General features: G+C 32.1%; 110 protein-coding genes, 1 tRNA gene, 1 pseudogene and 1 other annotated feature (2 of these 113 cut by a window edge). Of the genes and pseudogenes, 82 read left to right on the top strand and 30 right to left on the bottom strand.

What is annotated here, in order from left to right; translation table 11 throughout:
* The 5 genes and pseudogenes from DMR38_RS19915 to DMR38_RS19890 form a co-directional block, all read left to right on the top strand.
* Positions 1–716: the end of an ABC transporter permease gene (locus DMR38_RS19915; RefSeq protein ID WP_127723295.1), read on the top strand. It extends 1276 nt beyond the left edge of the window; only the last 716 of its 1992 coding nucleotides appear in the window; its start codon lies beyond the left edge, outside the window; the stop codon is at positions 714–716.
* Positions 717–744: 28 nt separating this feature from the next.
* Positions 745–1261, top strand: a pseudogene (locus tag DMR38_RS19910) (ATP-binding cassette domain-containing protein); the annotation flags it as partial.
* A 105-nt stretch (positions 1262–1366) separates the two neighbouring features.
* Positions 1367–2038, top strand: a complete 672-nt coding sequence (locus DMR38_RS19905; protein WP_127723293.1) for a response regulator transcription factor — start codon at positions 1367–1369, stop codon at positions 2036–2038.
* The gene (locus DMR38_RS19900) at positions 2035–3045 is read left to right on the top strand and encodes a sensor histidine kinase (RefSeq protein ID WP_127723291.1); all 1011 of its coding nucleotides are present in this window, start codon (positions 2035–2037) and stop codon (positions 3043–3045) included. Before DMR38_RS19905 ends, DMR38_RS19900 begins: the two co-directional genes overlap by 4 nt.
* 553 nt (positions 3046–3598) lie before the next feature.
* Positions 3599–4765, top strand: a complete 1167-nt coding sequence (locus DMR38_RS19890; RefSeq protein WP_127723289.1) for an iron-containing alcohol dehydrogenase — start codon at positions 3599–3601, stop codon at positions 4763–4765.
* An 88-nt stretch (positions 4766–4853) separates the two neighbouring features.
* Here DMR38_RS19890 and DMR38_RS19885 read toward each other — a convergent pair whose 3' ends face one another.
* Entirely contained in the window at positions 4854–5405 is a 552-nt protein-coding gene (locus DMR38_RS19885) for a TetR/AcrR family transcriptional regulator (protein ID WP_127723287.1), read from the bottom strand.
* On the bottom strand, positions 5402–6586 hold the full coding sequence (locus tag DMR38_RS19880; protein WP_243124613.1) for an MFS transporter: 1185 nt from the start codon (positions 6584–6586) through the stop codon (positions 5402–5404). The genes DMR38_RS19885 and DMR38_RS19880 overlap by 4 nt, the downstream gene beginning before the upstream one ends.
* A gap of 258 nt (positions 6587–6844) precedes the next feature.
* On the opposite strand from DMR38_RS19880, the gene DMR38_RS19875 reads away from it, so the two are divergent.
* From DMR38_RS19875 to eutM (DMR38_RS19765), 23 genes are all read left to right on the top strand, one after another.
* Complete coding sequence (locus tag DMR38_RS19875) at positions 6845–7459, top strand: LysE family transporter (RefSeq protein WP_127723283.1); 615 nt, start codon at positions 6845–6847, stop codon at positions 7457–7459.
* A 16-nt stretch (positions 7460–7475) separates the two neighbouring features.
* Complete coding sequence (locus DMR38_RS19870) at positions 7476–8927, top strand: PLP-dependent aminotransferase family protein (protein WP_127723281.1); 1452 nt, start codon at positions 7476–7478, stop codon at positions 8925–8927.
* 442 nt (positions 8928–9369) lie between these two features.
* On the top strand, positions 9370–10452 hold the full coding sequence (locus DMR38_RS19865) for a hypothetical protein (protein WP_127723279.1): 1083 nt from the start codon (positions 9370–9372) through the stop codon (positions 10450–10452).
* Between the two features lie 4 nt (positions 10453–10456).
* Entirely contained in the window at positions 10457–10720 is a 264-nt protein-coding gene (locus DMR38_RS19860) for a hypothetical protein (protein ID WP_063553798.1), read from the top strand.
* A 181-nt stretch (positions 10721–10901) separates the two neighbouring features.
* On the top strand, positions 10902–11993 hold the full coding sequence (locus tag DMR38_RS19855) for a hypothetical protein (RefSeq protein ID WP_127723277.1): 1092 nt from the start codon (positions 10902–10904) through the stop codon (positions 11991–11993).
* A gap of 1 nt (position 11994) precedes the next feature.
* On the top strand, positions 11995–12261 hold the full coding sequence (locus tag DMR38_RS19850) for a helix-turn-helix transcriptional regulator (RefSeq protein ID WP_127723275.1): 267 nt from the start codon (positions 11995–11997) through the stop codon (positions 12259–12261).
* Between the two features lie 135 nt (positions 12262–12396).
* Positions 12397–12693 (top strand): BMC domain-containing protein, encoded by a 297-nt coding sequence (locus tag DMR38_RS19845; RefSeq protein WP_013240575.1) that lies wholly within the window; start codon positions 12397–12399, stop codon positions 12691–12693.
* Between the two features lie 39 nt (positions 12694–12732).
* On the top strand, positions 12733–13035 hold the full coding sequence (locus tag DMR38_RS19840) for a BMC domain-containing protein (RefSeq protein ID WP_065078467.1): 303 nt from the start codon (positions 12733–12735) through the stop codon (positions 13033–13035).
* Positions 13036–13122: 87 nt separating this feature from the next.
* Positions 13123–14619 carry an aldehyde dehydrogenase family protein gene (locus DMR38_RS19835; protein ID WP_127723273.1) on the top strand — a complete coding sequence of 499 codons (1497 nt, stop codon included), beginning with the start codon at positions 13123–13125 and terminating at the stop codon, positions 14617–14619.
* Between the two features lie 90 nt (positions 14620–14709).
* Complete coding sequence (gene cutC, locus DMR38_RS19830; protein WP_127723271.1) at positions 14710–17259, top strand: choline trimethylamine-lyase; 2550 nt, start codon at positions 14710–14712, stop codon at positions 17257–17259.
* Between the two features lie 133 nt (positions 17260–17392).
* On the top strand, positions 17393–18343 hold the full coding sequence (gene cutD / locus DMR38_RS19825; protein WP_127723269.1) for a choline TMA-lyase-activating enzyme: 951 nt from the start codon (positions 17393–17395) through the stop codon (positions 18341–18343).
* Between the two features lie 246 nt (positions 18344–18589).
* A complete protein-coding gene (locus DMR38_RS19820) occupies positions 18590–19360 on the top strand; it encodes an ethanolamine utilization protein (RefSeq protein WP_127723267.1) in 771 nt (256 codons plus the stop codon).
* Entirely contained in the window at positions 19342–20184 is an 843-nt protein-coding gene (gene eutJ, locus DMR38_RS19815; RefSeq protein WP_127723265.1) for an ethanolamine utilization protein EutJ, read from the top strand. Before DMR38_RS19820 ends, eutJ begins: the two co-directional genes overlap by 19 nt.
* A gap of 16 nt (positions 20185–20200) precedes the next feature.
* The gene (locus tag DMR38_RS19810; protein ID WP_127723263.1) at positions 20201–20506 is read left to right on the top strand and encodes a BMC domain-containing protein; all 306 of its coding nucleotides are present in this window, start codon (positions 20201–20203) and stop codon (positions 20504–20506) included.
* On the top strand, positions 20500–20766 hold the full coding sequence (locus DMR38_RS19805; protein ID WP_013237858.1) for a EutN/CcmL family microcompartment protein: 267 nt from the start codon (positions 20500–20502) through the stop codon (positions 20764–20766). Before DMR38_RS19810 ends, DMR38_RS19805 begins: the two co-directional genes overlap by 7 nt.
* A 17-nt stretch (positions 20767–20783) precedes the next feature.
* Complete coding sequence (locus DMR38_RS19800) at positions 20784–22112, top strand: 4Fe-4S dicluster domain-containing protein (RefSeq protein WP_127723261.1); 1329 nt, start codon at positions 20784–20786, stop codon at positions 22110–22112.
* Between the two features lies 1 nt (position 22113).
* A complete protein-coding gene (locus DMR38_RS19795) occupies positions 22114–22662 on the top strand; it encodes a BMC domain-containing protein (RefSeq protein ID WP_127723259.1) in 549 nt (182 codons plus the stop codon).
* A gap of 37 nt (positions 22663–22699) precedes the next feature.
* Positions 22700–23407, top strand: coding sequence for a cupin domain-containing protein (locus tag DMR38_RS19790; RefSeq protein WP_127723257.1), 708 nt, complete (start codon positions 22700–22702; stop codon positions 23405–23407).
* A 39-nt stretch (positions 23408–23446) separates the two neighbouring features.
* Entirely contained in the window at positions 23447–24193 is a 747-nt protein-coding gene (locus DMR38_RS19785) for a BMC domain-containing protein (RefSeq protein WP_127723255.1), read from the top strand.
* A gap of 51 nt (positions 24194–24244) precedes the next feature.
* Positions 24245–25798: an acetaldehyde dehydrogenase (acetylating) gene (locus DMR38_RS19780; RefSeq protein ID WP_127723253.1), complete on the top strand. Its 1554-nt coding sequence runs from the start codon at positions 24245–24247 to the stop codon at positions 25796–25798.
* A 1-nt stretch (position 25799) separates the two neighbouring features.
* Positions 25800–26450: a phosphate propanoyltransferase gene (locus DMR38_RS19775; RefSeq protein ID WP_127720457.1), complete on the top strand. Its 651-nt coding sequence runs from the start codon at positions 25800–25802 to the stop codon at positions 26448–26450.
* A 48-nt stretch (positions 26451–26498) separates the two neighbouring features.
* The gene (gene eutM, locus DMR38_RS19770) at positions 26499–26789 is read left to right on the top strand and encodes an ethanolamine utilization microcompartment protein EutM (RefSeq protein ID WP_023163089.1); all 291 of its coding nucleotides are present in this window, start codon (positions 26499–26501) and stop codon (positions 26787–26789) included.
* Positions 26790–26861: 72 nt separating this feature from the next.
* Complete coding sequence (eutM, locus tag DMR38_RS19765) at positions 26862–27158, top strand: ethanolamine utilization microcompartment protein EutM (protein WP_013237864.1); 297 nt, start codon at positions 26862–26864, stop codon at positions 27156–27158.
* Between the two features lie 297 nt (positions 27159–27455).
* Here the strand turns inward: eutM (DMR38_RS19765) and DMR38_RS19760 are convergent, their stop codons facing one another.
* The 3 genes from DMR38_RS19760 to DMR38_RS19750 all read right to left on the bottom strand — a co-directional run bounded on the left by DMR38_RS19760 (position 27456) and on the right by DMR38_RS19750 (position 30967).
* Positions 27456–28226: a helix-turn-helix domain-containing protein gene (locus DMR38_RS19760; RefSeq protein WP_127723251.1), complete on the bottom strand. Its 771-nt coding sequence runs from the start codon at positions 28224–28226 to the stop codon at positions 27456–27458.
* A gap of 5 nt (positions 28227–28231) precedes the next feature.
* Positions 28232–29422 carry a histidine kinase gene (locus DMR38_RS19755; RefSeq protein WP_127723249.1) on the bottom strand — a complete coding sequence of 397 codons (1191 nt, stop codon included), beginning with the start codon at positions 29420–29422 and terminating at the stop codon, positions 28232–28234.
* A 396-nt stretch (positions 29423–29818) separates the two neighbouring features.
* Complete coding sequence (locus tag DMR38_RS19750) at positions 29819–30967, bottom strand: 1-propanol dehydrogenase PduQ (RefSeq protein ID WP_127723247.1); 1149 nt, start codon at positions 30965–30967, stop codon at positions 29819–29821.
* Between the two features lie 499 nt (positions 30968–31466).
* On the opposite strand from DMR38_RS19750, the gene DMR38_RS19745 reads away from it, so the two are divergent.
* Positions 31467–32387 carry a choline kinase family protein gene (locus DMR38_RS19745; protein WP_175413076.1) on the top strand — a complete coding sequence of 307 codons (921 nt, stop codon included), beginning with the start codon at positions 31467–31469 and terminating at the stop codon, positions 32385–32387.
* Positions 32388–32504: 117 nt separating this feature from the next.
* Here the strand turns inward: DMR38_RS19745 and DMR38_RS19740 are convergent, their stop codons facing one another.
* The gene (locus DMR38_RS19740; RefSeq protein WP_065078450.1) at positions 32505–32864 is read right to left on the bottom strand and encodes a C-GCAxxG-C-C family (seleno)protein; all 360 of its coding nucleotides are present in this window, start codon (positions 32862–32864) and stop codon (positions 32505–32507) included.
* 390 nt (positions 32865–33254) lie between these two features.
* On the opposite strand from DMR38_RS19740, the gene DMR38_RS19735 reads away from it, so the two are divergent.
* Positions 33255–34034 carry a DeoR/GlpR family DNA-binding transcription regulator gene (locus DMR38_RS19735; RefSeq protein WP_127723243.1) on the top strand — a complete coding sequence of 260 codons (780 nt, stop codon included), beginning with the start codon at positions 33255–33257 and terminating at the stop codon, positions 34032–34034.
* A 179-nt stretch (positions 34035–34213) separates the two neighbouring features.
* Here DMR38_RS19735 and fsa read toward each other — a convergent pair whose 3' ends face one another.
* Both fsa and rpiB read right to left on the bottom strand, forming a co-directional pair.
* Positions 34214–34861: a fructose-6-phosphate aldolase gene (gene fsa, locus DMR38_RS19730; RefSeq protein ID WP_127723241.1), complete on the bottom strand. Its 648-nt coding sequence runs from the start codon at positions 34859–34861 to the stop codon at positions 34214–34216.
* Positions 34862–34926: 65 nt separating this feature from the next.
* On the bottom strand, positions 34927–35382 hold the full coding sequence (gene rpiB, locus DMR38_RS19725) for a ribose 5-phosphate isomerase B (protein WP_127723239.1): 456 nt from the start codon (positions 35380–35382) through the stop codon (positions 34927–34929).
* A 518-nt stretch (positions 35383–35900) separates the two neighbouring features.
* Here rpiB and pdxA point away from each other — a divergent pair.
* The 13 genes from pdxA to leuB all read left to right on the top strand — a co-directional run bounded on the left by pdxA (position 35901) and on the right by leuB (position 52873).
* On the top strand, positions 35901–36914 hold the full coding sequence (gene pdxA / locus DMR38_RS19720) for a 4-hydroxythreonine-4-phosphate dehydrogenase PdxA (RefSeq protein WP_127723237.1): 1014 nt from the start codon (positions 35901–35903) through the stop codon (positions 36912–36914).
* A 238-nt stretch (positions 36915–37152) separates the two neighbouring features.
* Entirely contained in the window at positions 37153–38493 is a 1341-nt protein-coding gene (locus DMR38_RS19715; RefSeq protein WP_127723235.1) for an MFS transporter, read from the top strand.
* A gap of 65 nt (positions 38494–38558) precedes the next feature.
* Positions 38559–39938, top strand: a complete 1380-nt coding sequence (locus tag DMR38_RS19710) for a four-carbon acid sugar kinase family protein (RefSeq protein ID WP_127723233.1) — start codon at positions 38559–38561, stop codon at positions 39936–39938.
* Positions 39939–39958: 20 nt separating this feature from the next.
* Positions 39959–40723 (top strand): triose-phosphate isomerase, encoded by a 765-nt coding sequence (tpiA, locus tag DMR38_RS19705; RefSeq protein ID WP_127723231.1) that lies wholly within the window; start codon positions 39959–39961, stop codon positions 40721–40723.
* 269 nt (positions 40724–40992) lie between these two features.
* Positions 40993–42099 (top strand): BMP family ABC transporter substrate-binding protein, encoded by a 1107-nt coding sequence (locus DMR38_RS19700; RefSeq protein WP_127723229.1) that lies wholly within the window; start codon positions 40993–40995, stop codon positions 42097–42099.
* Between the two features lie 70 nt (positions 42100–42169).
* On the top strand, positions 42170–43687 hold the full coding sequence (locus DMR38_RS19695; RefSeq protein ID WP_127723227.1) for an ABC transporter ATP-binding protein: 1518 nt from the start codon (positions 42170–42172) through the stop codon (positions 43685–43687).
* Complete coding sequence (locus DMR38_RS19690; RefSeq protein WP_127723225.1) at positions 43680–44750, top strand: ABC transporter permease; 1071 nt, start codon at positions 43680–43682, stop codon at positions 44748–44750. Before DMR38_RS19695 ends, DMR38_RS19690 begins: the two co-directional genes overlap by 8 nt.
* A gap of 4 nt (positions 44751–44754) precedes the next feature.
* On the top strand, positions 44755–45687 hold the full coding sequence (locus DMR38_RS19685; protein ID WP_127723223.1) for an ABC transporter permease: 933 nt from the start codon (positions 44755–44757) through the stop codon (positions 45685–45687).
* Between the two features lie 346 nt (positions 45688–46033).
* Positions 46034–47890 carry an APC family permease gene (locus DMR38_RS19680; RefSeq protein ID WP_127723221.1) on the top strand — a complete coding sequence of 619 codons (1857 nt, stop codon included), beginning with the start codon at positions 46034–46036 and terminating at the stop codon, positions 47888–47890.
* Between the two features lie 237 nt (positions 47891–48127).
* A complete protein-coding gene (locus DMR38_RS22025) occupies positions 48128–48265 on the top strand; it encodes a hypothetical protein (protein ID WP_175413075.1) in 138 nt (45 codons plus the stop codon).
* A gap of 43 nt (positions 48266–48308) precedes the next feature.
* A complete protein-coding gene (locus DMR38_RS19675; RefSeq protein ID WP_175413148.1) occupies positions 48309–51029 on the top strand; it encodes a sensor histidine kinase KdpD in 2721 nt (906 codons plus the stop codon).
* Positions 51030–51041: 12 nt separating this feature from the next.
* Complete coding sequence (locus DMR38_RS19670) at positions 51042–51740, top strand: response regulator transcription factor (protein ID WP_065078434.1); 699 nt, start codon at positions 51042–51044, stop codon at positions 51738–51740.
* Positions 51741–51790: 50 nt separating this feature from the next.
* The gene (gene leuB, locus DMR38_RS19665; protein ID WP_127723217.1) at positions 51791–52873 is read left to right on the top strand and encodes a 3-isopropylmalate dehydrogenase; all 1083 of its coding nucleotides are present in this window, start codon (positions 51791–51793) and stop codon (positions 52871–52873) included.
* A gap of 139 nt (positions 52874–53012) precedes the next feature.
* Here the strand turns inward: leuB and DMR38_RS19660 are convergent, their stop codons facing one another.
* Complete coding sequence (locus tag DMR38_RS19660; RefSeq protein ID WP_127723215.1) at positions 53013–53246, bottom strand: hypothetical protein; 234 nt, start codon at positions 53244–53246, stop codon at positions 53013–53015.
* A gap of 139 nt (positions 53247–53385) precedes the next feature.
* On the opposite strand from DMR38_RS19660, the gene DMR38_RS19655 reads away from it, so the two are divergent.
* Positions 53386–53808 (top strand): hypothetical protein, encoded by a 423-nt coding sequence (locus DMR38_RS19655; RefSeq protein WP_127723213.1) that lies wholly within the window; start codon positions 53386–53388, stop codon positions 53806–53808.
* A gap of 193 nt (positions 53809–54001) precedes the next feature.
* Here DMR38_RS19655 and DMR38_RS19650 read toward each other — a convergent pair whose 3' ends face one another.
* Positions 54002–54418, bottom strand: a complete 417-nt coding sequence (locus DMR38_RS19650; protein WP_127723211.1) for a hypothetical protein — start codon at positions 54416–54418, stop codon at positions 54002–54004.
* A 101-nt stretch (positions 54419–54519) separates the two neighbouring features.
* Positions 54520–55041 (bottom strand): ferritin family protein, encoded by a 522-nt coding sequence (locus tag DMR38_RS19645; RefSeq protein WP_127723209.1) that lies wholly within the window; start codon positions 55039–55041, stop codon positions 54520–54522.
* Positions 55042–55268: 227 nt separating this feature from the next.
* On the opposite strand from DMR38_RS19645, the gene DMR38_RS19640 reads away from it, so the two are divergent.
* The 8 genes from DMR38_RS19640 (at position 55269) to DMR38_RS19605 (ending at position 64264) form a co-directional block, all read left to right on the top strand.
* Positions 55269–56252, top strand: coding sequence for a type I phosphomannose isomerase catalytic subunit (locus DMR38_RS19640; RefSeq protein ID WP_127723207.1), 984 nt, complete (start codon positions 55269–55271; stop codon positions 56250–56252).
* A gap of 335 nt (positions 56253–56587) precedes the next feature.
* The gene (locus tag DMR38_RS19635) at positions 56588–57760 is read left to right on the top strand and encodes an acyl-CoA dehydrogenase family protein (protein ID WP_013240541.1); all 1173 of its coding nucleotides are present in this window, start codon (positions 56588–56590) and stop codon (positions 57758–57760) included.
* A 90-nt stretch (positions 57761–57850) separates the two neighbouring features.
* Positions 57851–59086: a CoA transferase gene (locus tag DMR38_RS19630; RefSeq protein ID WP_127723205.1), complete on the top strand. Its 1236-nt coding sequence runs from the start codon at positions 57851–57853 to the stop codon at positions 59084–59086.
* Positions 59087–59091: 5 nt separating this feature from the next.
* Positions 59092–60234: an acyl-CoA dehydrogenase family protein gene (locus tag DMR38_RS19625; protein WP_127723203.1), complete on the top strand. Its 1143-nt coding sequence runs from the start codon at positions 59092–59094 to the stop codon at positions 60232–60234.
* 12 nt (positions 60235–60246) lie between these two features.
* Positions 60247–61035, top strand: coding sequence for an electron transfer flavoprotein subunit beta/FixA family protein (locus tag DMR38_RS19620; protein ID WP_127723201.1), 789 nt, complete (start codon positions 60247–60249; stop codon positions 61033–61035).
* Positions 61036–61051: 16 nt separating this feature from the next.
* Positions 61052–62062: an electron transfer flavoprotein subunit alpha/FixB family protein gene (locus tag DMR38_RS19615; protein ID WP_127723199.1), complete on the top strand. Its 1011-nt coding sequence runs from the start codon at positions 61052–61054 to the stop codon at positions 62060–62062.
* 31 nt (positions 62063–62093) lie between these two features.
* The gene (fadK, locus tag DMR38_RS19610; protein ID WP_127723197.1) at positions 62094–63809 is read left to right on the top strand and encodes a medium-chain fatty-acid--CoA ligase; all 1716 of its coding nucleotides are present in this window, start codon (positions 62094–62096) and stop codon (positions 63807–63809) included.
* On the top strand, positions 63737–64264 hold the full coding sequence (locus DMR38_RS19605) for a hypothetical protein (RefSeq protein WP_127723195.1): 528 nt from the start codon (positions 63737–63739) through the stop codon (positions 64262–64264). Before fadK ends, DMR38_RS19605 begins: the two co-directional genes overlap by 73 nt.
* On the opposite strand, the gene DMR38_RS19600 is transcribed toward DMR38_RS19605, so the two are convergent.
* Entirely contained in the window at positions 64248–65147 is a 900-nt protein-coding gene (locus DMR38_RS19600) for a LysR family transcriptional regulator (RefSeq protein ID WP_127723193.1), read from the bottom strand. The genes DMR38_RS19605 and DMR38_RS19600 overlap by 17 nt on opposite strands.
* Positions 65148–65284: 137 nt before the next feature.
* Between DMR38_RS19600 and DMR38_RS19595 the strand changes: the two genes are divergently transcribed.
* The 3 genes from DMR38_RS19595 to DMR38_RS19585 all read left to right on the top strand — a co-directional run bounded on the left by DMR38_RS19595 (position 65285) and on the right by DMR38_RS19585 (position 67790).
* Entirely contained in the window at positions 65285–66583 is a 1299-nt protein-coding gene (locus tag DMR38_RS19595) for an MFS transporter (protein WP_127723191.1), read from the top strand.
* Positions 66584–66598: 15 nt separating this feature from the next.
* Positions 66599–66985 (top strand): thioesterase, encoded by a 387-nt coding sequence (locus tag DMR38_RS19590; RefSeq protein WP_127723181.1) that lies wholly within the window; start codon positions 66599–66601, stop codon positions 66983–66985.
* A gap of 259 nt (positions 66986–67244) precedes the next feature.
* Positions 67245–67790, top strand: a complete 546-nt coding sequence (locus DMR38_RS19585; RefSeq protein WP_127723179.1) for an NADH peroxidase — start codon at positions 67245–67247, stop codon at positions 67788–67790.
* A gap of 70 nt (positions 67791–67860) precedes the next feature.
* Here DMR38_RS19585 and DMR38_RS19580 read toward each other — a convergent pair whose 3' ends face one another.
* Positions 67861–69135: an Ig-like domain-containing protein gene (locus tag DMR38_RS19580; RefSeq protein WP_127723177.1), complete on the bottom strand. Its 1275-nt coding sequence runs from the start codon at positions 69133–69135 to the stop codon at positions 67861–67863.
* 403 nt (positions 69136–69538) lie between these two features.
* On the opposite strand from DMR38_RS19580, the gene DMR38_RS19575 reads away from it, so the two are divergent.
* From DMR38_RS19575 to nth, 6 genes are all read left to right on the top strand, one after another.
* A complete protein-coding gene (locus DMR38_RS19575; protein WP_127723175.1) occupies positions 69539–70366 on the top strand; it encodes a YihY/virulence factor BrkB family protein in 828 nt (275 codons plus the stop codon).
* A gap of 240 nt (positions 70367–70606) precedes the next feature.
* Positions 70607–70847 (top strand) — a binding site (T-box leader).
* A 90-nt stretch (positions 70848–70937) separates the two neighbouring features.
* Positions 70938–71849: a cysteine synthase A gene (cysK, locus tag DMR38_RS19570; RefSeq protein ID WP_127723173.1), complete on the top strand. Its 912-nt coding sequence runs from the start codon at positions 70938–70940 to the stop codon at positions 71847–71849.
* Positions 71850–71954: 105 nt separating this feature from the next.
* Positions 71955–72548: a serine O-acetyltransferase EpsC gene (epsC, locus tag DMR38_RS19565; protein ID WP_013240527.1), complete on the top strand. Its 594-nt coding sequence runs from the start codon at positions 71955–71957 to the stop codon at positions 72546–72548.
* Positions 72549–72573: 25 nt separating this feature from the next.
* A complete protein-coding gene (gene queG / locus DMR38_RS19560; protein WP_127723171.1) occupies positions 72574–73551 on the top strand; it encodes a tRNA epoxyqueuosine(34) reductase QueG in 978 nt (325 codons plus the stop codon).
* A gap of 63 nt (positions 73552–73614) precedes the next feature.
* On the top strand, positions 73615–74316 hold the full coding sequence (locus tag DMR38_RS19555) for a lysophospholipid acyltransferase family protein (RefSeq protein ID WP_127723169.1): 702 nt from the start codon (positions 73615–73617) through the stop codon (positions 74314–74316).
* A gap of 15 nt (positions 74317–74331) precedes the next feature.
* Positions 74332–74976 carry an endonuclease III gene (gene nth, locus DMR38_RS19550; RefSeq protein ID WP_127723167.1) on the top strand — a complete coding sequence of 215 codons (645 nt, stop codon included), beginning with the start codon at positions 74332–74334 and terminating at the stop codon, positions 74974–74976.
* A gap of 243 nt (positions 74977–75219) precedes the next feature.
* On the opposite strand, the gene DMR38_RS19545 is transcribed toward nth, so the two are convergent.
* Positions 75220–76458, bottom strand: a complete 1239-nt coding sequence (locus DMR38_RS19545; RefSeq protein WP_127723165.1) for a competence/damage-inducible protein A — start codon at positions 76456–76458, stop codon at positions 75220–75222.
* A gap of 258 nt (positions 76459–76716) precedes the next feature.
* Here DMR38_RS19545 and DMR38_RS19540 point away from each other — a divergent pair, with 258 nt between their 5' ends.
* From DMR38_RS19540 to DMR38_RS19525, 4 genes are all read left to right on the top strand, one after another.
* Positions 76717–77874, top strand: a complete 1158-nt coding sequence (locus tag DMR38_RS19540) for a VanW family protein (protein WP_127724179.1) — start codon at positions 76717–76719, stop codon at positions 77872–77874.
* A 54-nt stretch (positions 77875–77928) separates the two neighbouring features.
* Positions 77929–78015: transfer RNA gene (locus tag DMR38_RS19535), tRNA-Leu, on the top strand.
* 300 nt (positions 78016–78315) lie between these two features.
* A complete protein-coding gene (locus DMR38_RS19530; protein ID WP_127723163.1) occupies positions 78316–78711 on the top strand; it encodes a hypothetical protein in 396 nt (131 codons plus the stop codon).
* 501 nt (positions 78712–79212) lie between these two features.
* On the top strand, positions 79213–80100 hold the full coding sequence (locus DMR38_RS19525; RefSeq protein WP_127723161.1) for a DMT family transporter: 888 nt from the start codon (positions 79213–79215) through the stop codon (positions 80098–80100).
* Positions 80101–80119: 19 nt separating this feature from the next.
* On the opposite strand, the gene DMR38_RS19520 is transcribed toward DMR38_RS19525, so the two are convergent.
* Positions 80120–80689: a hypothetical protein gene (locus DMR38_RS19520; RefSeq protein WP_127723159.1), complete on the bottom strand. Its 570-nt coding sequence runs from the start codon at positions 80687–80689 to the stop codon at positions 80120–80122.
* A gap of 261 nt (positions 80690–80950) precedes the next feature.
* Between DMR38_RS19520 and DMR38_RS19515 the strand changes: the two genes are divergently transcribed.
* From DMR38_RS19515 to smpB, 13 genes are all read left to right on the top strand, one after another.
* Positions 80951–81580, top strand: coding sequence for an N-acetylmuramoyl-L-alanine amidase (locus DMR38_RS19515; RefSeq protein ID WP_243124374.1), 630 nt, complete (start codon positions 80951–80953; stop codon positions 81578–81580).
* Between the two features lie 369 nt (positions 81581–81949).
* A complete protein-coding gene (gene trmL, locus DMR38_RS19510; RefSeq protein WP_127723155.1) occupies positions 81950–82417 on the top strand; it encodes a tRNA (uridine(34)/cytosine(34)/5-carboxymethylaminomethyluridine(34)-2'-O)-methyltransferase TrmL in 468 nt (155 codons plus the stop codon).
* 10 nt (positions 82418–82427) lie between these two features.
* Positions 82428–83267 carry a DegV family protein gene (locus DMR38_RS19505; protein ID WP_127723153.1) on the top strand — a complete coding sequence of 280 codons (840 nt, stop codon included), beginning with the start codon at positions 82428–82430 and terminating at the stop codon, positions 83265–83267.
* A gap of 168 nt (positions 83268–83435) precedes the next feature.
* Positions 83436–84797, top strand: a complete 1362-nt coding sequence (gene rpoN, locus DMR38_RS19500; RefSeq protein WP_175413147.1) for an RNA polymerase factor sigma-54 — start codon at positions 83436–83438, stop codon at positions 84795–84797.
* 134 nt (positions 84798–84931) lie between these two features.
* The gene (locus DMR38_RS19495; RefSeq protein WP_127723149.1) at positions 84932–85957 is read left to right on the top strand and encodes a sugar-binding domain-containing protein; all 1026 of its coding nucleotides are present in this window, start codon (positions 84932–84934) and stop codon (positions 85955–85957) included.
* 51 nt (positions 85958–86008) lie between these two features.
* Entirely contained in the window at positions 86009–87016 is a 1008-nt protein-coding gene (gap, locus tag DMR38_RS19490) for a type I glyceraldehyde-3-phosphate dehydrogenase (protein WP_063555151.1), read from the top strand.
* A gap of 120 nt (positions 87017–87136) precedes the next feature.
* Positions 87137–88333 (top strand): phosphoglycerate kinase, encoded by a 1197-nt coding sequence (locus tag DMR38_RS22450; protein WP_127723147.1) that lies wholly within the window; start codon positions 87137–87139, stop codon positions 88331–88333.
* A 21-nt stretch (positions 88334–88354) separates the two neighbouring features.
* On the top strand, positions 88355–89101 hold the full coding sequence (gene tpiA / locus DMR38_RS22445; protein WP_127723145.1) for a triose-phosphate isomerase: 747 nt from the start codon (positions 88355–88357) through the stop codon (positions 89099–89101).
* A 25-nt stretch (positions 89102–89126) separates the two neighbouring features.
* Positions 89127–90662 carry a 2,3-bisphosphoglycerate-independent phosphoglycerate mutase gene (gpmI, locus tag DMR38_RS19475; protein ID WP_127723143.1) on the top strand — a complete coding sequence of 512 codons (1536 nt, stop codon included), beginning with the start codon at positions 89127–89129 and terminating at the stop codon, positions 90660–90662.
* A 94-nt stretch (positions 90663–90756) separates the two neighbouring features.
* Positions 90757–92055, top strand: coding sequence for a phosphopyruvate hydratase (gene eno, locus DMR38_RS19470; protein WP_127723141.1), 1299 nt, complete (start codon positions 90757–90759; stop codon positions 92053–92055).
* A 119-nt stretch (positions 92056–92174) separates the two neighbouring features.
* On the top strand, positions 92175–92408 hold the full coding sequence (secG, locus tag DMR38_RS19465; protein ID WP_127723139.1) for a preprotein translocase subunit SecG: 234 nt from the start codon (positions 92175–92177) through the stop codon (positions 92406–92408).
* Between the two features lie 125 nt (positions 92409–92533).
* The gene (gene rnr / locus DMR38_RS19460; RefSeq protein ID WP_127723137.1) at positions 92534–94672 is read left to right on the top strand and encodes a ribonuclease R; all 2139 of its coding nucleotides are present in this window, start codon (positions 92534–92536) and stop codon (positions 94670–94672) included.
* Positions 94673–94705: 33 nt separating this feature from the next.
* Complete coding sequence (gene smpB, locus DMR38_RS19455) at positions 94706–95179, top strand: SsrA-binding protein SmpB (protein ID WP_013240506.1); 474 nt, start codon at positions 94706–94708, stop codon at positions 95177–95179.
* A 77-nt stretch (positions 95180–95256) separates the two neighbouring features.
* Here the strand turns inward: smpB and DMR38_RS19450 are convergent, their stop codons facing one another.
* Genes DMR38_RS19450 through DMR38_RS19430 form a run of 5 tightly spaced genes read right to left on the bottom strand, consistent with a single transcriptional unit; the run spans position 95257 to position 100501 of the window.
* Positions 95257–96354, bottom strand: coding sequence for an endospore germination permease (locus tag DMR38_RS19450; RefSeq protein ID WP_127723135.1), 1098 nt, complete (start codon positions 96352–96354; stop codon positions 95257–95259).
* Between the two features lie 5 nt (positions 96355–96359).
* On the bottom strand, positions 96360–97469 hold the full coding sequence (locus DMR38_RS19445; RefSeq protein ID WP_127723133.1) for an endospore germination permease: 1110 nt from the start codon (positions 97467–97469) through the stop codon (positions 96360–96362).
* Positions 97470–97482: 13 nt separating this feature from the next.
* A complete protein-coding gene (locus DMR38_RS19440) occupies positions 97483–97722 on the bottom strand; it encodes a hypothetical protein (RefSeq protein ID WP_127723131.1) in 240 nt (79 codons plus the stop codon).
* Between the two features lie 5 nt (positions 97723–97727).
* A complete protein-coding gene (locus DMR38_RS19435) occupies positions 97728–98927 on the bottom strand; it encodes a Ger(x)C family spore germination protein (RefSeq protein ID WP_127723129.1) in 1200 nt (399 codons plus the stop codon).
* Entirely contained in the window at positions 98927–100501 is a 1575-nt protein-coding gene (locus DMR38_RS19430; protein ID WP_127723127.1) for a spore germination protein, read from the bottom strand. The genes DMR38_RS19435 and DMR38_RS19430 overlap by 1 nt, the downstream gene beginning before the upstream one ends.
* A gap of 246 nt (positions 100502–100747) precedes the next feature.
* Between DMR38_RS19430 and DMR38_RS22605 the strand changes: the two genes are divergently transcribed.
* Both DMR38_RS22605 and DMR38_RS19425 read left to right on the top strand, forming a co-directional pair.
* Positions 100748–100873 (top strand): hypothetical protein, encoded by a 126-nt coding sequence (locus tag DMR38_RS22605; RefSeq protein WP_279230794.1) that lies wholly within the window; start codon positions 100748–100750, stop codon positions 100871–100873.
* Positions 100874–100894: 21 nt separating this feature from the next.
* On the top strand, positions 100895–101167 hold the full coding sequence (locus tag DMR38_RS19425) for a hypothetical protein (protein ID WP_127723125.1): 273 nt from the start codon (positions 100895–100897) through the stop codon (positions 101165–101167).
* 178 nt (positions 101168–101345) lie between these two features.
* On the opposite strand, the gene DMR38_RS19420 is transcribed toward DMR38_RS19425, so the two are convergent.
* The 6 genes from DMR38_RS19420 to DMR38_RS19395 form a co-directional block, all read right to left on the bottom strand.
* A complete protein-coding gene (locus DMR38_RS19420; protein ID WP_127723123.1) occupies positions 101346–102248 on the bottom strand; it encodes a 3'-5' exoribonuclease YhaM family protein in 903 nt (300 codons plus the stop codon).
* Between the two features lie 89 nt (positions 102249–102337).
* Positions 102338–102838, bottom strand: coding sequence for a GNAT family N-acetyltransferase (locus DMR38_RS19415; protein WP_127723121.1), 501 nt, complete (start codon positions 102836–102838; stop codon positions 102338–102340).
* A 12-nt stretch (positions 102839–102850) separates the two neighbouring features.
* Complete coding sequence (locus tag DMR38_RS19410) at positions 102851–103300, bottom strand: MarR family transcriptional regulator (RefSeq protein ID WP_127723119.1); 450 nt, start codon at positions 103298–103300, stop codon at positions 102851–102853.
* A gap of 85 nt (positions 103301–103385) precedes the next feature.
* Positions 103386–104498, bottom strand: a complete 1113-nt coding sequence (locus DMR38_RS19405) for an endospore germination permease (RefSeq protein ID WP_127723117.1) — start codon at positions 104496–104498, stop codon at positions 103386–103388.
* A 28-nt stretch (positions 104499–104526) separates the two neighbouring features.
* The gene (locus tag DMR38_RS19400; RefSeq protein ID WP_127723115.1) at positions 104527–105687 is read right to left on the bottom strand and encodes a Ger(x)C family spore germination protein; all 1161 of its coding nucleotides are present in this window, start codon (positions 105685–105687) and stop codon (positions 104527–104529) included.
* 28 nt (positions 105688–105715) lie between these two features.
* A complete protein-coding gene (locus DMR38_RS19395; protein ID WP_243124371.1) occupies positions 105716–107392 on the bottom strand; it encodes a spore germination protein in 1677 nt (558 codons plus the stop codon).
* Positions 107393–107629: 237 nt separating this feature from the next.
* On the opposite strand from DMR38_RS19395, the gene DMR38_RS19390 reads away from it, so the two are divergent.
* Positions 107630–108964: an APC family permease gene (locus tag DMR38_RS19390; protein WP_127723113.1), complete on the top strand. Its 1335-nt coding sequence runs from the start codon at positions 107630–107632 to the stop codon at positions 108962–108964.
* A gap of 48 nt (positions 108965–109012) precedes the next feature.
* On the top strand, positions 109013–109777 hold the full coding sequence (locus tag DMR38_RS19385) for a glucose 1-dehydrogenase (RefSeq protein ID WP_127723111.1): 765 nt from the start codon (positions 109013–109015) through the stop codon (positions 109775–109777).
* 138 nt (positions 109778–109915) lie between these two features.
* On the opposite strand, the gene DMR38_RS19380 is transcribed toward DMR38_RS19385, so the two are convergent.
* From DMR38_RS19380 to DMR38_RS19360, 4 genes are all read right to left on the bottom strand, one after another.
* On the bottom strand, positions 109916–110866 hold the full coding sequence (locus DMR38_RS19380; protein ID WP_127723109.1) for a LysR family transcriptional regulator: 951 nt from the start codon (positions 110864–110866) through the stop codon (positions 109916–109918).
* A gap of 19 nt (positions 110867–110885) precedes the next feature.
* On the bottom strand, positions 110886–112001 hold the full coding sequence (locus tag DMR38_RS19375) for a 4-hydroxybutyrate dehydrogenase (protein WP_127723107.1): 1116 nt from the start codon (positions 111999–112001) through the stop codon (positions 110886–110888).
* A 14-nt stretch (positions 112002–112015) separates the two neighbouring features.
* Positions 112016–113686, bottom strand: a complete 1671-nt coding sequence (locus DMR38_RS19370) for an acetolactate synthase large subunit (RefSeq protein ID WP_127723105.1) — start codon at positions 113684–113686, stop codon at positions 112016–112018.
* Between the two features lie 453 nt (positions 113687–114139).
* Positions 114140–115343, bottom strand: partial view of a Ger(x)C family spore germination protein gene (locus DMR38_RS19360; protein WP_127723103.1) — the 3' portion only. It continues 62 nt past the right edge of the window; 1204 of the gene's 1266 nt are visible here — the last part of the coding sequence; its start codon lies beyond the right edge, outside the window — the gene reads right to left on this strand; it ends in the stop codon at positions 114140–114142.

The following is a 115343-nucleotide window of genomic DNA, read 5'->3' as shown; positions in this document are numbered from 1 at the left end:
CTTATGAAAGGCTTAAAAGTAGTAAGAAAGTTAATATTGAAGGAAAAGAGTATTTGGTTAAAAACGATAAAATTATAGAAGAGAATCTTGGAAATGATATAGTGCAAGATACTTATTTAACGATAGTTATAAATGATGAAATTCTACCAAAGTCCAATAAAATTTGTAGATCCATGCTTAACATAATGTATTCAGATAAAAATAGGGAACAAAATAATAAAAAATATAGTGAAATACACGAAAATTTGTTAAATCACAGGTATAAGAGCTTAAGTATTTCAGATATGAATGCTTATTCAAAGTATAATATTTATTCTAGAAGCAAGGGTGCAACGACAGCAGTATTATTTATTGGAATATATTTGGGAATAATATTTCTAATAACTAGCATGGCAGTGCTTGCTCTTCAACAATTGTCAGAAGCCAGCGATAGCATAGAAAGATATAAAGCTTTAAAGAGGATTGGTGCAAACAAAAAAATGATAGATAAGACAATATTTATCCAAACCTTGATATATTTCAGTCTTCCAGTGCTGCTTGCATTAATCCATTCAATTATTGGTGTTACAGTAGTTAATGGAGAGATGAGTAAGTTTAATCAAATAGATATTAGATTTTCAGCTTTAATAACAGCATTATTATTTCTCGCAGTTTATGCAGGATATTTTTATACAACATATACAGGATATAAAAATATAGTAAAAAATAATATCTAAACAAGGTGTATGAAAGGATAAGATAAATATGAAGATTTCAGTTAAAAATTTAAATATGATATATAAAACTGGTAAAAAAGCTAAAAGCAAGTTTAGGATATCTGCCCCAATCCTTTGGATTCTATGATGAACTTACTGTGTGGCAGTTTTTAGATTATATAGCAGCATTAAAAGGTATCAAAAATAGTAGGAAGGTTATAAAAGATGTTATTGAGAAGACAAATCTAACAGACAAACGGAAAGCACGTATTTCAACTTTATCTGGCGGTCAAAGACAGCGTGTGGGAATTGCCCAAGCTCTTATGGGAAATCCGGAATTACTGATTTTTGATGAGCCAACGGTTGGACTTGACCCTGAGGAACGCATTAATTTCCGTAACTTATTTTCTAAAACTGCACAAGATAAGATTGTATTATTATCTACTCATATAATTGAAGATGTGCAATCAGTATGTGATAAACTGATTGTTATTAATCATGGACAAATTTTGTTTACAGGTACACCAGAGGAATTGATAAACTTAGCACACAATCATGTTGGAGTAGTAGTAAAAAATAATATTTAGTCTTATTATTATTAATAAGGTTATTAAATTTTGTTTGCCAAAGTTTAATGGCCTTATATTCTATATAGAAGGGTAAAGAGAATAATGAGAAAAATTGTTATTATTGAAGATGATGAAGTTATAAGAGAAGAATTACAAAGCTTTTTAATAAAATATGGATACGAAGTGAAAGCTCCTGTAGATTTTAATAATATAATAAAGTATGTCGAAAATGAGAATGCAAACCTTATATTGCTAGACATAAATCTTCCCCAGTTTGATGGGTATTATATATGTAGAGAAATACGTAAGACTTCAGATATTCCTATTATAATGGTTACAAGTAGAGACAGTGAAGTAGATGAATTAATGAGTATGAATTTAGGGGCAGATGATTTTATAACAAAACCTTATAATACAGATATATTACTAGCAAGGATAACAAATTTATTAAAAAGAACATATGGAAACTTAAAAACTAATAATATATTAAATTACAACGACTTTAATTTAAACCTTTCAAATGCAACCGTTATTTATAAAGACAAATCCTTAGAGCTAACTAAAAATGAGGTTAAGATACTTTCTTATTTAATAAATAATAGAGGAAGCATAGTAAAAAGAGATTTACTTATGGAATACTTGTGGAAAGTGGACTATTTTGTAGATGACAGTGCATTAACTGTTAATATTAACAGATTAAGAAAGAAGCTTGAAGAGATAGGTATAGAAAATCCAATAGAGACAAGAAGAGGGTTAGGGTATATAATGCCATGAGTATAGGTGAATTTATTAAAGATAAAATGGTAGTAATATCATGTAATATGTTGATGTTTATAGTATTATCAGTTATAATGATTGCTATTAATGTTAAGTTCATTATAATTGTATTGATTTTTTGTATCTGGTTTTTACCATTAGTTTCATATCTGGCTTTACAATTTATAAAATATAAAAATTATTATGATGAAATTGATAGCGTATTAGAAAAATTGGACAAGAAATATTTGCTTCCAGAGGTAATAAAGGAAGCAAACTTTATAGAAGGGGAAAAGCTTAATTATATACTTAAAGTGGTAAGCAGAAATATGCATGAGAATGTGAAATATTATAAAGATATGCAGACAGATTATAGAGAATACATAGAGACCTGGGTACATGAAATTAAGACACCAATAGCTTCTACAAAGCTGATACTTGAAAATAATCAAAATGAAGTAACTAATAAAATAGATTTTCAGATGGACAGAATTGAGGGATTTGTAGAACAGGTACTTTATTATTCTCGAAGTAACAATGTGAATAAAGACTATATTATAAAACAAATTAGCCTTGATAATGTGGTGAAAAATGCAGCCAAAAGAAATTATAGAGATTTTATTCATAAGAAAATAAAATTAGATATAAAAGATATTAATGAAATTGTATATACTGATGGAAAATGGGTTGAATTTATTATAAATCAGATAATAGGAAATTCTATAAAGTACTCTAGTAATAAGGAGCCAATGATAATTATATATTCAGTAAAAAAAGCTAATTTAGTAATGTTAACTATAGAGGATAATGGAGTAGGTATAGTAGATAGAGATATAAATAGAGTTTTTGAAAAGGGATTTACTGGTGAGAACGGAAGAAAGTTTAGCAAAAGTACAGGAATGGGATTATATTTATGTAGAAAGCTTTGTTCAAAATTGGGATTGAAAATTAGTATTAACTCTGAGATAAATAAAGGAACTAAAGTTACATTAATATTTCCTTTGTCAGATATGATTAATATGTGAGGTGAAAATTTTGCAGTTTGTAATTTTATATGGACAACTACTTTTATTTCATTGGGAAATGTCTTTGGGGTTAACTGGGCAAAATATCATCACTTGTTACAGGGGATTTGTTTATAGAAAGTTTACAGAACACTGCCTAAAATAAAACAAGAAAAAATTGAACTATCACTTGTATGCTCATAGTGTACAAAAAAGGTACATTTAATAAATGAGATAAAAATCAATAAAATGTAGTATTATTAAAATTTTAATGTAATACAAAGGAATATAGGGATATTATCCAAATAATAACATTACAGAATTATCTGAAGATTATGTTCTTTATTTGACCAAAATGCTGCTTTTTTTTTGAACAGTGGTACTGGTATTATTAAATATAAACCTAAAGTTGGAAAAACTATAAAAGTACCTCAAAATCTTAATAGGTATGGCTTTGAGTATAAAATCTAATGATATAGAAGATTTGAAAAGTAAGTAAGTCGATTGGTACGAATTTTGCTAATAAAATATATGGGAATAAAAATATATGGAAATAAAATTAGGGGGAATAATAATGGAGAGATTTACGTTGCCAAGAGACATTTACTTTGGAAAAGACGCTTTGGGTGCTTTGAAAACGTTAAAGGGCAAGAAAGCTGTAGTAGTTGTTGGAGGAGGATCCATGAAGAGATTTGGTTTCCTTGACAAGGTAGAAGAATACTTAAAAGAAGCAAACATAGAAGTTAAATTAATAGAAGGTGTTGAACCAGATCCATCTGTAGAAACTGTTATGAAAGGTGCCCAGATAATGACAGAATTTGGGCCAGATTGGATAGTTGCTATTGGAGGAGGTTCACCAATAGATGCTGCAAAGGCTATGTGGTTATTTTATGAGTATCCAGATTTTACTTTCAAACAAGCAGTTGTTCCATTTGGATTACCGGAATTAAGGCAAAAAGCTAAATTTGTAGCTATAGCTTCTACTAGTGGAACAGCTACTGAAGTTACTTCATTTTCAGTAATAACTGATTATAAAGCTAAAATAAAGTATCCTTTAGCTGATTTCAATTTGACGCCGGATATAGCTATAGTTGATCCAGCATTAGCCCAGACAATGCCAGCTAAGTTAACTGCACATACTGGTATGGATGCATTAACTCATGCACTAGAAGCTTATGTAGCATCAGCTAGATCGGATATTTCAGATCCACTTGCAATACATTCTATAATTATGACAAGAGATAACTTACTTAAATCCTATAAGGGGGATAAAGAGGCTAGAGATAAGATGCATATATCACAATGTTTAGCAGGTATGGCATTTTCTAATGCACTTCTTGGTATAACCCATAGTTTAGCACATAAAACGGGAGCGGTATGGCACATACCACATGGATGCGCTAATGCAATATATCTTCCATATGTTTTAGATTTTAATAAAAAAGCTTGTGGAGATAGATATGCTAATATAGCTAAGATATTAGGACTTAAAGGAACTACTGAAGATGAATTGGTAGATTCTCTAGTTAAAATGGTACAAGATATGGATAAGGAATTAAATATACCTTTGACCTTAAAAGATTATGGCATAAGTAAAGATGATTTCAATTCAAATGTTGATTTTATAGCAAAAAATGCTCTCTTAGATGCATGTACAGGAGCTAATCCAAGACCTATAGATTTTGATCAGATGAAAAAGATACTTCAATGTATATATGATGGAAAAAAGGTAACTTTCTAGTATAACCCAATATGAACTCAATATAACCCTAATATAAACAGATTTCTAAGCATCAGATGGAGTTTTGACTCCACCTGGTGCTTTAATATTATTTTGTTGATATTCCATATAGGATTATTTTTAATACTTCCTGTATAGCTTCCGAAAATTTCATTTTGTTATCCAGTAGAAAATTATAATCTAGAAATGTATCTGCTGTTTGTTCAAGCATTTTGATGAGTATTGGTAAATTAATATCTTGTTTTATTACGCCGCTTGAAAGTCCTTCTTCTAATAATTCTTTAATAGCATGAAGTTTATATTGCTTTAATTCTTGGATTTTATCCCATTCTTTTGGATAATACATTTTTGCTTCATTTATTAAGTGAATGGGGATTTTGTACTTGTGGTTTGAATATAAAATAGAGTGAATTTTTGAAATAAAGTCATTTTGGTGTTTTAAAGAGGTTTCCATATTTTCCTTATCGCTTTCCACTACTGTCTTAAAAAACTCCTCTACAATTGCGTCTTTATTATTAAAATATTTATAAATAGTTTTTTTGCTAATTTTTAAATCTTTGGCTATTTCGTCTAGAGTGAATTTTTTTAAGCCATGTATTTGTATTTTACTAGCAGCTGTGTCTAATATTTTATCTTTCATAATTTATCTTCCTTTTTTACATTTGATTTATTAAAAATTATTGTAAAAATTCCACCTAGTCCAGTAAATATTATGATAATCAAAGTTATTTTTTGTGAAAACGCCCACAATGATCCTGCAGTAATAGATCCTGCAAAGGAACCAATATATTGAAATGAGTTGAATATGCCATTTGCGGTACCTCTTAAATCATCTTTTACTATATTGTTTATATTGGTTGCAAGTATTGTTGTTAGGCACATATATCCACAAAAGAATAAGATAGTACCTAAGAGCAAAAATATATAAGATGTTTTGTTAAAGTAAAAAAACATACTTAAGGATGAAATTGTGAAGGCTATAGCAAGTATTATATTGATATCATATTTTTTTATGAGTCTTATTACATTTTTCATAAATATTATAGCAATAATTATGGATGGAATAAATATCTTCCACATACCATTTATACCGGTTACGTTACTAAGATAAATGGGAAGTGCATAGAATACTGCCATCATCATAAAATTATTGCAAAATGCAGCTTTATTTAACATTATAAAGGTTTTATTTTTAACAAGGATCTTAAAATTTTCTTTAAATGAATTTTTTATTTTATTAGTATAGTTTTTACTATCTTTTAGGAATAAAAGTATATATAGCCAGTTTACAAATATAAGCAGGGCACAAACTAAAAACATTTTGTTTACTGGAAGAAAATTATGAATAATAGGGCCAAGTGCAAAAGAAAGGGCAGCTGCACAGGATACAAAGGCACCTAAAATACTTAGGGCTTTTATTTCGTTGTCTTTAGTTACCATACCTGAAACCCAAGAGTATCCAACACCCAGTATTGCACCACTTCCTTGAAGTGCTCTTGCAAAGATAAAAACATATATATTTTTTGCTAAAAAAGCGACTACAAGTCCTATATCAACCTGTAAGATGCCGATGAGCATCATGATTTTATTTCCATACTTATCACTTAAAGCACCAAAGGGTATTTGGAAAATTGCCTGTGTAAGTCCAAATATGCCAAGTGCTAACCCTGCAAGAAAAGGAGTATTGTATAAAAGGGATTTACTATAAACGGAAATAAAAGGTGATACAATAGTCATTGCCATTTGCCTTAGTGCTAGAACTAAACTTAGCATAATTACACTTAACATTTTATTGTTTTTCGTACTGATATTCTCCATGATTACACCACAAAACTTATAAAAATATATTTTCCTTTCATTAAATTTATACTATGGAAACTAATTAGGTATAAGTGGTTTCCAACTTAGATATTAATATAGGTTTCTTGATTTGTCAATAGGAAGAAAATAAAATGTTTTGGTTGGTATAAATCTTGGGTTTTGGTTGAAGACATTCAGACTCTAATAAATATAATTTATATTATATGGTTTATAAGTTTATTGAAAACTGTATAATACAAATCTTTTAGAGGTGGAAAAATGATTAGATATTTTTTACAAGGATTTTTACTTGGAATTTCTTATGTAGCTCCAATTGGTATGCAGAACTTATACGTAATTAATTCAGCTATAACTGCTAGTAAAAGAGTAGAGGCATTTAGAACAGCGTTTATAACTATATTTTTTGATATTTCCCTTGCGCTAACCTGTTTTTGGGGTGTAGGAACTATAATTCAAAAATCAAAAGTTGTGAGATCAATTGTATTATTGGTTGGATGCATAGTTGTTATATATATTGGAGTAAGCCTTATAAGAAGTAAGCCGGATTTTGATGAAAAAACTAATGTAGAAAAAAATTTAGTTAAAGTAATTATATCTTGTTTTGTTGTGACCTGGATGAATCCGCAGGCTATTATTGATGGCTCACTGCTTCTTGGAGGGTTTAGGGCATCTCTTTCTTATCAAAGCGCATGGTACTTTATACTTGGATCTTGCATGGCATCAATTTTTTGGTTTACTTCTCTTGCAGGCATTATGTCAATTTTTAAACAAAGTTTTAATGAGAAATCAATTAAGGTAATCAATAGGATATGTGGTATAATAATAATTTATTATGGAGTAAGACTTGGTTTGAACTTCATATTATCAAAGTAAAAGGATCTGAATGCATATGTTAAGTATTGATTGGAAACCAGATAAAAAATCTTCTATTTCTATGTACAGGCAAATTGTAAATTATATAAAGGAAAAAATAGGAAACGGAGAGTGGACTATAGGAGAAAAGTTACCATCACAGAGAGAATTGGCAGAAAAATTTGAAGTAAATAGAAGCACTATTGTAGAAGCTTTAGATGAGTTAAAAGCAGATGGCTTAATTGAGGGAAAAAGTAAAAAAGGTACCAAAATTATAAATAACACCTGGTCCTTGATGGCTTCTATGCTTCCAGGTAGTTGGGAACCTTATATAAAAAGTGGAATACATAAACCAAACCTCCATACAATTCAAATTATAAATAAGATGGAGTATGAGGATAATATAATAAGGCTTGGCACAGGTGAACTTTCTCCTGAATTATTTCCAAAAGATATGATGAAGAAGGTATTTAAAACTGTGTCTAATAACATAACTTCTTTAAGCTATGAAATGGCTAAAGGTTCACTTAAATTGAGAAAAGTTATAAGTGAGTATTTAAAAAAATTCCATATAAATGTGTCACCAGATTCGATACTAATTGTTTCCGGTTCACTTCAAGCTCTTCAGTTGATTTCAATGAGCATACTAAAGCCTGGATCTAAGATACTTGTAGAAAAACCATCATATATAAAGTCACTTCATGTATTTGATTTTTCTGGAGTTAGTTTTAGCGGAATATCTATGGATGCGGATGGAATTAAGTTAAATGAAATTTTGAAAAATATAGATAGGAATACTTCTCTTCTATATACTATTCCAACATTTCATAATCCTACGGGTATATTAATGCCGCAGTATAGAAGAGACAAGCTACTGGATTTATGTATTAAAGAGAGAATCCCAATTATTGAAGATGATGCCTATAGGGAATTATGGTTGGATGAAATGCCACCTTATCCAATAAAAGCAAAAGATGAAAATGGAATAGTACTTTATATGGGTACTACATCGAAGTCAATGGCAGCAGGAATGAGAATAGGGTGGGTTGTTGCTCCGGAAACTGTTGTTGAGAGACTTGGAGATGTTAAAATGCAAACAGATTATGGCGCAAGTTCTATTTCACAGTATGTAACTGCAGAATGGATAGAAAGTGGATTTTATGAAATATATTTAAAAGAACTTAGAGAGAAACTTAAAATAAGGAGAAGAATTGCATTAAATGTTCTTGAAAAATATTTTTTTAACATAGCTAGTTGGAATGTGCCAAAAGGAGGGTTTTATATATGGTTAAAGCTTAAAAATAAAGTAGATATGAAAAAACTTTTTTATAAATGTTGTAAAAATGGAATATTAATAAATCCAGGATATATATACGATTTTACTAAAAACTATAATATAAGGATATCCTATTCCTATGCTTCTCTTTATGATCTGGAATTAGGACTTAAAAAGCTTTCACAAATAATCAGAAGCTTATCCGATCGCTGATATTACTAACACCATCCACAGTGCCACACAGCAAATGCCACTATCAAAGTGGGATATAAACACTGCTGTTCGTGTAGACTACGTAACATTTTGTATAATTTTTAACAATTCTAGAAGTGCTAAGAATAATCTCCTGCCTTATCGCAAAATACGCCCCTTTATTCTAAATTATTCACAAAGTAAGGCAATTTCCTTAATATTTTATTGAAAAAAATCAATACTATTAATACAATAAGGTAACGATAGTCCAAAAAGATAAAAAAATAAACGGATATTGTCCAAATAACATATGTCACTTTATGCCATGAAAAAATGCTTTATTCGTTTACAATAAGTAATGTATTAATATATTAATATTACAAAAGCGTCTTAATCTGAAATTCGCATTAAGATGAGGCCTCTCATCAAATAACAATATAATAAAATAATTGGAGGTTTGTTTATGGAACTGTCAATGGATGCAGCTTTGGCCGCTGCTAAAAAAAAGGTAAAATCAAGTTTCTTTAAAAAAGGTATTGCAATTGGTTTATTTTCAGGAATTTCATATGGATTATATTCAGCATTTTTGACATTAGCTACAACAAAGGGAGTTTGGAGTGACTGGTATGGTGCAAATACAGCAGGTTTAACAGCGCTTACTATTGCATATGTACTTGGTGCACTTAGTAGTGGAATAAATGATACTGCCAGTGCAGTTTGGGCATTAATTGCTGCAGCTACTAGAGGTAAATTAGGTGATTTCTTTAGATGTCTCAATAGTAAACCAGGACGATTGATTATGATAGCTGCTCTTATGGGAGGACCAATTGCTACTACAGCTTATGTTGTAGCTCTAAAAATGGCAGGTTCACTTGCTGTTCCGATTTCTGCTCTTTGTCCAGCTATTGGTGCTATATTAGGTAGAGTTTTATATAAACAAGAATTAAACAAGCATATGATAGTAGGTATTCTTATCTGTGTTTGTGCAAGTGGTTTGATTGGTCTTCAAAGTGTTACTGGAAATGCACCTGCAGGAGCAGGATTAGGTATGGTTATCGCTCTTATCGCTGCACTTGGTTGGGGATTAGAAGGTTGTATAGCTGGTTATGGTTCATGTATGGTAGATTCAGAAATTGGTATTGCTATTCGTCAGACAACATCAGGTCTTTCAAATTTAATTATATTTATTCCTGTTATATCTATAATAGTAGGAAACAATGCAGGACTTGCATTTCACCTTACTGCTAAAGCATTTTCAAGTGGCCCTGCTATGGTTTGGCTTGCTATAAGTGGTCTTTGCGCTTATCTTTCATTTATGACTTGGTACAAAGGCAATAGTATGACTGGAACAGCTCTTGGTATGGCAACTAATGGAACATATTCATTTTTCGGACCATTCTTCTGCTGGATTATACTTGGCGTAATTTTCGGCATATCAGGTTGGTCAATGGCTCCTATAGTATGGTTCTCTGCTATATTAATGGCAGTTGGTATTTTGGTAATTGCTGTAAATCCAATAGATTTATTTAGAAAACAGGAGGATTAATTGTATGAAACCACTTAATTATGCTATTTTAAAACATTTTACAAAAGCTAAAGAAGCCTGTGCAGATGACGTTATTGAAGCTTTAAAAGGTGACTATGGTGATTTTAAAGGACTTAAAAAAGGCGCTGTAATTGAAGCTTTAATGACAGCTGAAGCTAATGGACTTCTTGAGGAAACAAGATCTATATTAGATAAGTCAGGTGATTTAGTTGTTTACTATCATGCAAATGAAGAAGGAGCAGCTACAATTAATAAATACATTGATTAAAATCAATACTATTAGTGCAAGAAAATAACTATAGTACAAGAACTCCAAAAAACTAGCAGATATTATGCATTAAAATATCGCATTTTGTACCATGAAAAAATGTTCTAATGAGTTAATATATCATTAGGTTGCAAAACGTTTTCATCAATCTAGTTTTTTAATATGAGGAGGAATTTTGTTTATGAGTGAAATGACAGGGGCGGTTAGTGCATCTGCAATTGCTGCTAAGAAAAAGTTATCATCACAATTTTTTAAAAAAGGTATATCAATTGCTATATTTTCGGGTATTATGTATGGATTTTATTCAGCATTTTTGTCATTAGGTATGACTAAAGGAGTTTGGAGTGACTGGTACGGAGTTAATAAGGCAGGGCTATCCGCTTTCGTTATTACATACGTATTGGGTGCCCTCGGTAGTGCAGTAAATGATTCTTGCAGTGCTATCTGGGCAATGCTTTATGCAGGTATTAAAGGTAAGTTTGGAGACTTCTTGAGGTGTATTAATACAACTCCAGGCCGTGTAATGATTTTGGCAGCTCTTATAGGAGGACCCATTTCAAGTACAGCTTATGTTATAGGCCTTCAGATGGCTGGTTCAATAGTTATTCCAATTACAGCTCTTTGTCCAGCTATTGGTGCTATTTTAGGCAGAATATTATTCAAACAAGAATTAAACAAACGTATGATGTTAGGTATAGTTATTTGTGTTACTGCTAGTTTCATGATTGGTAGTACAAGCATTACTGGAAGTGCTCCAAAAGGTGCTCTTTTGGGTATTGCTATTGCTTTCATAGCAGCACTTGGTTGGGGATTTGAAGGCTGTGTAGCTGGTTATGGTACATCTATGATTGACTCTGAAATTGGTATTACTATCCGTCAAGCAACATCAGGTATTTCAAACTTAATTATATTAATACCTATTATGGGTATGCTTGCAGGTAGTGTTAAGCTTTCAACTGGTCTTGTATTTCAGGCATTTACAAGTGGATCTGCTATGATATGGTTTGCTATAAGTGGTCTTTGTGCATTTGTTTCATACATGAGTTGGTATAAGGGTAATAGTATGTGTGGTGCAGCTCTTGGTATGGCTTGCAATGGTACTTATTCATTCTGGGGACCATTCTGTTGCTGGATAGTACTTGGTGTAATCTTTGGTAAATCAGGTTGGTCAATACCTGCTATTGGTTGGATTGCTGCTATACTTATGGTACTAGGTATCTTGGTAATTGCTATGAATCCAATGGATTTATTCAGAAAAAAGGAGGATAAATAGTATGAAACCACTTAATTATGCTATTTTAAAACACTTTACAACAGTTAAAGAAGCTTGTGCAGAAGATGTTATTGAAGCTTTAAAGGGTGACTACGGTAATTTTAGAGCACTTAATAAAGCTGCTGTAATCGAAGCTTTAATGACAGCTGAAGCTAATGGTCTCCTTGAAGAAACAAGATTTGATGAGGACAAATCAGGTAATTTGAGAGTTTATTATCACGCACATGAAGAAGGTGCAGCTACAATTAATAAATATATTAAAGACTAATAACTTGGATTCCATAAGTTCAAATTATTAGTTCAAATAATAAATATTTTCAAGCAAAAGTGATTGAATCAAAGGTGTATTTGCTTGGGAAAGATCCATACTGCGTAATTGCGTATAGAGGAGGAGGGTTATGAAATGAGGTATTATGGCGAAGAGGCATTAGGCCTTATTGAAACATTAGGGATGGTTCCTGCAATTGAAGCAGCAGATAAAATGTTGAAGGCTGCTGATGTTGAACTGATATCATATGAAAATATAGGTTCCACTCTTGTTACAATTATGGTAAAGGGTGATGTTGCTGCCGTTAGAGCATCTGTGGAAGCAGGAGCTGCTGCTGCTGCTGCAATAGGTAAATTGACAGCACATAATGTTATGCCAAGACCAATTAAAGGTGTTGGAGACATTGTTTCAGTACATGACATCGATGCATAAAAATATAGTAAAAAATATGATAAAGGAAAGGGAAAACAGATGAGCAAATATGTAGCTTTAGGTTTAGTAGAAACATTTGGTTTGGTTTTTGTTTTAGAGGCTGCAGATGCAATGTGTAAAGCTGCAGATGTTGAATTAATTGGCTACGAAAATGTAGCTTCCGGTTATATTTCTGTATTGGTTGCCGGAGATGTAGGAGCTTGCAAAGCAGCTGTAGAAGCTGGAGTAAAAGCTGTAACAGATATGGGTGCTGAAGTTTATAGTTCAGTTGTTATTGCAAGTCCACATCCAGATCTTCAGAAGATCACCAAACGTTATACAATTGAAAATTTACTTCCTTAATATGTGGATGTTATGATTCCACCACATAAAATGAAAAAGTACAGAAGTACAGTACTTAGCTAGTAAAAAAGAAAGGGAGAGTTAGAAATGAATATTATTGATAATGATTTGCTCTCCATCCAAGAATCCCGAATCCTTGTGGAAAATGCTGCACGAGCACAAAAAATGTTAGCAACTTTTCCACAAGAAAAGTTAGATGAGATTGTTGAACGTATGGCGGAAGAAATCGGAAAACATACTCGAGAGCTTGCTGTAATGTCACAGGATGAAACTGGTTATGGAAAGTGGCAGGATAAATGCATTAAAAACCGATTTGCCTGTGAGTATTTGCCAACTAAGCTTAGAGGAATGCGATGTGTAGGTATTATTAACAAAAGTGATCAGGATAAGACCATGGATGTAGGTGTACCTATGGGTGTAATTATTGCATTATGTCCTGCAACTAGTCCGGTTTCTACTACCATATATAAGGCATTAATTGCAATTAAGTCTGGTAATGCAATTATCTTTTCTCCACATCCTAGAGCAAAGGAGACAATTTGTAAGGCGCTTGACATCATGATTCGTGCAGCTGAAGGATATGGGCTGCCGGAAGGAGCTCTTGCATACTTACATACTGTGACACCTAGTGGAACAATCGAATTGATGAACCATGAGGCGACTTCTTTGATTATGAATACAGGTGTTCCCGGGATGCTTAAAGCGTCATATAGATCTGGAAAACCTGTCATCTATGGAGGAACTGGTAATGGACCAGCATTTATTGAACGTACAGCTGATATCAAACAGGCGGTAAGAGATATTATTGCTAGTAAGACCTTTGATAACGGAATAGTACCATCATCTGAACAATCTATTGTTGTAGATAGCTGTGTTGCATCTGATGTTAAACGTGAGTTGCAAAATAGTGGTGCATATTTCATGACAGAGGAGGAAGCACAAAAACTGGGTTCTCTCTTTTTCCGTTCTGATGGTAGTATGGATTCAGAAATGGTTGGCAAATCCGCACAGAGATTGGCTAAGAAAGCAGGTTTCAGCATTCCTGAAAGTAGCACAGTGCTAATTTCAGAGCAGAAATATGTTTCTCAAGATAATCCTTATTCCAAGGAGAAACTTTGTCCGGTATTAGCTTACTACATTGAAGATGATTGGATGCATGCATGTGAAAAGTGTATTGAGCTGCTGCTCAGTGAGAGACATGGTCACACTCTTGTTATACATTCAAAAGATGAAGATGTGATTCGACAGTTTGCATTAAAAAAACCTGTAGGCAGAATACTTGTTAATACGCCTGCTTCCTTTGGTAGTATGGGTGCTACAAGTAACTTATTCCCTGCTTTAACTTTAGGCAGTGGATCGGCAGGTAAAGGTATTACCTCCGATAATGTTTCACCAATGAATCTTATTTATGTTCGTAAAGTCGGATACGGCGTACGGAATGTAGAAGAGATAATTAATACTAATGGATTGTTTACAGAAGAAAAAAGTGATTTGAATACAATGACAAAGAAGTCAGACTATAATCCAGAGGATATACAAATGTTGCAGCATATTTTGAAAAAGGCTATGGAAAAAATTAAATAGCGTACAGATGTGTTGGAACATGATAAACAATAAATTTAAAACTCAAATAGTTAAATCTAAAATAATTATGAAAGAAAAGAGGTAAGTGTTTTGGATATTCGTGAATTTTCAAATAAGTTTGCAGAGGCAACTAAGAATATGTCTGCAGAAGAACAAGCAGCTTTAATGAAGATATTTCAAGGAGTTTCCCAAGAAATTACAAAAGAAGATAATGGAGCACCTGCAGCTTGTGCAGAACCTTGCGCTAATAATGGAGAAGTTCCAGATGGAATGACAGAACGTTTAAAAAGAATAAAGGAAAACTATTTAAAGCAAAAGCCTTCAATAACAACATATCGTGCTAGGGCTATTACAAAGATTGCTAAAGAAAATCCTGGTATGCCTAAGATTTTATTACGTGCTAAATGTTTCCGTTATTGCTGTGAAACTGCACCTTTAGTAATCCAAGATGATGAGCTAATTGTAGGAGCTCCTTGTGGTGCACCTCGTGCTGGAGCTTTTTCTCCTGATATAGCATGGAGATGGATGCAAGATGAAATAGATACTATTGGAACACGTCCTCAAGATCCATTTTATGTATCTGAAGAAGATAAAAAGCTTATGCGTGATGAACTTTTCCCTTTCTGGCAAGGTAAATCCGTTGATGAATACTGTGAAGACCAATACCGTGAAGCAGGTGTTTGGGAACTTTCAGGTGAATCATTTGTTTCAGATTGTTCTTACCATGCAACTAATGGTGGTGGTGATTCAAACCCTGGATATGATGTTATCTTAATGAAAAAAGGAATGGCAGATATTCAGCAGGAAGCAAAGGATCATTTGGCAAAATTAGATTATGAAAATCCTGAAGATATAGAAAAGATTTATTTTTATAAATCCGTTATTGATACTACTGAAGGAGTTATGATTTACGCTAAGCGTATGTCAGAATATGCTGCTGAATTAGCTGCAAAAGAGACAAACCCTAAACGTAAAGCAGAATTACAAAAGATTTCAGAAGTTAATGCACATGTTCCTGCACATAAACCTCGTACTTACTGGGAAGCAATTCAATCAGTTTGGACTATTGAGTCATTACTTGTAGTTGAAGAAAACCAAACTGGTATGTCCATTGGCCGTGTTGACCAATATATGTATCCATTCTATAAGGCAGATATAGAATCAGGACGTATGAATAATTATGAAGCATTTGAATTATCTGGTTGTATGCTAATTAAAATGTCTGAAATGATGTGGGTTACAAGCGAAGGTGCTTCTAAATTCTTTGCAGGTTACCAACCATTCGTAAATATGTGTGTTGGTGGTGTTACTCGTGATGGCCTTGATGCAACAAATGACTTGACTTATCTTTTGATGGACGCTGTTCGTCACGTTAAGATTTATCAGCCATCTTTAGCTTGCCGTATTCACAACAAATCACCTAAGAAGTACTTGAAGAAGATTGTTGATGTTGTTCGTGCTGGTATGGGATTCCCAGCTTGCCATTTTGATGATGCACATATTAAGATGATGCTTGCAAAAGGTGTTTCCATAGAAGATGCTAGAGATTATTGTATAATGGGTTGTGTTGAGCCTCAGAAAGCTGGACGTTTATATCAGTGGACTTCTACAGCTTATACTCAATGGCCTATATGTATAGAATTAGTTCTAAACCATGGTGTTCCTTTATGGTATGGAAAACAAGTTTGCCCTGATATGGGAGATTTAAATAGATTTAAGACTTATGAAGAATTTGATAATGCAGTTAAGGAAGAAATCAAATATATTACAAAATGGACTGACGTTGCTACAGTTATTTCTCAGCGTGTTCACAGAGATTTAGCTCCAAAGCCTTTAATGTCCATCATGTATGAAGGATGTATGGAACATGGTAAAGATGTTTCTGCTGGTGGTGCTATGTACAATTTCGGACCTGGTGTTGTATGGACTGGATTAGCTACATATGCAGATTCCATGGCTGCTATCAAAAAGGTAGTATTTGATGACAAGAAATGTACTTTAGAGCAGTTAAATCAAGCATTAAAAGCTGATTTTGTTGGATATGAAGAACTTAGAAATGATTGCTTAAAAGCTCCTAAGTATGGTAATGATGATGATTATGCAGATTTAATTGCTGCAGATTTAATCAACTTTACCGAGATGGAACATCGTAAATATAAGACTTTGTACTCTGTTTTGAGTCATGGTACTTTATCTATCTCAAATAATACTCCATTTGGTCAGTTGACAGGTGCGTCTGCTAACGGACGTAAAGCTTGGACACCATTATCTGATGGTATCAGTCCAACTCAGGGTGCAGATTTTAAAGGACCTACTGCTATTATTAAATCTGTTTCCAAGATGTCTTGTGACAATATGAACATAGGTATGGTTCATAACTTTAAACTTATGGCAGGATTGCTTGAAACTCCAGAAGGAGAAGAAGGTATTATCACATTGTTACGTACTGCTTGCTTATTTGGTAATGGACAGATGCAGTTCAATTACTTGGATAACAAGACTTTGATTGAAGCACAGAAGCATCCAGAACAGTACAGAGATCTTATTGTTCGTGTAGCAGGTTACAGTGCATTCTTTGTTGAATTGTGTAAGGATGTTCAGGATGAAATTATTAGTAGAACTATGTTGACACATTTTTAAACATAGTATTCCATTGAGTTTAAATTAATTTATCTGATGTCTGTATCTTGCATACTGTGATGTATGCAAGAGGACAGGCTTAGTTAAAAATTCATCTCAACACCAAAATGAATCAAACAGGAGATTGGTTAGTATGAGTAATGCGAAGGCAGCAATGATTGAAAGAAAAGCAGTCATTTTTAATGTGCAAAAATATAATATGTATGATGGACCGGGAGTAAGGACACTGGTATTCTTTAAAGGATGCCCATTGCGCTGCAAGTGGTGTGCCAATCCTGAAGGACAATTACGAAAATATGAAGTTATGTTCAAAAAGAATTCATGCATTAATTGCGGTGCTTGTGTCTCTGTTTGTCCGGTTGGAATACATACAATGTCAAAAGGAATGGAACATGAGGTAGATCATAGTATTGATTGTTTAGGTTGCCGCAAGTGTGAGAATGCTTGTACCGAGTCTGCAATATCCATTATGGGACAAGAAAAAACTGTTTCTGAAATTATGGAAGTTATAGAAGAGGACAGGCAGTTTTATGAAATTTCAGGTGGTGGTGTCACACTAGGTGGCGGCGAGGTATTGATGCAGTGGGAATTTGCAGCAAATTTGCTTATGGTATGTAAGCAGGAAGGAATCAATACGGCCATTGAAACTTGTGGTCATGCAAAATTGGAAGCAATACTTAAGGTTGCTGAGTTCACAGATTTGTTCCTTTTTGATATAAAGCATATTGATCCTGAACGACACTATCAACTGACAGGAGTGCATAATGAACAAATTTTGAAGAACTTGAAGGAACTTCTTAATCACAGGTATAACGTGAAGATTAGGATGCCCCTGTTAAAAGGCCTGAATGATAGCAAAGAAGAGTTTGATGGTGTAATTAACTTCTTGATGCCTTTCCGTGATTACAAAAACTTTAAAGGTATAGATCTACTTCCTTATCATAAATTAGGCGTAAATAAATATACACAGCTAGGAATAGAGTATCCAATAGAAGGAGATCCAAGTTTAAGTAGTGATGATTTGGATAGAATTGAAGGCTGGATTAAAGAATATGATTTCCCAGTTTCGGTTATTAAGCATTAATAAGTAGTTAATTAGTCAATATGTGTTAATGTGTAATTTCCTTGGTTTTATAAAGATTTATTATATGACCTGTAATTGGTGTAGTAAATAAAATTGATTTGATGGCGGAACATTAGAGTTTATGTTTCCGACAGTTGAGGCAAATAAAAGCTTCAGAGCCTTATTATAAATTAGTGTTCCTAGCGGATTAGCCGGCGGAGCCCTAAAAAATGTTTATTTTTAAAATAAAAGTAAAGGGGGGCCAAAATGAAATTTATTACCGAAATTGATTTGCGGGATTTATATAGAAAAGAACCTTTTACAGATTATGAATTAGAACCGGGAACAAGACTTACGCCTGGAGCACGTCAATTTCTATCAGATAAAGGTATAAATATGTTTGACGATGGTCCTTACACAAAGAGAAATACTGCAAGTAAAAAACAGACTGTGGAGAAAAAGCAGACTGTAGAGAAAAAACAAACTGTAGAGAAAAAGGAAACTGTGGAAAAGGTGCAGGCTATAAATGAAAATAAAACACCTGTACAGCCCAAAAAGAAGAATAATTGGAAGAAGAAAAAACTTTACAGTAAGATGAAATCGACGGAAGCATTGTTCCTTATTACAGAAGAAGAACTTTTGAATAAGGATATCCTTTGGGCACAGAATGTTATTAGTTTAGGTAAGCAGTTTACTAAAATTAAAAACGCCATTCAGGGTAAAGGATCCGTTGAAAATCTTTGTATTAAGGAATGTACAGCAATAAATTTTAGCAATTATTCACTTGATTTAGATGATTGCTTTGAAATTACAGAATTTCATATGCAGCTTAAAAAGGGCAGAGATATCATAATTTTGCATAGACTGCGCTGTGCTCTTAGAGAAATTGAACCGTTTATTTTAGAAGCATATGAAGATAGTGAAGATGAAGATGCATTGTGCAGTGATACTATTGGAAAGATCAATCAAATTATTAATGCTTTGTCCCAAATGATTTGTTCTATTTTTGGAGGTACAAAATGTCAGAGAAAAATTTGACTTTTAAATTCTGCGACCAACTTGTGAAAGATTTTGAACATGTAGTAAAACATCCAATTGTTGGTAAGTCTTCTGTTTATTATACAGGAGTTGACTTAGGTACAGCATGTGTTGTCCTAGCAGTTGTAGATGAAAACTATAAACCAGTAGCAGGTGCTTATAAATATGCAGATGTAGTTCGAGATGGTATGGTTGTTGATTATATTGGTGCAATTAATATTGTTAGAGAGATGAAGCATGAAATTGAAGAAAAGTTAGGTACAGAGTTGATTTATGGAGCTGCAGCTATTCCACCTGGAACAGATGAGTTGGATTCAGGGGCAGTAAAAAATGTAGTTCAGGCAGCTGGTTTTGAACTTACAAGTGTACTTGATGAACCAACGGCTGCTAATAAAGTTCTTAGAATTAAGAATGGTGCAGTTGTAGATATCGGTGGTGGAACGACTGGAATTTCAATTTTAAAAGATGGAAAAGTTGTTTATATTGCAGATGAACCAACAGGAGGTACTCAATTTTCATTAGTAGTTTCTGGTGCATATAAAATGCCTTTTGCAGAAGCAGAATTGTATAAACGTAATCCAGAAAACCATAAGGATCTTTTACCTGTATTAAAGCCAGTAGTTGAGAAAATTGCATCTATTATTAACCAGCATATTAAAGGGTATGATGTTCAGGAAATATCTTTGGTAGGAGGAACTTGCTGCCTGACAGGTATTGAGACAATTATAGAAAAAAAGACAGGAATATTTACTCATAAGCCAAAGAATCCGATGTTTGTAACCCCTTTAGGTATAGCACTTAGTTGTACGCAGGAAAGTATGTAGTTGGAGATGATATAATATGGAATTTAGAATTATTAAATCACCTTCAAAGGGTACTATAGATATGCTTATGAGGCGTATGGGTGCTAATGTTAATAAAGATTCAATTTGTGTTGATGCGGTTGGTCTTGTGCAAGGTAAAATGCTGGACATGATTTATGCCGCAGATATTGCTGAAAAGGCAGTTGGTGTCACAGTAGAAGATATTAAAGGAAGTTGTCCACAGAATATGATAATGATTGCGATTTTTGGCGATACGTCATCTGTTGAATCAGCAATTCAAGAGATTAAGCGCAATGTTAAAAAGGAGAAAGATATATGTTAATAGCAAGATTAATTGACAATGTATGGGCAACAAGAAAAGCAGAATCACTTAATGGATTAAAGTTTATGTTAGCGGAAGTAATTGGAGGAACTGGTGCTGGTCAGCATTTAGTTGTAGCAGATATAATCAGTGCCGGTATTGGAGATAGAGTTCTTGTTTCAACTGGGTCATCAGCTCGAAAAATGTTAGATGAATGTGAAGATATCCCGGTTGACGCAGTTGTTGTTGGAATTATTGATGAAGACTGCAATGTAGAATAAACTCAGGAGGTACGGGAATGAGTATTCTTGATATGGTGCGAGAAGCTGGTGTTATTGGTGCCGGTGGGGCAGGATTTCCTACCCACGCAAAGCTAGCATCAAAGGCAGAATATATACTTCTTAATGGAGCTGAATGTGAGCCGCTGCTTCGTGTGGATCAGCAGCTGATGAGGATGTTTCCAGATGAGATAATTAAAGGATTTGAATCAGCAGGAAAGTTAGTAGGTGCAAATAAAGCACTTATAGGTATTAAAGGAAAGCATAAAGAAGTTATTTCTATACTTCGTAATAAAATTGAAGAACTTCAAGTAGGAGATTTTATTGAAGTAAAAGAAATTCCTGATATTTACCCTGCAGGTGATGAACAAGTTCTAGTTCATGAATTGACTGGAAGAGTTGTTCCTGAAATGGGCATTCCAATTAATGTTGGCTGTGTAGTAGTTAATGCAGAAACAGCATTGAATATTTATCACGCTTCTATGGGAGTGCCAGTTACAGAAAAATATATCACAGTTGCAGGAGACATTCCTAAACGTTTGACTGTAAAGGTACCAGTGGGTACACCTGTTATAGATGTACTGAAGCTGAGTGGCATAGAAGATTTTGATGATTATACAGTTATTGATGGTGGCCCTATGATGGGACCTGTAAAGAGTAATGTAGATGGATATGTTACGAAGAAAAATAAGGGATTCGTAATTTTGAAAAAAGATCATCCTCTTATTCGTAAAAAATCTGTTAGCATAGAACAGGCGAAAAGAGTAAATAGGTCTTCCTGTGAGCAGTGCCGCATGTGTACAGATATGTGTCCTCGTTATCTTCTTGGACATAGCACACAACCCCACAAGATGATGAGAGCTTTAAATTATGCCTTGAAAAATGTTGAAGAGCAGAAGATTGCACAGCTTTGCTGTCAGTGTAATTTATGTGAATTGTTCTCATGTCCAGCAGGACTTTATCCGAAATCTGCAAATCTCTATTTTAAAGGAAAATTAGCAGAACAGAACATAAAATATAAACCAATGAAGTCGGAATTTACTGCCCGCAAAAGCCGTGAATATAGGTTAGTTCCAAGTAAGCGTCTTATTGCTAGATTAGGTTTGCGTGACTTTGATAGGCCAGCTCCTATGACGGAAGTTGAAATGGTACCTGAAGAGGTTCATATTGCAACAAGACAGCATGTAGGAGCACCTGCAGTACCAATTGTTAATGTTGGTGATCATGTAGAACTTGGACAACAAATTGGAAAAATTCCTGAAGGTAGTTTAAGTGCTACTATTCATGCAAGTATTTCAGGAACAGTTGTGGAATGTGGAAATGATTTTATTGTGATAAGGAGGGGATAATATGTCACAAGCAATAGGAATGGTTGAGTTTACAAGCATTGCTCGTGGTATATATGCAGCAGACCAGATGGTAAAGACTTCTGAAGTGGAAATAGTCACAGCAGGTTCTTCTTGCCCAGGAAAGTATATTGCCATTGTTCAAGGTGATGTTGCAGCAGTTGAAGATTCAGTAAGTGTTGGTGTAAGATTTGCAGAAGAATTTTTAGTTGATTCTATTGTTATACCAAATGTCAATCCGGCAGTATTCCCTGCGATCACAGGTGCAACGATGCCAGATGAAGTTCAGGCTTTAGGAATTATGGAGTCTTTCTCCCTATCAACAATGGTCATTGCTGCTGATGCAATTTTGAAATCTGCTGAATTGCAGCCAATTGAACTTCGTTTAGGAAATGGATTGGGAGGTAAGTCATTCTTTACTTTTACCGGAGATGTAGCTGCTGTTGAAACTGGTGTTGAAACAGGAAAAGCTATTGCAGAAGAAAAAGGGTTATTAGTAAATGCAGAGGTTATACCTTCACCGTCTGAAAGATTATTGACATCATTGTTCTAATATATAAGAACTTTTATAAATGAAAGGATGTGAAGGAATGAAAAAATTAATTTGTGTAAAAGATGTTGAAACTGCAGAAAAGCAGGGTCAAAAAGTAGTTTATATTGATTGTGATACAATTGTTACTCCATCAGCTAAAGATTTGGCTAGAAATAGTGGAATAGAATTTTCTACAGAAACTCCAGTTCCTGAAGCAAAGAAATCTTGTGAAGTAGAAGTTCCTTGTGAAGTAAAAGGTTCTTGTGAAGTAAAAGGTTCTTGTGAAACAAAAGCTTCTGAACTTGAAAAAGTTTTTGAAAATGGAATTGATAGTGAAGTAATTTATAAAGTATTCAAGGTAATGATGGATAAAGGACTTTTGAATGGAGTGATTGATTTGATTACTAATAAGAAGCCTTATCTTGCTGAGACTGACACTATCGGTTTGAAGATCGTTCGTGGAAGTTCAGTAAAGTATGAAGCACTAGATACAGGAAATCCTAATGATAAAGTATTTTATCAGGAAATAATCAATGCAGATGATGGTTCCTCAATGAATGCAGGATTTATTACAATTGAAGATTGCAAATTTGATTGGGAAACAGAATGTCAAGAACTTTACTATGTTGTAGAGGGTACATTGACAGTAACAGTGGATGATAAAGTTTATACTGCACATCCTGGTGATTCAGTATTCTTCCCTAAAGGAGCTAAGATAGCATTTGGTTCACCTGACAAGATGAAAGCATTCTATGCTACATATTAGAATTTGGAATGCTTGACCAAAGTTTAGGAGGGTTAAACAATGCAGGCACTTGGGTTAATCGAAACAATAGGACTTATTGCAGCTATTGAGAGCGCAGATGCTATGCTCAAGGCAGCAGATGTGAATCTCTTAGAAAAGACATATGTAGGAGGGGGACTTGTTTCGATTGCTGTAACTGGTGATGTGGGTGCTGTGAAGGCAGCTGTAGACGCTGGTGGAGCGGCAGTTAGAAACATAAATGACACATTGCTTGTTTCACAACATGTGATTCCCCGTCCACATGAGGAATTAGATAATATAATTGTATCAGCAATACCACTGAAAGATAGAAATATTCCAACTGTCGCTCCAGCGAAAAACCAACCAGAAGATGAAACAACAGTTGAAGTAATTGAAGAAGATACTGTAGAGGTTCCCGTTAAGATAGAAGATTCAATAGTAGAGGACTCAATAGAAGAGAATTCAACAGTGGAAAATCCAACAGTGGAAGACTCTAAAGAAGAGAATTCAACAGTAGAAAATTCAGAGAATGAGGAGCTTTTGCCAGAAAAAATAACTGATCCTTTTAAAATGGATTTGACTAAACTAAATAGGAAAGCCGTAGATAAGATGGTACTTGACTATGGTTTAGAAAAAGCTATTGAGATTTTGAGTAAGTTTAAGGTAATAGAGCTTCGAAATCTCGCTCGTAAATATAAGAACTTTGGTATCAAAGGAAGGTCCATTTCTAAAGCAGACAAGAAGTTGCTGCTTATAGAGTTCAAAAAATATTATGGGCATAATTAGCCAGCTATAAAAATTAAAATATATAAATAATAAACAATGGAGGGAACACAATTGGAAAATTTTGATAAAGACTTACGTTCTATACAAGAAGCAAGAGATCTTGCACGTTTAGGAAAAATTGCAGCAGACCAAATTGCTGATTATACTGAAGAACAAATTGATAAAATCCTATGTAATATGGTTAGGGTAGCAGAGGAAAATGCAGTTTGCCTTGGTAAAATGGCTGCAGAAGAAACTGGTTTTGGAAAAGCTGAAGATAAGGCTTATAAGAACCATATGGCTGCTACTACAGTATATAATTACATCAAGGATATGAAGACTATTGGTGTTATAAAAGAAGATAAAAGTCAGGGTGTAATTGAATTTGCAGAACCAGTTGGTTTATTAATGGGTATTGTACCATCTACAAATCCAACATCTACTGTTATTTATAAATCAATCATTGCAATTAAATCAAGAAATGCAATTGTATTCTCACCACACCCAGCTGCATTAAAATGTTCAACAAAAGCAATAGAGCTTATGCGTGATGCAGCAGTAGCAGCAGGAGCTCCTGCAAATGTAATTGGTGGTATTGTTACACCATCTATACAAGCTACAAATGAACTTATGAAAGCTAAAGAAGTTGCTATGATAATTGCAACTGGAGGCCCAGGAATGGTAAAGGCTGCATATAGTTCAGGAACACCTGCAATAGGCGTTGGTGCTGGTAACTCTCCATCCTATATTGAAAGAACTGCTGATGTTCATCAATCAGTTAAAGATATAATAGCTAGTAAGAGTTTTGACTATGGTACTATTTGTGCATCCGAGCAATCAATAATTGTTGAAGAATGCAATCATGATGAAGTAATAGCTGAGTTGAAGAAACAAGGCGGATATTTCATGACAGCTGAAGAAACTGCAAAAGTTTGCAGTATACTTTTTAAGCCTGGTACACACAGCATGAGTGCTAAGTTTGTAGGAAGAGCTCCTCAGGTTATAGCAGAAGCTGCAGGTTTCTCAGTTCCAGAAGGAACAAAAGTTTTAGTAGGAGAACAAGGCGGAGTTGGTAATGGTTACCCTCTATCTTACGAGAAACTTACAACAGTACTTGCTTTCTATACAGTTAAGGATTGGCATGAAGCATGTGAGCTTAGTATAAGATTACTTCAAAATGGTCTTGGACATACTATGAACATTCATACAAATGACAGAGACTTAGTAATGAAGTTTGCTAAAAAACCAGCATCCCGTATCTTAGTTAATACTGGAGGAAGCCAGGGAGGTACTGGTGCAAGCACAGGATTAGCACCTGCATTTACATTAGGTTGTGGTACATGGGGAGGAAGTTCTGTTTCCGAAAATGTTACTCCATTACATTTAATCAATATAAAGAGAGTAGCATATGGTCTTAAAGACTGTACTACATTAGCTGCAGACGATACAACTTTCAATCATCCTGAACTTTGCGGAAGCAAAAATGACTTAGGATGCTGTGCTACAAGCCCTGCAGAATTTGCAGCAAAGAGCAATTGTGCTAGCACTGCTGCAGATACTACTGATAATGATAAACTTGCTAGACTTGTAAGTGAATTAGTAGCTGCAATGAAGGGAGCTAACTAAAATGGACAAGTACGAAGCTGTTATAAAGCTTTTATTGGAAGCTGTTCAAGGTAATCAGTCTTCTAAAGAGACAAAGCAAGATACGAATGAAATCCCGGTCGGAGTTTCAAATCGTCATATCCATCTTTCACAAGCAGATTTTAACATCTTGTTTGGAGAAGGATACCAGGTAACAAAGATAAAGGATTTAGCACAACCAGGACAGTATGCTTGTAAAGAAACAGTAACAGTATGCGGACCAAAGGGAGCTATTGAAAAAATTAGAATCCTTGGACCATTACGTAGTAAGACACAGGTAGAAATCTTAAGAGGAGATTCTTTCAAATTAGGAGTAGCTCCAGAAGTAAGGATGTCAGGTGATTTACACGGAACACCTGGAATTGCCATAATAGGACCAAAGGGATCTGTTCAAATAAAGGAAGGTGTGATTGTTGCACAGAGACACATTCACATGACTCCTGCAAATGCACAACATTTTGGTGTGCATGATGGACAGACAGTAAGCATTAAAGTTGATGGACCACGTGGTGGAATTTATAATAATGTTGCTATCAGAGCAAATGATACTTCAGCTTTAGAGTGCCATATTGACACAGAAGAAGCAAATGCTATGTGTGTTGGCAATTCATCAAAAATTACAATAGTAAAATAGTAAAATTATAAATCATAAAATAACAGTATTTGGAGAGGAGAAATAAAAATGAAATCTGATGCATTAGGAATGATTGAAACAAAGGGGTTAGTAGGTTCTATAGAGGCTGCAGATGCAATGGTAAAGGCAGCTAACGTTAACTTAATAGGAAAAGAACATGTTGGCGGCGGTCTTGTAACAGTAATGGTAAGAGGAGACGTAGGAGCAGTAAAGGCAGCTACTGATGCTGGTGCTGCTGCAGCACAACGTGTTGGAGAATTAATTTCTGTTCATGTTATTCCTCGTCCACACGTTGAAGTTGAAACTATCCTTCCTAAAACTGGTTTAAAGGAAGACTAATATTAGAAAATATAGGATATAAGATACAAAGTACAAAATAAAAAATAAATTAAAAATTAGGAGGAAATAAAAATGAAATATGATGCATTAGGAATGATTGAAACAAAAGGTTTAGTAGGTTCAATTGAAGCTGCAGATGCAATGGTAAAGGCAGCAAATGTTTATCTAATAGGAAAAGAACATGTTGGCGGCGGTCTTGTAACAGTAATGGTAAGAGGAGACGTAGGAGCAGTAAAGGCAGCTACTGATGCTGGTGCTGCTGCAGCACAACGTGTTGGAGAATTAGTTTCTGTTCATGTTATTCCTCGTCCACACGTTGAAGTTGAAACTATCCTTCCTAAAACTAATTTAAAGGAAGATGAAAAGTAGGATAGCATACTGACTAGTTATTTCTTTGAAAATGCCTAAATGCAAAGATGACTTTTAAATAAGTCAGATATTGTGGTATGGTAGATAGTTAAAGTAATAGTTTGTTTAGGGAACGTATCTAGATTGTGTAAATTAAATTGAGGTACGTTCCTTATTTGTTCTTTAGAAAATTGTATTGTCAGAAAATATAATTAAAGCGCCAATTATACAATTGGCGCTTTAATTATATTTAAATTTCCCATTTAATATGGAATAGTTCAAATATCAATCTTTCCTATGAAATTAACTACATACAATTTAGTCATCTTGCATTGATATAATTGCATGTTTTCTATAGGTTTGAGGAGTCATATTCATCTCAGCACAAAATACCCTGTTAAAATAAGATGGATCTGAAAAGCCGCATTCTGATGAAATTCGATAAGCACGGTAATTAGTTGTTTTTAATAGTCTACAGGCATATTGAATTCTCAGATTAATTACATATTTTGAAAATGAGACACCCATTTCCTTTTTAAAGACACGGCTAAAATATTTTGGATTCAAAAACACTGTAGAGGCAACTATTTGTAAAGTTATTTTTTCCCTAAAATGTTCTTTAATATATTTTATAGACTTTTCAATAAAGTATTGCTGAGATTCTTTGGATTCCGGGTTCTTTTCTTCGGTATTTTTATCTACTACTATATTGCAATCAGCTGTTGATTCCAGCATTTTTTGAAAAACTTGTTTAATAATGTTAGGTTTTACAGGCTTTAATAGGTATTCAAAAACCCGGAGACTGATTGCTTTTTGTGCATAGGAGAAGTCTGAGTGAGCAGATAAAATTGTAATAAGCGCGTTGGGTAGAAATTTTCTAATTTCTTCAATAGTACTAAGACCATCTAATTCAGGAATCATTACATCCATCATGATAATATTGGGATGGTATTGTTTGGCTAGTTTAATAGCCTGAACTCCACTTTCACAGGTCAGTAATACATCTTCTGGGAGAAGTTCTTCAAGTACAATTGATTTAAGAAATTCTTGTTCAAGTAGTTCGTCTTCTACAATCAATACTATGCTCATTGTTATCACCTCACAATAGGTTCTGCAGGAATTGTGATGGTAACGGTACTTCCACTGTAATCAGATTTTACAATTTTCAATCCATATTGTTTTCCGTAATATCGTTTTAAACGCTTATCTGTACTTTGAAAACCTAGGCCAGATTTATTTTTACATTGTTGTATGCTAAGCAAAACATCCTTTGGGAAACCATTTCCGTTGTCCATGATGGAAATAACGACTTCCTCTTTATATTTTTCTGCATAAATACTTATTTTGCCTCCATCTCGCCTTGGAGTTATTCCATGAATTACAGAGTTTTCAACAATAGGTTGAATGATCATATTGAGAATTCTATAAGACTTAAGATCTTCTGAGATATTAATATCATATTCCAGACGAGTTTTAAATCTTACTTTTTGAATATATAAATATTTCTCAATATTATTAATTTCAGCACCGATGGTGTGAAGTTGGTTACCCTGCTTTAAATTATACCGCAGCAAATCAGAAAGACAATAAATAAGCTCTTCTGTTTCACTAGAATGCTCAAAATAAGCTACACGGGCAATACAATTTAAAGTGTTAAACAAAAAATGAGGATTAACAACTAGAGACATATTTTTTGATTCTAGATCAATGATTTTTTTCTCTAATATTTCCTTTTCAATTGACAACCTTTTCACATCCTGATGGGACAGCTTAGTGCTTTCTGATAAATCAAGAGAAATGTTTTTAGCAATTTCGCAGCATAATCGCTCGTATACTTTAATTTTATTTGATTCTACAGATTTTAGTGAGAAAATCGACTTGGCGATAAACTCTAGTTCTTCAGTTTTAGCCTCTTTGGGAGACTGGACCTTAATCATATACTTTTTGTATTCATTATCCTTCAAATATACTTGTATACCAGCCATATAACCTACAGTTTTATTGTCTACTGTGATCGGAAAAATCATATTTTCCAGACCATGTCGGCATACAAATCTACCTTCCTTGCCAGATTGTAATTGACATTGGTAGTCAGGACATACATGAGACTCTCTTTCCTGACATACATGAGTACAAAAATCTGGGGATGGAATAAATTCAAGTAAAATATCCCCATTTGTATCTACCAAAAACAAAGGTACATCTGATAGGGATAAAATACCACTATAGCGGCTATATAACTTTGAGGTTATAAATTTTTTAAGTGGATTATCAGTTTTATTCATCCTTATAACACCCGTCTCCTGCCTATAGTTTATACTTAAAAAAAGAAATTAGTTAGACCTTAGTGTATTCTTTTTTTTATATTATATTATATAAAAATATAAAAGTAAACAATATTTTATATTTTTTCACAGTTCTTTGTCATATATTGTCAAAAAAAGAAGGTAAATATAGGACTTTTAAATTCCAATTTTTCCTAATTTTAAGTAATAAATTATTTTTTACTATAAGCACTAAGACATAATTTAAAAAACTTGCGAAGCAAAGCTTCCCAAGTTAAAAATTAATAATGAAGAATTAATAGTGAAAGATGATTTTTAGCTGTTAATTCTTCATTCTTAACTATTAACTAAAAAATTACATTGTAATTTTTTAAATTGCGAAAGTTGAGATACTTACTAATAACATTTTTGATAAATATGTATTAGTTCTTCTTTAGAAGGTTTTCTAGGATTAGTTGGAGTGCATCTGTCTTGCAGTGCCGTTTCTGCCATTTGATTTAGAGCACCTTGAAACTCATCTTCTTTAATGCCAAGAGCTCGAATATTATCTTCAACACCTAGGGATTTTATTAATTTATCTACAGCTTCCATAAAACTTACAGCACCTTCACGAGTTGTTCGAGCTGGAAGGTGTAGAACTGATGCTAGTTTTGCGTATTTTTCCATAGCATGATCGTTTGCACTTCCTACTAAACTAGCGTTGTATTCCATTACTGCATTAAGTAAAAGCGCGTTGGATCGGCCGTGAGGAATGTGGAAAGCTCCGCCCATAGCATGAGCTAAGCTGTGATTAATTCCAAGACCAGCATTTGTAAATGCTATTCCTGCTATACAGGAAGCATTTTGAACATGATCTCGAGCTTCAGAATTTTTACTATCTTGATAAATTATTGGAAGATTTTCAAAAATCAATTTAACCGCTTTTTCAGCAAGAGCGTCTGTAAAGTCAGTTGCCTTTTTGGAAACATAGGCTTCAATAGAATGAACTAGAACATCTATACCAGTATCTGCTACAATACGTTGAGGCAGACCATCAATACAACTAGAGTCAAGTATTGCGACGTCTGGTGCGATAAAATCATCTACAATGCATACCTTTTCTTTCTGAGAAGTAATAACAGTAAAGTTTGTTACCTCAGAGCCCGTCCCACTTGTTGATGGAATTGCAATAAACAGGGGCTTTTTCATTTCCTTACCCATTGCTTTTCCTAAATTACATGCAAAATACATTATTCCTTTGGCGGTATCAATGCTAGAGCCTCCACCTAGTGCAACGAGAACATCTGCATCGCTTTTGTTGTACAATTTCATTGCATCTGCAATTACATTGACATCTGGATCAGGGTGTACTCCCGTAAAAACAACGGAACTTATTCCAGCTTTACTTAGGTAATCTATAACTTTTTGAAGATATCCAAGTTTTCCCATAATAGCATCTGCAACAATAAATGCTCTAGAGCCAGTTACCTGTTCTAAAAGTTGTATAGATTCCCTATTAAAATAAATCTTGGATTTCAAATTAAAGTTTTCAAACTTGTCTTCCATGATTTTCCCTCCTATTTTTTCTACAATTACTTTTTACAGATTTTTAATAAACTTTGTTATTTTTTTAATAAATGCTTTCGCAACTATTACTTTCCATGGTAGCATATAAAGCGGATAGTATATTGTAAATTCAATATATAGTTTTAGCACTATTGTATCCAGTTAGAAATTAATATGGTACAATGTTGTTTTTATTGAATAATATCTACTTTAAGATATAATTTGATATAGCACTTTTTTAAAGTTACAATTAATAGTGACATTAGAATATATATAATTTGTAAAAAAGGTGTGAAATATTTAATAAAGCTTCTAATAGAAAGCAATATGTTGTAGAAAGCAATATGTTGTAGAAAGCAATATGTTGATTTTTGGGAGTATTATTGTTATAATTAACTTCAGAATTGGTATCGTCAGAAAGTTACAAACCGGTGTTAGTTGGCTGCTTGTGTTTTTTATTGACAAAACAAAAGATTGAAATATGTGTGGTGGATTATATATGAAGATGGAAGAATTAGTACAAAAAAAGCTGTGTCTTGTTTTTAACGATGACAGTATAATGTTTGATAAATCTCGTTTTGCAGGTGGACTTACCAATTACAACTATATTATGAATATCAATGGAAAACAGTATGTTGTCCGACAACCGGGTGCTATGACCAATCTGATGATTGATCGTAAAATTGAAAGTGTTAATGATAAAATAGCAGCAGAACTTGGTTTGAATTCTGAGTGTATTTATTTTGATGAGGATAGCGGAATTAAAATTAGCGCATATATTGAAAATAGCAAAAATATTGCTCAAGCGGATCCATGTTCTCCTGCAACTTTGAGATCTGTTTCTACTCTTATGAAAAAAACTCACTCTAGCAAAAAGTGTTTTTCTAATTCATTTAATTGGCAGATGGAGTTAAATAAATATGAAAGTATAATTCAAAAGCTTAATGGTGATTTTTTCTTTGACTATGCTACATTAAAAAAACAATTACTTGATTTTATGGAAAAGAATATTAAAAAAATAATTTCTGTTCCATGCCATAATGACACAGTTCCTGAAAACTTTCTTGTTGATGGTAAAGGAAAGACCTACCTTATAGATTGGGAATATTCTGGAATGAATGATCCAAGTTGGGATGTGGCTTCATACATTCTTGAATCCAGATTAACCGAAGAAGCAATTCAATATCTTCTTGTTGACTACTACGGCCAATTTCCGTCACATGAAGAAATGGTAAAGATAAAAAGTTATATGGTAGCACAGGATTTACTTTGGATGGTATGGGCTATGATTAGACACTACAGCGGAGATGATTTTCTTGATTACTGTTGTTTTAGATATGAACGATTTCAAAGAAATGTGAAGGCAATAACAAACTCATCAGATTATTCCATTGCTGATATGGTAAAGAAGTGTGAGTAAGTAACAGATTAAAAAAGCTTTTAAACATAATTAAAAGTTTGTACTATCAGTATATGTTTTACTGATAGTACAAACTTTTAATAAGTTATAATGTATTAAAGTAGTTATTAATTACTATTATTTTGCATAATCTTTGAGAATTTCATAAGTATAATCTATTATCTCATCACAAGATACACCTTTTTGTTTTAATTTAGAGCATTCAAAAGTTCCATACTTTTCTGTTACTTTGTTCATTATTTCTTTTGCAATCTTTCTAGATTCATTTTGTACAGAAGATTCGTTTCTTCCTTTTACGGAACCCATAGCCATAAGTGCTCCAGTAACAGCACCGCAAGTACTTTGTACGGCCATACCAAGCCCAAATGGACTTGCAATTGAGACAGGAATGTTTAAATTGTTGTCTCTGTTAAAAGCCTTGATTATAGATTCTGCGCAATTAAATCCCTCTTTATGAAATTGTGACGCATTATTCATAATTTTCACCCCTTGTTTTATATAAATTCTAAATATTCGTAAATCATATTAATAATTATAATATACGTATTTTTCGTTGATGTCAAATTATATCAAATGTTATAATATAGCTTATAGAGTATATTTAGTATAGTATTATAAGAGGATTTTTTAACTATAAAATGATAAATACTGAAAATAAGTGAAAATAAAAATAAATAAATAAAAATTCGATATATGTTATAAAAATAATAATAAATAGTTATATTTAAAATTTTATTACTTTCATATATTATGATAAATTAGTACTATGGGGGTTTGTAAGATACATCGTATTTTATTATAAAATAGCTTTGTATATAGATATTAAAGTTAAAATTGATTTAGTAAATAAGGAAAGAAGGCTAATTAATGCTTGCTTTTGAAAGACACAATAAAATATTGGATTTATTGTATAAGAATAAAAAAGTAACTACCCAGGATTTAAGTAGGTTAATAGATGTTTCTGCATGTACTATAAGAAATGATTTAAACAAGTTAGAAAAGGATGGCCTTATAAAGAGAATTCATGGAGGGGCCATATTACCTGAGGCTATACAGAGGGATCTAAGTTTCCCTAGTAGAAAAAGCAAAAATCAAATTGAAAAAAATGCTATTGGTAAGAGTGCTTGTGATTTTATAAAAAATGGGCAGTGTCTAATAATAGATGCCAGTTCAACAGCTATTTCCCTTGCCAAGTATTTAAACAAGACTGATCTTAGAATTACAGTGATAACTAGTGGAATATATACTGCGTTAGAACTTAAAGATAATAACAACATAAACGTAATTCTTGTTGGAGGAGTGGTTAGACCAAAATCTGGTGCACTAGAAGGTCTTTTAGGTAAGAATTTAATTTCCCAGATAAATGCAGATGTAGCTTTTGTATCTGCGAGAGGATTTACTTTAGAAGAGGGACTTACAGAATTTAATATATATGAAGGGGAACTTAAAAAGTTTCTTATATCTAGGAGTAAAAAAGTTGTAGCTTTATTAGACTCTTCAAAGTTGGAAGTTAGTTCAATTTCTAGTTTTGCAGATTCGAAAAAACTAGATACTATAATTACTGATTTTAATTCACCAACGAATGTGCTTGATAAATATAGAAAATACGGTATAAATGTGATAGTAGCTCCAAAAGAAGATGAATAAAAAATTGAGCTGTATTTATTTACGGCTTAATTTTTTATTTATAATTCAACTTTTGAACATATAAAATTTTGACTTAATAAAAAACTTGCGAAGCAAAGCTTCACAAGTTAAAAATTAATAATGAAAGATGATTTTTAGCTGTCGCAAAAAATGTACATTAACTATTAATTTTAAATATATTATTTATTAGGTACTGTTTTCCAATCATCTAAAAATCTTTGAATTCCTATATCGGTTAATGGATGTTTAGTCATTTGTATTAATACTTTATATGGGACTGTAGCGATATCTGATCCTGCTTTTGCAGCATTTATAACGTGAAGAGGACCTCTAATGCTGGCTGATATAATTTCTGTTTTTATATCATGAATTTTAAAAATAGCAGATATTTGTTCAACTAATTCAATTCCGTTCATTCCAATATCATCTAGCCTTCCTAAAAAAGGACTTACATAAGTTGCACCAGCTCTTGCAGCTAAAAGAGCTTGTCCTGGTGAAAATATCAATGTTACATTAGTTTTTATATTTTCTTTTGAAAGAACTTTTACGGCTTTTAAGCCTTCTATAGTCATAGGAATTTTTATTACTATATTTTTGTGTATTTTTACAAGTTCTCTTGCTTCTTCTACCATTTTTTCAGATTCTAAGCTTATTACTTCAGCGCTTATTGGGCCGTCTACAATAGTAGTTATTTCTTTTACTACTTCCTTAAAGTCTCTACCTTCTTTTGCAATTAAAGAAGGATTAGTAGTAACTCCGCAAATTACACCCATTTCATTGGCTTTTCTTATTTCTTCTACATTAGCGGTATCTATAAATAATTTCATACTTATTACCTCCTGTTATATTTATATAAAATTATGATTTACACAATTATTCTACCACAAATTGATCATATTTTCTTTCTAAAATTCTCATCTATTTCATTGATTAATTCAACTTTTGGAGTTGATCTTCCATCTTTAAATTCACAGTTGAGCCATATATTTAACAGGTATTTAGCAAGAGAAGGACCTATTACTTCTGCACCGAATGTAGCAATTTGTGCATTATTACTTTTTTGAGCTCTTTCAGCAGAGTAGATATCATGGCATACTGCAGCCCTTATCCCAGGAACCTTATTAGCTGTTATTGCCATTCCTATACCAGTTCCACAAATTAATATACCTCTATCAAAGTTTCCTTTTGCTACTTCTTCGCTTACTTTTAAAGCTACTTTAGGGTAGTATATTGTTTCACCTTCACCACATCCAAAGTCTATATGTTCAATATTTTTTTCTTTTAAAAATTTTATTAACTCTAATTTCAAAGCATATCCATTTTGATCACAGCCTATAGCAATTTTCATAATAAATCAAATCCTTTCTGCAATTTTACTATTTATACAATGAGTAAATATCTAATATTTATGATTATAGTATCATTTAAAAGATTTCTCTCCAAATGTACCATTCAACCATTATACTTATTTATTTCATTAGTAGTTTATTTTTCATTTGTTTTTGTTTGTTTTCATTTAATTGCTATTTTATACATTTCGATAAAATATGATAAACAGTTTTTTTGACATCAGATGGAGTTTCAATTTCACCTGATATTTATTAACAGATTTCCTAGTGATTCATAACTTAGAAGGCGTTATCTTTTAGAATAAATAAAGATATACAATAAAATAAATGTACAACATTATGAATTTATTAAGCTTTTAGTATCTTAAATTAGATAAAAATAAAAGAAAATAAAAGAAAACAAAAGTAAATGCTAATATATATATATATAAATAAAATATAAAAGGTGATTATATATTTGGAAACTAGCCCTATAGATGATACTATAAAGATAAATAAATGAAAGGAAGCGATTATAATGAGTTCAGAACAAGAGAAGCCTGTTGTAGCTATAACCATGGGAGATCCAGCAGGAGTAGGACCGGAGATTGTAGTTAAAACATTACAAGAAGAAGAAATATATAATACTTGTAAACCTTTTGTAATTGGAACTGTTAAAATAATTGAAAAAATTGTTTCTATTCTTGGAATAAAAACAAAAATTAATAAAATTACATCTCCTAAAGAAGCATTATATGAATTGGGAACGATGGATGTTTTAGAACCTGAAAATTGTGATTGTGACTCTATAGAGTTAGGTAAAGTCCAAGCTAAAGCTGGAGAAATGTCTTATGCTTACATTAAAAAATCTATTGAACTTGGATTAAATAAGGAAATTGATGCTGTTTCCACAGCTCCTATTAATAAAGAGGCAATAAGAATAGCTGGAGTAAAATACATAGGCCAGACAGAAATATATCAAGGACTTACTAATTCAGAGTATGCACTTACTATGTTTTCAGTACGTAACCTAAGAGTATTTTTTGTAAGTCGTCATATTGCACTTAGGGATGCTTGTGACTATGCTTCAAAAGAGAAGGTTTTAGAGTTTGTTGTTAACATTGATAAGGAATTGAAAAAATTAAAACTTAAAAATCCTAAGATTGCTGTAGCAGCATTAAATCCTCATGGTTCAGATAATGGATTGTTTGGAACGGAGGAAGGAGAACAATTGATTCCAGCAGTAGAAGCAGCTAAAGAAATGGGAATAAATGCGGTAGGTCCAGTACCTGCTGACTCAGTATTTCATTTAGGCTTACTTGGAAGATATGATGCAATTTTATCTCTTTATCATGATCAGGGACATATAGCTTGTAAGACATTAGACTTTGAAAAATCTATTACCCTTACATTAGGACTTCCATTTATCAGAAGTTCAGTTGATCATGGTACTGCTTTTGATATTGCAGGAAAAGGAATAGCGGGTCATGTAAGTATGATGGAATCTACTAGATTAGCAGCTGAATATAGTAAAATGATGAAGAACGCTTAAATATTATAAAAGTTAAAACTTGCATAATATTTATGTAGAGGTTTTTAATTTGTTTTAAAATAATATGTATACGTTTTAAATCACAAAATAATTAGCACCCTTTGTTTGATGTATACGCCAAAAATAAATCAAGCAAAAGGTGAAATTATATATAAATAATGTACATTCAATATATATTATAACTCATTTATATTTACATTCAACATTCAAAAATATATAAATTTAAGGAGGGGAAATAATGAATCAAAATCAGAATATGGTTGATAATACCCTGAACTCTCAAAAAAGGACTAATTATAGATGGATAATTCTATTTATTATTTTTGTTAGTTATTTTATCAATATGGCAGATAGATCCAACATAGGTATAGCATTACCTTTCATAAAAAAGGAATTTCATATTAACAATTTTGTATCTGGAGCTATATCAAGTTTCTTTTTCTTAGGATATGCTTTTTCTCAAATCCCAGCTGGTTTTGCAATTAAAAAACGTGGAACAAGAGGAATTGTTTCTGCAGCTATTGTAGGATTTTCAGGATTTACTTATCTACTTGGTACAGTTTCAAATACAGTGCATTTAATATTGTATCGTTTAGGATTAGGCTTAGCAGAAGGACCCGCTCCAGTAGGTATGACATCTACTATTAATAACTGGTTTCCAGCAAAAGAAAAGGCTACAGCTACAGGTATATATATTGCATCTACACAACTTGCCCCAATTTTAGTACCAACTATTGCTGTTTGGATTGCTACAAATTATGGTTGGAGAAGTATATTTTTCTGGTTTGCAATTCCTGGATTATTCATGGCTGCTATATGGTATTTTGTAGTAAGGACAAAACCTGAAGAAGATAAGTTTGTATCTAAATCTGAACTTCAATATATTCGTCAAGGTGAAGTTTCACAAACAGAAGCTACTTCAGTATATAAAGATAGATCCTTAGGATGGATTGACAAGTTTATTAAATATAGGAAGGTAAATAAAGTAGATACTAGTAAGAAAGTATTTAAATCGTGGAATATATGGGGAGATACATTAGCTTATTTTTGTATGAATAATGTATTATATGGAATGTTAACCTGGATTCCATCATATTTAGTTGTTGCTAAACATTATTCATTTATAAAGATGGGATTTGTTGCTTCTGCCCCTAGTGTTGGAGGACTTATTGGAGCACTTCTAGGTGGAGTTATTTCAGATAGATTATTCTTAAAAAGACGTAAGCCAACTATGCTTATAACAGCTTTAACTACAGCAGTAATGATGATTGTACTTATTAATTTACCTGAAAATGTAACTTTGGTATCTTTATGCTTATGTATAACTGGATTATGTTTAAACATAGGGTGGCCAGCATTTACGTCATACTTAATGGGATTGACGTCAGGAGAAACTTATTCTGTTGCTATTTCAGTAGTTAATAGTGGTGGTAACCTAGGTGGATTCTTTGCACCAATGATTATAGGAGTTCTGCTTGACATATTTGGCAACTACAATTTAGCTTTCGTATATTTTGCAGTACTTCTGTTTGCAGCTTTCTTAATAATATTAACATTAGATGAACCTGTTCAAAATTAGACTTGCAATTTATTAAATGTTACAAAATTATTTGTATCAGTGTTACACAAAGGGGAGTGAAGGAAATGGCAATTATAGGTGCTGTAGCTGATGATTTGACAGGTGCTACCACTGTTGGAGTATTGCTTGCAAGATCAGGAATTACTACTGCTGCGCTTTTTAACGAAAATTGTTCGATGTCAGATAATTGTAATTTAAACCATGAAGCAATTATTGTAAGTACTAATAGTCGTGGTATAACTAAAGAAAAAGCTAAGGAAAAAGTAAAAATTGCTACTTTAAATTTGAAACGTATGGGTATTAGGCAATTTTCTAAAAGAATAGATACTACTTTACGTGGAAATATAGGCACTGAAATTGATGCTATGCTTGATGAATTAGGATCAGATACTGTTGCAGTCATGATTCCTTCTATGCCCCAATCAAATCGTATTATGGTTGGAGGATATTCTATAATTAATGGGGTACCATTATCTAAAACTCCAGTAGCAAAAGATGTTAGAACTCCTGTAACAGATTCGTATGTTCCAAGGCTTATAGCTAAGCAAACTAAGAGAAAAGTAAGCCATGTAGGCTTAGATGAATTGCTTAAAGGAAAAGAAAATCTTAAAAAAGTACTAACTGAAAGTAGAAATAAAGGAGCAGAAGTTTTATTAGTTGATGCAATTTCTTTAGAAGATGTAAGTATGGCAGCTTGCGCTGTTACAGAACTTGATTGGAATGTACTTGCAGTTGACCCGGGTCCCTTTACAGAACAACTTGCTAGAGCTAAAAAATTTAATCCCAATGTAATAAAGAAATCTGTTAAAATGGAAACAAAAGATAATGAATTTTATGGTAATGGCACAGTTTTAGTTGCAGCAGGAAGTGCATCATCAGTTACTGTTTCACAAATGAAAGTGCTTAGGGATGTTCCTGGTACCTGTCAGGTTTCAGTAAAAGCACCACTTTTATTAGGCGGTGGAAAGGTTTCAGATTTGGAAATAAAAAGGGTAAGTGAAAAGGTTGTAAATATTTTAAATGAAAGTAATATACCTAGGGTAATAATGTTAGAGACAGCTTTAAGCGGTGATGTCCTTAATTTAAAGGAAGAAGGTAAAAAGTACGGAATATCCTCTGAAGAAGCTGCGGATAACATAAATTTGGGAATAGGAGAAATTACACGAAGAATTCTTGATAAAATGAAAGAAAAGATAGTAGGTCTTTATATGACAGGTGGAGATGTTATGGTGTATGTTTGTGCTTCACTTGGAGTGGATGGAATAGAACTTATTGACTATGTTATTCCACAATCGGATTTGGGAAGATTAATAGGAAGCAAATTTAATGGAATGACTGTGGTAGGTAAGGGAGGACTTACAGGAGATGATACAACTGCAATTAAAATTGTAAATAGAATTTTTTATGAAGAGGAATGTAAGACAAAGAGTAGAAGCTGTGTGTAGTAAATTTGGAGGTAATTTGTATGAGAAAAAAGATTATAGGAACAAGCTGGAAAATGCATGTCAATTCCATAAAAGATGGTGTGGATTTAGCCAAACAGATAAAAGATAATTTAGGAAATATGGATTCGGTAGAAATATTTATATTACCTACATTTCCAATGATAAGCTTTCTAAAAGATATTTTAGAAGGAAGCAAGATTGGATGGGGAGCTCAAAATATGTGTTTTGCAGAAAAAGGAGCTTATACAGGGGAAGTACCACCTCAAGTATTAAAGGATTTAAAATGCCAGTATACAGAAATTGGACATGCTGAGCGAAGAAAGTTTTTTAATGAAACAGATGAAATAGTGAATAAAAAAGTAAAGCTTAGTTTTAAATATGGCTTTGTACCTATAGTTTGCATCGGGGAAACCCAAGATGATCTAGACAGTGAATTTCAAAATATAAGGTTAAAAACTCAAATATTATGGGCTCTGGACGGTTTAAGCAGAGAGGAAATGAAAAAAGTCATACTAGCTTATGAGCCGGTCTGGGCAATAGGAAAGCAGCAGGCGGCAAGTCCGGAGTATGTTCAAAATATGCATGAATTTATGAGAAATCTTATAATAAATGAATATGGAGAGGAAGTTGGAAATTCTATAAGAATTATATATGGAGGGTCTGTTAGTCCTGAAAGTTCTAAATTGCTCATGAAACAAAAAGATATTGACGGATTGTTTATTGGGAGATTTGGTTTAAAGATAGAAAACTTTAAGAGTATAGTCAGTTCAGCTATAGTAAAATAGTTTGAGAATTATTTCACTATATGTTGACGAAAAAGCCAAAAAAGAATATTATAAAATCATGTAAATGTATCCACTTTTTATTAAAACGAAGATACTAATTGACTGAGTACATGAAAATAAGGTCAATCTTTATTAGATTAAATAAAGCTTGGCCTTATTTTCATATTAAATAAAGGTTATAATCTATATTTTTGATGGCATAAAAAATATAGAAATTAAGTAAATAATGTAAAAATTTTATACTAACATTAAAATAGGGGGAAAGTATTATGAAGAAAATAAGGAAGGTTAGTTTAATTTTATTATGTACTACTTTTGTACTATCCACTATGATAGTAGGATGTCAGAGTAACAAAAAAGCAACTTCTGACAATAAAAAGATTAAAGTAGCTTTTGTTTATGAAGGGCCTATAGGAGATACTGGATGGAATTATGCTCAGGATCAAGGAAGAAAGTATCTAGCTGCTAATATGCCAAATGCAGAAGTAACATATGTGGACAATGTACCTGAAACAGCAGACTCAGAGAAAGTATTTACGCAGCTTGCCCAAAAAGGTAACAAAGTTATATTTGGAACAACTTATGGATACATGGATTATATGGTTAATGTAGCAAAAAAATTTCCAAATGTAGTTTTCATGCATTGTACTGGATACAAAACGTCAAACAATCTAGGAACATATGCTGGACGTGATTATGAGGGAAGATATCTTGCGGGTATTCTTGCAGGTAAGAATACAAAGAGTAATGTAATTGGATTTGTGGCTCCATTTTCAATACCTGAAATTGTAAGGAATATTGATGCCTTTACTTTGGGAGCACAATCAGTAAATCCAAAGGTAAAAGTTAAAGTAGTTTATACTAATTCATGGAGTGATCCTGCTACTGAAAAAACTGCAACTAATAGTTTGATAGATGCAGGGGCCGATGTACTTGCAATGCATCTTGATTCTACTACTGTAATGCAGGCTGCCCAGGAAAGAGGGGTATATGGAATTGGTTTTAGTTCTGATATGAGGTCAAAAGCTCCAAAGGCAGTACTTGGAGGATCAATATGGAATTGGGGACCTTATTATGTCAAGACTGTTAAAGCTGTAGCTAATGGTACCTGGAAATCTGGACAATACTGGGGTGGAATTAAGGATGGTTCAATAGTTGATATAGGTCCTTTTGGTCCAATGGTAAAAGATGATGTAAAAACACTTATTTCAAAACAGAGGCAGAACATTATAGATAATAAGTTAAATGTATTTGAAGGGCCAATATATGATCAAGCTGGTAACTTAAAGGTTGCTAAAGGACAGAAACTTACTGATGAGCAAATGCTTTCTATTAACTGGTTTGTAAAGGGCGTTGAAGGAACAATTTCTAAATAGAATAGATTATGTTTACATACCGACTTTTAAATGAGTCGGTATGTAAACTTTAAAGGTTGGGAGTGATAACATGGAGAAACAACCTATAGTTGAAATGACTAATATTTCAAAAGAGTTTTCAGGAATAGCAGTTAATGATAAAATCTCATTCTCATTAAATGCTGGAGAAATTCATGCTCTTTTAGGTGAGAATGGAGCAGGCAAAAGCACCCTTATGAATATATTAACGGGTCTATATAAACCAGATAGCGGTGAAATAGAGATAAATGGGAAAAATGTTGAATTCAACTCTCCTAAAGATGCCATAGCTTGTGGCATAGGTATGGTGCATCAGCATTTTAAGTTAGTAAGAGCTTTTACTGTGGCAGAAAACATAATGTTAGGACTTAGAAATTTAAAACAAATTTATAATAAAAAACATATTGAAGATGAAATTGAAAAAAGTGCTCAAGAATATGGACTTTATGTAAATCCTAAAGCTAAAATATGGCAACTTACAGTAGGAGAACAACAAAAGGTTGAGATTGTAAAAGTACTTATGTATGGTGCAAAAATACTTATAATGGATGAACCTACAGCAGTACTTACCCCTAAGGAAGGGGAAGTACTTTATAAAACACTAGGTATTTTAGCTAAAAAGGGAAAATCCATTATAGTGATATCACATAAAATGAGAGAAGTAATGGAAAATACTAATAGAATTACAGTGCTGCGTGATGGAAAATCCATGGGTACTTTTAATACAAAAGATGTTGAAGAAAAAGATATGGCGAAAATGATGGTAGGCGAAAATATAGTACATATTTCTAGTAAAAGAACAGTATCAAATGGAAAGAAAATTTTGGAATTGAAAGATGTGTGTTCAGAAGATAAAAGTGGATCTGTAAAACTAAGAAATATATCATTTAGCGTACATGAAGGAGAAATATTTGGAGTTGCAGGTATTGATGACAATGGTCAGAAGGAACTAGCAGAAGTTATTTCAGGTTTGACACCAATAAAAAAAGGAAACATATTTTTAAATGAAGCAAATTGTATAAATGAAAGTAGAAGAAAATTTATAGATAAGGGAATAAGTTATGTACCAGAAGATAGGATGACTGTAGGTCTTGTAGCTGACATGAATGCTTGCGAAAACATGATACTTGAAAATTATCGAAAGATGCCAGGATATCATATTAACTGGAGAAAAGTGTATGATAACACAGTTAATATAATAAAAAAATTTCATATCAAGATAGCTTCTTTGAATACTCCTGTGAAAACTATGTCAGGGGGAAATATGCAAAAACTTCTTTTAGCTAGAGAAATACAGTCAGATCCAAATCTTATTGTTTTGGCATACCCTTTTAGAGGACTTGATATAGGTGCCTCGGAATATATAAAAAAGCTTTTAATAGATGAAAGAAATAAAGGTAGGGCAATTCTTCTCATTTCCGAAGAACTGGAAGATTTAATACAGCTTTCAGATAGAATATGTGTCTTGCATGAGGGCTCTATTATGGGAATAGTAGATTCATCTGAGGTCACTATGGAATCTATTGGACTAATGATGTCTGGAAGTAGAAAGGAGAATTACAGTGATTGACGTGTTTAAAGGATGGAAACTAAAAAAAACGGACTCCTGTTCTATGATGAAAAAGGTAATGGTTTCTATTATATCTGTAATTGGTGGAATTGCATTTTCAGCTATTATCATTGCTATTACTGGAAATGATCCTATAGATGTATGTTCCCAAATATTTTCTGGTGCTTTTGGTTCAACTTATGGGATTTCAGAAACTGTAGCGAAATCTATACCACTTATGCTTACTTCTCTTGGAGTATCACTGGCTTTTCGTATGCAGCTCTGGAATATAGGTGCTGAAGGTCAGTTTTTCATGGGAGCTTTTGGAGCTTCTTGGGCTGCACTATCTTTTCCAAACATGCCTGCCTATGAATTGCTGCCATTTATGATGATAGCAGGTTTTATAGCAGGTGGATTATGGTCAATGGTTGCAGCAATTCCAAAGGCGTTTTTAAATATAAATGAAACTATAACTACATTACTTCTCAATTATATAGCTATATTATGGGTTCAATACCTGGTATTTGGCCCTTGGAAAGATCCAAAGGGCAAAAATTTCCCCGTAAGTGCCACTTTTTCTAAAAGTGCAACTTTAACTTCCTTTGGTAATACAGATATAAATATAGGGCTATTTATTGGAATAGGAATATCAGTGTTGATGTTTATTGTTTTAAAGTATTCTAGATGGGGGTATGAGATACGGGTAAGCGGTGGTAATAAAAGTACCGCCATCTATGCAGGTATGAATTATGTTCGAAATATTTTAATTGTTATGTTTATAAGTGGAGGAATTGCGGGAATTGCAGGAATGGTAGAGGTATCAGGAGCTATTCATAAACTTCAACAGAATATATCACCTGGATATGGATATACAGCAGTTATAATTGCACTTCTGGCAAGACTTAGTCCTTTGGGAATAGTTATAGTTTCTTTCTTTATGGGAGGCCTTTTTGTAGGAGGATATAATTTGCAGACATCAGGCTTTTCGTTAAGTATGGTTCTAATGTTTCAAGGTGCCATATTACTTTTCGTACTGGGGAGCGAAATATTACTCAAGTATAAATTAGTGAGAAAGGAAGCTTGATAACATGAATAGTACTTTTATAATTTCAGTGTTTGCAGCGGGAGTTATTGCAGGAACGCCTTTATTATATGCTTGTCTTGGAGAACTTATATCAGAGAGAGCAGGAGTAATGAATTTAGGTGTAGAAGGCATGATGCTTGTAGGTGCTGTGACAGGATTTATAGTTAGCATTCATACTAAAAATCAATGGTTGGGATTTATAGCAGGGATTACAGCTGGTGCGGCTTTAGCATTTTTTCATGCTGTTCTCACTATAAAGTTAAAAGCCAATCAGGTAGCTAGTGGTGTGGCACTTACTATATTTGGAACGGGACTTAGTGCATACCTTGGGAAATCTTACATAGGAGCGCTTCCAGCTGCTTCATTTAAAGCTATAGATATTCCACTTTTAAGTAAAATACCAGTAATAGGAACAATACTTTTCAAAAATGATCTTTTGGTGTATTTGAGTTTTATATTGGTTTTTGTAATTTGGTTTGTGCTTTATAAAACTAAATCGGGACTTATAGTAAGGGCCGCTGGAGAAAATCCTGGTGCTGCAGATGCTGCAGGAATAAATATTTTTTTGGTAAGATATATATGTGTTATTTTAGGTGGTATGCTGTCCGGGGCAGGAGGTGCCTATATATCTCTTGCTTATTCTCCTTCATGGAGTGAAAATATGACAGCAGGGCGGGGATGGATTGCCATAGCTCTTGTGATATTTGCATTGTGGGATCCAATTCGTGCTGTAGTAGGAGCTTACATTTTTGGAATTATAAGTTCACTGGGACTTCACCTTCAAGCTTTTGGTTTTGTTATTCCTACATACATACTACAAATGCTTCCTTATATTTTTACTTTTGTAGTTCTAATCTTTACAACCAGAGAAACTAAAAGTAGACCTTCAGCTATGCCTAAAGCTTTAGGTATTTCATATTCAAGGGAAGAAAGATAATTTTCAACTTTACACTATCAATTATTGATTATTTAAAAACATATATACGTCTTAAAAGGACTGATATACTAATTAATTAGTGCATCAGTTCTTTTATTTTATATTCCCATGGATAAAAAATATCTGCGAAAGCTTAAGTCTTCTTTAAGTTCGAGATGAAATAAGATTGTGAAAATGTATTCATGCACTTTAAAATAAAATCTTTATAGAATCTTTATACAGGCAAGTACAATCTTAACTCAAAATTTATGTTCAAGGTGGTAATATAATAAAATCGAAATTAAGAAATTAGCTTTTGGCAAGGAGTTTATTAATATATTCAATTTACGTTTAGGAGGTGTTAAAAATGAATTTAAATTTAGGAAATGTCTCAAATGCAATTATAGGTAAAAGCTTAAAAACTGAAGAATTAAAAGGTGAAAAGTTCAATGTATTTTGGGGACTGCCAATAATGTCAAGTGATGCTATTTCCTCTGTGGCTTATGCTGGAGAAGAAATATTATTGATACTTATGCCGGTTATGGGTCTTTTGTCCTATAGATATATGCTCTATGCTTCGCTATGTATTATATTTTTGCTGTTTATGCTTATATTTTCATATAGACAAACTATAGATGCCTATCCAGCTGGTGGAGGTTCTTATATTGTAGCAACGGATAATTTAGGGACAACCGCTGGTCTTGTAGCAGGTGCTTCTTTAATTATTGATTATATATTGACTGTAGCAGTAAGTGCTTCGGCAGGAACTGCAGCTATAACTTCAGCAATACCATCCTTGCTTCCACACACAGTTACTATTACTTTAGCACTTATAACAATTTTAGTAATTGGAAATTTAAAAGGAATAAGAGAATCTTCGAAGGTATTTGGAGTTCCAACCTATATATTTATATTTTTAATATTAGTTATGCTTATATGGGGGGTAATAAAAATAAATTTTATGGGATATGTACCTAAATCCAGTTATAAGATACCAGATGTTTCTGGAACTATAACCATATTCCTATTTTTAAAGGCTTTTGCAGCAGGATGTACAGCTTTAACAGGTGTAGAAGCTGTAAGTAATGGAGTCCCAAACTTTAGGGAGCCATCACAGAAAAATGCTAAGATTGTATTAATGCTTTTAGCTTTTATAGTACTTTTAATGTTTGGTGGAATTTCCTATTTGGCTGCACTTTATCATGCTGTTCCAAGTTCTAATGTAACTGTAGTTGCTCAGATTTCGTGGCAGGTATTTAATGGAGGAGTTTTATTTTATATAATTCAGGCAGCTACAGCTGTTATACTTGTTATGGCGTGTAACACTGCTTTTGCAGGACTTCCGCTGTTGCTTGCTCTTATGGCTAAAGATGGATATGCCCCAAGACAGTTTGCAAAACGTGGTAAAAGACTTAATTACTCTAATGGTATAATAATGCTTGGTTTGCTAGCTGCTATATTAGTTGTAATATTTAAGGGAGATACTCACTACTTGCTAGGACTTTATGCTGTAGGAGTGTTTATATCATTTACTTTATCTCAGTGCGGTATGTTCAAAAGATGGACTAAAATTAAAATAAATGGATGGAAACACAAGGCATTTATAAATGGATTAGGTGGAGTGTTAACTTTTGTTACAACTATTATTATAGGAGTTACCAGGTTTACCCGTGGTGCATGGGTAGTTTTCATACTTATACCTATAATTGTATATACTATGGAAAAAATAAAAAGACATTACTTAAAAGTTGCACAGCAGCTGAGGCTTTCCATGGATGAACTGAGAAAATATGAGAAGGTAAGTTTTGAGGGACAAAAGAGGTATGTAATAGTACCTATAGATACCTTAAATAAATCTTTCCTGAAAGCTTTAAATTATGCTAGAACTATATCTGAGAATATAATAGTATTTCATGTTTCTGTAGATGATGAGGTCACTAATAAACTTTTAAAGAAATGGAATGAATATAATATAGGTATACCTATAATAGTTAAAAAATCTCCTTATAGAAGCATTATAAAACCTCTTGCAAAGTTTATAGATTCTGAAGAGTATTCTGCGGGACCTAAGGATACAATAACTGTTGTACTCCCACAATTTGTAGTTACTAAATGGTGGGGAAATATTTTGCACAATCAAACTGCATTATTGATTAAAACCATTCTTCTTAAAAGAAGAAATATAGCAATAGTTACGGTACCTTATATAATAGATGAAAATTAAATACGTATGAAGAAGGACAAATAAACAATACAAAACAATAATGATGATATACAAAAAATTAAACGATATAGTAAAAGAAATATAAAATAAAGAAAGAAGTTCACATTTTGTGGATTTCTTTTTTTGGAATAAAACATTTATGCAATTTTTACATAGGTAGGGTTTATCTTAACTCTAATTTTATATCTGAAATCATAGTATTAGAGTTGAATAAGTGGAGAAGTAGGTGATAGTATCATGGAGAAGATGGGTGTTATAATATTATGTATAATTATTGTTGTATTTATAGTGGTTTTTGTAAAGAAAGTTGAGGGTGGTAGAATTGAATTCAATAAATTTTATGAAAAACAAGTTACATTTTATCTACAAAAATGAGAAAATAAATACGTGATACAAGTTCTATATGGAGGCGATTATTATAGATTATAATGAAAGACCTGATCCATATTGTATTTTAAGCAAAGTGGAAAAAGAAGAGAGTAAAGGTAAACGAGGAAAATTAAAAATATTTTTTGGATATGCCGCAGGAGTTGGGAAAACCTATTCCATGCTTAGAGAAGCCCATGACATTAAAAATTTGGGAAAAGATATAGTGATAGGTTATATTGAATCCCATGAAAGATTAGAAACTATGGATTTGACTAAAGGGATTGAGAGTATAAATACCAAAGTTATAGATTATAGGGGGGTAATTTTAAAAGAATTTGATTTGGATGCAGCACTTTCAAGAAAGCCTGAGATAATACTTGTAGATGAACTTGCTCACACTAATGCCAAGGGAAAAAGACATAGAAAAAGATGGCAGGATATAGAGGAGCTTCTTGAAGCTGGAATTGATGTATATACTACGTTAAATGTTCAGCACATTGAAAGTTTAAATGATGTAGTTGAAAGTATAACTCATATTTCCGTAAGAGAAACTATTCCAGACAAGGTATTTGATAACGCAGATAAAGTTGAAATTATAGATATAGAACCAGATGAACTTTTAAAGCGTTTTAGCGATGGTAAAGTATATGCAAGAAATCAGGTAAAGAGTGCCTTTCATAATTTCTTTACTAAAAGCACTTTATATGCTTTAAGGGAAATTGCCCTTAGGAAAACTGCTGATAGAGTAAACTATGAAATTGAAACTGCAAGGCTTTCGAAAGGTCAGATTACTGTAGTACCTGCCTCCGATCAAATACTTGCATGTATAAGTTCATCGCCTTCATCTCTTCGGGTTATACGAACAGCTGCAAGAATGGCAGAAGTTTATCATTCAAAATGGATAGTAGTATATGTAGAGACTACTAAATCTCAGAAATTAAATAAGGAAGATAGAAAAAGACTTAATTCATATTTTAATTTAGGAGAGCAATTAGGCGGAGAAGTAGTTACAATATATGGGGATGACATAGCAGATCAGGTTATACAATATGCAAAATTTAGAAATATAACTAAGATAATAATAGGTAAGAACAACAAAAAAACAAGTAAGGTATTTCACTTTTATGCAAAAGATGTAGTAGATAAACTTATGGATTCTAATTCTTATATTGATGTTTATGTAATACCAAATTCACTATATGATAGGAAAAGGGACAAGATTACTAAGAAATTTAGTAAAGAATTCAATTTATCCTTAAAGGAAGCTATTAAAGCTGTTTTAATTTTATTAATAGTAACTTGTGTTGCTATGATTTTTGACTATGTGGGTTTTTCAGAAGCCAATGTTATTATGATTTTTATTTTAGGTGTTATAATCGTATATATGCAGACTACGGGTTACTTAATGGGGATAATATCTTCTTTAGTAGGTGTATCTATATTTAATTATTTATTTGTTCAGCCCAAGAGATCTTTTCATTTTTATGATAAAAATTATTTGATTACATTTGTAATGATACTTATTGAGTCATTTATAATAGGAAATTTGACAAATAAAATTCAACAAGACGCGGATGAGTCCTATACCAGGGAAAAGAGAACACAGACATTGTACAGGGTGACTAGTAAACTTTTAAGTGCAGTTGGAAATTCTGATGTAGTTTCCATAGCTATAAAATATTTATCAAGACTTGTGGACAGGACTGTGGTATGTTACTTATCTATAGATAACAAGCTTTCAACTCCTTTTGTATATTATTTGGATGAATCAAAAAAAGATGACTTAATTTTAAATAAAGATGAAGCTGCTGTAGCTTACTGGAGTTTTTTGAAAGGTAAGGAAGCTGGTTCTGGTACAGATACATTTTATAGGGCAAGGGGATACTATATTCCAATAAAAGTGCAAAATAAGATATTAGGAGTCATTGGAGTTTCCTGTGAAAAAGATTTTTTAAGCCATGATCAGAAATTTATTGTAGAAACTGTAACGGGCCAAATGGCTATTGCACTTGATAGAGAAATACTTGTAGGGCAGCAGGAGAAATCTAAAGTGGAAATTGAACGTGAGAGACTTAGAAGTAATCTTTTAAGATCTATTTCCCATGATTTAAGAAGTCCCCTTGCAGGAATTAAGGGAGCAGTAAGTACTATTATAGAAAACGGTAAATTTATACCAGAAAAGACCAAGGAAGACTTGTTAAATGGTATTTATGACGATACAGAATGGCTTATAAGTCTTGTAGAGAATCTCCTTAGTATGACTAAATTTGATGAGGGGAATATGAAAATCAATAAAAATCTAGAATTGGTGGAGGAAGTAGTATCAGAGGCAGTTCAAAGAAGTTCTAAATATTTTAAAGATCATAAAATAAAGGTAGATGTTCCAAAGAAACTTATAATGGTTCCTATGGATGGAAATTTAATTGAGCAAGTACTTATAAATTTAATTCAGAATGCTGCAAAATTTTCTAAAAAACAATCGTTTATACAAATAAAAGTTTATGAAAGTGTAGACAGTGTGTTTTTTGAAGTCATAGATGATGGAATAGGAATATCAGATAAAATATTGCCCCATATATTTGATAGATTTTTTACCAATGGAAGTAGTATAGCAGATTCAAGACGTGGTGTGGGACTTGGACTTACTATTTGTAAATCCATAGTTGAGGCCCATTGTGGTACAATTGAAGCTGAAAATAAAAAAGAAGGAGGGGCTATTTTTAGATTTAATATCCCTAAAGGGGAAAGTAATAGTAATGAGTTAATGTAAGGAGGAAGAGTGATGGATAGTAAGCCTTATATTCTTGTAATTGAAGATGACAGACCAATAAGAAATTTTATTACAGCAGCCTTATCTTCCCAGGGATATAAATATATTGAAACAGATAAGGGAAATGAGGGCATTTCTCTTGTAATGTCACATAATCCTGATCTTATAATACTAGATTTGGGTCTTCCAGATATTGATGGAATTGAAGTTATAGAAAAAGTAAGGGGATGGTCCAATATTCCCATTATAGTTGTATCTGCAAGAGGAAATGAAAGACAGAAAGTTGAGGCACTTGATAAGGGGGCAGATGATTATTTAACTAAACCTTTTAGTATAAGTGAATTGCTTGCTAGAATTCGTGTGTCTTTAAGGCATCTTATTGTAAACAAGGATCAACATGAGATATTGAATAATTTTAAGGTAAAAAAGCTATTTATAGATTTTGATAAAAGGCGTGTAACTGTAGAAGGTAAAGAGATACATTTAACTCCTATAGAGTATAAAATAATGGCACTTTTATGTAAGTATTCAGGAAAGGTGCTGACTCATAATTTTATTATTCGTGAAATATGGGGTTCATCCTTGGGAAGTGAGACCAAATCATTAAGGGTGTTTATGGCAAACTTAAGACGAAAGATAGAAAAAGATCCTGCACAGCCTGAGTATATATATACAGAGGTAGGGGTAGGCTATAGATTAGCAGATGAGTAGTATAAATGAATTGCGTATAAATTCTTAATAAACATTTGGAGGAAAATGAGATGAAATTCAATGTAGCACTAATACCAGGAGACGGAATTGGACCTGAAGCTATTGAACAAGCTGTTAAAGTATTAGATAAAGTTGGAGAAATATTTTCACATGAGTTTAAATACACAAAAGTTTGTGCAGGAGGAGCAGCTGTTGATAAATATGACAAGCCCCTTCCAGAAGAAACTTTAGATATTTGTAAAAAAAGTGATGCAGTTTTGCTTGGAGCAATAGGAGGAGATAAGTGGAGCAATCTTCCTTTAAATAAGAAACCGGAAAAAGCACTTTTGACTTTGAGAAAAGAATTAGGACTTTACGCAAACTTGCGTCCTGCAGTACTGCAAAGATCATTAAAAAATGATTGCCCTTTAAAGTCTGAACTTGTAAAAGATGGTATTGATATGATTATAATAAGAGAATTAACCGGAGGAATGTATTCTGGTGAAAAAGGAGTAAGACAGGGCAAAGATGGAAAAGAAGCTTATGATGTTGAGTGCTATAGTGAAAATACAGTTAGAAGAATAGCTTCAAAGGCTTTTGAAATTGCACTTAAAAGAAGAAAAAAGGTAACTAGTATTGATAAAGCTAATGTTTTAGAAAGCTCCATGCTTTGGAGAAATACTGTAAATGAAGTAGCAAAAAATTATCCTGAAATTGAGTTAGAACACATATATGTAGATAGTGCTTCAATGAAAATCTTAAAAAATCCTGGTGCATTTGATGTAGTATTGGCATCAAATGCATTTGGAGATATTATAGCAGACGAAGCTAGCCAAATAGTTGGATCTATTGGAACTTTGCCAGCTGCAAGCCTTGGAGAGAAAAGCCTGGGAATGTTTGAGCCAAATCAAATACATTCTTCTGTGCAGGATATTGCAGGGAAAAACACGGCAAATCCTATAGCTGTAATAATGTCTTCTGCCATGATGCTTAGATACTCATTTAATCTAAATGAAGAAGCTTCTGCTATTGAGAAAGCTGTATCAGAGACACTTGAAAATGGTTATAGAACTAGAGATATGATGACCGATGGAATGAAACTTGTTGGAACTAGGGAAATGGGAGATGCTATAGTTAAATTGTTAAGTAAGTAAAGGCGAGTTAGAATTGAATTTCAGATGCTAAAATTAATAATATACAGCTTATGCATAAATATTTTATGTACAAGCTGTATATTGCTAAACTGCACTTTAACTAAGATAATTTGACCTAGAAAATTATGTCTTGATGCAGCTATTTTAGGTCATTAAGTTGCTTTTTTAAGTCATGAATTTGATCTTTTTTACTCTGAATTGATTCGAGGTACTGCATCTGGGCTGCGATAGAAAGCACAGTAGCTCCAGTTGATGCAATTACGTTTCCAAGAACATTTATTTCATCTGCACTTTTATCTTTAGTTATAACAATAGCTATAAAAGTACTAAGTACTGCAAACTGTGTAGGGGATATTGTGTTTAAACAAGACATTTTATTCACACCTCTAATATATATTATATGAAATTAATATAAATGACACACTAAATTATTTAGGCATTTGAAAGAAAATAGGCTAGCGTGCTGACTAGTTATTGCTTTAAAAATACATTATAGTTGGGAGGGTAAGATTATGAAAGAACTTGGAAAACTTTTAGGTTGGGTTGGATTTTGGGCTTATTTTATACTACTCCTTAATTTCTTTATAAAGTACGTAAATAGGAAGTATATGAAGAAGTTACCCAAAGATAAAAAACAGTATGAGCGTGTATATAAAGTTTTTATGAAGTACATTGTAAAATATCACAAATTGGTTGGAATTATAGGAGTTATAGCTGTAGTGTGCCATGGTTATTTTATGTATAAATACAAGGGAATTTCTATACCGGGACTTGCTGCAGCTGTAGTTATGGTTGCAACAGCATGTTTAGGAATATATGGACTTAAAAGTAGGAATATGAAGGGAAAATGGCTTATGGATCATAGGCTATTGGCGTTTTTTCTCATATTCCTAATAATATTTCATATAATGTTTAAAAAATTTCTTATAATATAGGATTCCTAAGTGTGATTTCAATTAGAATCACTATATAGTTTCTCTAACTTAAAAGTCAGCTTATACGCAGGTATATTTTTATAATAATGAAGCTCTTTTAAATTTTTAACGAGCTGAAGGTTATAAAAAATATTCTGAGTATAAGCTTATTTTTTAATTGGTAACTATGTCAGCTATATTTTTAGGACAAATGTTACTGGCACATAAAACTTCTTATTTGACGTAAATCCATTCCAAAATAAACCCATCTATTTCTATGCCATCTATAGCCTGAAATAGATCTTCTTCCTACATGAGTTAACCATGCCCAGAATCCATTGCCTCTATTTGGCCAAATATAAACGAACTTAAATAAGCATCGTCTTATAGAACCTGGATCTACAAATTTTACACTTGAACCAGATGATAAGTTTTGAGGTGCTTGAGGAATATTAGCTGGAGGAGGTCCTGGTGGAAAGTTATCTCGTTGTCTGCTCATACACATAGGTGTATGGTTTGAGGAAAATCGTAGGTAAGGACATACAAAATCATCGTCTAAATAATCCAATTCTTCGGACCCATCATCTTCTTTAGCTTCATCATCAAATCTGAAGTGATCATAATCGTACATGTACACAACTCCTATTTTTTACTCTTAATTAAATAGTATGTTATTGTAAGTTATATAGTTACAAATCAATGAAAAAAATTTACATATACATAGTAGTTGAGTTAGAATTGTTCATTAGAACAGTTTGACGTATATATAAAGTTATATAGATTAGCATGTCTTAATTCATCTGTTATTATTTCAATAAGCATGTTTATGTGTTTTCTGTTATTGAGTGCAAATAATATTTTTCTATATTTTACAACTGCATTTAGTTCTCCGTTTAAAGCACGTTTAATGCCGCTGCAGAAAGAATCGGGAGTATTAAACTCTACATTTTCAGGAGAGGGAATCATATTTCCCGTTAGTTCATAGTAAATAAATCTAAACATTTTATTATGCTTTTTTTCATTATCTCTTATACCAGATATAATCTTTTTAGATCCATTTTTAGGGGCATTTTTTATTAAATAGTCGTAAAAAAGCTCATCTTTCCTTTCTCCAGAAATAGCTTCTTCTATTAACTTTAGTGCAGAATTGAAGTTGTCTGGATAAGCGTACTCATCTAAATTCAAGTCCATCTGAGAAATATTGTTAGAAAAGTTCATACCACAGCGAGTAAAGGGACACATATAATGTTTCATTTTCAACTCTCCAAAATACAAATTATAGTAGTATTTTATGATAAAAGTTATAAAAAGTGAATGAGGATAAACAGGTTACTTTAATGCAATATACTGATATATTAAACTATCATATTGTAAAAAAGTAATTTATTAATTTAAAATTAAACTTTTTGTATTTATGTAAATTTTATCTAAGATTGATTTATAATATAAGTATAAGCTTGAAATATAAGGAGATGTTTGGTGTGTATCCAATAAAATTTGAAAATTTATACTATGATAAAATTTGGGGAGGCAGAGATTTAGAACTTTTTAGAAATAACCTTCCTGAAGGTAAGATAGGAGAAAGTTGGGATATAGCCTGTCATAAAAATGGTATGGGCATAGTAAAGAATGGAAGATTTAAAGGAATTAGGTTTGATGATCTTATTAAGACTCAAGGAGATAAGCTATTGGGAACAAAAATTAAAGGTAATAGATTTCCCCTTCTTGTAAAACTAATAAACGCCAGGGAGAAACTTTCAATACAAGTTCATCCAGATGATATATATGCGAAAAAAGTAGAAAATGATTCAGGAAAGACAGAGGTATGGTATGTTATTGAAGCATTTGAAGGGGCAAGTTTGATAGTTGGAGCTAAAGATGGATGCAGCATAGATGAATTTAAAAAGGCTATAAACAATGGAAACTTGGAAAAGTATGTGAACAGAATTCCTGTTAAAAAAGGTGATGTGTATTTTATAAAAAGCGGTCTTGTGCATGCCATATGTGAAGGAGTTGTATTGGTAGAAATTCAACAAAATAGTGATATAACTTACAGAGTATATGACTATGGAAGGGGAAGAAAGTTACATATTAATAAAGCCTTAGACGTGGTAAATCTAAAATTGAAAGGAAATAAGAGTAGAGGTATTAGTATAAAAAAGGATGGTTATAAAAAAACTTATTTTTGTTTATCAAGAGAAATTTCTCTGGAGTTATATGATATTCAAATTGAGGCAGCAGAAAAAAGTGATAGAGAAAGATTTTATATATTTACCTGCGTTGATGGTAAGGGCAAGATAGTTTACAGCGGGGGTTTTGAAGATATATTTAAAGGAGACAGTGTGCTTATTCCAGCTTCTCTCGGAGAATATAGTTTAAAAGGTAACATGAAATTGCTTAAAAGCTATGTTCCAGATTGCAATGAGGTAGAAAATAGTATATTAGATGAAATAAGAAAATTTTAAAAATTTTCATTAAGCTATTGTTAATAAAAATCTTTTTATTAACAATAGCTTTCTACTTTTTATACATAAAAATTGAAAATATATTATTTTCAAAAAATTTTAAATTTCTAACTAAATATTTTCGTAAAGCATTTCATTCAAATCCTTATTATTTCACTTCAACCCTTTGTATAAGACAATTTTGGTAGATTTTATCCGTAAAATTAATATATTATGTATAGGCAATAACTATAAAAGATAACTATAACATTGGTGGTAACTATTGGTAATATGTTTTGAATTTAAGTATAATAAAAACATAAAGATTGTTATAAAATACACAAGGGGGAAATAAAATGTCAAAATTAAATGAAAAAGAATTTCAGGATTATCTGAAACAAATTAGAGCTTTAGCTGAAGGACCTTTTGAAGAAATACAAAAAGAAGTTGAGGTTACTAATAAATTTCCTCAGAAGTTTTTTGATCTATCAATTGAAAACAATTTATACAGATGCGCATTGCCAGAACAATATGGTGGATGGGGATTAAGTGAGACACAAATTTTACAGGTACAAGAAGAGTTCAGCAGAGGACCAGGTGGAATGCGTATGCATCTTCATTATGCAATGGATTTAAACTGGAGAATTCTTGATGACTTTGGAAGTAAAGAATTAAAAGATGAATATATGGATAAATTTCAAGATAAAACAATCTTCACATGCTTTGCATTAACTGAAGAAACAGGTGGTACAGGAGCAGATTTACATACAAGAGCTGTAAAAGACGGAGATTACTACATCATGAATGGTGAAAAAACATTAATTTCCCATACGGACTGCTGTGAGTTTGCATATGTAATCGCTGTCACTGACCCAGATGCTCCAAAGGATAAGAGATTATCTGCATTCTTCGTACCAGTTAATACACCTGGTTATGAAATCGTTCCAATGCCTCATATGATGGGCTGCCGTGGAGCTGGACATGCAGGATTAAAATTCACTAACATGAAACTTGACAAGAAATACTTACTTGGTAAAGAAGGCGAGGGCTTAAAGATTGCAATGCATTCTTTATCCGTATCTAGAGCTCATATTGCAGTAAGTAATCTTGGTATGTCTCAGAGAATGTTAGAAATGACAATTAAGAGAGCAAAAGACAGAGTGACATTTGGAAAACCACTTGTTAAGAGACAAGCAATTCAACAGACAATTGCTGATATGGGAACTGAAATACATGCACTTAGATTAATGGTTTACGATTTTGCAAAAGATTATGAAGCTGGTAAGGAAATTGAAATGAAAGCAGCTATGTGTAAACTTCATAGTATCAACACTGTTAAGTTAGTATCTGATTATATGTTAGAGATATTTGGAGGAATTGGATACTTTGAAGAATGCGAATATGGTCCAGTTGAAAGATTATATCGTGATTGTCGTGCAATGTGGTTAGAGGAAGGTCCTAGAACTGTTCAAAGATTAACAGCTTCAAGAAAACTTATTGCTAATGGAGGCAATACTGAAGAAGAGTAATTTTTTACTTGAAATATTTACTGTTTTATTTTATAGCCTTTTGAAATTTTCAAAAGGCTATAAATAAAATATAAGAGCAGGAGGATAAAAATGGAACCTTTAAAAGGGATTAAGGTGGTAGATTTAACCACATATTTAGCAGCTCCTACTACTGCTAGGATTATGGGAGAATGGGGCGCTGACTTAATTAAAATCGAAGCCCCCAAAGGGGATCCAGCAAGAGGACAGGGTTCAGTATTTAATATGCCTTTTAGTGATGAAGAAAATTTGCCATTTGATGTGGCAAATATGGATAAGAGATTTATCACTATAAATTTAAAAACAGAAAGTGGACGAGAAGTTGCTTATAAATTGTTAGAAAAGGCAGATGTATTTATTACAAATACAAGAACAAAATCACTTGTGAAACTAGGTATGGATTATGATACCTTAAAAGAAAAATTTCCAAAACTTATTTTTGCACAGGTTTTAGGATATGGAGAAAAGGGACCTGCAAAAGATAGACCGGGTTTTGATGCTACTTGCTATATGGCAAGAGGAGGTGTCTTAGGCACAACAGTAGATAAAGGTGGTTCTCCAATGAATCCACCTAATGGATATGGAGATTTTCAGGTTTCAATATGTCTTTTATCTGGTATATGCGGAGCTTTGTTTAATAGAGAAAGGACAGGAAAAGGAGATAAGATAACTGTAAGTCTTCAGCATGCTGCATCATTTATGTTAAGCGTTGCTATGATTTCAGCACAATATGGAAATGAATATCCAAAGAGCCGAAAAGAAGTTCCAAATCCATTTAATAACTGTTATCGTACGAAGGATAATAAGTGGGTTGTAATGTGCTGTCCTGAATATGATAGAGATTACGATAAAATTATGAATTTATTAGATGTTAAAGATATGGTAGGAAATAAAAAATACAATAATTGTGCAAAAATAAATTCAGATAAGCTAAATCATGAAGTAGTAGATATACTTGATGAGGCTATTTCCAAGATTAATAGGGATGATTTGTTGAAAATACTTGAAGAAAATGAGCTGCCGTGTGAAGCAGCAAATGAGCCTTTGGATGTTTATAAAGATGAGCAGGTTTGGGCAAACAATATTTTAACTAAAGTAGATTACCCTTCAGGAAAAAGAATGGTTCCTACTAATCCAATTTTATTTGGTTCTATGCCGGAACCTATAATAAAAACTTGTAAACCTCAAGGTGCACATACAGAGGAAATCATGAAAGAATTGGGTTACAGCAGCAGTGAGGTTGAAGAATACATAAACGAAGGAGCTGTAGCTGGATTGAAACTGCTAAAAAATAATGGGGAGGGTTAAAATTAATGAGCTTATTATATACAAAGGAACAAAAAGAATTAATTGCTCTTGTAAAAGAAATGGCAGAAAATGAAATCAAACCACATGTTCAGGAGCTGGATGAAAAGGGCGAATGTCCAAGAGAATTGTTTAAATATGCCTTTGATATGGGACTTCATATGCTTGAGATTCCAGAAGAATATGGTGGAACAGGACTGAGTTATGAAACTACAGCTATGATTTTTGAAGAGCTTGCAAAGGTAGATGCAGGATATGCAATTACACTTGTTACTACATTTGTTGCTTTGAGAAATGTAATTCTTTCTGGTACCAAAGATCAGGGCAAATATTTTGCAGATATAATTGGAAAAGGAAATTTTGCGGGTTTCGCTCTTACAGAGCCAAATGCAGGTTCTGACCCTGCAGGAATGAGAGGAACAGCTGTAAAAGATGGTGATGAATATATATTGAACGCAACAAAAACATTTATCACTAATGGTGCACTGGCTTCTGTGTTTGTAGGAATCTTTAAAACAAACCCTGAAGCAGGCAATAAAGGTATTTCAGCTTTTATAGTAGATGCAAATACACCGGGAATTACTATTGGAAAACATGAAGACAAAATGGGTCTTCGTTTATCAAATACTACAGATGTTACTTTTGAAAATGTAAGAGTCCCAGCTTCTAATATGCTTGGAGAGGAAGGCTCAGGATTTAAACTTGCATTAAATTCTCTTAACTTATCTAGAGCTTTTGTTGCTACATTAGCAGTAGGTATTATGCAGAGGGCTTTGGATGAATCTGTAAAGTATGCAAAAGAAAGAAAGCAGTTTGGCAAGCCTATAATTAAATTTCAAATGGTACAACAGATGCTTGCAGATATGGCAATAAAAATAGAAGCTTCTAGAGCACTTGTAAATAATACTATGAAGTTAATGGATAATGGAAATCTTGTTCGTAAAGAAGGTGCCATTACTAAAGCATTTGTATCTGATTGTGCACAGGAAGTTACGTCAAATGCAGTTCAGATTTTCGGCGGATATGGATACAGCAAGGAATATCCAGTTGAAAAGCTTATGAGAGACTGCAAAGTGTTCCAGATTTTTGAAGGAGCTAATCAGATTCAAAGAATGACAATAGCCGGTGCATTAGAGAAGGAATATAAGTAGGGGGGAAGAGAAATGAACATCGTTGTTTGTATAAAACAGGTTCCTGATACAACAGAAATTAAAATTGATCCAGTTAAAAATACATTAATTCGAAAAGGCGTTCCAAGTATTCTAAATCCATTTGACAAAAATGCATTAGAGCAAGCACTTCGTTTAAAAGATCAATATGGAGCTACTGTAACAGCAATTTCCATGGGACCTGATAACGCAAAAGAAGTTTTAAGGGAAGCCCTTTCCATGGGTGCAGATAAAGCATACTTAGTTACAGATAGAGCTTTTGGAGGATCTGATACCTATGCAACTAGTTATATTTTATCAAAAGCAATTGAAAAACTAGGACCATTTGATTTTGTATTCGTAGGTAAACAGGCAATTGATGGAGATACAGGACAGACAGGTTCAAGTATTGCAGAACATTTGGAGATTTCCAGGTTAAGTTATGTGCTTGATATTAAAATGGAAGGCCAAAAGTGTGTAGTAGAGCGTCAAGTGGAAGAAGGAACTGAAATAGTTGAAACAAAACTTCCTGTTTTATGTACTTTGACAAAAGAAAGTAATAAACCAAGATATGCAACTATTAAGGGGAAAATTGACTCTTTAAAAGCAGAAATAGGAGAAATTCACTTAGATGATATTAAGGATATAGATACTACAAAAATAGGTCTTAAAGGTTCACCAACAAGAGTAAAAGCAACTTTCACACCAAAACGTCAGGCAAGTGGTGAAGTAATGAAAGTTGTAAATCCTGAAAAAACAGCAAAAGAGTTAGTTGGCAAGCTGTTAGAAGCAAAATTAGTTTAAGGGGGAGGCTTTGGTTATGAATTTCGATGAGTATAAAGACGTATGGGTATTTATAGAATGCTTCCAGGGACAACCAAAGAATGTTGGTTTTGAACTGCTGGGACAAGGTAGAATTTTAGCAGATGGCTTAAAGCAGAAATTATGTGCCGTAGTTATAGGCAGTGATGTAGAAGATGCGGTTAAGGGTGCAAGCAGTCATGGTGCAGATAAAGTTTATGTTGTGCAGGGAGAAGAATATAAAAATTATTCTTCAGATGTATATGGAGATGCATTTTTAAAACTATGTCACAAGTATAATCCCAATACCATTTTGATAGGTGCAACTATAAGAGGCAGAGAGCTTGGTTCTAAAATTGCAGTTAGTTTGAGAACGGGGCTTACTGCAGATTGTACTGCTTTAAGTGTAGAAGAGGGTACTGGAAATGTTGTATGGGAAAGACCTGCATTTGGAGGAAATCTTTATGCACAGATACTTTGCAGTGAGACTAGACCACAGATGGGAACTGTAAGACCTGGTGCATTTAAGAAACCACAGGAAAATAAAAATAATCGTCCAGAAATTATTAAAGAGACTATTAATATAGATAAAAATTCCATTTTAACAAAAGTAGTTGATTTTATTAAATCCAAAGAAGATTCTGGAGTCAAGCTTGAAGAAGCTGAGTATATAGTATCTGGCGGCAGAGGAATGAAAAATGGAGAAAACTTTAAGATGTTACAACAACTTGCAGATTTACTTGGTGGAACAATAGGAGCATCAAGAGCTGCTGTAGATTCTGGATGGATTCCACAGACAAAGCAGGTAGGGCAGACAGGCAAAACAGTTTCTCCAAAAGTATATATTGCATGTGGAATTTCCGGTGCTGTACAGCATTTAGCTGGAATGAGCTCTTCAGATACAATTATTGCAATTAATAAAGATGAAACTGCACCAATATTTGAAGTGGCAGATTATTGTATAGTAGGGGACCTATTTGAAGTCGTTCCAGCACTTATAAAGGAAATTAGTTCAGTAAAAAATCTTTAATTGTGTTCTTTTTATAAGGAGATATGACGTGATGGATGAAATTAAAATAAATGATAGCCAAAAAAAATTGTATGAAAAAATGGGCTATTGGGGTAAAAAAACACTCTTAGATTACTGGCATACGTCGGTAAAAATGTATAGAGATAAGGAATTTGTAGTAGATGATAGAGGATACCGCTATACCTATGGGCAATTGGATGAAAAAGCAGGTATTGTTGCTTCCTATTTTCTCAGCATTGGAGTAAAGCCTCTAGATGTTATTTCTTTTCAAATACCAGTATGGAGTGAATTTGTAATTGTTACTATTGCATGTATGAAGGTAGGAGCTGTTGTTAACCCGATTGGCATGTGCTATAGTGGTCGGGAAGTTTTGTATCTTTTGAATTTATGTAAAAGTAAAGTTTTCCTTTGCCCTACATGGTATAACAAGACAAATTATGAAAAATTGATTCTATCAGTCAAAATGGACATAAAAAGTTTAAAACACATTGTATTACTTGACAATCTAAAAGAGAAGGAAAGCAGTATCACTACTTTGACAGAAATATTATCATCACATTTTCCACTAAAGTTAAAAGATGAAATAAAAGTTAATAGCAATGATGTTGCGGCTGTTCTTTGTACATCCGGTACTACTGGATGTGCAAAGGGAGCTATGTTGACCCATAACAACATAATATTTAGTGAGAAATACTTTAGTAAGGAACTTGGCATTACAAAAGATGATATCATGTTTATGCCGGCACCTTTAAATCATGCAACTGGATTTCACCATGGAATTATTGCACCTATGCTCATTGGATCAAAAGTGGTTTTACAGCAAAAGTTTAAAAGTAAAAAGGCAATAGAACTTATGAATAGAGAAAAATGTACCTGGTCAATGGGAGCTACACCATTTATATACGATATTTTGAAAAATATTAGAGAGGATGAACTTTACCTTAGTTCGTTAAAATTTTATCTTTGTGGTGGAGCTGTGGTACCGGAAGAAATGGTAAGACAAGCCTATGAATATGGAATAAAACTATGTGAAGTTTACGGATCTACGGAAAGTGTTCCCCATGTATTTGTAAGGCCGGATGAAAATATTGAGTTAACATTTGGTACTGCAGGAAGGACCATGGAAGGTGTAGAAGTTAAAATTGTAAATGAAAATAGAAAAGAAATACTACCTGGAAATCTGGGGGAAGAAGTATCGAGAGGTCCAAATGTATTTGTAGGATATATAGGTGATAAAATAGCTACAAATAAGGTACTGGATGATGAAGGATGGTTTTATAGTGGAGATTTATGTGTAAGTGATACAAGTGGGAATATTAATATCATTGGGAGAAAAAAAGACATAATTGTTAGAGGTGGTGAAAATCTTAACTCTAACCATATAAGTCAGTATATTTCAAAATTTCCACTAATTAAAGATGAGGCAGTTATTGGAATGCCTGATAAGCGCCTAGGTGAACGAATTTGTGCTTATGTTGTATTGAAAAAAGAAGTTAATTCTCTGAAATTAGAAGAACTTTTAGAGTACATGGAAAAGGAAAAAATCCCTAAAAGATATTGGCCGGAACACCTAGAGATTATAGATAAAATTCCTAGAACTGACAGTGGAAAGGTGAAAAAAAATTTATTGGCAAAGGATTTGAAAGTTCGAATGAGTAGACAGGAGGAGTCAAGTTGGAAGGGCGAGAATTCGGTCCAAGAAGATCAAGAGAAACCACAAAACCAAGGGTTGTGTGCCCCAAGTTAATATTTTATCATTGTAAACATTGTGGAAATGTATTTCAGTTAACAAGCATGGGAAAGGGAATATCTCCAATGTGTTGTGATGAAAAAATGGAGATACTTTCTACAAAAAATCCTTCAGAAGTTTCAGATGATATAATTATTGATTACAAAATTACAGGTGGGTACAATGAAAATGTGGTAGAAGTCTTTTGGAAAATAGAGAATGAAGCTATTTCTGTTGAATGGATTTATCTTAGGACATTTACAGGTGGACAGTTAAAGTATGTGACAAATCATAAAAAGACATCTTTTGTATTTGCTTTGGCAGATGAAGATGCATATGTTTACTGTGACGAAGATCCATGCCTTGAATGTACCTTTAGATGTAAAAGGGGATTTGAAATTTATGCATATATGAAAGATAAAGCAATTGTTAAAATCCCTTTAGAGAGAATGCATGCTAATTGGCAGTCCTAACTTTATGACTTTTACTCTTTTTAATCATATAATTTGAAAACATTTTCACAGCTATAGAATGGTAATTATTTTTATTATAGGCCATATATACTGTACGTGTATTGTTTGGTGTATTTAGTTTTATAATTTTTAACTTATGAAATTGGAGTAAAAAAGAGGTACGTGCAGTAATAGCAGCTACATTTGTTGAACATACCATTCCACCAATAGTTATTTCATCGTCAAAATCATAACTTACATGAAGGCCATAAGGTTTTAAGAGTTCCATTATAGTTTTGCCAATAGGTAAGCTTTGTCGATATGTGATTAATGGATAGTCACCAATATCTTGCAAATTAATGATTTTTTCTTTTGCCAATGGATGTTTATCGTTTACAACAAGGACAAGTTCTTGATCAAGAATTGGAATAAACTCAATGTTAGGTTCATTTTCCAAAATGGAACAGAAGCCGATATCATATTTTTCTGACTTGATTCCAGCTATAACATCTAAAGTCATGCCGGTAAAAATGTTAAATTTGGTTTTTAAATTTACAGTATGTAAATACTTGTTTATTGCATTTGGCAAAAAATTTCCGCATAAGGTAGGAATGCATCCTATATCAATAATTCCTCCAACAATACCAGATGATTCTTTTAGGCATTCAATCCCTTTTTCTAATTCACTTAAAGAATTGCACACGTATTGGTAAAAAACTTTTCCGTATTTCGTAAGTTTAATTTTTCGACCTTGTCTATGAAATAATTCTAAACCAATTTCTTCTTCTAAGGATGAAATGGCTTCGCTTAGACTTGGTTGGGTTATATATAATTCTTTAGCAGCTTGAGTAAAATGCTGTATCTCAGATAATTTTTTAAAATAATATAATTGATTTAAGTTCATAGTGTACCTCCCTGTAAATTTATACTCATATTTGTTAATATTTTAGCATATTTCGATAAAATATTCCACAATTATGGTATAGTTTAACAGGAAAAAATAAAACTAATTAATAGATTAAATAGAAGGGAGAAATGAATATGATTTCAGAAGTTGAAAGCGTTGGTAAAAGCGTTGGTAAGAAGAGGTGGGAGATTGTTTTACTTTTAACTCTGTGCTACTTGATTTTATATATGGATAGATCATGTATGTCAATGGCAGGTCCCTCTATGATGAATTACTTTCACTGGAATGCAAGTCAGTTTGGATTGGTTTCTACAGCTTTCTTCATTGGTTATGCTTGTACTCAAATTTTAGGTGGATGGTTAGCTGACAAATTTGGTGGAGGCAAAGTTGTAATGTTTGGTGCGATATGGTGGTCAGTATTTGTTTTCTTAACCCCATTTGGAGCAACCTTAGGTCTTATGATAGTAATTCGTATTGTTATGGGAATGGGAGAAGGAGTTTCGTTACCGGCTATGTCTACAATTATTGCAAAATGGGTACCAAAGAAAGAATCAGGACTAGCATGGGGAATAAGTATAATGGGTGTTTCTATGGGAATTGCTCTTGCTATGCCTATCTCTGCATGGATTATAAAAACTTGGAGTTGGCAGATGGTATTTCACTCCTTTGCTTTTCTTGCACCTATTTGGGTAATTATTTGGTGGAAGTTTGGAAAAGATAAACCAGAAGATCATCCTAGTGTAAGTAAAGAGGAATTACAATATATAAGAGTAGACGATAATATATCAGAAAATTCAGGAAAAAGAACTATTTTAAGTTCAAAAGATATATTTTCTACTCCATCTGTATGGACGGGTGCACTTTCATTTTTCTGTACTAACTATTTATTTTACTTATTTATGACATGGCTTCCTACGTACTTTGTTAAAGGTAGAGGATTTGCAATGGGTACAAGTGCTATTTATACAATGATGCCTTATATTGTTGCAACTTTTACATATCCATTTGGTGGATGGTTAGCTGATAAAGCAGCTAAAAAGTTTGGAGATAACATGGGAAGAAAATTATTTCCTCTTCTTGGTATGGTTGGAGCAGGTGTTCTGCTTATACTAGGGTCTAAGGCTTCTAGTGCTATTTCAGCAGTAGTATTGATATCTATATCAAATGGAGTATTATGTCTTACTATGGGTGGATATTATTCAATGCCAATGATTTTCTCTTCAACTAATGCAGGTAAAATTACTGGACTTTATGCAACCTTTGCTACAATTGGAGGTATATTAGCTCCACTTCTTACTGGAATTATGGTTGATGCTCACGGATATACAAGTGCACTCTACTTAGGTGCAGGAATATCTATACTTGGTGCTGTTATATTACTTACAAGTAGGGTTCGTCCTATTGTACCTATAGCTGAAAGAGGAAACAATTAAGGAGCCGATGATTAAATGGATTTTAGCAAACTATTTAAAGTTGGAAGCACATATGTTAGTGAGTATATAGTAAAGCCTGAAGATACAGCTAATTTTATTGGAAATAAAGGTGTTGTTATGTTATCTACGCCTGCTATGATAAAGTATATGGAATATACAACTTTACATATAGTAGACGATGTTATACCTAAAAATTATAGACCTGTTGGAACTAAAATTGATGTTGAACATATAAAACCAATACCTGCAAATATGAAAGTTATTATAAAAGTAACATTAATATCAATTGAAGGTAAAAAATTGCGTTATAATATAGAAGCTTTCAATGAAAAAAATTGTAAAGTAGGGTTTGGAATATATGAACAACAAATAGTTAATCTAGAACAATTTTTAAATAGATAGTAAAAATTAATAAAACCGATAAATTTTTTGAGTTATTTAGGATAAAAATATATATGAAGCATTTGCTTAAAGGTTTTAAAATTGAACCTTCTAATCAAATAAGAATAAATACATTATAGGTATACCTATAATGTATTTATTTTATATAAAATGAAAATTATTTTATAAAAACTATTGCAAAACAATAATTAATATTATATAATAATTTATGTCAAGGGAAATAAAAATTATATGAAATAACTTTAAGGAGGAATTTTAAATGAAAAAATTTGTTTGTGCTGTTTGTGGATATGTTTATGAAGGTGAAAATCCACCAGAAAAATGTCCTGTATGTGGTGCACCATCAGATAAATTTGTTGAAAAGGCAGAAGGCGAGATTAGTTGGGCAGATGAACATAAAATAGGAGTTGCTAAAGGTGTAGATGAAAAAGTATTAGAAGAATTGAGAGCTAACTTTACTGGAGAATGTTCTGAAGTAGGAATGTACCTTGCTATGAGCCGTCAAGCTGATAGAGAAGGTTATCCAGAAGTTGCAGAAGCATATAAAAGAATAGCTTTTGAAGAAGCAGAGCATGCAGCTAAATTTGCAGAATTATTGGGAGAAGTAGTATTACCTGATACAAAGAAAAATTTGCAGATGAGAGTAGATGCAGAGACAGGTGCTTGTAAAGGAAAAAAGGATTTAGCTACTTTAGCTAAAAAATTAAACTATGATGCAATTCATGATACAGTACATGAAATGTGTAAAGATGAAGCAAGACATGGAGCTGCTTTCCAGGGATTGTTGAATAGATATTTTAAATAAACAGTAGTCATCTGATAAATGCAAATGACTGATACACTAAGTAATTAATGTATCAGTCATTTTTAATATTTTATGCTAAATACATAAAATAAGATATAGCATCTTTTGTTGGAGTTTGAAAATCTATATTTCTCTTATGGTAGGCATTATTGTTGTAGTCATAACCTTGATTATCACAAATATATGCATAATCAAAACTTTTTGGATCTACCCATTTCATGAATGTATATGTATGCGTAGGACCATTCCCATAAGAAATGGTAAAACATATATCTCCTGGTAAAAGTTTAGATAAATCTGTAGAAGTTTGCCATCCTCTGCTTTGAAGCTGGGATGTAAGTTGCTTAGTATTTGCTACAGCTTCTGGAAGATCAGTCATTCCGGCTCTTCTAAGAGCTTCACTTGCATAATATACACAGTTATTACTTGTGTCTCCACCGTGAAGTTCAATAGCTCTGTCTAGTACAGATTGTCTATTATCATAATTCATAAGATAATTATAAAGGTTTGTCCCAATTTGAGATTGAATTCTATAGTCATTCATAATAGACGGTACAGGTTGGAATGCTTTTATGGTTAAATTTAACGTTATTGGTTTACTATATCCATCAACAGTACCTGTATAAGCATATACACCTGGTATGCTTGTCATGTCTACGGATTTATTCCAAGATACATTTACAGAAGTAGTAGTATCATTTGACATTTTAGCAGTTACTTTTGTAGGTAGAGTGTATTCATCTTCCTGATTTATAGTTACACTTATGTTGTCTATAGAAGATATAACTGGGGCTGTTTTAAATTCTACTACAGTAGGATTTTTAAGTGTTCTGTTATATTTGGATACTATATTCCCACTTATAGTTAAGGTATAGTCTGTGTCTGGATTACAAACATTTGTAGGTGATACGATAACTGACATTCCATAATCTGGTGAAGATAAAGTTAGAGGAACTTCAGTATTATTATTGTCAACTAGTCTTATTTTACCACTTAAGGAGTTTACATCTACTGGCTGGTTAAAGCTTACTTTCCACTTTTTGTTTACAGGAATACTAACTTTTACAATGGTATCGTAGTTTGTGCTTTGGTTAACGTTTGAATTAGCTTTTTCTGGAGTATTGTTTTCGCTGGTGCTTTTATCATAGCTGCTATTAGTGTTACCATCAATAGTTTTTGAATTAGAAATATCTTTATTAGTATCTAAACTAGTTGAAGCGGTAACAGTTGATACCTCAGAAGACTTGTCCATATTATTTGCAGCTAATGCAATTGTGCAGTGAGAGCTTTGAGCAATTGCATAAATTGCGCAAAATAATACGAAGTTTTTAATAAGTTTCTTCACTTTTTAATCGCTTCTTTCTATTTTAATTTTAATTTATATAAAAAATATGCCATATCTATTAAGTTAAGTTTTATCCCATTACTCCACCGAACTTTGTAAAAGTAATTTGCACAAAATCATAGACTTTAGTTATCTGATTTTTTTCAAGGTGGAGGAAAGAATAGTTGTATCTCTAGATAAGTTCAATAGATTTAGACATATTTGCTTATAATTTTTTATGTAAAAGGGCAAAATTATAATAACAAATAAGAGTATAGCATAATATTAATATATAGTCTATATAGCGGATAATATACAATATTCTGAAGATATATAGACAATTAAATTTAAGGTATTTTCAAAGAAATAACCAGTCAGTATGCTGGTCTGTTTTCTTTCAAATGCATAAAAGAGGAGAATTTTTTTGAAGGAAAGAGCATTTAGTAAATTAAAGGAATTTATTTTTAGATTTATACAAGACGATGTATTAGCGCTGGCTTCACAACTTGCATATAGCCTATTATTTTCTATTTTTCCTTTTTTAGTATTCTTTATAAGCCTTATAGGGTATAGTGATATAAGTAGTAATGATATATTGCTAGTTTTAAGTAATGTATTGCCTAAAAATGCACTGGAATTAATAGAAAATACAGTAATTAAAACTGCTAATAGCAAAAATATTGAACTTTTATGCTTAAGCTTGATTCTTACACTATGGGCTCTATCAGGTGGATTTCATGCTGTTATAAAAGGATTGAATAAAGCATATGATCAAAGAGAAACTAGATCAATATTTAAGATATATATTATATCTATACTATGCACACTAGGAGTAACGTTGATAATATTATGTACTTTATTGTTTTTAGTATTTGGACAAATGCTTGGAAGTTTTTTAGCTTTTCAGTTAGGGATTTCCGAGGGATTTGGATTTTTATGGAATATATTACGATATGTTATTATATTTTTTGGAACCATATTTATATTTGCAGCAGTCTATATTTTTACTCCAAATGTAAGGCTTACGTGGAGAAAAGTATTACCAGGTGCGGTCTTTTCCACTATAGGTATCGTAATAGCTTCTATGGGTTTTGCCTTTTATGTAAATAATTTTGGAAATTATTCTAAAATTTATGGAAGTATAGGAGCTGTAATAGTGCTTTTAACCTGGCTTTTTATTTTATCTACAATAACTATTTTAGGAGGAGAGTTTAACTCAGTATTATTTAAGAAAGAAAAAAATAGATTTTAGTTGTGTTTCCTATACATAAGCTTACTTACTTGTATAAGCCTTTTAAATTTGTATCAATTGATTTTTAGGTCCAGATGGAGTTTGATTACAATTATAACTTTCTCCAGCTAAACATTATATAAGATGGTGATGTGAGCAATGGTTACCATAGGACAAAAAAGTTCTATATAAAATTAAAAATATTATTGACAAAAATTTAGGTAGTTGTATAATATAAATATAAATCATAGTAAAACACTCAAGAATACTTTGAAAAAGAAAAGTAACTTAAATTAAATTTTGCAGAGAAGAAACAGTTGGTGAAAGTTTCTAAATTAAGTTTAGGTGAAGTGCCCTTTGGAGTTATGTGGTCGAATTAATAGTAGATTACATCGGGTTCGCCCGTTATAGTGATAGAACATAGCGCTGTGTTCGATTGAGAGTTGGATTTTTTAAAAATCTAATTAGAGTGGAACCACGGAGTATATACTTCGTCTCTATATAACATATAGAGACGGAGTTTTTTTTGATTTCAAAGTAAATTTCATACTTAAAATATTAATTATTATATAAAATTTTGGGAGGTACTAAAATGATATTTACTAATGCTATAGATATGATAGGTAATACGCCTTTGTTTAAACTTGATAATTTTAAAAATGAGGATGCAGCTGACATATATGTTAAACTTGAAAAATTCAATCCTGGTGGAAGCATTAAAGACAGAGCTGCTCTTGGCATGGTTGAAAGAGCTGAAAGAGAAGGACTTTTAAAAAAAGGTGACACAATAGTGGAGCCAACTAGCGGTAATATGGGTATAGCTCTTGCAATGATAGGAAAATTAAAAGGATATAAAGTTACAATTGTAATGCCAGAAACTATGAGTGTAGAGAGAAGAAATATGATAAAAGCTTATGGGGCAGAACTAGTTTTGACAGATGGAGCTAAAGGCATGAAAGGAGCTATAGAGAAATCTTATGAAATTGGTAAAGATAAAGAGGGTTACTATATACCGCAACAATTTATAAATACTGCTAATCCTAAAAAACATTATGAAACTACAGCAGAGGAAATTTTAGAGGATTTAAAGGATGTAGATGCTTTCGTAGCTGGTGTTGGTACTGGAGGAACAGCAATAGGAGTAGGAGAAAACTTGAAAAAGCACAATAAAGATGTAAAGGTAGTTGCAGTAGAGCCAGCAGGTTCACCAGTTTTGTCAGGAGGTAAAACTGGAGCTCATAAAATACAAGGTATAGGGGCAGGATTTGTACCTGATATCTACAAATCAGAAATTGTAGATGAGATCATAACTGTAACAGATGAAGAAGCTTTTAAATATGCTAAACTTATGGGAAAAGAAGAGGGAATACTAGTTGGTATATCCTCAGGAGCTAATATAGCTGCAGCAATTCAGGTGGCAAAAAAACTTGGAAAAGGTAAAAAAGTAGTAACTGTAGCACCAGATGGAGGAGAGAAATACCTATCCATGGGATTATATGATTAGTATGTAATTCAATCAATTCACAGTGCACAATTGTGCATCGTGCATTGTGAATTGATTACTTAGTATTATTCAAAATTTGATCAATAAATTTGAAAGGAGAAAACAATGAGAAACCCATTTAAGCTATTAGCTTATGATATTAAAAATGCTATGAAAAATGATCCAGCGGCTAGAAATCCGTTAGAGGTTTTTATATTATATCCTTTTATTCATGCTTTGATACAGTATAGAATAGCACATTTTTTTTATAACAAGAAATGTTTCTTTATTGCTAGGTTAATATCACAAATTGCTAGGGGTTTAACTGGAATAGAAATACACCCAGGGGCTAAAATAGGAAAGGGATTATTTATAGATCATGGTATGGGTGTTGTTATAGGTGAGACTGCAGAGGTTGGAGATAATGTAACGCTTTACCATGGAGTGACTTTAGGAGGAACAGGAAAGGATACAGGAAAAAGGCATCCTACAGTAGGAAATAACGTATTTATAGGAAGTGGAGCAAAACTTTTAGGGCCAATAGTTGTAGGCGATAATGTAAAAGTAGGTGCAAATTCAGTAGTTTTGAAAGATATACCAGCAAATTGTACTGTAGTAGGTATACCAGCTAAAGTAGTTAAGGCTGAAAGTAATACTGTTATAGAAATAAAAGACTATGCAGGAAGAAGAAAAAAGATATATAATGAAATGATAATATAATTTCTATAATAAGCAGGTGAAAGGTTTGAACTATAAGGAAGATATATTGAGTTACTGTAATAAGATTGGATTGGATACTATAGGATTTACAAAATGCAGAATATTCACCCAGTTAAAAAATTGTTTTAAATATAGAAAAGAAAATTTGCTTGAAAATGAATTCGAAGAAAAGAATATTGAAAATAGAGTTAATCCATATGTGTATATGGATGGGGGAAAGACAATAATATCCATTGCCTTTCCCTATTTATTTGAAAAGCAACATGAGAAAAATATAAGCTTTTCTCTATATACTAGAGGGAAAGACTATCATGTAGTAGTACGTTATTATTTACAAAAAGTGTGTGATTTTATAAGGGGTTTAGGGGGAAAAGCTGTATACTTTGTAGATAGTAATTCCTTGCCTGAGAGATATATAGCTTTTCAGTGTGGAATAGGGTTTATAGGAAAAAATAATATGATTATTACAGAGAAATATGGGTCTTATGTTTTTTTAGGAGAAATAATAACTGATATAAAAATAGAAGCTGATACTCCACTAGAAAGTAAGTGCGGCAGCTGTAATTTATGCAAAACATCATGTCCTACAGGCGCTTTACTTGGAGATAAAAATTCTAATATATGTATGTCATATATAACTCAAAAAAAACATATAGATAATAAATGGTTTTCACAGTTTCAAGGGAGATTATTTGGATGTGATACTTGCCAAAAAGTATGTCCATATAATAGTAAGGTTGCCTTTTCTAATATACAGGATTTTGAGCCTTTTGATTTTATGAGCAGAGTTGATTTAAATGAAATTGTAGATATGGATAAAAAAACATTTACAGAGAAATACAAAAATACATCCTGTGGATGGAGAGGTAAAAATATTATTCAGAGAAATGCAATTATAAATATGCTTACATTAAATAAAAGTATTAATTTGGAATATAAAAACATAAGGTCTACCTATGTAAAAGATTATTATGATAGACTTTTACAGGTTTTAAAATTATAATTTATATGAGAGAGGTACATTTAGAAAGTATACCATATATAAAAAGGAAAGGTGGATTTATTTATGATTTCTCCATGGGTGGTCAAGCTAATGGGACATCTCCCTAAAGGACTTCTAGCTTATATTTCAAAAAAAATATTAAGTGGTTACTTAAATAGATGTGCAGATATAAAAGTAAAAGGCATTGAAAATTTAAATGAAGTGGAAAGACCTGTAATATTTATCTGCAATCATTTAAGTAATTCTGATGCTCTTGTATTAAGTAGAGTACTTAAATCAGAAAACCTGACTTTTGTAGCAGGTAAAAAACTGAATCAAAATTCTTTAACTCAGCTTGGTATGTGTATTACAAAGACCATCAATATAAAACCAAATAGTGCGGACAAGGATGCTATATCTAAAGTTGTAAAAACCGTAAAAAGTGGTAATAATATACTCATGTTTCCTGAGGGAACGAGAAGTAGAACAGCAAGCTTAGCAAAAGGAAAAAGAGGAGTAGTTTTAATACAGAAGTTAACTAAGGCTGCAATTCTTCCTATCGGTATCTCTGGGACTGAGAAACTTTTACCTATAAGTGACAAGGATATGGCTTTAGAAAGTTTTCATAATGCAGAGGTAAATGTAAACATAGGAAAGCAGATAGATATACCGCCCCAAAATAAAGGTGAAAACAAACATGTATATGAAGACAGAATATCTGATTTATTTATGAAAAAAATAGCAGAACTTTTGCCTGAACAATATAGAGGAATATACAAGGATTAATGAAGGTGATAAAAGTTGGATAAACAAAATGTAGATAATATATTGAAAGTACTGAAAGAAACTTATCCAGAAGCAAAATGTGCATTGAATTTCGAGTCTCCTTATGAATTGTTAGTGTCCACTATGCTTTCAGCTCAATGCACTGATGTAAGAGTAAATAAAGTTACATCAGAATTGTATAAACAATATAATACTCCTGAAAAAATGATATCTCTAACAGAGGAAGAATTAGGAGAAAGGATAAAAAGCTGCGGCTTTTTTAGAAATAAAAGCAAGAATATACTTTCAACTAGCAGAGAACTTATTGAAAAGTACGGTGGAGAGGTACCACATACTATGGAACAGTTGATAGAACTTCCAGGAGTGGGCAGAAAAACTGCGGATGTTGTTTTGTCAAACGCCTTTGGAGTTCCAGCAATTGCAGTGGATACCCATGTATTTAGGGTATCAAATAGACTTGGAATTGCAAAAGGAACTACTCCTCACAAGGTAGAAATGGAACTTATGAAAAATATACCCAAAAGTATGTGGAGTGATTCACATCATTATTTAATATGGCACGGAAGGCGTATATGTAAGTCAAGAAAACCTGATTGTGAACATTGCCCTCTAGCACCTTACTGTGAATATTTCAATCATCCAGAGGAAACTAAATCTTGAAGTTTGAAACTTACATAGAGTTTCTAAATAGAAGTTTTTTCAAAATAGCAGAGTTCAAATAACAAAGAACAGATAAAGATGATTTCCATCGTACCTCAGGAGATCTATAATTTTAATATTTTCTGACGTTAGAAAGAAAATTATCTTTATTTGATATTTGAACTTTGAACTTTGTTTTTTAAAAATATTGCTTCACAATTTCTTAAAGAACAAAGTTGAGTAGTTAACTTTTACTTATAAACTCTACAAATTTATAATGTGTCTTCTTATTAAATCAAGAGCTGTCATAGTAGCCCTTTGCCTTATCACATCTCTGCTGCCAAAGAATTGGCACTTCTTAACATAAGTCTCTCCATTTATGTAAAGTCCTATATATACTAGACCTACAGGTTTTTTGTAAGTACCGCCGCCAGGACCTGCAACTCCTGTAGTAGCTATGCCTATATCGGTATTTGCTGTTTTAGCTATACCTTCTGCCATTTCTTTTGCAGTCTCGGAACTAACAGCAGTAAATTTGTCTAGGGTATCCTTTTTTACCCCTAGTCTTTTCATTTTGGCCTCGTTGGTATAAGTGACAGCACCTTCTTTAAATACAGCAGATATACCAGGATAATTTACAAGTCTTGCAGCTATTAGCCCACCAGTACATGATTCTGCTGAGGATATAGTTAATTCTTTATTTATCAATAATTTTCCTATAGCCTCTTCCATAGTATCATTATCTTCACCATATATATTTATCCCTAGTTTTTCTCTAATTTTAGATTCTACAGGTTTTATAAGCTCTACAGCTTCTTCTTCTGTATTTGCCCGTGCAGTAATTCTAAGTATTGTATCATTTTCCTTTGCATAAGGAGCTACAGTGGGATTTACACTATTATTTATAAGATCTGAGACACTCTCAGCCATAGAACTTTCTCCCATACCGCAAACTCTAAGTGTTTTAGATTTTATTATTCCATTACTATATTTTTTTAAAAATGGAACTACATAATTTTGAAACATAGGCTTTGCCTCTTTTGGAGGACCGGGGAGTATTATTAAAATTTTGCCATTTTGCTCCATACAACAGCCAGGAGCCGTACCATGTGGATTAGGAAATATATAAGCACCTTCAGGAAAGTAAGCTTGCTTTATGTTATTGCCTTCTAAATTTGTTTTCCCTATTTTCTTAAAATAAGATTCTAAATGGTTAAGTGAATTTTTATCTAAAATCATTTCCTTGTTAAAGTATTCGGCACCAGTTTCTTTAGTTAGATCATCTTGTGTAGGCCCAAGCCCTCCAGTTGTAATTATAATGTCAGTTCTTTCAAAAGATTTTCTAAACTCATCTAAAAGTCTCTGAGGATTATCTCCCACAACAGATTGGTGATACACTTCTATACCAAGATCAGCTAATCCTTTGGAAATAAATTGTGCATTTGTATTTACGATATCTCCAAGTAAAATCTCTGTACCAACGCATAATATCTCAGCTTTCATTTATGTATTACCTCCATACTTAAGTATATTTGTAAATCAAACATACTTTTATGATAGCATAAAAGCTATGTTTATTTAATAATAATTAAATCAACTTTTGTACATATAGAATTTTGATTTAATATGAAAACTTTGCGAAGCTTTGCTTCGCAAGTTTTTTAAAACTGCGAAAGTTGAGTAATTAAATTAATAATTTTTATATATAAAAGTTACTGCTCTATAGTATAATAACTATGTGAAAGTGAAGAGGTGATAATGATGAGTGCAAAAAGAAGAACTAGGAAGTCAAAAAGAAAGTCAGGCGGAAGATTAAAAATATTAGGTTTGGCTGCCTTAACTATTTTTTTGAGTATAAGCTGCGGATTTATAGTATATCATTATAATGATATAAAATATTGGGATAACTTAATTTATCCTAAAGTTTCTATAAATAATACGGATCTTTCTGCAAAAACTAAAGATCAGGCTAAGATTATAATGAACGGCGGATATTTAAATAAATTTCAACAGAAACAAATTACTATAACTGCAGGAAGTAAAAGTTATGAATTACCTTATTCGAGTTTAAGTTTTACGTACAACTTGGATGATACAGTAAAGTTGGCCTATTCTTATGGAAAAAGCAGCAATATATTTAAAAAATATGAATTATTAAAGAATCCTAAAAATGTAAACTATAATTTGAAATTTTCTTATAACACCAAAGTTATAGATAATATGGTAAATAAAATTGCAAGTGAAGTTGATACAGAACCTGTGAATGCATCTCTTGAAATGGGAGGAGTGAAGTTTTCAGTAATACCACAGAAAGACGGGGTTAAAGTAGATAAAGAAGCTTTGAAAAAAGATATTGAATCTAAAATAGATAATAATTCAGATCAGGATTTAACTGTAAAAGCAGTGCTCAAAACTACTAAAGCTAAAATAAAGGAAGATGATCTTAAACCTGTTGACACATTAATATCTAATTTTAGTACAGCTTATGGAGGTATATCTTCTGGTGAAAGAGCAAATAACATATCACTTGCTACTAGCAGCATAAATGGACATGTAGTAATGCCAGGAGATACTTTTAGCTTCAATGATGTTGTAGGTCAGAGAACTGCAGCCAAAGGATATGAGGCAGCTCCTGTTATTATTGGAGATAAAGTAGAGTCAGGACTTGGCGGGGGAATATGCCAGGTATCTACGACGCTTTATAATGTAGTTGCTAAAGCAGGACTTACATCTACTGAAAGGACTCATCATACTATGCCTGTTCATTATGTTTCTCAAGGAATGGATGCTACAGTAGATTACGGAAACATAGATTATAAATTTAGAAATGATTTTAAATATCCTATATACATACAAGGCTATACTTCAGGTGGTAACATAGTATTTAATTTGTATTCCAATTCTTCAGTGTCAAAATAAAAGTTACTTATTAACTTAATTAAAAAAGTATGCTATAATAGATAAGTAACTTATGCGGATATGGCGGAACTGGCAGACGCGCTAGATTCAGGTTCTAGTGAGGGAAACTTCATGCAGGTTCAAGTCCTGTTATCCGCACCAATAGAAGAATCAAGGCTTTCAGCGATGGTGTTGGAAGTCTTGATTCTTTATTTTTATTTAACCTGTGCAGATTTTGCAATTCAATACTTTTAATGCCAAATATTGGATTAGGATACCATATAGAGTATTAGATAAGGTGTTAAGAAGAATTATTAATGGCATAACTTTAAAATCACAGGATACTATTAATTGGAAAAGTTATACAGGTATAAAAATAACTAAATTTCTACAAAATATTTACTACTTGTTTGAAAAGTTATAAGCTTATAGGAGTAGATGTTTTGTAGAGGAGATGGGAAAATGGAAGACAAAAATGATAAATTAATTCAAGTTGGAAGGTTTTATCAAAAATTAAACGATATAATTGGTTCAAATTTACCATTACAAAAAATATATCGCTCCAAAGGACTTCCAGCCCATTTAATAAAGGAAAAGCATTTTAATTGTTTAAAACATATAGATGATATATCAAATATCATAAAAAATCCTGATTATGTCGGGATAAATCCAAATGAAAAAGGGGATACTGTAGAATTAATTAAAGTTCTTAATAAAAATATCCTAGTTGGAATAAAGTTAGATGTTGATGAAAATTATTTATATGTCTCTACAATGTATGACATTCAAGAATCAAAGCTTCGGAGAAGGTTACATAGTGGAAGAGTTAAGAAATTTATTATTGACAAAAATAAGTAAAGAATGTATAATAAATATAACAAATGTATATGATAATTATAGGATTATTGAGGTCGGAAATGGTTCCCGACACACTCGAAAGAGTACCTGAGATGATGGATACACCGCCCATCCGATAATCCAAGCGTATATAAGACCTCTGATTGATTTTGGGGGCCTTTTGCTATGCTTAAATTTTTTTAAATATAGTGTCAGTTAAAAATTTTAAGGGCTTGTATAAATATAGATCAGGATTAAATAAAATAGTATGTTACATTTTGCTGTGATATACTAAAATATAAATATACAGCGAATAAGTTTTAGTGAAAAACATGGATGTTTAGTTTATTTGCATCATGGTATTATGAAAGGTGGGAAAAATATATATGTATTTTTCAGATTTATTTGAAAATGATCAACCAGTTGTATCTCTATAATCTAAGATAAAGGTTGATTGTTTGATTAAAATACCTTCTCTTAGATGTTAACTTATATAAATGTAAGAAGATGGAGGTATTAATAATGAAAAAAAGATTGATTGGATCAATATGCTTATTTTTGGCAGCTTGTATATGGGGTGGAATGTATGTAGTTAGTAAATATATACTGGAGTTTATTTCTCCAATTACACTTGTGTGGATTAGATATGCAATTGCCTTTGTAGTTCTGTTTTTAATACTTATGTTTTTTAATTATAAAAAAGGATGTAAGGTAGTTATAAAAAAGAAGGACTGGCTTCTCATTGCATGGATAGGTTTTATAGGATATTTTATTTCTATATGCCTCCAGTTTATGGGCACAAAATTATCAGATGCACATATGGGATCATTAATTACAGCGTCTACACCTGTATTTGTGATTATATTTGCCAGATTCATACTTAAGGAGTTATTTACAAAGAAAAAAATAATCTCTCTAATACTTGCTGCTTTTGGTGTCATCATAGTTATTGGATTGGATTCCATGTTTATGAAACATCTTTTAGGAAATATAATTCTTGTTGGGGCTGCTGTGACCTGGGCGTTATTGTCTGTTTATGTAAAAATAGCATCTAAGCGATTTGATTCACTAATTATAACTACATATGCAATGCTATTTGCTTTAATATTTACCACTCCATTTATGCTAATGCAAAATAATAACTTTGCATTAATACTAAATAACAGAAGTCTCATACTTGGGATGATTTATCTTGGAGTTGTATCTACAGCAGGAGCATTTTTTTTGTGGAATAAAGGAATTGAACTTATGGATACAGGAACTGGATCCCTATTTTTATTTTTTCAGCCTGTTACGGGTTCAATTTTTGGATGGTTCTACCTCCACGAGCAGCTTACATTTGGCTTTTTTATAGGTGGGATACTTATAGTAATTGCAGTGGTTATAGCTACTACAAATGCGGATGATTGATAAAATTAGGAAAATGCTATTACATGGCTTTTTTTTGTAACAGCATTTTTTCTATAATATCGTATATTTCATTCCAATTTAATACCCTGGTGATATTTTGATTTAAAGGCAGGCGGTTGTAGTTTGTGTCTACTAGTAGTACTTTAAAATTATTTTTAGATAATTCAAGGGCATTTTCATAACTATCTTCTATAAATATATCACATTTTAAATTTTTAGCTGTATCTACTTTATGGGTAGAACCGAGGACATAAACACCATTATAAGGTATTTCATATTTATTCAAATATTTGTGCGTTACAATTTCCAGACATTTTTCACGAGCAGTTACAAAATAAATATTATTTAATTCTATGAGTTTTTGTATAACTTCTATGGCATCTTTTCTTATTGTCTCTTCACTATGAAGTTTAAATTTAATTTTATTGTAAAAATCTATATACTCATCTCTTGTTATTCCAATAATTTTATGAAGTTCATATTGGGTTACTTTATCGGCAGTTATATTCTTATTAAAGTATTTATTGGCACTTTCTATCCAGTAATATGGGTCTGTAATTGTTCCGTCAATGTCTATACATATATTCATATTTGATACCTCCTATGTAAATATACTAATATATAATTATTAATAGCATATTAAAACAAAATTAAATCTATGTAAAAATATAATTTGCTAGAAGGATAATATTAACTGGAATATTAAGGAAACAAATGATATAATGTACATATCATAAAAAAACGAAAAAGGGACAGTGATATTATGAGAATTGACAGCAGAAAAAAGTTAATGTTTTCCTGCATTTTTTTAATTTTGATAATGTTTATTTTCGGAAAAAATATTAAAATATTGAATGAAGTTAACTCTATGAAAGTAGCTGCATCTCCTGTAGTTAAAATGTCAAATAATCATAGTTCATCTAAAAAGTATCGTATAGTACTTGACCCTGGTCACGGAGGAATAGATAGAGGGACAAGCTATGGAAATATGAGTGAAAAGGACTTAACTTTAAAGATAGCAAAGTATGCTCAGTTTTACTTAAAGAGTCAGGGAGATGTAGTATTTTTGACTCGTGATAAGGACAAGCTAGTACCACTTAAAGAAATAGGTAACAAAACGAATTCTTCTCATGCAGATGTTTTTGTTTCAATTCACGTAAATTCTTTAAATGATAAAAATTTTAATGGAATAACTGCATTATATTATGATGTAAATGGATATCAAAAATCTGAAAGGATAAGATTAGCAAAAACAATAGAAAGTCAGGCAGTAAAAAATGATGGTTGGGAAAGTAAGGGCATAAGAAGACAAAATCTAGCAGTACTAAGATATAGCAAAATACCTGGAGTGCTTATGGAATGTGGATTTATAACTAATGCTGAGGATAGAAAAAGGTTGTCGAATGAGGATGTATTAAAAAGACTTGCAAAAAATATTTCAGATGGCATAATAAAGTATTTAAATGAAAATGCTCAATGATCGTCAATGTAGGTATTACTAAGCAAAAAATCAACCTTATATTACGGATATTTTTACAATATTTAAAAGAACTTCATTATTGTAAAAATATGACTGTGTATAAGTTAATTTTCAAGATATAAATCCCTCAGTGCTTCTAAGACAATTGGATGTGGAATAAAATATAGAAAAAATACTATTGAAAAGTTAATCTTAAATAATCCACAACTGTGGATAGATTCTACAGAGATTGTCAATTAAAGGTATGCTCTTTACTGAAACATCAATATGGAGTAATATATTTAATAGGACTTTTGAACTAATGAGTGTAGAAGCTTAAAGAAATTATTATTTATATTTTATATGCTGTTAATAGAGGAGGAAATAAAATTGAGTTTAAATATAGTGTTATTTCAGCCTGAAATACCACAAAATACTGGAAACATTGCTAGAACATGTGTACTTACAGGATCCAAGCTCCATCTGATAAAACCTTTAGGTTTTAGTTTAGATGAAAAACATTTGAGAAGGGCAGGTCTTGACTATTGGAAGTACCTAGATTTAACTTTATATGATTCTTATGAAGAGCTTAGAGAAAAATATAAAGATGGTACTTTTTATTTTTCTACCACTCATGGGAAAAACTTTTATCATGAAGCAAAATTTAAAGACGGGGACTTTATAGTATTTGGAAGGGAAACCTGTGGTTTGCCAGATGAAATAAGAGATAGTGACCCTGAAAAATGTATAAGAGTTCCTATGATAAAAACAAGTACTCGTTCCTTAAATTTATCTAATACTGTAGCAATAGTTGCCTATGAGGCGTTAAGGCAGATAGATTTTCCCGATATGAAATAAGGAGTAAGTTATGGAAAAAATAAAGATAATAACAGATAGTACAGCAGATTTACCTGAATATATATTAAAAAAGTATGATGTAGAAGTACTTCCTCTTATTATTAATTTTGGTGAAGAATCCTATAGAGATGGAATTGATATAGATACTTATTCACTTTTTAATAAAATGGAAAATAGCAATATTTTTCCTGCAACGGCTCAAGTAAATCCACAGGTGTTTTTGGATTGTTATAATTCTTATATAAAAAAGGGGTACAAAATAATTTCTATTCATCTTTCATCAAAAATGAGTGGTACTTATCAATCTGCATGTATTGCCAAAGAAACCCTTAAATCAGATGATATAGTTGTAATAGATAGTATGAATGTAACTTCTGGACTAGGAATTCAAGTTATTAAGGCGGCAAAATTAAAAGAAGCAGGACTTGGGATAAAAGAAATAGAAAAAGAAGTTAAGAAAATTTCTCCCCATATAAAAAGTACTCTTGCTTTTAACAGCTTAGATAACCTTGTGAGGGGAGGGCGTCTTTCTAAAACATCTGGAGTTATAGGAAACATTTTAGGGATAAAGATAATAGTCGAAGTAAAAGATGGAGAAATGTCAGTAGTTGACAAGGTAAGAGGAAGTAAGAGAATTCTTAGAAGTATGTTAGCTTACCTTGATCAGAAAGGAATAAAAAGTGGTGAAGATTTGATATTACTTCATGTAGGAGAAGTGGATATATTGGATCCTCTGAGGGAAAACTTAAATGAGAAAAAATTAGATTTCATAGAATGTGAAGTAGGATGTACAGTTGGGGTGCATTCGGGCTCAGGAGCTTGTGGAGTATTTTTTGTAGAGGATTATTAAGATATATAAAGTCTGCAATTTGTAATTTAAGAATTGTAAAGTACTATATATATTACGAATTGCAGAAAAAATAAACAAAATAAAGTTTTTTACAGCTTCATGATATAATAAAATAAAGAGGCTGTTTTTTTAGTAAAATGTGAGAATAGGAGGTATATAAAAATGAACATGGATTTTGGACTTAATTTAACTCAAGAACAAAAATTAATCATGACTCAGCAAATGCAATTGTCCATAAAAATGCTTCAGATGTCAAGTTTTGAACTTCAGGAATATATAGAAAAAGAATTTCAACAAAACCCTGTCCTTGATGTTAAGGAACCGGATTCTACTGAGATAGAAAAAGACAAATTGGATTATAAGGAAATTATAAAGAGTCTTAATTCAAATAATTTTAGTCATCAAAGCTATCACAAAAGTGATGAAGAAGAAGTGTCTCCTTTTAACTTTATTTCTCACAAAAAGTCCTTAAAGGAATATTTAAAAGAGGAAATAATGGACTTAAATGAAAAGGATTACGTTAAATCTATATGTTCCTATATTATAGAAAATATAGATCATAGAGGATATTTAGTTATAGAAGAAGGAGAAATAGAAGAAGATCTTAAAATTTCAACAAAACTTGTAAAGTACTGTATAGATATAATTCAAACTTTAGAACCTTATGGAATAGGTGCTAGGAATTTATCCGAATGTCTGAGGATACAGGCAACACAGAGAAGAATAGATGATGAAAATATATTTATAATAATAGATAAATATTTAGAGTTAATTGCGGAAAATAAGTATACTGTTATAGCAAAGAATATGGGGATAAATGTAAAGCAGGCTCAGGAATATGGTGATATTATAAAAACTTTCGATCCAAAACCTTCTAGAGGATTTTATACAGGAGAAGATGTAAAATATATAATTCCAGATGCTTATATAGAAAAAATTGGAGACAAATATTATATAATTATGAATGATGATTTAACGCCAAGACTCATCATAAATTCAGCATATAAAGATATAGTTGAAAATCATGAGGACAAAGAAGCTGCAGATTATGTAAAAGAAAAATTAAACAGTGCAGTATTTCTTATAAAAAGTATACAACACAGAAAAAGTACTATATATAAGGTATTACAAAAAATATTGGATTTGCAAAGGGATTATTTTGACTATGGTGAAAGATATTTAAAACCAATGACCTTAAAGGATATAGCAAGTAGCATGGACATGCATGAATCTACGATAAGCAGGGCTATAAGGGATAAATATATATATACAAGTAGGGGAACAATAAAAATAAAGGACTTATTTACTACAGGGATATCAAAAGGGTTTGCTGGAGAAGATGTGTCTGTATTAATTATTAAAAAGAGTATTGAAAAAATAATAAATGAAGAAGACAAGAAAAAACCTTTGTCTGACCAACAAATATGTGATTTAGTTAATGAACAAGATATGAATATTTCTAGAAGAACTGTAGCAAAATATAGGGAGGAGATGGGCATAAAATCATCAAAAGGGAGAAGAAGATTTTAATATTCTCCCTAATATTTATAATTGTTGTTAAATTTTTTTCATATTTCTATTTAAAAAATCGTTCATATGTTTTATAATATAGGTGGGACAATTAATAATGCAGCGGGACGTATTTTGACCAGGGAGGTACAGCAGTGGAAGATGTACTTAAATTTGAGCAGAGAATAGTACCTGAATTAGTAAAACTATTAGAGAAAAGATATAACATTTTAAGGACTATATACTATAACCAACCTGTGGGAAGGAGAGTATTAGCCAATAACCTAGGCATAGGTGAGAGAATTGTTAGAACTGAAATAAACTTTCTTAAAGCTCAAGGCTTTATTGAAATAAACACTCCTGGCATGACTATAACGTCGGATGGAGAAGAAATTATAAACAAACTTAAGGATTTTATACACGAATTAAGAGGATTGTCTAAGATTGAGGAATTTATGAAGGATAATTTAGATTTAGAAAATATCATAATTGTTCCAGGAAATTGTGATGAAGATATAACTGTGCTAAATGAAATAGGAAGAGCTGCTGCAAGTTATCTTAAGAATGTGTTAAAAAGCAATGATGTCATTGCAATTACTGGTGGATCCACTATAAAAGAAGTAATTGATAATATGCCTAAAGTTTCTAACATAAAGGACATATTAGTTGTGCCAGCTAGAGGTGGCATGGGCAAAAATGTTGAAACTCAAGCCAATACCCTATCGGCTAGATTAGCAGAAAAATTAGAAGGTACTTATAAATTACTTCATGTTCCTGACAATTTAAGTGGCAATGCGTTAAAGGCAATTATTGAGGAAAAAGATATACAGGATATATTAAAAAATATATCAAATGCAAATATACTTATGTATGGTGTAGGAATGGCTTGTAAAATGGCAAAAAGAAGAGGATTACCAGAAGAAAAGATAAATAAGATCCAGGAAGATGGAGCAGTAGGAGAAGCTTTTGGATGTTACTTTGATAGAAATGGAAATGTAGTATATTCTACTCCAAGCATAGGAATAGTAAATGAAGAAATAGGTAAAATAGAGATATTGATGGCTGTAGCTGGAGGAAGCAGTAAGGCTGAGGCTATTCTTGCTACAGTAAGAAATAATCATAATGGCATCCTTATTACAGATGAAGGTGCTGCTAGGGAAATTGTTAAATTCATAAAGTAAACACAATATATTATGTTAAAATAAATATTTAATTTTTAGGAGGAATTATAAATGGTTAAGGTTGGAATTAATGGTTTTGGAAGAATAGGAAGGAATGTATTTAAAGCATTAGTAAAGAGATATGCTAATGAATTACAGGTTGTAGGTATCAATGATTTAACTGATGCAAAAACATTAGCTCACTTATTAAAATATGATTCTTTATATGGTAGATTTGATGGAACTGTAGAAGCAAAAGAAAATTCTATAGTTGTAAATGGAAATGAAATAAAAATATTTGCAGAAAGAGATCCTAAAAATATAGATTGGAATTCATTAGGTGCAGAAATAGTTATAGAATCCACTGGACTTTTCACAGATGCTACAAAAGCCAATGCACATTTGGGAGGATCAGTTAAAAAGGTTCTTATATCTGCTCCAGCTAAGAACGAAGATGCAACAATAGTTATGGGAGTTAACGAAGAAACGTATGATGCTTCTAAACATAATATAATTTCAAATGCATCATGTACTACAAACTGTCTTGCACCATTTGCTAAAATATTAGATAGAGAATTTAAGATAGTAAAGGGACTTATGACTACAGTACATTCATATACTGGAGACCAAAGACTTTTAGATGCTCCTCATAGAGATATGAGAAGAGCTAGAGCAGCTTGTGAATCTATGATTCCAACTACTACAGGAGCAGCAAAGGCAGTTGCACTTGTACTTCCTCAGTTAAAGGGAAAATTAAATGGATTTTCTCTTAGAGTACCTACACCTACAGTATCATGCACAGATTTAGTTGCAGAACTTTCAAGAGATGTAACAGTAGAAGAAGTAAATGCAGCATTCAAAAAAGCTGCTGAAACTGATATGAAAGGAATATTAGGATACAGTGATGAACCTTTGGTATCTGTAGATTATAGAGGAGATGAAAGATCTTCTATAGTAGATGGACTTTCAACTATGGCTATAGGTGGAAACATGGTTAAAGTTGTTGCTTGGTATGATAACGAATTTGGATATTCAAATAGACTAGCAGATTTAACTAAATACGTTGCCGACAGACTATAATATTATAGGGCCTGGTTTTGTAGTTTTGGCTATGAGGCCGGGCTTTTTTACTACAATAATTTTAAAATCAGTTGTATAATGTTACCGTGAAATAAATTTATAAAGGAGTTGGGAACAGATATGGCTTTTAATAAAAAGACAATTGAGGATGTAGATGTAAGTGGAAAAAGAGTACTTGTTAGATGTGATTTTAATGTTCCACTAAAAGATGGAAAGATAACAGATGAGAATAGGATTATCGGTGCACTTCCAACTATACAATATTTACTTGAGAAAAATGCAAAGGTTATACTTTGCTCACATCTTGGAAAACCAAAGGGAGAGCCAAAACCAGAAATGTCACTGCTTCCAGTTTCAAAAAGGCTTTCAGAACTTTTAAAAAAAGAAGTTGTATTTGCAGCAGATGATGTGGTAGTAGGAGAAAATGCTAGGACTGCAGTTAAGAATATGAAAAATGGAGATGTAGTCCTTCTTGAAAACACAAGATATAGAAAAGAAGAAACTAAAAATGAAGACAATTTTTCAAAAGAACTTGCATCCCTTGCTGAAATATTTGTAAATGATGCTTTTGGTTCAGCTCATAGAGCACACTGTTCTACTGTGGGAGTTGCTAAATTTTTGGATACTGCCGTATGTGGGTACTTAATTCAAAAAGAACTTAAATTTTTAGGAAATGCAGTAGAAGACCCAACAAGACCATTTATTGCTATATTAGGTGGTGCTAAGGTTTCTGATAAAATTAATGTAATAAATAATTTGCTTGAAAAGGTAGATACCCTTATAATTGGAGGAGGAATGAGTTATACTTTTTCAAAAGCTGAAGGTCACTCTATAGGAACTTCTCTGCTAGAAGAGGATAAATTGGAGTATGCCAGACAGATGATAGGTAAGGCAAAAGCCCAAGGAGTAAAGTTACTTTTACCTATAGATACTGTAATAGCAGATAAATTTGATGCAAATGCAAACCCTATAGTTACAGATGGAGTAGATATAAAAGATGGTTATATGGGACTTGATATTGGACCAAAAACCTCTAAGCTATATGAAGAAGCTATAAAAGATGCAAAAACTGTAGTATGGAATGGACCTATGGGAGTATTTGAGTTTGAAAACTTTGCCAAGGGTACTTTTGCTGTAGCTAAAGCAATGGCTGAATCTAAAGCAACTACAATCATAGGTGGTGGAGATAGCGCTGCAGCTGTAAATCAACTTGGTTTTGGAGATAAGATGACCCATATATCTACAGGCGGAGGAGCTTCTCTTGAGTTCTTAGAGGGAAAAGAGCTGCCAGGAATAGCAGCTTTAAATGATAAATAGAAATAAGGGGAGGTAATTTATATGAGAAAGGCAATAATAGCTGGAAATTGGAAAATGAATAAAACTGTAACTGAAGCACTGAAGTTAGTTGAAGAGTTAAAACCTCTAGTAAGTGATGCGAAATGCGATGTAGTTGTATGTCCTCCTTATGTTTGTTTAGATGCAGTTGTCAAAGCAGTAAAGGGAAGTAACATAAAAGTAGGAGCACAAAATATGCACTATGAAGAAAATGGAGCGTATACTGGAGAAGTAGCTCCTAATATGCTTAAGGATATTGGAATAGATTTTGTAATAATTGGGCACAGTGAAAGAAGACAATATTTCAATGAGACAGACGAGTCAATTAATAAAAAAGTGAAAAAAGCTTTTGCATACGATATAAACCCTATAGTTTGTTGTGGAGAGACTTTAGAAGAAAGAGAATCAGATGTAACAGAAGAAGTTTTAGGGAAACAGATAAAGATTGATCTTGCAGGACTTGAAAAAAGTCAGGTGGAAAAATTAGTTGTGGCATACGAACCAATATGGGCTATAGGTACGGGAAAAACTGCTACAGACAAACAGGCAAATGATACTATAGCTTATATTAGAAGTGTAATTGCCAAAATGTATGGCAGGGAAACAGCGGAGAAAACAAGAATTCAATATGGTGGTTCTGTGAAACCGGCTACAATTAAAGCTCAGATGGCACAGTCAGATATAGATGGAGCGTTAGTTGGAGGAGCCAGCTTAAAGTCAGAAGACTTTGCAAAAATAGTTAATTACTAAATTTTATTGTATTTTGGAGGAAAAGATGAAAAAGAAACCAGTAATGCTTATGATATTAGATGGTTTTGGAATATCTGAAAAAACAGAGGGAAATGCAATTAAAGCAGCCCATAAACCTAATTTTGATAAATACTATAAAAATTATCCTCATACTGAGTTAGGAGCTAGTGGATTAAGTGTAGGTCTTCCAGAAGGACAGATGGGCAATTCTGAAGTTGGACATCTAAATATAGGTGCAGGAAGAATTGTGTATCAAGCACTGACTAGAATTACAAAGTCCATAGAAGAAAGGGATTTTTTCAAAAATGAAGCTCTAAATAAAGCTATGGATAACTGTCTTAAAAATAATTCATCCCTCCATCTTTTGGGACTTTTATCACCAGGTGGTGTACATTCTCACACGGACCATTTGAAAGGACTTCTTAAATTAGCCAAGGAAAAAGGTCTAGAGGACGTATATATTCATGCTTTTACTGATGGAAGAGATGTACCTCCTTCTTCTGCTGGATCCTATATAAAAGATATGGAAAGTTACATAAAGCAAATAGGAATTGGAGAGATAGCAACAGTATCGGGAAGGTACTATGCTATGGACAGAGACAATAGATGGGAAAGGGTGGAGCTTGCATATAATGCACTTGTATATGGTCAAGGGAAAAAAGCAAAGAGTGCCCTGGAAGCAGTTCAAAATTCCTATGAAGAGGGTAAGACCGATGAATTTATAATTCCAACAGTAATTGAAGAACGTGGAAATCCAATTGCTACTATAAAAGATGAAGATTCTGTAATATTTTTTAATTTTAGACCTGATAGGGCAAGACAGCTTACACGAGCTATAAATGATAAGGTGTTTAAAGGATTTAAAAGAAATAATTTAAATATTGAGTTTGTAACTATGACACAATATGATTCTACTCTGGAAAATGTGGATGTAGCCTTTAAAAATCAACTACATAAAAATACATTGGGAGAGTATCTCAGTAGTAAAGGAAAGAGACAACTTAGAATAGCAGAAACTGAGAAATATGCTCATGTAACTTTTTTCTTTAATGGTGGAGTTGAAAAACCAAATGAAAATGAAGATAGAGATCTCATTCCTTCACCTAAAGTTGCCACTTATGATTTAAAGCCAGAAATGAGTGCTAGAGAGGTAACAAGTGAAGTATTAAATGAATTAAATCAAGATAAATATGATACTATAATATTAAATTTTGCTAATCCTGATATGGTAGGTCATACAGGAAAATTTGAGGCTGCAAAAAAAGCAGTAGAAGCAGTAGATGAATGTTTGGGTAAGATTGTAGATGAAGTTTTAGAAAAGGATGGAATAGTATTTATAACAGCAGATCATGGAAATTGTGAGCAAATGACAAATTATTCTACAGGAAATCCTATGACAGCACATACTACAAATGAAGTACCATTTTTATTTGTATCAAATAACTCAAAACCTTTGAGACAAGATGGCATATTAGCAGATATTTCTCCTACAATACTTGATGTTATGGGACTAGAAAAGCCTTCAGAAATGACAGGTAAAAGTCTCATATTAAAAGATTAAACTTAACTAGCTGATTTTTTAAATATGTATATAAAATTAAAATAAGAAATGAAGGGAGTGAAAAAACCGTTGTTTTACATAGCGGTTAGAATTTATGAAAAATTATATAGAAATAGTAGATGTAATGGCAAGACAAATCCTTGATTCAAGATCAAATCCAACTGTAGAGGTAGAGGTTGTATTAGAAGATGGAACTGTAGGCAGATCAGCAGTACCTTCTGGCGCATCTACAGGAGCATTTGAAGCTGTAGAACTTAGGGATGGAGATACTGAAAAATATAAGGGAAAAGGTGTTTTGAAGGCTATTGACAATATAAATAATTACGTAGCAGAAGAACTTATAGGAATGAATGTATTTGATCAAGTGCTTATAGACAAGACAATGATAGAACTTGATGGCACAAAAAATAAGGCTAAGTTAGGTGCTAATGCTACATTAGGTGTATCACTTGCTTGTGCAAGAGCAGCTGCTGAATATTTGGGACTAAGCTTATATCAATATATAGGTGGAGTAAACGCAAAAGTTCTTCCAGTTCCAATGATGAACATACTAAATGGTGGAAAACATGCTGATAATAATGTAGATCTTCAGGAATTTATGATAATGCCTGCAGGCGCTCCAAGTTTTAGTGAAGCTCTTAGAATGAGTTCTGAAGTTTACCACACATTGAAGTCACTTTTGAAATCCAAGAGTTATGACACTGGTGTAGGTGATGAAGGTGGATTTGCTCCAAATCTAAAATCAAATGAAGAGGCTATACAGGTAATAGTTGAAGCTATAGAAAAGGCTGGATATACTCCAGGAAAAGATATATTTATAGCATTAGATCCTGCTTCATCAGAATTTTATGAAGATGGAAAATACAATTTAAATGGAGAAGGCAAAGTTTTAACTCCTGCAGAAATGGTAGATTTCTATGTAGATATTGCAAACAAATATCCTATAATCTCCTTAGAAGATGGTATGGCAGAAGAAGATTGGGAAGGATGGGCATTATTAACTGAAAAGCTAGGAGATAAAATTCAGTTAGTAGGCGATGACCTCTTTGTAACTAATACAGAAAGATTGAAAAAAGGTATAGATAAAAAAGTTGCCAATTCTATACTTATAAAATTAAACCAAATAGGAACTCTTACAGAGACATTAAATGCTATAGAGATGGCAGAGAGAGCAGGCTATACTGCAGTTGTATCACATAGGTCAGGTGAGACAGAAGATACTACAATAGCTGATTTAGTAGTAGCAGTAAATGCAGGACAGATTAAAACTGGTGCACCAGCAAGAAGTGAAAGAGTTGCAAAGTATAATCAACTTCTAAGAATAGAAGAAGAACTAGGAGAAGTAGCTGAGTACAGAGGATTAGATGCATTTTACAATCTAAACAGAAAGTAAAAAGGGCCCGGTGTAAAAACACCGGGTTTTTAAAAAATAGTAAATTGAAATTATTAGATACATATGTTAATATAGTATATGTGTTAATTTAAAATGCAATATGTAGGAGGAAATTACCTATGCACATTTTTTTAGTAATTTTACAACTGATAATTGGAATTATGCTTGTAGCAGTTGTGCTGATACAGCCAGGTAAAACTAATGGGTTGAGTGGACTTATATCTGGTGGATCAGGTGAAAGCTTTTATTCAAGAAATAAATCAAGGACTTCAGAAGCAATGTTAGTAAGAATGACTGTTATACTAGCTATACTATTTGCAATTATATGTGTAGTGCAAAATTTCATAAAGTAATTTAGATAGCAGTTTGTATAAATAGGGTATATGTTGCTCTATTTATTTTTTTATAAATAAATAATCTGGGTAATATTGAATATTTTTACCATATTTAAGTTAAGATAATAGTAGGTGGTGAAAAAATGAATATAAAAGAAGTAATTATAAATTTTATGGAAGAGCAGGCTTATAAGCCTATGAATATAAGAGAATTAGAGGGTATATTTTCTGTAACAAAGGCTGAAGCAAAAGATTTTAAAAAGGTATTGGATGATTTGGAAAAGGAAGGATTGGTAGTTAAAACACGCAGAAAAAGATATGGAATACCGGATAGAATGGGACTTGTAACAGGCAAGTTTCAAGGACATCAAAAAGGATATGGTTTTGTTATACCAGAGAATGAAGGAGCAGATGTATTTGTACCATCTTCCTATTTAAATGGCGCCATGAATGGTGATAAAGTAGTAGTAAAAATAACGAAAATGGAAGATAAGGGTAAAAAATGTGAAGGGGAAATTATAAGAGTATTAGAAAGAGCCAATAAAGTAGTTATAGGCACGTTTGAAGACAGTACAAATTTTGGATTTGTGGTACCAGAAGAAAAGCGAATATATCAAGATATATTTATACCTAAGGAATGTAGAAAAAATGCTCAAACAGGTGATGTGGTAGTTGCAGAAATAACTGAGTGGCCTGAAAAAAGAAGAAATCCAGAGGGGAAGATAATAAACATATTAGGCAAAAAAGGAGAAAAGGGCATAGACATATTGACCATAATAAAAAAGAATAATTTACCGGAAGAGTTTCCTATAAAAGTTCAGCAATATGTTGAAAATATACCTGAAGAAATTCCAAAAGAAGAGTATGATAGAAGAACTGATTTAAGGGATTTACTTACAGTTACAATAGATGGAGAAGATGCTAAGGATCTAGATGATGCTATATCCTTAAGTAAATTGCCAAATGGAAATTACTCTCTAGGTGTCCATATAGCCGACGTATCCAACTATGTAAGGGAGAAAAATCCATTAGATAAAGAGGCATTAAAGAGAGGAACTTCTGTTTATCTTATAGATAGAGTTATACCTATGCTTCCTAAGAAACTTTCAAATGGTATTTGTAGTTTAAATCCTAATACGGATAGACTAACATTGAGTTGTCTCATGGAAATAGATAAAACTGGCAAAGTAGTACAGCATAATGTTGTGGAAAGTGTAATTAGAAGCAATGAGAGGATGACTTATACTGACGTAACAAAGATACTAAGAGATAAAGATGCTGAGACTATGGAAAAGTATAGTTATTTAGTGGATACATTTAATTTGATGGAAGAGTTGTGTAAAATTTTAAATAAAAGGAGAATGACAAGAGGAGCTATAGATTTTGACTTTCAAGAATGCAAGATAATTTTAGATGACTTAGGTGTGCCTGTAAAGATTGAGCCTTATGAAAGAGGAATATCTAACAGGATAATAGAAGAGTTTATGTTAGTGTGTAATGAAACTATAGCTGAGCATATGTTTTGGACCAATTTACCTTTTGTATATAGGATACATGAAGACCCTGATGAGGAAAAATTAATGCATTTTAATGAGTTTGTACATAATTTAGGATATGTGATAAAATGGGGACAGGAAGTCCATCCTAAAGCATTACAGGATATTGTAGAAAAGGTAAAAGGTAAAAAAGAAGAGATTGTAGTGAGTACTTTGCTGCTCCGTTCTATGAAACAGGCCAGATATTCATCGGAGTGTGTGGGCCATTTTGGGTTGGCAGCTAGATACTACTGCCATTTTACATCGCCTATAAGAAGATACCCTGACTTAATTATTCATAGAATTATTAAAGAATTTATAAACGGCAGGTTAACTGATAATAGAATAAAAACATTGGTAAAAGAAGTAGACTATGCTGCAAAACAATCTTCTGAAATGGAAAGAGTTGCTCAAGACGCTGAAAGAGAAGTAGATGATCTTAAAAAGGCGGAATATATGAGTAAAAGAATAGGGGAAGAATTTGAAGGAATAATATCTTCAGTTACTAATTTCGGAATGTTTGTAGAACTTCCAAATACGATAGAAGGATTAGTTCACATGAGTACTTTGGAAGATGACTACTATGTATATGATGAAAAACATTTAAGCCTTGTAGGGGAGAGAAATAGAAACATTTATAAATTAGGTGATGAGATAAAAATTCGAGTATTAAAAGTTGATATGTTCGCTCATGAGATATATTTTGAAGTGGTAAAGGAAATAGATGATGAAGAAAATGGGGACTAGGTAAACAGACGTTATGAAAGGGGATGGGATGCTTTGACTAATAAAAAGTCTAGTAATAAGACTCTTGCAGAAAATAGAAAGGCAAGGCATGATTATTTTATTGAAGAATCCATGGAAGCTGGAATAGAACTGGTTGGAACAGAAGTTAAATCTATAAGAGCAGGTAAATGTAACTTAAAAGATAGCTATGCTGAAATAAGAAATGGTGAGATATTTATATGTAATATGCATATTAGTCCTTATGAACAAGGAAATATTTTTAATAAGGATCCCTTAAGAAATAGAAAATTACTTCTTCATAAAAATGAGATAATTAAATTGCAGCAATATACAGCCCAACAGGGATATACTCTTGTGCCAATGTCTCTTTATCTTAAATATGGTAGGGTAAAAGTAAATTTAGCAGTAGCAAAGGGAAAGAAAAACTACGATAAAAGAAATACAATGCTGGAGAGAGCTGCTAAAAGAGATATAGACAGGCAAATGAAAGAAAGATCTAAATATTAGATAAAATAGTTAAAAGGTCATATTGTAGTCAATATGACCTTTTGATATACACGTAATATGTTAAATGTTATTTAGTATTATTCTTTGGATATCCATTTCTTTATTAAAAATACAAATAGTAATGAAATAGGTACTATTAATCCGTATGTAATACTAAAAGGTGTCCATATAAAATTAACCCAATTTGCTTGATATATAGTATCTGGAAAAACAACCTCTGACATTACTAATACAATAAGTCCAAACGGCATAACTATCTTTTTATAGTTTTGTAGTTTAAGCAATTCCGAAAGTCCTATTATGCCTGCATAAAAAAAGGATATACCTATTATAAATAGTGTAACAATCCACACAGCAGCAATTATAAATTCTAGTCTTGTGAATACAATGCCAACATTTATTTCTTTGGCAAGTAAATATGTAGGATACTGTTCTTTGGCAGTTATTCCACTTCCAAGCACCAGTATAGACATAAAATTTGTGATAAAAATCATAAATGCACCCCACAAATAACCTTTGAAAAGTGACTTTTTACCTTCCGATATAGTATTAAGGTTAATAGGATATATCATCATTAGAGTGATTAAAGGAAATGTTAAAAAACATGATAAAAATACTGAACTCTTTAGGATTGGAATAATGCCATTTTCAAATACAGGTTGAATATTTTCTATTTTTGCATTTGGCAAAACAAGAATCATTGCTAAAAAAAATAGAATTGAAGTAAAATATATGATTATCTCAGAAGTACGTGCAAATGTTTCTAGTCCATATAATAAAGCTATCACAACGGCTATCACAAATAGTGAATTTATAATATATGCTGGTGTTTGTGGCATAACTTGAGTAGTTATAAAGTTGTCAATATACCATGGCAGATGATAAGCAATTGTTAAATAGAAGAATACAACATTACCTGCAACAATTAAGCCAATCCATTTTCCAAATATTTTTTTTATTATTCCAACTAATGTCATGTCAGGATACTGACTGCCCAGAAAACAATACATCCATATTATAGGTATACCAAATGCAGGAGTAAGTAATGATGTAATCCATGCATCTTGTTTTGCTATGCTTGCTATTAGAGCAGGAATAACAAGAACAGGACCTCCAAATGTAATACTGGTGGTTAATGAAAAAAGTTGATGATTTGTAATTTTTATTCTATCCATGTCACTTATGTTTTACCTCCTGTTCTATGCAATAATTTTTTTATCCAAAATACAACAAGTAATAACATGGGCAAAATCAATCCAAATGAAATAATGTATAGTGGCCAGACTTCCGTATCCCAGTTCATTTCATATATAACATCGTTATATATAATACCTGAAAATACAATCATAATTAACCCAAGAGGTAAAATTATTTTTTTATGATTTTTTAACTTTAATAGTTGTGCTAATCCTAAAGTTTCTGCATAAAAGTAAAACACTGTATTGTTAAAAATAGTAATTAGCCAAACAATTATTATGAAAGCCTCCAATCTTGTAATTATTATACCTATATTGATTTCTTTTGATAGTAAAAAAACTGGAAATCGTGAATTTGCAGTAATTGTATTTCCAAGAACTAAATTACACATTAAAATTGAAGTAATTATAATAGCCATTCCTATCAAATATCCGTTTAATATTGACTTTTTTCCATCCTTTATATCTTTTATATTCACAGGATATACCATATTTAAAATAATTGTGGGAAAGGTTGTAAATGCAAGAAGTGGAAAAGAAGCATTTAAAACTGGTACAATTCCATTTTCCAGTACTGGTAATATGTTAGTGATATCTATATTAGGAGTAAGTAAAAGCATGGATAATATAAACATGACAACTATCAAATAAAGAAATATCTCAAATGTACGGGCTATTACTTCTATTCCATAAAGCAATGCAACAATAACTACAATTGAAAATATTATATTTATAACATATGAAGGTGTATTTGGCATATATTCCATTGTGAAAAAATCACCAACATACCATATAAACTGTGGTGCACCAATAAAACACATTAAAATAAAATTTGATGCAACAAATCCACCAAACCATTTACCAAGTAACAACTGAATAACTTGAACATATGTCTTATTAGGATATAATCCACCTAAATAGGTATTAATCCAAATTACAATCAGCCCGAATAGCATTGCTACTATTGCAGAAATCCAGGCATCCCGCTTAGCTAGTGACGCAGCATTAGCAGAAATAATAATAGCTGATGCTCCACATACATATACTGCAGTTATAGCCAGTAACTGATGATTTGTAATTTTTATTTTATTCATAATGTTAAGTACCTCATTCTAATAAACTTTTAATAATATTTGTAAGGGGTGAATACACCCACGCTATAAAGTCTGAAGGGTTGGGTATCTTCACATTAAGGCTTTTAAGTATTGCAAGTACTGTACCAAGAGCAAGTAATATAGAAAATGTCCATAATTCTCTATGGAGATTTTCTTTTAACATTTTTGGTATTTCTACAATACATAATGTGATACTAAAGGATAATACTGCTAATATAGATACTATAAACATATTTACTATTTCTCCTTAATAAAAAATGGTTTTGTGACTTCACCCAATTGATGTGTTTTTACATTCACGGTAATGTTGACAGGAATATGTGTAAATTCAGTATCCCAGTTATTTTTAATTTTTTCCCATAGTTTAGGATGTTCTCTATGTACTACTTCTCCAAAGCCAAAAACATCAGTTTTTAATTGAGTTTGTGATTTATGAATTGACTTCTCACAAATTATTTTAATTGCTTTCTCAGACATTTTATTTACTATATTTTTGTTTTCCTCTTTAGAAACATCAAAATCTCCTCCAACTGCCCCGGTATTTTGGGTTACATTTATCTGAACATCAATAGCAGGTTTACCATTTACTAAAGAAGATGTTACAGTTGATTTAGCATCTGTAACATCACTTGTAATTTTAACGTTATCAGTATAGTATGTGTATCCTACTGTGCGTTTTACATTTCCAGTAATATAATTGTAGCCTTTGCTCTCATCCTCATTTAACCATCCTACAAGTTTATCTTTTTTAAAAGCACCTAAACCACTATATGTTACTTTTCTAATTCCACTACCTTGTTTTAAATCGTTTATAGACTTTGGAGTGACTTTATCACTAGTAAATTTAATTCCTGTAAGTACTGGATTTTTTCCATCTAGAATAATAGAGTTTATAAGTTCTATTATTCTAATGGATTTTGTAGGTGCCCATTCTTTACTAGACATAGTAAGTGATTTATACATATTAAGCCCAGGTAGTGATTCTATAGGCGTTAAAAGACTCAGAACCTCTTTTGCAGTTGTATTTTTAGTTATGGCAAAATAAAAATCAGTACGATATTCAGGAGAACGTGCAAAATAATCAAGTATATCTTTTATACCATCTTTTGCAACATTCTCATTAAATACAACCATTCTTAAGTGTGCATTATATATTTTCCTTGAAGATTTTGTGGTAATACTTCTAATTGCTGCATCTAAATCTCTTCCTTCAGCTGTATATATAACAATTGGGGATTCAGCTGGTGCTTTATTAGAAGCTACTACTTTTGGAGTTATAACTTGTTCTGAAACTAAATATCCATTTTCAGTTTTGTCAATACCAATACATAAAGTAATTGCAAGAGTGTTTATTTCACGGCTGTCCCAGCATCCAGTCAAAAATATGCTTGGCATTATAATAAAAAAAATTAATATTTTTTTAAACTTCGTGTACATTAGCTTAATTCCTGCTTTTCATTTTGGTTTGGATTTACAGGACTCCTCTCATTTACTTTTGCCGCATCAGCACTGCTAATGCCTTTAAGGTTATATTTCATTTTCCATAGAGGAAATCTAAAAAAGGTATCTTTGTTTCCACCCTGTACTTTGGGTGCCACAGGTGTTAAATATGGAACCGTTATGGATTTTATTTTACACAAATGAAGTATCAGTATAATTAATCCCATAAAGACACCATACAAGCCAAGAATTCCTGCTAAAATCATTAATAAGAACCTCAGTGTTCTTATAGCATTTGACATTTCATAATTGGGTATAGCAAAACTCGATATGGCAGTTAGTGCAACAACAACAACTATAGCCGCCGATATAACACCAGCGTTTACTGCTGCCTCTCCAAGTACTAAGGCGCCTACTATAGAAATGGCAGATCCTATAGCTCTAGGCATTCTTATACCAGCTTCTCTTAATATTTCAAATGTTAACTCCATAAACAGTGCTTCTAGCAAAACTGGAAGGGGAACTTCTTCACGTTGTGTTGCTATACTAATAAGCAATGGTGTAGGAAGCATTTCTTGATGAAATGTTGTTAGTGATATATATAGCGCAGGAGTCAAAAGTGTAAGAAAAAGAGCAATAAACCTAAAGAAACGTATCATAGAAGATATAATGTAGTGATGATAATAGTCTTCACTGGATTGAAAAAACTCAACCATAAGAGCAGGTGCTGTTAATACATAAGGTGTACCATCAACTAAAATTGCTACCTTGCCTTCAAGTAAAGCGGCAGCAACAGAGTCAGGTCTTTCAGAATTAAAAAAAGTAGGGAATATGGAATATTTGTCATCTTTAATTAATTCTTCAATGTATCCACCATCTAGTACAGCATTAATTTCTATTTTATTAAGCCGGGATCTTATCTCCTGAACAATCTCATTTTTGGCTATTTTGTTAATGTACACTAAATCTATTGTTGTTTTAGTTATACTGCCTATAGATAGATTTTCCACTCTTAAATCTTTATTTTTAATTATTCTCCTGATAAGTAAGATATTGGAGTCTATTCTTTCAGTAAATCCATCTTTAGGTCCTCTTATTACAGTTTGGGAAGTAGTCTGTTCGATAGACCTACCTTCATTGCTTTTTGTAACTATTGTAAAAAATTTATTGCATCCGTCAATTAGAAATACAGTATTACCCGATAACAAATCATCATAAAGAGTGTCATAATCAAGCCCTTCTTTTGAATCTCTTGTGCCACAAAAATAATTCATTAGCATATCAAAATTTATATCAGTTTCTGTATCATAACATTTGCTTTTTAATTTGGACAATTGCAATGATAAACTATTTATAATGTTTTTATCTACTAAACTTTTAATATATATATTTGCACAAATTAAATCTTTGTTGTTATTAAAATTGAAACAACTAACTTCAATGTCACTACTGTATCCAAAATCATTTTTTAGTTTTGATATATTTTCATTTATATTTTTACTTATATGTATGGCAGGATTAGCTTTATTTATTATGTCGTTTCTTACATTCATTTTTTTTGAAAATTTCATTAAATATGAATTCCCTTCTTCCCATTACTGTTAGAAAATATTCTCTTAAAGTATCTTTACCAATATAAAAAAATATATTCTTAAGTTACCTCAGGAGCAATACAGGATTAGAAAACAATTGCAGTAATATGATATTAGTATTAATTGTATCTATAGGTTATACTATAGATATGGACATAAGTATAAAAAGTTAGATGTTATGGAATGAAAAATAAAGTTTTAGTGCCTAATTGGGAGGTGGTTTGTTTGGGACGTAAAAATGGTGGCAGGGGTAAAAATAAGGATTTAACTGATTTCAGATATTTACTTAATAAAGATGAAGAAAAAATTAGTGATAGTAAAGAAGAGAAAAATAAGGAAAAACAAGATTAATTTAATTCTAGGAGGGATGTTATGAAAAATACTTTAAAAGGAATTGAAGTTCATTGTGATGATTGTGGAAAAATATTTAGAATAGAAAAATTAGAAACAGATTGGGTAAATGATAGTGTTAGAAGGACTTATTTTGAATGTCCACATTGTAAAAAAGAATATACTTCATTTTATGAAGATGCTAAGGTAAGAGAAAATATTAAAGATATACAGAAATTACAGAAGAAGATGAATGGTATTGTTGAACAAAACAAAGAAATAATGGAGAGATTAAAACAAAAATATGAAGCGTAGAAGTATGCCTTTTTATTTTACATATCTGTAGAATAAATATAAATGATGTAATAAAATTAAATCAGAAAATAGCTTTATTTTTAGAAAATATGTTACCCCCTAGATAATATAATTATTTAGAGGGCTTTTAAGTGATCAAAATTGGATGAATATTTTAAATTTATATCGTTTCTTTTATTTATAAGTATAATTTTGTTTGAATTCTTCTATCAAATTCTGACCAATTATCAGGTTCAGTTTCATCCTTTATCTGACAAATTTTATTCATAGTAGCATCTATGGAATCAGCATAGTTAACTATAAATGATTCTTCTGTTTTCATTTCTCTTGGAGAACCAAATTCAAGTTTCCCATGATGCTGAACAATACATCCTTTTATCCTCATTATAAAATCCTCTGAATACAGTGTAGGATTTTCCCTAATAGCTTTATCTAGTAGTTCTACCCCAATAACAATATGACCTTCCATTTCTCCTCTAAGAGTATATTTAAAAGGGCCATCATAATACAATTCATAAACTTTTCCAATGTCGTGGAGTTTTGCTGCTAGCATTGCCATTTCTTTTCTCCGGCATTGATACCTTTCACAAAGCACAGCAGTTAAATACATAACGTTCAAGGTGTGTTCCGCAAGGCCTCCTATATAATTGTGATGCATGGAAACACCACCTATTCCTCTTTTAAATTTATTTAGAAATAGTTCATCTTTAAAGAAATAGTCGCTTAAAGCTCTAGCTTCTTTAGAAATAATATATTTATTTGTATACAGTTCAATTTCCTCCATGATATCTTCGATAGGTCTTTTTACTGTTGGAAGATAATCTGAAACGTTATAATCAGAAATTAATTTATAGTTCTTTATATCTAGAATATTATCTTTAATTCCTTCAGCCTCGAGTACTGTTCCTTGTGTAATATTTTCATTTATATTTGGCATATTAGCTTTTATTTCTCCACTCTTATCGGCTAATATACATACAATCTTAGAAGCATCTTTAAATATTATTTTCATTACCATTAATGATAGTTTTACATTATGTCCATTTTCTATATTACTTAAAAAAAGTTCTTTTTTATTCATATGTTCCTCCAAATCAAATCTATTTTCTAAATGTAGTATATGTAAAAAATTTATTTATATCAAGCAATTTCTGGCTGAAATATGAGATTTTACTTATTTAATTTTTTTCCATAGCAGTAGAATGGTTTTTCTTTTCCGTTAAAGTGAATTTCTCCAACAAAATTATAATTACACTTTTTAAAAAGTGCTCGCATTTTTGCATTTACCGAATAAGTATCTGTTTTTAAATATCTTATATTATTTTTTAGAGCAAGGTCTTCTGCAAATTTCATTAATTCAGTGGCAATCCCGCATCTTCTACAATTAGGATTAACAGACATTCTATGAAGAACCAAAAAATCTTCATTTAATGACCAATTTAATCCCTTATATTCAGCTGGTTCTATTTTATTGATGCACAGGAAACCAACTAATTTTTCATCTTTTTCTACTACAAATAAGTTCTCATTTTCAATATCATCAATAAAATCTTTTTTTTGAGGATAATTTTCATCCCATTGAGTATTGTTGTAAGTATGCATTTCTGTGATAGTTTGTCTTATAATTTCCATAATATCTTTTATATCGTTCATAATTGCTTTTCTTATCATAATTGATCACTCCTAAGAATTTTTTATTTCTTTCCAATGATTTTCAATATTCTCTCTCATTTTTTTAACTAATTTATAGGCAAGTTTTTTTTCTTCCTTACTGAAGTTATGGAAACAAATTTGTATATGTTTGTTTTCTTCCTTAATTATAAATGGATATATATCTAATGCCTTTTCTTTTGGATAAAGTCTCCACATTCTTTTATCAATATCATCCTTTTTTTTATTTATATATCCAGCCTCGATAAGTTTCTGTACAGCTTTTGTTGTTGTAGTTTTGTCTACTTTTAAGAGAGTTGATAAATCAACTTGATTAATTCCAGCATTTTCACATATTCTTGTTAAGAATGTAAATTGACCTTTTTGTAGATTTATTTCTTTAAATTTAAAGTCACTTATAGACTGGATACAGCGAGATAGACCTCCTATTTCCCTCAGTATCTGACTATGTAAGATTTCCATAACCTTTCACCTCCTTAAACAATAGTTGAAAGTTCAACTATATTATATTAATAGTAACATATTAAGGTTGAACTTTCAACTTTATTTATTTGCTTTTTATCATATGTAATCTTTTTTTTATGCTTAGGACAAAGAAAAGTAATAAAGGTATTACGAAGTCAATTGGAAGGGAAAAATATTGCCATATATGTTCCCTTAAATTTAAAAATAACACTCTGTCATGCCCTAGGTAAAAGGTAACAATTATCATTATTAAGGCGAAAACAATAATAATGAATGGATTTTTCTTTTTTATTCCAGTAGTTTGCATAAAGGCGGTTAAAGAACAGCTTGCTAGAATTCCTGCCTGAGTCATTATACTCCAATACCACAGGGCAACCATAAAGGATTCAAAACGATGGAGATATTGGGTTATTTGTATGGACCTTACAAAATCCATACTGGCAATACGCATTAAGGCTACTACATGAGGGCCCATAATCATTAATTCTACAATAAAATAGAAGACAAAGTAAGAACCTCCAATGAGGATACCAGAAGCCGCTGAGCCAAAAGCTTTTTTTTGATCATAGACCATGGGAAGAATCATAGCTATGAGTATTTGGGATATGCCTATAAATGTATTAGTTTTTAAAGTGGATTTAAATACATTTTTGACTCCTGAATCAAAAAAAGGTGCAATTCTATTAATATCTATTTCACCTAGAGAAGCCATGAAAACAAGAAAATAAAAAATTATTGATGCGCCGAAAGCAATAACAGCTGTTCTTCCAATGACTTCAGAACCTTTCCATACTAAATAGAATATTACCAAAACATGCATTGTAGTTAGTACTAAAAAAGGTGTTCGCGGCAGTAGGAAATCAGTAAGATGATGGATGTACATTGATATTGAACTGGAAGACATGATAAAAAAGTACAGTGTAAGTATTATCCCTAGAATTTTTCCTAGTACATGACCTAACAAGTCCTGGCCATATTGTACAACTGTCTTGCCAGGAAAACTTTGTCCTATATAAATAATGAGAAGAGAAAAAGGTATTATAGTAAGTATACCTATAATACCACTTATCCACATATCACGGCCTACTTCTCTAGCTAAAATGCCGCTTGCGTAGTTGATTGTTGCAGGCCACATAACGCAAATCAGAATATCTCTAAACTGGTTATTGCTAATGGTTTCCTTTTTTTGCATCATAGTACTTTTTACTCCTTTATCCCATATATTATTTCTGTATTTTTATTGGCTCTAGGGGCTTTGCCAATGATACGTGATGAATAGTTACATTTGCAGTTATATTAACCTTACTATTTTTAAAAAGCTGATCCCATTTTGAAGATATTTGATTCCATTCTTTTCTATGTTGTCTGTGTAGTGTAAAACTTAAATCGGGAAAATCTGTTTGTATATCTTTTGCTGTTAGTATTGTAGATTGAATGTCTTTGCAAATGGATTTCTCCAGTGATTCTTCCAATTTATTTAGTTTCCCAATGTCGTTAAAGTTGGTAAGACATGATTGTTCGGTTATGGTAGCATCTACTTTAAGATTAATTGAAAAATGGGGGACTTCACCATCCAAATAACTTTTGATGGAAGACTTAGATCTTTTAATTTCAAGTGTAATAGGCATACCATCATAGGGGCAATTTACAACCATTATTGATGCATTCATTTTATTTTTTATCCATAAAAGTCCTCTTGTTTGTTTTTCACTAAGTACAGTGGATACTTTATTGTCATCAAAAACGTATGCACCACTTGTTTTTAGAATAGGCTCTGATTTTGATTTGTCAATAATGATCCTTGAGGTTACTGGACCTACATATGGGTCAAGATAATCTTCAATAAAATCCTTTAACATTATGTCATAAGATTTTCCTGTTAAATTTTTATTCCTAATTATTTTTTCCAGGTATACAGCTGGATCTTTCTCCGTTACAGGAACAACATCAAGAACTTTCCCTGCATTTCCCGGGGTAACTGCAACTAGGGTTCTTAAACGAAGTTCGGGATTCCTAGTAAAAAAATCAAATATTTCAAGGGTATTGCTCCGGGCTAGCTGTTCACTTATAACTATTACTTTAATATGAGACCAAAATATACGACGGGAAGATATAGATGCCATATTACGTATTGCCTCAAAAATTGTTTTACCGGTACTTGTGATTATCCAGAAGGGTTTATTCTTTTGGGTAAGTCCAGAACCTGATGGTGTTTTACTATAAGTTCCCGGACTTGCAATTTGTGCCGTTACTTTAAATCCATAATCTGTTTTATCTAAACCAATACTTAATACAAAGGCAAGTTCATCGATTTCCCTGGCATCCCAACAACCGGTTTGTAGAAGTGAAAGTATAAGAATTAATCCCAAAGCTATCTTCCTCATCCGAATCTCTCCTTTTTTGAAAACAGAATTAACTATTATTATCTTTCTCTGTAGAATTTGCTTTTGGTCCTGGTTTCATGTTTGGAGCCTCTCTTACAATACTTTTACGGGCAATATAGCCTGGAAGTCGGTTTATTTTCCACCAGTGTTTTCTAAGTACAGTGTCTTCAGTTATACTTTTGTCTGCTGATGTAAAAGGTTCCATGTAGTTCACACCAAAAGAACTCAGGCTGTTTAAGTGAATAATGATTATATTTAATCCTGCTAGGATACCAGGTAAACCGAGAATAGAAGCTACTATCATTAGGGGAAATCGAAGTAAACGTCCTGAGGATGATGCATCAAAAGCTGGAATGGCAAAGGAACTTATACCTGTTAGGGCTACCACGATTACCATAGCCTGTGAAACAATACCTGCTTGAACTGCAGCCTGCCCTATAACAAGACCGCCAACTATACTTACGGCTTGACCTGCCTGTTTGGGTAAACGGAGGCCTGCCTCCATTAGAATTTCAAAAGTAATTTCCATCATAAAGGCTTCTCCTATGCTTGGAAAAGGTACACCCTCACGGGAAGCTGCAATTGACAAGGCCAGTGTAGTAGGTATCATTTCTTGATGAAAGCTTGTTAAAGCAATGTACAGTGAAGGAAGAAGAACTGAAGTAAAATAAGCAATAATTCGAATGAATCTTGCAAAAGACCCCATAGGAGGACGCTGGTAATAGTCATCTACCGACTGAATAAACTGAACAAAAATTGTAGGGACTATGAGCACATAAGGAGTTGTATCTACAAGAATGGCTACCCTACCTTCTAAAATTGCTGCAGAAATTTTATCAGGCCTTTCACTGTGTCCTATCTGAGGAAACATAGATGAAGGGGTATCTTCTATTAATTCTTCAATATAACCACTTTCAAGTATGCCGTCAATTTCAATTCGTTCCAGTCGTTCTTTAACTTCATTTATTACTCCTTCCCTTGCTATTCCCTTAAGATAGGCTATCAATACTGTTGTTTTAGTTTTTGTACCTATTTTAAATGATTCTATCCTTAAGTCAGAACTTTTGATATGGCGCCTTATTAGAGCACTATTATTTTCAATGTTTTCTGTAAAACAATCTTTTGGCCCTCTTACCGAATTTTCACTTGTTGGTTCAGAAATTGATCTGTCCTTCCAACCTGAGCTTCCTATTATAAGAACTTTGTCTATTTTGTCCAACAAAAGAATTGTATTGCCATCAATCAATTCAGTTACTATGTTGTTAATATCAGATTCTTCATTTACGTAAGTGTTAGGTAAACCATATTCTTTTATCGTTTGAAAAAACTCACTAGTATTTTTGAAACCATTAAACCTTTCATTTAGCATCAATGCTCCAATAACCTGTTCGTTAATGAGTTCTCTTTCAGCCAGGCCCTTAATAAAAATGACCGCTGCTTTTATTTCACAATCTGGAGAAATAGTAAAATTTCTTACTACTATGTCACTGGAAAAACCGAGCATCTTTTGTATTATTTCAATGTTAGCAGCTAAATCTAAAGAAAGTTTTATTTGAGAAGATAATTTTTTTTCAGTTTTTTGATCTTGTTTTTCAATTTTGGATTTCTTAGGATTATGGAAATATTTTAAAATTGACGTAATAAAACCTCCTTTAGAATAATTAAATACAGATTTAGTATGTTTAATATAATTAAAATTATTCATACATGAGATGAAGGTTTTTTAGAAGAGGTTAAAGAAAATATAGATATAGGAATAAAAGGAATTTTCAAAAGTATCTTTTTAGTAATGAACTATATAATTTGTATAATTTGCTAAAGTTATAAAAAAAGTGTGGTATTTATACACAATAAATAAAAAAATACTATCTTTTTTAAACAAACGATATTATAATAGACGTAATACATTTTATTTAACTAAAGATGAATAGGAGGAATTTGTATGCAACAAGAATTAAAAAGAACACTTACGATGAAAAATTTAATTATATTCGGTATGATTACGATGTCACCTCTTGCACCTTTTCAAGTGTTCGGTACAGCTGCTCAAGCAAGTTATGGAATGGTCTCTTTGGTGTATCTAATCGGGGCAGTGCTTATGCTTTTTACTGCGTTGAGTTATGCTCGATTCAGTAAGGAATTCCCATATGCAGGGTCAGTTTACTCATATGTAGGGAAAGGATTTAATCCGCATATTGGATTTATAGCAGGTTGGACTATTTTATCAGATTATATTCTTGCACCTGCTCTTATGTGTTTATTTTCAGGTTTATGGTTAACAGGTATTTTTCCAGGTCTTGATCCAAAAGTTTTAGCTATTATATTCATTATAATAACTGGTCTTATTAACATTCGGGGAGTAGAATTAAACGCTAAAGTAAATACATTTTTATTTATACTACAGATTATAGCACTAATTTTATTTGTAAGCTTTGCTATTAAATTTGTATTTATTGAAGGATTGGGAATAGGAGGATTTTCATTACTTCCAATTTTTCAACCAGAACATGTTAATTTGAAATTTGCTGCAACTGCAACTTCTATGATTCTATTAGGATTTGTTGGATTTGATGGAATAAGTACATTAGCTGAGGAAGTGGAACAGCCTGAAAAGGTAGTTGGAAAAGCAACTGTTTTGGCATTAGTAACAACAGCTTTAATATTCTTAGTTCAAACTTATTTGGCTTGTTTAGCTCACAGTAATTATGCAAATTTAAATCCAGATATGGCAATGTTTGATATTGCAAAGGAAATTGGAGGACAGTATTTTTATGTGGCTATGCTTCTCATAAATGTAGTTGCAGTTGGACTTGCTGTTACCCTTAATATTCAATCAGCAGTAGCCCGTATTCTATTCGCTATGGGTAGAGATAACATTGTTCCTGGCTCTAATATATTGAAGAAAGTTCACCCTAAATATATGACTCCAGCAAATGCAATTATACTATCAATGATTGTATCTACTATTCTTGTTTTAACACTAAAATTAACAACCATTTTAATGTTTGTGAACTTTGGTGCAGTAACAGCATTTATGATTTTAAATCTATCTGTAATTGCATATTTCTTTTTTAAGAAAAAAGAAAGAGGAGGCAAAGGTGTTTTGTTTCATTTGTTGTTTCCATTTATAGGATTTGGCGTTTGTGCATTTGTATGGTCAGGCTTTGATAGAAATACTAAAATTGTAGGTCTTTCTTGGATTTTCATAGGTGTCATTGTTGGGTTTATCAAATCAAAAGGATATAAAAAGGAAGGACCTATAATTGATAATATATAAAAAATGTATGAACCAAAATAAATTACATTGAGTAGGAGGAAAACGAATATGAGATTAAAAAATAAAGTGGCCATTGTGACTGGAAGTGCAAAGGGAATTGGAGAAGCAATTGTTAGAGATTTTGTAAATGAAGGAGCAAGGGTGATTATTTCTGATATTTTAGAAGCTGAAGGACAAGCTCTTGCGGAAGAATTACAAAAGAAAGGCTATTCTGCTTATTTTTTTAAAACAGATGTTTCTTCTGAAAAAAACATACAGGAGCTTGTTAAATTTACTGTTGAAAAGTTTGGAACAATTAACGTCCTATGTAACAATGCAGCTGTTAATATTCCTGGTTCTGTTATTGAGCTAACAGAAAATATTTGGAATAAAACAATGGATGTAAATGTAAAATCTCACTTTTTAGTATCTAAGTATGTTATTCCTGTTATGCAAAAATCAGGAGGAGGTTCAATAGTAAATACTGCATCAGCAAATAGCTTTGTTGCAGAACCAAGGCTTTCTGCTTATGTAGCATCCAAAGGGGCTATTCTAATGTTAACAAGAGCAATGGCACTAGATTTTGCAAAAGATAATATTAGAGTAAATTGTATCTGTCCTGGTTGGGTTGACACAACTTTTAATGATGCTCATGCCGAATTATTTGGAGGCAGAGAAGCTGTATTAAAAGATCTTGCTTCCGTACAACCTATTGGAAGACCTATTGCTCCAATGGAAATTGCTAAAATTGCTACATTTTTAGCTTCAGATGATTCTTCTTGCATGACAGGTTCACCTGTTATTGCAGATGGTGGTATCACAGCAGGAGTTTAATAATATTATCTGAAATCAGACTTTAAAAATAAGAGGATATTATTAAAAAAACTACCGCATACCTGAATTCAGCAGGTGTGCGGTTATTTATTTTATTATTATGGCGTAGGCAAAGATAATGATTAAAATCGACGCCTGTCATTGAATTAAATTTTCGTATTTTTCTCTTGTTAGCTTGATAAACTCCTTTACTGCTTGAGATATATAGCGATTTTTTTGATAGCCGATAGCCAGCGTTCTATGAGTTTTATTATATCTCATATGGTATATGTTAGTACTTGCAAAGGAGTCTTTATCAAATACTAAATTCTTGTTACTCATTAGAGTTTTAGGGTAAAAAGTAATTCCCATCCCTTTTACTGAAAGTGCCAATGCTGTTTCAATACTATCTGTTTCTAAAATAATATTAGGCTTTATCTGTTTTTCACTAAACATTTCGTCTGCAATAAGCCTAACCATATGTCTTGTATTAAACATTAAAAAAGGGCAATCTTTCAATAAAGCTAAATCTACATCCTTTTCAAGTTGTGCTTTAACTTTATCATAGTTGTTAGGAAAATATTTTACTAATATACTATCTGGAACAATCATAAGAACTTCTTCATTACAAAGAGGTATTGTTTCCACATTTTCTACATTGAAAGGTAACATTGCAACTATTAAATCTACATCACCGTTAAGTAATGCAAGGTCTAATTCTTTTGAATTACCTTCGAATAAATGTAGATGAATATTAGGAAATTTTTGGCTGTAGTCAGGCAGTATCTCTGGCAAAAATGATAGTCCTCTTGTAGGGGATATACCAATATATAAGTCACCTCGTTTAAAATCTTTGATATCTGACAGTTCTTTTAGAGATTGTTTTTTTAAGTTCAATATCTTTATAGTGTTTTTTGCCAGACTTTTTCCTTCTGGTGTCAACGTCAAAGGTGAGGTACGATTAAATAATGTCACATTTAAGTCAAGCTCTAACTTTGAAATATGAGAACTTAATGATTGTTGAGAGATAAACAGCCTTTTTGCTGCCTTAGTAAAATTTAATTCTTCTGATGCAACTAAAAAGTATTCTAAATTAAGAAAATTTATCATAATTTAAATCAACTCTACTTTAATATAAATATTTATATATTTCATATACAGTTTGTTCATTTAATTCTGTATAGTTATTTGCCATTAAACGACCTTGTTTAGTCATAACACTTTGTGTAAATTCCTTTAATTCTTCTTCTTTTACCCCGTACTCACGTAATTGTTTTTTAGGAATTAATACGTTTAATAACTCTTCTATTTTAGTGTAAACGACCTTTTCTTTGCAGTTTAAAATGGATGCTAAGAATTTATTTAGTTTTGTAATTTTACCTTGTGGTTTTAAACGATAATAGGTTTTAAATACTCCAATGAACATTTGGTAATTTGCTTCTCCATGAGGAACGTGGTAGTTAGCACCTAAAGGATAACTCATAGCATGTACTGCACCACACCCTGCGTTACCAAATGCAATTCCAGCATAATTGCTTGCAAGTAAAAATTTATCTAGCAAGGAAAATCTAGCGTCTGGGCCATTTTTTGAAATTTCCTGATATCCTTTTAAAATCATTTCCATTGCTTTATAGGAAAACATTTCTGTATAGCTTGTAGCCTTTGTTGAAACACTGGATTCAATGGAATGAATTAAGGCATCAATGGAGCTAGTTGCAAAAAATTTAAAAGGTAAATTTTCTAGAAGCTCTGGGATCATAACAGCAAAATCTGCATATAGTTCATCTATAGCAAGGCCTAATTTTGTATGTCTTGACTTCAATTCAAGAATAGAAATATTAGTTACTTCACTGCCTGTTCCGCAAGTTGTTGGAATTAGGATCAATTCCTTATCTTTTACAAATTCTAATTTGTGATCAAATAAATCAAGTACTGGCGAAACTGTTTTTAATGCAAACAATTTTGAAACGTCAAGGACACTTCCGCCGCCAATAGCAATTACTCTTTTATAAGTAATATCTTTTATATCCTTACAAATTGCTTCTACCATTGCATCACTTGGTTCTCCAGTGCCGTATTTTCTAATAAAGATTACATTGGTATCAAGGTCATATTTAGAAAAATATGAAACATAAGTATGTTCACTTGTAATAACTAAATCTTCTTTTCCTATTTTAAATTTGTCTATAAATTCTTTACATGTATCAAAGGTATAGATTTCTGGTTTAATAGATAATGCCTTCATTTTATTCCTCCACTTTATATATTTTCGTAAACTTCTTTTAAATGCTTTGTAAGCTTTATATTTTCACCATAGTCAACTTGACAATCAATAACTGCAGGTACATTTTGTTTAAAGGCTTCTTCTAAAGTTGGAATTAAATCTTCTGCTTTTTCTACTCGATATCCTTTTGCATACATACTTTCTGCAAGCTTTACAAAATCTGGATTAGTAAAATCTACATAACAGCTTTTACCATAGTGTTCTTCTTGTTTCCACTTTATTAAACCGTAGTTACTATCATTAAATATTAAAACTACAATTGGAGTTTTAATACGTAGGGCTGTTTCTAATTCTTGATTATTCATCATGAAACCGCCATCACCAACAATAGCTAATACTTTTTTATCTGGATTAATTAATTTGGCTGCAATTGCACCTGGAACACCAATACCCATTGTAGCAAAACCGTTTGAAATAATACATGTATTGGGCTCATAGCAGTTATAATGTCTGGCAATCCACATTTTATGGGCACCTACATCTGATATGACAATGTCATGTGGTCCCATGACCTTTCTAACATCATTTAAAATTCTTTGGGGTTTCATTGGAAAAGCATTGTTATTTGCGTAGCTTTCATGTTCAGTTAGCATTTCCGCTTTAATCTCCAAAGCTTTTACTGGTTCATCTTTGCTAGAAGTTCTTCTCAATATATTGTATAGAGCATCTGAAATATCACCAACTACTTCTACTATGGGCTGATAAAGTTTATTGATGTGTGATGGCCTTGCATCGATATGCACAATTCTAATGTCTCCATTTACATTCCATTTGGATGGGGCATATTCTACAATATCATATCCAATTGTAATTACTAAATCAGCCTCTTCAATAATTTTATTTACATAATCTTTTTGTGGAATACCTATTGTCCACATTGAATATTTGTTATCCATTGGAATAATACCTTTTGCCATCATTGTATTAATTACTGGAATTTTCAATTTAGTTGCAAATTCCGTAACAGCTTTTGAAGAATTTCCTCTTATAGCACCGCTTCCAGCTAAGATAATAGGATTTTTTGCTTTGAAGATTTCACTTGCAGCTTCCTCAATTGTTGATAAATCCGCATGTTCCTTTGGTGGAATTTTCTTTTCCAAAGGCTTTTCTAAAGCACCTACGGGCATTTTTGAAATATTTACAGGTAAATCAATGTGGCATGCTCCAGGCTTTTCACTTTCAGCATACTTAAAAACAAGTCTTATAATCTCACTTACAGTATCAGGACGAACGATTTGTTTACTTCTCTTTGTGATTGGTTCGAACATTTTGCAAAGGTCTAAAAATTGGTGTGATGTTATATGCATTCTTTCAGTACCTACTTGACCTGTAATAGCAACAACCGGAGCACCATCACTATCAGCATCTGCTACACCAGTTACTAAGTTAGTGGCACCTGGTCCTAGTGTTGATAGGCAAACGCCTGCTTTTCCTGTTAAACGTCCATAAACATCTGCCATAAATGCAGCACCTTGCTCATGACGGGTTGTGATAAATTCAATAGTTGAATCTGAAATTGCATTCATTATTTCTAGATTTTCTTCACCGGGAATACCAAAAATGTATTTTACTCCTTCGGCTTCTAAGCACTTTACTAGCATTTGAGCTGTATTTAATTGAACTTCTTTTTTTATATCTCTATTCATAAAATTTCCTCTGATCTTTATAGATTTTATCCGATGACTACCTGTTCTAATACTTCCACTTCTCCAAGTGTACGTTGCGAACAGCTACGTCCCTGGATAACGATTTTCCCTAAAGGATAACGTCTTCTAAGTGCTGAAGCACTAAGAATACTGTTAATAAGCATCAGGTGGAGTCAAAACTCCATCTGACGCCAAGAACTCTGTTTATTAAACGAATTAAAATTCATAATTTTAATTAAATAATTTCACATTTGTGATTGTATCAACCATCATACTTCAATTAACAACACTTTTCAAACACTTTTTTCTTATTTTATCACAATAAAATGGTTGTGACTAATCTTTAAAGAAAATTTATTATTTGTAAGCTAGGTTTAATCCCTAAATGTGAAACACCTAATACGTGGAAACCTAGAAGGCAGAGTTATTACTACAAGCATAAATTATTTTTAGTTATTTAATCTGAAACCCTTTAATATTTGTTCCAGTATTAGTTATCTTAGTTTTGACATTTACACTAACAGGAATATCATGAAATATATCATCCCAAACCCCTTTATAATACTTGTTCCATTCTTTAGGATGTTGCCTATAAAAACTAAATCCAAAACCAAATATATCTGAATTTAATTCACCTTTACCTTTTTCTAGTGCTGACATAATGTCTGAATCTATGCTTTTTGATAGTTTTTTCTCAATTGAATCAACTATATCTGGACTTATGTATTCATTTTTTTCATCGCTATAATATTTTTTTAAGGTAGCTTCAACCTTAACTTCCAGATATATAACAGGTTGATTATTTTCTATTTTAACTTTAATTTTGCTTCCTGATTTTGTTATATAATAGTAGAGCATTTTCTTGAGATTAGCATGAAGCGGTAAATCTTTTTCATCCTTATTAGTACTAAGCTTATCTATATTAGAAGTTTTATAGGAGGTAATCCTAGTACCTAATATCCAATTTAGACCCATGCTCTCCTTATCATTAAGCCAGCCAACAAATTTATCTTTTTTAAAAGCTGCCATACCACTTGCAAGTATATTGCCATTCTTTTCTACAGAAAACCTTACATCATTTCGAGTTCCACCTAAAGCTTCTCCTGAATCACTACTGAGCGATGTAGTTAACATTCTGGGAGCTACTGGTTCAACCCCTTCTCTATCCATCATCTGCAAATAATCATGCAGAGTAACGGAATATGTGGTACCATTACTTTGAGATGAGCGTAAAAGCATATGCATTTTTTTACCCGAAGAGGTCTCAGAATTAGGATCACGGGTGGCTATTGTCCCCTGGGCACTTCCAGGTACAATTATTATGTTTACAGAATTACGAATGGTTGAGATACTATCAAAAAATACAATTAGATCTTTCATAAGGTATTTTGCTGCATCTTCACTAATTGCTATAACCTGCAGATACCCAAAAAACAGCTTATTAGGACTTGTCTGCTGCAGCTTTGTTAACGCATCAATTATTGTAATACCAGATGCAGAATAGACTGTTCCTGTACTATTGGTAGTATTTGCCTTATCCCCCATGGATCTAGCAATTGGAATATATTGCAGTGTTATAGTTACTTCATTAGATTTTGCATCCAAATCTACTCCTAGAGCATATATTTGAGACATCTGTTCATACTCCATATAATCC

The organism is Clostridium sp. AWRP, from assembly GCF_004006395.2.
Lineage (GTDB): Bacteria > Bacillota > Clostridia > Clostridiales > Clostridiaceae > Clostridium_B.
The sequence above is the reverse complement of the archived record's forward strand: the minus strand, read 5'-3'. Positions and strand labels throughout refer to the sequence as shown.

What these genes read in the sequence shown, in the direction of transcription:
- DMR38_RS19905 (WP_127723293.1), top strand. Translation starts at nt 1,367, where the DNA reads ATGAGAAAAATTGTTATTATTGAAGATGATGAAGTTATAAGAGAAGAA.
- DMR38_RS19900 (WP_127723291.1), top strand. Translation starts at nt 2,035, where the DNA reads ATGAGTATAGGTGAATTTATTAAAGATAAAATGGTAGTAATATCATGT.
- DMR38_RS19890 (WP_127723289.1), top strand. Translation starts at nt 3,599, where the DNA reads ATGGAGAGATTTACGTTGCCAAGAGACATTTACTTTGGAAAAGACGCT.
- DMR38_RS19885 (WP_127723287.1), bottom strand. Translation starts at nt 5,405, where the DNA reads ATGAAAGATAAAATATTAGACACAGCTGCTAGTAAAATACAAATACAT.
- DMR38_RS19875 (WP_127723283.1), top strand. Translation starts at nt 6,845, where the DNA reads ATGATTAGATATTTTTTACAAGGATTTTTACTTGGAATTTCTTATGTA.
- DMR38_RS19870 (WP_127723281.1), top strand. Translation starts at nt 7,476, where the DNA reads ATGTTAAGTATTGATTGGAAACCAGATAAAAAATCTTCTATTTCTATG.
- DMR38_RS19865 (WP_127723279.1), top strand. Translation starts at nt 9,370, where the DNA reads ATGGAACTGTCAATGGATGCAGCTTTGGCCGCTGCTAAAAAAAAGGTA.
- DMR38_RS19860 (WP_063553798.1), top strand. Translation starts at nt 10,457, where the DNA reads ATGAAACCACTTAATTATGCTATTTTAAAACATTTTACAAAAGCTAAA.
- DMR38_RS19855 (WP_127723277.1), top strand. Translation starts at nt 10,902, where the DNA reads ATGAGTGAAATGACAGGGGCGGTTAGTGCATCTGCAATTGCTGCTAAG.
- DMR38_RS19850 (WP_127723275.1), top strand. Translation starts at nt 11,995, where the DNA reads ATGAAACCACTTAATTATGCTATTTTAAAACACTTTACAACAGTTAAA.
- DMR38_RS19845 (WP_013240575.1), top strand. Translation starts at nt 12,397, where the DNA reads ATGAGGTATTATGGCGAAGAGGCATTAGGCCTTATTGAAACATTAGGG.
- DMR38_RS19840 (WP_065078467.1), top strand. Translation starts at nt 12,733, where the DNA reads ATGAGCAAATATGTAGCTTTAGGTTTAGTAGAAACATTTGGTTTGGTT.
- DMR38_RS19835 (WP_127723273.1), top strand. Translation starts at nt 13,123, where the DNA reads ATGAATATTATTGATAATGATTTGCTCTCCATCCAAGAATCCCGAATC.
- cutD (WP_127723269.1), top strand. Translation starts at nt 17,393, where the DNA reads ATGAGTAATGCGAAGGCAGCAATGATTGAAAGAAAAGCAGTCATTTTT.
- DMR38_RS19820 (WP_127723267.1), top strand. Translation starts at nt 18,590, where the DNA reads ATGAAATTTATTACCGAAATTGATTTGCGGGATTTATATAGAAAAGAA.
- eutJ (WP_127723265.1), top strand. Translation starts at nt 19,342, where the DNA reads ATGTCAGAGAAAAATTTGACTTTTAAATTCTGCGACCAACTTGTGAAA.
- DMR38_RS19810 (WP_127723263.1), top strand. Translation starts at nt 20,201, where the DNA reads ATGGAATTTAGAATTATTAAATCACCTTCAAAGGGTACTATAGATATG.
- DMR38_RS19805 (WP_013237858.1), top strand. Translation starts at nt 20,500, where the DNA reads ATGTTAATAGCAAGATTAATTGACAATGTATGGGCAACAAGAAAAGCA.
- DMR38_RS19800 (WP_127723261.1), top strand. Translation starts at nt 20,784, where the DNA reads ATGAGTATTCTTGATATGGTGCGAGAAGCTGGTGTTATTGGTGCCGGT.
- DMR38_RS19795 (WP_127723259.1), top strand. Translation starts at nt 22,114, where the DNA reads ATGTCACAAGCAATAGGAATGGTTGAGTTTACAAGCATTGCTCGTGGT.
- DMR38_RS19790 (WP_127723257.1), top strand. Translation starts at nt 22,700, where the DNA reads ATGAAAAAATTAATTTGTGTAAAAGATGTTGAAACTGCAGAAAAGCAG.
- DMR38_RS19785 (WP_127723255.1), top strand. Translation starts at nt 23,447, where the DNA reads ATGCAGGCACTTGGGTTAATCGAAACAATAGGACTTATTGCAGCTATT.
- DMR38_RS19775 (WP_127720457.1), top strand. Translation starts at nt 25,800, where the DNA reads ATGGACAAGTACGAAGCTGTTATAAAGCTTTTATTGGAAGCTGTTCAA.
- eutM (WP_023163089.1), top strand. Translation starts at nt 26,499, where the DNA reads ATGAAATCTGATGCATTAGGAATGATTGAAACAAAGGGGTTAGTAGGT.
- eutM (WP_013237864.1), top strand. Translation starts at nt 26,862, where the DNA reads ATGAAATATGATGCATTAGGAATGATTGAAACAAAAGGTTTAGTAGGT.
- DMR38_RS19760 (WP_127723251.1), bottom strand. Translation starts at nt 28,226, where the DNA reads ATGAGCATAGTATTGATTGTAGAAGACGAACTACTTGAACAAGAATTT.
- DMR38_RS19755 (WP_127723249.1), bottom strand. Translation starts at nt 29,422, where the DNA reads ATGAATAAAACTGATAATCCACTTAAAAAATTTATAACCTCAAAGTTA.
- DMR38_RS19750 (WP_127723247.1), bottom strand. Translation starts at nt 30,967, where the DNA reads ATGGAAGACAAGTTTGAAAACTTTAATTTGAAATCCAAGATTTATTTT.
- DMR38_RS19745 (WP_175413076.1), top strand. Translation starts at nt 31,467, where the DNA reads ATGAAGATGGAAGAATTAGTACAAAAAAAGCTGTGTCTTGTTTTTAAC.
- DMR38_RS19740 (WP_065078450.1), bottom strand. Translation starts at nt 32,864, where the DNA reads ATGAATAATGCGTCACAATTTCATAAAGAGGGATTTAATTGCGCAGAA.
- DMR38_RS19735 (WP_127723243.1), top strand. Translation starts at nt 33,255, where the DNA reads ATGCTTGCTTTTGAAAGACACAATAAAATATTGGATTTATTGTATAAG.
- fsa (WP_127723241.1), bottom strand. Translation starts at nt 34,861, where the DNA reads ATGAAATTATTTATAGATACCGCTAATGTAGAAGAAATAAGAAAAGCC.
- rpiB (WP_127723239.1), bottom strand. Translation starts at nt 35,382, where the DNA reads ATGAAAATTGCTATAGGCTGTGATCAAAATGGATATGCTTTGAAATTA.
- pdxA (WP_127723237.1), top strand. Translation starts at nt 35,901, where the DNA reads ATGAGTTCAGAACAAGAGAAGCCTGTTGTAGCTATAACCATGGGAGAT.
- DMR38_RS19715 (WP_127723235.1), top strand. Translation starts at nt 37,153, where the DNA reads ATGAATCAAAATCAGAATATGGTTGATAATACCCTGAACTCTCAAAAA.
- DMR38_RS19710 (WP_127723233.1), top strand. Translation starts at nt 38,559, where the DNA reads ATGGCAATTATAGGTGCTGTAGCTGATGATTTGACAGGTGCTACCACT.
- tpiA (WP_127723231.1), top strand. Translation starts at nt 39,959, where the DNA reads ATGAGAAAAAAGATTATAGGAACAAGCTGGAAAATGCATGTCAATTCC.
- DMR38_RS19700 (WP_127723229.1), top strand. Translation starts at nt 40,993, where the DNA reads ATGAAGAAAATAAGGAAGGTTAGTTTAATTTTATTATGTACTACTTTT.
- DMR38_RS19695 (WP_127723227.1), top strand. Translation starts at nt 42,170, where the DNA reads ATGGAGAAACAACCTATAGTTGAAATGACTAATATTTCAAAAGAGTTT.
- DMR38_RS19685 (WP_127723223.1), top strand. Translation starts at nt 44,755, where the DNA reads ATGAATAGTACTTTTATAATTTCAGTGTTTGCAGCGGGAGTTATTGCA.
- DMR38_RS19680 (WP_127723221.1), top strand. Translation starts at nt 46,034, where the DNA reads ATGAATTTAAATTTAGGAAATGTCTCAAATGCAATTATAGGTAAAAGC.
- DMR38_RS22025 (WP_175413075.1), top strand. Translation starts at nt 48,128, where the DNA reads ATGGAGAAGATGGGTGTTATAATATTATGTATAATTATTGTTGTATTT.
- DMR38_RS19670 (WP_065078434.1), top strand. Translation starts at nt 51,042, where the DNA reads ATGGATAGTAAGCCTTATATTCTTGTAATTGAAGATGACAGACCAATA.
- leuB (WP_127723217.1), top strand. Translation starts at nt 51,791, where the DNA reads ATGAAATTCAATGTAGCACTAATACCAGGAGACGGAATTGGACCTGAA.
- DMR38_RS19660 (WP_127723215.1), bottom strand. Translation starts at nt 53,246, where the DNA reads ATGTCTTGTTTAAACACAATATCCCCTACACAGTTTGCAGTACTTAGT.
- DMR38_RS19655 (WP_127723213.1), top strand. Translation starts at nt 53,386, where the DNA reads ATGAAAGAACTTGGAAAACTTTTAGGTTGGGTTGGATTTTGGGCTTAT.
- DMR38_RS19650 (WP_127723211.1), bottom strand. Translation starts at nt 54,418, where the DNA reads ATGTACGATTATGATCACTTCAGATTTGATGATGAAGCTAAAGAAGAT.
- DMR38_RS19645 (WP_127723209.1), bottom strand. Translation starts at nt 55,041, where the DNA reads ATGAAACATTATATGTGTCCCTTTACTCGCTGTGGTATGAACTTTTCT.
- DMR38_RS19635 (WP_013240541.1), top strand. Translation starts at nt 56,588, where the DNA reads ATGTCAAAATTAAATGAAAAAGAATTTCAGGATTATCTGAAACAAATT.
- DMR38_RS19630 (WP_127723205.1), top strand. Translation starts at nt 57,851, where the DNA reads ATGGAACCTTTAAAAGGGATTAAGGTGGTAGATTTAACCACATATTTA.
- DMR38_RS19625 (WP_127723203.1), top strand. Translation starts at nt 59,092, where the DNA reads ATGAGCTTATTATATACAAAGGAACAAAAAGAATTAATTGCTCTTGTA.
- DMR38_RS19620 (WP_127723201.1), top strand. Translation starts at nt 60,247, where the DNA reads ATGAACATCGTTGTTTGTATAAAACAGGTTCCTGATACAACAGAAATT.
- DMR38_RS19615 (WP_127723199.1), top strand. Translation starts at nt 61,052, where the DNA reads ATGAATTTCGATGAGTATAAAGACGTATGGGTATTTATAGAATGCTTC.
- fadK (WP_127723197.1), top strand. Translation starts at nt 62,094, where the DNA reads ATGGATGAAATTAAAATAAATGATAGCCAAAAAAAATTGTATGAAAAA.
- DMR38_RS19600 (WP_127723193.1), bottom strand. Translation starts at nt 65,147, where the DNA reads ATGAACTTAAATCAATTATATTATTTTAAAAAATTATCTGAGATACAG.
- DMR38_RS19595 (WP_127723191.1), top strand. Translation starts at nt 65,285, where the DNA reads ATGATTTCAGAAGTTGAAAGCGTTGGTAAAAGCGTTGGTAAGAAGAGG.
- DMR38_RS19590 (WP_127723181.1), top strand. Translation starts at nt 66,599, where the DNA reads ATGGATTTTAGCAAACTATTTAAAGTTGGAAGCACATATGTTAGTGAG.
- DMR38_RS19585 (WP_127723179.1), top strand. Translation starts at nt 67,245, where the DNA reads ATGAAAAAATTTGTTTGTGCTGTTTGTGGATATGTTTATGAAGGTGAA.
- cysK (WP_127723173.1), top strand. Translation starts at nt 70,938, where the DNA reads ATGATATTTACTAATGCTATAGATATGATAGGTAATACGCCTTTGTTT.
- epsC (WP_013240527.1), top strand. Translation starts at nt 71,955, where the DNA reads ATGAGAAACCCATTTAAGCTATTAGCTTATGATATTAAAAATGCTATG.
- DMR38_RS19555 (WP_127723169.1), top strand. Translation starts at nt 73,615, where the DNA reads ATGATTTCTCCATGGGTGGTCAAGCTAATGGGACATCTCCCTAAAGGA.
- DMR38_RS19545 (WP_127723165.1), bottom strand. Translation starts at nt 76,458, where the DNA reads ATGAAAGCTGAGATATTATGCGTTGGTACAGAGATTTTACTTGGAGAT.
- DMR38_RS19540 (WP_127724179.1), top strand. Translation starts at nt 76,717, where the DNA reads ATGAGTGCAAAAAGAAGAACTAGGAAGTCAAAAAGAAAGTCAGGCGGA.
- DMR38_RS19530 (WP_127723163.1), top strand. Translation starts at nt 78,316, where the DNA reads ATGGAAGACAAAAATGATAAATTAATTCAAGTTGGAAGGTTTTATCAA.
- DMR38_RS19525 (WP_127723161.1), top strand. Translation starts at nt 79,213, where the DNA reads ATGAAAAAAAGATTGATTGGATCAATATGCTTATTTTTGGCAGCTTGT.
- DMR38_RS19520 (WP_127723159.1), bottom strand. Translation starts at nt 80,689, where the DNA reads ATGAATATATGTATAGACATTGACGGAACAATTACAGACCCATATTAC.
- DMR38_RS19505 (WP_127723153.1), top strand. Translation starts at nt 82,428, where the DNA reads ATGGAAAAAATAAAGATAATAACAGATAGTACAGCAGATTTACCTGAA.
- rpoN (WP_175413147.1), top strand. Translation starts at nt 83,436, where the DNA reads ATGGATTTTGGACTTAATTTAACTCAAGAACAAAAATTAATCATGACT.
- gap (WP_063555151.1), top strand. Translation starts at nt 86,009, where the DNA reads ATGGTTAAGGTTGGAATTAATGGTTTTGGAAGAATAGGAAGGAATGTA.
- DMR38_RS22450 (WP_127723147.1), top strand. Translation starts at nt 87,137, where the DNA reads ATGGCTTTTAATAAAAAGACAATTGAGGATGTAGATGTAAGTGGAAAA.
- tpiA (WP_127723145.1), top strand. Translation starts at nt 88,355, where the DNA reads ATGAGAAAGGCAATAATAGCTGGAAATTGGAAAATGAATAAAACTGTA.
- gpmI (WP_127723143.1), top strand. Translation starts at nt 89,127, where the DNA reads ATGAAAAAGAAACCAGTAATGCTTATGATATTAGATGGTTTTGGAATA.
- eno (WP_127723141.1), top strand. Translation starts at nt 90,757, where the DNA reads ATGAAAAATTATATAGAAATAGTAGATGTAATGGCAAGACAAATCCTT.
- secG (WP_127723139.1), top strand. Translation starts at nt 92,175, where the DNA reads ATGCACATTTTTTTAGTAATTTTACAACTGATAATTGGAATTATGCTT.
- rnr (WP_127723137.1), top strand. Translation starts at nt 92,534, where the DNA reads ATGAATATAAAAGAAGTAATTATAAATTTTATGGAAGAGCAGGCTTAT.
- DMR38_RS19450 (WP_127723135.1), bottom strand. Translation starts at nt 96,354, where the DNA reads ATGGATAGAATAAAAATTACAAATCATCAACTTTTTTCATTAACCACC.
- DMR38_RS19445 (WP_127723133.1), bottom strand. Translation starts at nt 97,469, where the DNA reads ATGAATAAAATAAAAATTACAAATCATCAGTTACTGGCTATAACTGCA.
- DMR38_RS19440 (WP_127723131.1), bottom strand. Translation starts at nt 97,722, where the DNA reads ATGTTTATAGTATCTATATTAGCAGTATTATCCTTTAGTATCACATTA.
- DMR38_RS19435 (WP_127723129.1), bottom strand. Translation starts at nt 98,927, where the DNA reads ATGTACACGAAGTTTAAAAAAATATTAATTTTTTTTATTATAATGCCA.
- DMR38_RS19430 (WP_127723127.1), bottom strand. Translation starts at nt 100,501, where the DNA reads ATGAAATTTTCAAAAAAAATGAATGTAAGAAACGACATAATAAATAAA.
- DMR38_RS19425 (WP_127723125.1), top strand. Translation starts at nt 100,895, where the DNA reads ATGAAAAATACTTTAAAAGGAATTGAAGTTCATTGTGATGATTGTGGA.
- DMR38_RS19420 (WP_127723123.1), bottom strand. Translation starts at nt 102,248, where the DNA reads ATGAATAAAAAAGAACTTTTTTTAAGTAATATAGAAAATGGACATAAT.
- DMR38_RS19415 (WP_127723121.1), bottom strand. Translation starts at nt 102,838, where the DNA reads ATGATAAGAAAAGCAATTATGAACGATATAAAAGATATTATGGAAATT.
- DMR38_RS19410 (WP_127723119.1), bottom strand. Translation starts at nt 103,300, where the DNA reads ATGGAAATCTTACATAGTCAGATACTGAGGGAAATAGGAGGTCTATCT.
- DMR38_RS19405 (WP_127723117.1), bottom strand. Translation starts at nt 104,498, where the DNA reads ATGATGCAAAAAAAGGAAACCATTAGCAATAACCAGTTTAGAGATATT.
- DMR38_RS19400 (WP_127723115.1), bottom strand. Translation starts at nt 105,687, where the DNA reads ATGAGGAAGATAGCTTTGGGATTAATTCTTATACTTTCACTTCTACAA.
- DMR38_RS19395 (WP_243124371.1), bottom strand. Translation starts at nt 107,392, where the DNA reads ATGAATAATTTTAATTATATTAAACATACTAAATCTGTATTTAATTAT.
- DMR38_RS19390 (WP_127723113.1), top strand. Translation starts at nt 107,630, where the DNA reads ATGCAACAAGAATTAAAAAGAACACTTACGATGAAAAATTTAATTATA.
- DMR38_RS19385 (WP_127723111.1), top strand. Translation starts at nt 109,013, where the DNA reads ATGAGATTAAAAAATAAAGTGGCCATTGTGACTGGAAGTGCAAAGGGA.
- DMR38_RS19380 (WP_127723109.1), bottom strand. Translation starts at nt 110,866, where the DNA reads ATGATAAATTTTCTTAATTTAGAATACTTTTTAGTTGCATCAGAAGAA.
- DMR38_RS19375 (WP_127723107.1), bottom strand. Translation starts at nt 112,001, where the DNA reads ATGAAGGCATTATCTATTAAACCAGAAATCTATACCTTTGATACATGT.
- DMR38_RS19370 (WP_127723105.1), bottom strand. Translation starts at nt 113,686, where the DNA reads ATGAATAGAGATATAAAAAAAGAAGTTCAATTAAATACAGCTCAAATG.